This is a genomic window from Ruegeria sp. CRTD044, assembly GCF_059613485.1.
The window spans coordinates 225960-336084 of record NZ_JBXWSP010000004.1 but is presented as its reverse complement, the minus strand read 5'-3'; the positions used below and the strand labels follow the sequence as shown (position 1 = coordinate 336084).

Here is a 110125-nt window from a genome sequence, read left to right as displayed (position 1 = left end):
TTGGATGGCAGTTGCTGTTTTTCACCGGCTTTGCATTCATGCGGGGCTGGATTCCTGCACCGCCGGTTTCCAAGACGCTGATCTGGGCCGCGGCATTGTTCCTTGTCCTCTCAGCCCCATTCGGATCGTGGAAAGTGTTCTTGTGGGTCCAGGCGGCCGCGCCGGATCTTGCCGAGAACATCCGAAAGGTCTGGCCTCTGACAAGCGAGCTGCGCGAAAAAACCGATTTCGGCCTGTTCCGGTACATGCACTTCCTGTCGCTGGCCTACCTGGGATGGGTGGCTGCTGGGCAACATGGGCACCGCCTGATCGCCACCGGCAACACGATCGGCGCGCAGCTGTGGCGATGGATCCTGAAGCAGATCACCAAAGTGGGCCAGCAGTCCTTGGCGGTTTTTGTATTTTCCATGGCAGCGGCACGACTTATCGGCGTTTTCCTCGACGAATTTGGGCGGGATTTCGCCACCGTTCTGGCCGCAAACCTAATTGGATTTGCGTTGATCATCGGCGTGGCTTATCTGGCCGCTTGGTTCAAATCACACCCATGGAAATCGAAGTCATGAAGTTCACGCGTCGTGCATTCCTTGCGTCGACTACGGCGCTGGCCTTCGCCCCGGCCACCTTTGCCACCGGTGGCGAGGTGCCATTCGACCGGGCCGATATCATCGCCCTTGCCCGCGATCTGGCCAACCGCCCCTACGAGGCGCGCGAAACCGTTCCGCAGGCGTGGCAGGACCTCACCTACGAACAGTACCGCTCCATCCGTTTCCGGCTGGACCGTGCGCTTTGGTACGGGACCGATACGCCGTTCAACGTCGATTTCTTCACCCCCGGCCTCTACTTCCCGCGAACCGTTCAGGTCTCGGCAGTTGAGAACGGGATGACCGCGCCGGTTGCCTTCGACCTCGAGATGTTCGACCGGGCCGAGGATGTCCCCGATCTGCCCGTAGACGAAACGCTGGGTTTTTCGGGTTTCCGGCTGCGCACCGAGATGCATCGCCCTGGCAAGACGGACGAGTTCTGCGTCTTTCAGGGAGCCAGCTATTTCCGTGCCGTCGGCCTACACGAGGTTTATGGTCTGTCAGCCCGAGGTCTTGCACTGAAAACCGGGGATCCCGAGGGCGAAGAATTTCCGGATTTCATCCGATTTTGGCTGGAGCGCCCAAAGCCCGGCCAACGCAACATGATCGTTCACGCCCTGATGGACAGCCCCAGTGTAACCGGCGCCTACCGGTTCGATATCACCGCCGGCGCCGACTGCATCATGGAGGTGCAGGCGACCCTGTTTGCTCGGGAAGAGCTTCCCCACGTCGGGATCGCACCAGGGACGTCGATGTTCCTGTTCGATCAGACCAATCACAACCGGTTCGACGATTTCCGTCCGGCCGTGCATGACAGCGACGGTCTGATGATCCGAAACGGGGCCGGAGAAGTGATTTGGCGCCCGCTCGCCAATCCCAAGCGATTGCAGGTGTCCTCATTCGTCGACATGAATCCGCGCGGGTTCGGATTGATGCAGCGCAAACGCGCGTTTTCCGACTATGCCGACCTCGAGGCGCAATACCACAAGCGCCCCGGCCTTTGGGTCGAGCCGATGGGCGATTGGGGCAAAGGTACGGTCACTCTGGTCGAAATTCCGGCCGATCAGGAGATCTACGACAACATTGTCGCCTATTGGCGTCCCGCTGAACCGGTCGCTGCCGGTGCTCAGCTCGACTTGTCGTACCGCCTGATCTGGGGCGAGGAACCTCAGCGGACCGCCATGCCGCGGGTGATCAACACCGCCATGGGCGAGAACACTTTCGGCGAAGGGCGGCTTGCGGTGATCGACTTCGAAGCCAGCGAGTTGTTCGACGATCCGGACGCCCTCAGCGTGTTCGTGCAGTCGCCTCATGCGGAAACTTCGGATGGGGTTCTGCAACGCAACCCGGATACGGGCGGCTTGCGTCTGGCCTTTTCGTTTCAGCCGGGCGACCGCGACCACGTCGAATTGCGCGCGCAATTGAGGCTGGGTGACGAGCCCGCCTCGGAAGTCTGGATGTACAGATGGACAGCATGAACCCGGACCTGAAAATCATGCCGCCCGAGGCACCGCTGGCGATGCCGGAGCAGGATTTTGCCGCCGGGTTTCGGGACGCCCAAGCGCCTGCGGATGCCCGCCGGTCGTCGGCGGGCCTTTGGCGCGCATTGGCGTTTTCCCCGGCCATGGCCGCCTCGGTTGCTTTGTTGTGGGTCATGGCGGACTGGTTCGACGCCGAAGGGATAAACGTGGTCGAAGCCATCCTTTTGGCATTGATTTCGTTCAATTTCTTCTGGATTTCCTTCACGGTCTGCACAGTCCTACTGGGCATGATCTCTCTGGCCCGGCAAGAGCGTCCGGTACGGCAGGGTCGTGCGCAGCCACTGCGGGTCGCTTTGCTGATGCCCGTCTACAACGAAGTGCCGTGGAACGTGTTGGGCAATGCCCGCACGATGCTGGAAGAACTGCGCGCCCGAGGGGGCAAGCATCACTATGCGATGTTCATCCTGTCCGACACCCGCGATCCGGAAATCGCGGCCCATGAACAGGCCAGCATCGAGGCGCTGCGTACCACGCTCGCCCCGGGGCTTGAGCTATATTATCGACGCAGGGAACAGAATACGGACCGAAAGGTCGGCAATATCGCTGATTGGGTCAGCCGCTGGGGTGGCGCTTGGGATGCAATGCTGGTTCTGGACGCCGACAGCCTGATGACCGGGCGTGCGATCGCGCGGCTGACCGACGCGCTGGCCCGCGATCCCGGCGCCGGCCTGATCCAAAGCTATCCGCAACTGATCGGTGCCCAGTCCGTCTTTGCCCGGATGCAGCAATTCGCCAATGGTGTGTACGGCATCGCATTTGCCGAGGGCCTGTCCCGTTGGTGCGGCCAGGAAGGCAACTATTGGGGCCACAACGCCATCATCCGCACCAAGGCCTTTGCGACCTGCGCAGGTCTGCCCAAGCTGCGCTCGCTCTCGGGCCAGGAACAGCTGATCATGAGCCACGACTTCGTCGAGGCCGGGTTGCTGCGCCGTGCCGGTTGGGGCGTGCGCTTTCTGCCGCGCATCCGAGGCTCGTACGAGGAAACACCGCCGACATTGATCGACCACGCCCTACGCGACCGCCGCTGGTGCCAGGGCAACCTGCAGCATCTGCGACTGCTGGGCTCGACCGGGTTTCGGGCCGTGTCGCGGTTTCATCTGTTCCACGGCGCCGTCGGATACCTGATGTCACCCTTGTGGTTCGCACTGCTGGTCATGTGGGCGTTGATCGGTCAGGGCAAGGATGCTTCGGTGCTGCACTATTTCAGCCCGGACAATCCGATGTTCCCCCAGTGGCCGGAAATGACCGAAACGCGGCATGTTCTGATCATACTTGTCATGTACGCGATGCTGCTGGCCCCCAAGATTCTGGGGGCACTGGCATTGCCCCTCAGCGGTGTTCGCTATGAAGATTTCGGCGGCCGGACCCGGTTTCTTGCGTCATTCTTGTTCGAGGTCGTGCTGTCGATCCTGTACGCACCGATCCTTATGGTGCAGCAGATGATCGCCGTGTTCCGCACCCTTCTCGGTGTGCAAAAAGGCTGGACCCCGCAGGCACGGGATGGCGGCACCTATGGGCTGCGGACGCTGATCATGTGTCACGCGCTCGAAACCATCAGCGGCCTCGCGCTGAGCGCGGGCATCCTGGCTGGATTGGTCTCGGTCTGGTTGGCTCCAATCGCCATCAGCCTGACCTTTGCGGTACCGCTCTCCGCGCTCAGCGGCGTATCTGCGGCTGCGGCGCGTCGCATGGTCGGCATGCCCGAGGATTTCCACGAGCCCGCCATCACGCGGGCGGCACGTTCGCATCGCAACGAGTTGAAACGCCTGATCGAGGGCCAGGGAACCATGACCCCGGCGGAATGATCACCCGCCGGGCAATCCTTCGTACCAATCCACCATCATGTCGGCCCAACCCCGAGGAACGGAATGACCGCCGGGAAACAGCGCGAACTCCAATGCGCTGCCGTCAGCACAGGCGGTCCACTTGCGACGCATGAACTGGCCTGTCGTTGAAAACCCGTCTGGACGGTTGTCGGCGCATTCGTTGGCCTGCCGCCAGATCTCGAGCCCGGCGAAGATATCGCCCTGAAGGAACCGACCGCCGCCCAGTGCGCGCCCCTCTAGCGGCACCACGTTGTCGGTCCAGCCATGTGTGTGAAAAAGGCGCACGGGCCCCGCGCAGCTTTCGGGATGCGGGCGCCAGAATCCTCCTGAGACAGGCACGTAGGCCGAGAATGCCTCGGGATCGGCGCAGGCCAAATAGTTCACCATGAAGCCGCCGGCCGAGAATCCCCCCAGCACCACGCGATGGTCATCGACCCCGAACCGTTGGGCCGCATCCGCAACAACCTCCTTCAGGAACGCGGCTTCGTCTCGCCCGTCCCACCCCGGATAGAAGTTCCAGCTTTTTCGACCGTTCCGCTCGGCCCCCTCGGGGGCCATGACCGCATATCCCCGCGCCAGCAAGGGTTCGACCATACCGCGGTTTTTCATGGTTCCCTGCGCGCTGCCGCCATACCCATGCAGGAACACGACCAAAGGCGGGTTGGAGTCTTCCGGCAACTCGATGCGATAGCTTCCGGAGTCCGTCTCGCAAACACCCTGATCCTGCCCACACGCGGCCAATACCGGAGTTGCGGCCGTTGCGAACAACACGGCCAACAGATCCCTGAGCCTCATCACGCCCCCTCCGAATACGCCTGCACCGGCAGCCCGGCCCGCACCCAGCCCGGACCTGCGGCTGACCCCAGCATCCCTTCGGGCACGTCAAGGATGTTGCCGTAGCCCGCCTCGGTCAACCTGTTGCCAAGCCGCGCTGACCGCACACCACGGGCACAGATCACGGCAATCGGCCGCCCCTTGTCACCGCCGGACAGGCGATCCAACGCATCCAGAAAGTCTTCACGGCGCATGTCCAGCGGTTGAGCGCCCTGCCCGATGCCTGAGGCACGCCATTCGCGCGGGGTCCGGATGTCGAGCAACAGGATTTCCCCCGCAACAGCCTTTTCGTGCGCCTGAGCAACGGTCAACGTACCGCCAGAAAAGTCTTCGGGGATCAGACGGTATTCACGGATCGCAAAACCCGCGAGAACAGCGGCTGCGCCCCCAAGGAACACGCCTCTGCGGCTGAGCATGGTTTTGATCGCCAATGTGCACCCTCCGGTTTTTCCACGCCGGTTTTATCACGGGTCCGCCTCCGGCGCTGCGCCGAAAAGCCGGGCGCAGATCAAGTTCACGTCATTTTCGCGCAGGCTTTAGCTGAAAAATCGCGGGGAGTAGTGCAAGGTGAAAAACTTGCAATAGCTGGACAGTCAATAAATTATCCTTACAAAATCAACAGCACCCTGACCGCTCAGCCTGGAGTATCGCACTTGTCCCTATTCCTTATCGCGGCCCTTCCCTTCCTCGGAGCTGTCTTTCCCGCCCTGCTAATCCGCGCCGGGCGCAACGCAGCCGCATCGGCAGCGGGATTGACCACGTTTCTGGCCTTGATGGGGCTGCTGATTCATATCCCGGACGTCATGAACGGCACGGTGGTCACCGCGCGGTTCGACTGGATTCCGGGGCTGGGGTTGAACGCCAATTTCATGCTGGACGGGCTGGGATTTCTGTTCGCGCTGCTGATCCTCGGCATCGGGTTGTTGATCATCCTGTACGCGCGGTTCTACCTGTCGCGTGAAGACCCTATGGGGCAATTCTATACCTATCTCCTGCTGTTCCAGGGCGCGATGGTCGGTATCGTTCTGTCCGACAACATCCTGCTTTTGCTGGTTTTCTGGGAACTGACCTCGCTCAGTTCGTTCTTGCTCATCGGTTATTGGAAACACCTGCCCGAAGGTCGACAGGGCGCGCGGATGGCGCTGGCGGTCACCGGGTCCGGCGGGCTGGCGATGATCGCGGGGATGCTGATCCTGGGCAATATCGTGGGGTCCTATGACCTGAGCGTGATCCTCCAGAACCGGGAACTGATCCAGTCTTCGCCCTACTACCTGCCAGCGTTGATACTGATCCTGCTGGGATGTTTCACCAAGTCGGCCCAGTTCCCGTTCCATTTCTGGCTGCCTCATGCCATGGCCGCGCCAACGCCGGTTTCCGCGTACCTGCACTCGGCGACAATGGTGAAGGCTGGTCTGTTCCTGATGGCGCGCATGTGGCCGGTTCTGGCCGGGACCGAGGCGTGGTTCTACATCGTCGCCACCACCGGCCTGATAACCATGCTGATCGGTGCAGTGATCGCGCTGTTCAAGGATGACCTCAAGGCGCTGCTGGCCTTTTCGACAGTGTCGCATCTGGGGCTGGTCACGATGCTGCTGGGGTTCGGCACCAAGATCGCGGTCGTGGCCGCCATCTTCCACATCATCAACCACGCCACTTTCAAGGCCGCCCTGTTTATGACCGCCGGGATCGTGGACCACGAAACCGGCACCCGGAACATCAAGCGCCTGGGCGGGCTGCGCCATTTGATGCCGATCACCTTCACGATCGGGACAATCGCCGCTTTGTCCATGGCAGGGATTCCACCTCTGAACGGTTTCCTGTCGAAGGAAATGATGCTGGAAGAAACCGTGCACACGGTCTGGCGAAACTCGCACTATCTGGTGCCAGCCCTTGCCCTGGTGGCCGCGATCTTCTCTGCCGCATATTCCTTCCGGTTCGTGTCCCACGTCTTCCTGGGCCCTGAACGCGAAGATTACCCTGCGCACCCGCATGACCCGCCAGTGGGGCTGTGGCTGGCTCCGGCATTCCTGGTTGTGCTGGTCGTGCTGATCGGCCTGAACTCGGCCGCCATCGTCGGCCCCTTGGTTGCGGTTGTGTCTTCCGCGGTCATCGGTGGCGAAAAGCTGCCCTATTATTCACTGAAGCTGTGGCACGGGTTCACGCCCGCCTTGTACATGTCGATCGTCGCAACTTTTGGCGGCCTCTTCCTGTTGGCTTTGCACCGGCGCGGCGAGCACGTCTGGAATATCCTGCCCCGCCCCGAGGCCAAGACCATCTTCGACGCCGTGATCGGCGGATTTACCGCCGCCAGCCGCTGGATCACGGACGAGTTGCACAACGGAGTCATCAGCCGCTATGCGATCATCCTGATCGCCTTTACGGTCGGCCTTGGATACTATGCCTATTCGACCGGTACGATTGGCGTGGAAACGCGGGTTCCGCTGCCGGCTCCGATCATTCCGATCATCGGCTGGCTGTGCCTGATCGTGGCGACGATGGGCATCATGTGGTTCCACCGGAACCGTTTGCTATCACTTGTTTTGATCGGTGTCGTAGGCCTGATCGTGTCGATGGCCTTCAACTATCTGTCCGCGCCTGATCTGGCTCTGACGCAGATCTCGGTCGAAGTCGTGACGATGATCCTTCTGCTGCTGTCGCTGAATTTTCTTCCGACCGAGACCCCATGGGACAGCAGCGCGGCACGGCGCTGGCGTGATGCTGCCATTTCAGTGGTGGCCGGCATCGGCGCAGGGGGCTTGATCTATGCGCTCATGCTGCGCGATTTCGCCTTCCCGACGATTTCGGAGTTCCACCTGGCCAATTCCTACAAGGGTGGCGGCGGAACCAACGTGGTCAACGTGATCCTGGTGGACTTCCGGGGATTTGATACCTTCGGCGAGATCATCGTGCTGGGGATCGCGGCCCTTATCATCTTTGCCCTGACCGAGGCCGTGCTGGGCACCAGTGTCCGCGCCTATCTGCTGAACCGCAAACCGCACTGGCCCCAGTCAGGTGACTCGCACCCGCTGATGATGGTTGTTGCGACACGTGTGATGATGCCGATCGCCCTGATGGTAGGTGCCTACATCTTCTTCCGCGGACACAACCAGCCCGGAGGCGGGTTCATCGCCGGTCTGGTGGTCGCGATCGCCTTCCTGATGCAGTACATGGCCAGCGGCTATACCTGGGCGATCGAGCGGCAGCGGTTCTACTACCATGGCACCATCGGCTGGGGTGTTCTGATCGCTGCGGCCACGGGTTTGGGCGCCTGGTTCAACGAGCGGCCCTTCCTGACAAGCGATTTCGGCTATCTGCATTGGCCACCGCTGGAAGAATTCGAATGGGCCACGGCCATGCTGTTCGACACAGGCGTGTTCCTAGCGGTTCTGGGCGCTGTGATGCTGGCCTTGGACAGCCTGTCGCGCTTTGCGTGGCGGCCGGGCATGGCGCAGGAATTCCCGATGGACATCAACCCGTTGCGGGATGATCTGGCCGAAGAACAAGAAAAAGCGAAGGAGCAGGGCTGATGGAAGCACTCGTCGCATCGGCCGTTGGCGTTCTGACCGCCGCAGGGATCTTTCTGATCCTGCGTCGCCGGACCTTTCCGGTCATCTTGGGCCTGTCTCTGCTGACCTATGCGGTCAACGTGTTCCTGTTCGCCACGGGACGGCTGGCCGTGAACGCGCCGGCGGTGCTGAACAAATACGAAGAGGTTCCCTATACCGATCCATTGCCGCAGGCTCTGGTGCTGACGGCTATTGTGATCTCGTTCGGGATGACAGCTGTGATCGTGATGATCGCTTTGGGGGCCTACCTGTCCTCGAAGGATGACCACATAGACATGGCCGCGCAGGACAGCGTGGATGACGCGGGAGAAGACGCATGAACCACTGGATCGTTGCGCCGATCGTCCTGCCTGCGATCCTGGCCCCATTCATCATCATGGTTCTGCGGTACCATCTGGACCTGCAGCGTATCTTTTCAGTCGCCGGTGTAGTGGGTCTGCTCGGCATCGCGCTGACCATCACTGCGCAGGCGGCGGGCGGCGAGATTTACGTCTACGAGTTGGGCGATTGGCCGGCCCCGTTTGGCATTGTTCTGGTCCTTGACCGGCTGTCCGCGATGATGGTGCTGCTGACGGCGTTGCTGGCCTTGCCTGTCGTGCTGTACGCCATCGCGTCCGGATGGGACGAACGCGGCAACCACTTTCACCCGTTGTTCCAATTCCAGCTGATGGGTGTCTGCGGCGCCTTCCTGACCGGGGACGCTTTCAACCTGTTCGTATTCTTCGAGGTGCTGTTGATCGCCTCCTACGGCCTGATGACCCACGGCGGCGGCGCCGTAAGGCTGAAAGCCGGGGTGCAATACGTCACCTACAACCTCTTGGGGTCAACCCTGTTCCTGTTTGCATTGGGCACGATCTATTCGGTTACCGGTACCCTGAACATGGCTGACCTGGCCGTGCGCGTCGCTGAAATTCCGGCCGAAGACACAGCCCTGTTGCGCGTGGGTGCGGTTCTGCTGTTGCTGGTATTCTGCATCAAAGCCGCTGTCCTGCCGCTGCATTTCTGGCTGCCCGCCAGCTATGCCAACGCGCCGCTGCCAGTGGCCGCGCTGTTTGCGATCATGACCAAGGTGGGGGCCTATTCGATCCTGCGGGTTTATACTTTGGCATTCGGCCCGGATGTTGCCGTCACCGAAGGACTGGTTGGTGACTGGCTACAACCTGCCGCGCTGTTGACCCTTGCCATCGGTTCGATCGGCATTCTGGGCACGCGGCACATCGCGCGCATGGTTGCGTTTTGCGCCATCGCCTCGATGGGAACGCTGCTGGTGGCTATTTCCTTGTTCACCGAGACGGCCACAGCCGCCGCTCTATACTACGTCTACCATTCAACCTTGGCGACCGCGCTGCTGTTCCTGGTGGCCGATCTGGTGATGGAACGTCGTGGAGGGGCCATTGCGCCCCGCCCCCCGATGCCGCAAAGCGGGCTGATCTCGGCGCTGTTCTTTGTTGGAGCCATAGCGATGGCGGGCATGCCGCCGTTGTCAGGGTTCATCGGCAAGCTTCTGGTGCTGGATGCGTCGTGGTATGCGCCGGATGCCACTGCGGTCTGGGCGGTCGTTCTGATCGGATCCTTTGTCACCATCGTGGGTCTGGCTCGCGCTGGGTCCCTGATCTTCTGGAAAAGCTATGACGCCAGCACCCAGATCGAACCGGAACCCGAAACCGAGGCCACCAAAGATGATGAACCGCCGCACCGGCCCGCGCCTGAACCGCAGCCGGGGCTGGCGTTCACCTCGGTGTTCGGAGTGGTTCTGGGCCTCGTCCTGCTGACCCTGTTCGCCGGACCTTCGCTGGACTACACTCGCAAGACCGCCGCGCAACTGTTCGCGCCGGAACAGTACATCTCGGCCGTATTGGGAAGGGAAGACTGATGAAACTGCTGCGCCGGATATTCCCCCACCCGCATCTGAGCTTCCTGCTGACTCTGGTCTGGGTGCTGTTGGCCAACGCGCCCTCGCTGAACTCACTGGTCTTTGGATTGCTTTTGGGGATCATCATTCCCTTCATCACCCAACCCTACTGGCCCGACCGGCCCGTCCTGCGGAACTGGCCCATGGTCGTTGAGTACATAATCGTGGTTCTGTGGGACATCGTGGTGGCCAACGTGACCGTGGCACGCATCATCCTGTTCAAACGCGACGCGGACAGACAGCCGAACTGGATCTCAATCCCGCTGGAACTGCGCACACCCGAAGCGATCACGGTTCTGGCTGGAACCATCACCATGACGCCGGGCACCGTCAGTTGCGACCTCTCGGCCCAGGGGCATTGTCTGCTGGTCCATTGCCTGGACGCTCCGGATCCGGGCGCGGTACGAGACCAGATCAAGCAGCGTTACGAGCGCCGCCTGAAGGAGATTTTCGAATGATCGAATATGCAATCTATTTTGCCTTTGCCTGCTTTGGGGCCGCGATCATGATGTGCCTGTGGCGGATCATCACCGCCGATGGTGTGGGAACGCGAGTGCTCGCCCTTGATACGATGGTGATCAACACCATCGCCCTGATGATCCTGTACGGCCTGCATCTGGGCACCGAAATCTTTTTCGAAGCCGCCATGATCATCGCCATGCTGGGCTTTGTTTCGACCGTGGCCTATGCGCGCTTCATGCTGCGCGGCAACATTATCGAGTGAGGCCGCCATGGAATTCATCTTCGAACTTCTGATTGCATTTTTCCTGATCGTTTCAGGGATTTTCGGCTTTGTCGGGTCTTTCGGCATGATCAAGCTGAAGGATCCGATGTCGCGGCTGCACGCCCCGACCAAAGCCACCACGCTGGGCGTGGGCGGTGTGTTGCTGGCCTCGATCTTTCATTCGATCCTGATCGAGCAGCGCCTTTCCATGCATGAACTGCTGATCACGCTGTTCCTGTTTCTGACGGCTCCGATCACGGCTCTGTTCATTGCCAAGTGGCACATTCATCGCCATGAAGCCCCCGAAGATCTGCCGGACGCGGGCGAAGACAAGCTCTGGGCCACCCACGCGGTCGAGCAGGTCGAAGACGTCCCGGATCACAGCGCGAACTGACTTCATGAAAACACCTTCGTTGCCACTTACCCGCAATCTGGTTCTGGTGGGCGGAGGTCATACGCACGCGCTTTTCCTTCGGAAATGGGGGATGAACCCCCTACCCGGCGCGCGGTTGACAGTGATCAATCCTGGCCCGACCGCGCCCTATTCTGGGATGTTGCCCGGATATGTCGCGGGGCACTACGCGCGCCGCGACCTGGACATCGATCTTATCCGGCTGGCACGGTTTGCGGGGGCCCGGATCATTCTGGGTGCCGCGATCGGCCTGGACCTGAACCGGCGGCTGGTGAATGTGGCCGATCATCCTGATGTCGCTTTCGATGTTGCCTCGATCAATGTCGGAATCACATCGGACATGCCGTTTTTGCCCGGGTTCACGGAACATGCCATCCCGGCAAAGCCTCTTGGTCCCTTTGCCGCAAAATGGGCCCAGTACCTGGAGACAACCGACCCTGCTTCAGTGGCGGTCATTGGCGGCGGCGTCGCGGGCGTAGAACTGGCGATGGCCATGGCCCATGCTCTGCGCGCCAAGGGTCGGCAAGCAACGGTCACTCTGATCGACAAGGCGCAAATTCTGACCGCGATAAACCCCAAGGCCGCCCAGACCATTCGGCGGGCGATGGAACAGCTTGGCATCGATTGCATCGAACAGGCCAAAATTGCGCAAATCACACCCGAAGGCGTGCAACTGACCGATGGGCGTCACATCACGGCCGATTTCACAACTGGCGCGGCGGGCGCCCGCCCCTATGACTGGATCGGTCTGACCGGACTGGACCTGCAAGACGGCTTTATCCGAGTGAACGGGTATTTGCAGTCCAGCGATCCATCGGTCTTCGCAGTCGGCGACTGCGCTCATCTGGATGACACGCCGCGCCCCAAGGCTGGCGTCTTTGCCGTACGAGAGGCTCCCGTTCTCTTCAACAACCTGCGCGCAGCTCTCGGGGCTGGAACCATGCGCCGGTACAAGCCGCAGAAGGATTACCTGAAGCTGGTCTCGCTGGGGGAACGCTCGGCACTGGCCGAGCGCTTTGGGACGTCATTCAGCGGACCTGTGATGTGGCGGTGGAAAAACCATATCGACCAGAAGTTCATGCGTCGCTTTCGTGAGCTGCCCCAGATGTCAGCCCCCGCAATTCCCCGTCACCATGCGGATGGACTGCGCGATGCTCTGGGCGACAAGCCCATGTGCGGCGGTTGCGGCGCCAAGGTAGGTCGCGGCGCCTTGCAGGCCGCGCTATCCGCGGTACAGCGATCCGACCGTCCAGATATCACACCCCTGCCCGGCGATGATGCAGCGGTGTTGACCTTTGGAGGCGTCCGGCAGGTGCTGACGTCAGATCATTTGCGCAGTGTCGTTCCGGACCCTGTTCTGATGACCCGCATCGCGGCCATTCACGCACTGGGGGACATCTGGGCGATGGGTGCGACCCCACAGGCCGCGACGGCCACACTGATCCTGCCGCGCATGTCCTCCCAGCTGCAACACCGCACCATGGCTGAAATCATGCAAACCGCGACCGAAGTCATGCGCGGCGCCGGGGCTGAGATCGTCGGCGGCCATAGCTCGATGGGCGATGAGCTTACCATCGGCTTCACCATCACAGGTTTGTGCCAGTCTGATCCGATCACCCTGTCCGGCGGGCGGCCCGGTGATGTGTTGATCCTGACCAAACCGATTGGCAGCGGAGTCCTGATGGCCGCGGAAATGGCTGGGCAAGCCAACGGCGAGTGGGTAGTGGCCGCCTATGACCACATGACGCAGCCGCAGGGTGACGCCGCACGCATTCTGGCCCAGGCCCATGCCATGACCGACGTCACCGGGTTCGGACTGGCCGGGCATCTCGTTGGACTGTGCGAGGCATCCAACTGCGGCGCAGTCCTGAACCTCGACGCAGTCCCGGTCATGGCGGGTGCCCTGGAGCTTAGCCAGCAAGGGCTCCGGTCCAGCTTGTTCAACGACAATCGTTCCATCGCGCCCGAAGTTCCAATCGGCGGCAAGGCCGATCTGCTGTTCGATCCTCAAACCGCAGGTGGGTTGCTGGCTGCCGTTTCGGCCGACGACGCACGAAAAATCTGCGGCCATTTGCGTGCCGCTGGTTACCCGGCTGCAGTCATCGGAGTATTGAGCGACACACCCGGCCTGCGCCTTCAGAGCTGAACCACAACCCCTTCGATTTCCGACGCGACCTGATCCAGCCCGTCCGTGGTCAAGGACGCGGCATGCACGCGCGCGATCACATCACACTGGTGGTTTCTCCGCGACTTTTCGTAAGCCGGGTCATAGTGCTGCTCCATCAAGGCGCGCGTCAGGGCCGTCTTGTTGCCCTCGGCAATCTGCGCCATCCACGCATCCACGACATCATGCCCCCGGTGAAACCGCAGCGGCGACAGGCGGTCCTGCAAACGCTCAGCATCGGACAGGATGTCGTCATAGGCAGCGACAAGATAGTCCGTTCTCGCCTCGATATCTGCCGTGACAAGGATTCGCGGCGCTTGGCACAGGCTCTGCCAGACCGCTGGGGGCAGGATCAACGAACCGATTTTTGACGACTCGGCCTCGACCAATACGGGCCGTGCCGGATCAAGGGCGCACATGGCCGAAGCCAAGGCAGATTCGAACGCTTTCTGGCTGGGTTGTCCGCCAGGTTGCTCGCCCAGCAACGATCCGCGGTGATTGGCCAACGCTTCGAGATCCAGAACCTGCACCCCGCGCGTTTGCAACCGGGCCAGAAGTTCCGTTTTTGCAGTGCCGGTGTAGCCATCCAACGCCACCAGCTTGAACGGCAGCGGGTCATCATAGAGGTACTGCTTCACCAGACGCCGATAGCTGCGGTATCCGCCCTCGATCACCTCGGCTCGCCAGCCTATCTGCTGCAGCATCCAGGTGAAGGATCCTGACCGCTGACCGCCGCGCCAGCAATAGACCAGAGGTCGCCAACCTCCCTCGTGGAGGCTGAGCTGTGTCTCAATATGGTTGGCGGCATTGCGAAACACCAACGCGGCCCCCAGCTTGCGCGCCAAAAACGGGCTCTGCTGAACGTAGATCGTGCCGACACGTGCGCGTTCCTCATTGTCCAGAACCGGGAGGTTGATGGCACCGGGCAGATGGTCCTCGGCAAACTCGGCCGGGCTGCGCACATCGATGATCGTATCGAACGGATGCGCGTACAGCTGCGGCAGGTTTGAGAATTTCAGGGCCATGACAGGGGTTTAGCGCGCAGGATGGCAAAAGAAAAGAAGGCCCCGCTGATGTCATTCATCGGCTTCGGGCGCGATAAGGTCCGGCCCACTGGCCCGGTTGGAGTTTACGGCCGTGCCGACCCTGTGAAACTGCAACACATCCTCGGCGCCGGGTTTCATCAGGCGGGCTGCCCCCTTGCCAGCCTCGCCCAGCCACAAGGCCCAATCCGCCGGTTCGATGATCAACGGCATCCGGTGATGAACCGCACGCACATTTTCGTTGGCTGCGGTCGTGACGATCGCGCAGGTCGCCTGCCGCGCCTCACCCTCGCCCCAGTTCTGCCAGATGCCGGCAAAGGCGATGGGCGCACCATCGCTGCGGTGAAAGTACCAAGGCAGCCGCGCACCGTCCTTGGTCTTGGTCCATTCGTAGAAACCCGTGGCCACGATCAGACAACGCCGATCGCGGCAGGCTACGCGAAAGGCCGGCTTCTGGGCCAGAGTTTCGGCGCGCGCGTTGATCAGCAGCGGACCGTCGTTTTGGGTTTTGTACCAATGTGGCAAGAAACCCCATCGCAGCGGGTCCAATTGCCGCCCTCCCTCTCCGGCGCGCACAACATGCACCTGATTTGTCGGGCAGATGTTGTAGTTGGGCACGTCCGGCAATGCGTTTGATGGCCGCGCAGCAAACAGCTGCGCCATCGCATCGTTGGGAAGAGTTATTGCAAACCGTCCGCACATAGGTAATGAACCAACAACAAAAGTTTCAATCAGGCACAGGGTCTCGCGCAGTCAGATGACAAATCAAGCACCAAATTCCCTCAAGGCCAAGGCGGTGGCGGATCTGGACTCCGGCAAGCTTCCTCAGGCTCTGAAGAAAGCTACGCTCGGCATCAAGAAATTCCCGAAAGACGCGGACTACCACGCGATTGCCGGGTTCGTTCTGACCGAGATGAAGCAGTACAAGAAATCGCTGCCGCATTTCCAGGAAGCCGCCCGCCTGAAACCGGACGACCCGCAATTCGTCGAAAACATCGCGAATGCCCTGATGCAGACCGGCCAGATTGCACGGGCCTTGGCCTATGCCGAAAAGATGGCCGAAAAGATGCCCGGCAACCGCGAGATCGTCCGGGTGATCGATGAAATCACGCTCAAGGGCAAGAACTGGCGCAGCATCATTGAGAACGCCACCAAGCGCTTGATGACAGATCCAGACAACCCCAAGCTGCTGTCCACCCGCAGCAGGGCCTATGGGCGCGTCGGCTTCGTGGATGCGGCCTCGGCCGATATTGCGCGTGCATATGAGCTGGATCCTGACAACATCGAAATCGCGTTCCGCCGAGCGGTAGACCTGCACCAGGCTGGCGACAAGAAAGGCTGTACTGACCTTTTGTGGCGCGTGCTGGACAAGGATCCGTATCACGCATCGGCGTTGTTCCAATTGTCGTCGATGGTAGACGCCGAACAGGCCGAAGCACTGTTGCCACGGGTCGAGGCTGCGATCGCAAAGCGGAAACACCCCAATTCGACTCTGGAATTCACGCTGGCACAGCTTCAATCAAAGATCGGTGGGCTGGAGGCGGCCCTTGCGCAGTTTGCAGTCGCAAACAGGGTGCAACACGACGAAAACCCATACGATTTCGAAGAAGAAGAGCGCAAACTACGCCGCATCTGCGGCCTGTTCCCCGACAGCGCGTCGGTCCCAAGTTCCGGGATCGAGGAGATGCCCCTGCCGATTTTCGTGATCGGACAGCCTCGGTCGGGCACCACCTTGATGGAAATGATGCTGAGTTCCGCCCCCGACATCGCGGGATGTGGAGAGCTGAACCTCGGGTCCGACCTGTCGGCGCCGTACTCGAACGAAAAGAAGGCTTTCTCGGACGCAGAAGCTGCGGAATTCGCCAAGCATTTCCGCGAGTTGATGCCCCCGATCCCCGAGGGCTCGATCGCTTTCGTCGACAAGATGCCGCACAACTACCAGCGGGTTGGTTTTCTTTTGGCAGCGTTCCCCAACGCCAAGATCATCAACATGCTGCGCGACCCGCGGGACGTCGGTCTGTCGAAATGGATCCGGCGTTTTCCTGCCGGAGGAATGCGTTACGCATCGAACCTGAACTCGATCGCGCACTCGGCCAACATGTATCGCCGCTACATGCAGCATTGGGACGCCATCTTCGGTGATCGCATCCTGACGGTGCCCTACGAAAAACTGGTGGCCGATCCCGAGACCTACAGCAAGCAGGTTGCAGAATTCTGCGGGATCGAATGGCGCGAAAGCATGATGCACCCGGAAGAAAACAAGAAACAGGTGCGTACGGCCAGTATCGACCAAGTGCGCAACAAAATCTCGACCAAATCGGTTGGCGGCTGGCGTCAGGTTGCGGATTATATCCGGCCCATGTTGGACGGTTTCGACCCCGAACTGTGGCCCGAGTACGAATTCGATTAAGCCGAAACCCAACAAAAAAGGCCGCATCCGGGGATGCGGCCTTTTCTTTCTTTGTGTCAGCAATCACTTCTGCTGGATACGTCCGTCCAGATAGGGCGTGTAGGGCCCATTGGCCGCAAGGTATTCAGCGGTCACATCCGCAAGATCGGGACCGAAGTCGTAGGCATTCTTGTCCTCGCCAGAGAACATCTTGTACCCGTCGCCACCGTTACGGACATAGTTGTTGGTCACCACCAAATAGGTCTTGGCCGGATCGATCGGCACATACCCATCACCTTCGGCCACCATGACCTCGGTCACGCGGCCTTCGTTGGGGGCCACGGACGGATCCCAAGTGAACTTCAGCCCGGCCACCTGAGGAAAGCGGCCCTTGACCTCTTCCACCTGGCTGACGCCGTTTTCCAGCGCATCGATGATACCCTGCCCACTGATCTCGAAGGTCGAGAGCGTGTTCTGGAAGGGCAGAACGGTCAGCACCTCGCCCATGGTCACGTCGCCCGCGTCGATCGAGGCGCGCAAGCCACCCGAGTTGGCGATGGCGATCTGAACGCCCTGATCGGCGACCCGCGCCAGCATGGCATCGGCCACCAGGTTACCCATCTCGCATTCCTGCACGCGGCAGATCGACCGATCACCTTCGATCGGAGCCGCGGCGTTGGCCACGACCTTGTTGCGGATCTCGTCCAGCGGCTTGGCCAGTTCTGCGATGCGATCCAGGGCAGCCTGATCCTCGGTCACGGTGTTGTCCATGATCAGCGGCTCACCGACCGCCTGAACCACGTTGCCGTCGTCATCGAAGGTCACGTTCAGCTCGCCCAGGAACTTGCCGTAGGCATAGGCCTGAACGATCTGCACCCCGTTCACCACGGTCGGGTACGGCCCGGCGGCCTTGTCCGAAGTGTTCGACAGGTAGGTGTTCGAGTGTCCGCCCACGATCACGTCAACACCCGTGGTTTCCTGCGCGACCCGCTGGTCGACGCCATAGCCCGAATGGCTGAGCACGATGATCTTGTTGATGCCTTCCCCCGTCAGCTTGTCCACCTCGGACTGAACCGCGGGAACAGGATCAGAGAACACGACATTCGGCCCGGGTGAGGCCAGCTCGTCGGTGTCTTCGGGGGTCAGGCCGATCAGGCCAATCTTCTCTCCACCCACTTCGATCACGGTCGAGGGCATGATCCGGTCGGTCAGCAGTTCCTCGTTCTCGATATTCGCATTGGACATCAGAACCGGGAAATCGACGGTGTCGATGAAGCCCGCCAGAACCTCGGGGCCATCATCGAATTCGTGGTTGCCCACGGTCATCGCGTCATAGCCCAGCTTGTTCATGAACTCGGCCGCGACTTTGCCCTTGTAGTAGGTATAGAACAAGGACCCTTGGAACTGGTCGCCGCCGTCCACGAGGATCGAGTTTTCGGCCCGCGCGCGGGCGTCGTTGACCGCGGTCACCAGTCGCGCCGAACCGCCGAAGCATTTGCCCTCGGCATTGTCCTCGGCGCCACAGCCACTGTCATATTTGTTGATCGGCTCGAACCGGGAATGGAAGTCGTTGGTGTGCAGAATGGTCAGCTTGTAGTCGGCCGCCGCCATGCCTGCAGTCAGACCAAGGGCCGCCACGGATGTCAGGAAACGGGTAATCATTTGAAACTCCCTGTTATTGATTGTCAGGATCGTGCGCCGAGGGCGGCAAAGAGTCAAAGGGGGAAATGCGGCTTGATTCTACCCCGCGCGCGGGGCATCACGGCGCCATGCTGATCTACAAGATATTCCGGGCCGAGGAATGGGCGGCCCTGCAGGCACAGGGCGAAACTCAGGGCGCGCCCATCGATGTGGCGGATGGGTTCGTGCATTTCTCCACCGCAGAACAGGCGGCGGAGACCGCGGCCAAACACTTTGCCGGGGCCGAAAACCTGACCCTCGTGGCCTGCGATGCCCAGAAAATGGGCGATGATCTGAAATGGGAGGTCTCGCGCGGCGGGGCCTTGTTCCCACATCTCTATCGCAACATGCGCATGGCGGATGTGATCTGGGCCAAGCCGCTGCCGCTGGAAAACGGCGCGCACCGCTTCCCCAAGGAGATGCGATGACCGGCCATATCGACCCCGACCGCGCCCATTTCGAGGCGTTCAAGGCGCTGGACCGCGATCACCCGATCGAGATGCTGAACCTGGTACGGTTCCGCGCCAAGGCCGTCTATCCCGCAGGCCACGACCTGGCCGGCGCGGGGCTGAGCGGCGCCGAAGCCTATCGCCGGTACGGGGCCGAAACCGCCCCGATCATTGCGCGGCTGGGGGCCTCGATCATCTGGCGCGGCACGTTCCAGACAACGCTGATCGGCCCGCAGGGCGAAGCGTGGGACGAGATGTTCATCGCCCGTTACCCCTCGGCCCATGCGTTTCTCGCGATGGTGACCAACCCGGCCTATCGCGCGGCGGTCATTCACCGGCAGGCGGCGGTGGCCGACTCGCGCCTGATCCGCACCGCCCCCGCCCCAACCGGAGCGTCCTTCGGATGAAACTGACCGAGAAACTGGCCCTGGTCGCACTGCATCGCCTGGACCCCGAAACCGCGCACGGTCTTTCGATCACGGCGCTGAAAACGGGTCTGACCCCGGCGCCCGGTCCCGTTACCTCGATGCGCTTGCGCACGCAACTGGCCGGGCTCGACCTGCCCAACCCGGTGGGGCTGGCCGCCGGGTTCGACAAGAATGGCGAAGTCCTGGGCCCGCTGTCACGCGCGGGTTTCGGATTCATCGAGGTGGGTGCCGTAACCCCGCGCCCGCAGCCGGGCAACCCCAAGCCGCGCCTGTTCCGCCTGACCGAGGACCGCGCCGCCATCAACCGGTTCGGCTTCAACAACGAAGGGATGGAGGCGATGGCCCGGCGTCTGGCGCACCGCCCCAAGGACGCGATGATCGGCCTGAACCTAGGCGCCAACAAGGACAGCACCGACCGGGCGCGGGATTTTGCGCAGGTGCTGGCCCATTGCGGGCAATGGCTGGATTTCGCCACGGTGAATGTCTCGTCGCCCAACACCGAAAGGCTGCGCGACCTGCAGGGAAAAGAGGCGCTGAGCGCCCTGCTGGCAGGTGTGCTGGAAACCCGCAGAGCCTTGGCGCGGCCGATCCCGGTGTTTCTGAAGATCGCCCCCGACCTTACGGATGACGAACTGCCGGACATCGCCGATGTCGCCCGTGACACGGGCATCGACGGTGTCATCGCCACCAACACGACCTTGTCGCGCGAAGGACTGCGCAGCCCGCACAAGGATCAGGCCGGCGGATTGTCCGGCGCGCCTCTGTTCGAGAAATCGACCCGCGTTCTGGCTCGGCTGAGCCAGATGACCGACGGGCAGATTCCGCTGATCGGCGTGGGCGGCATCGGCACGGCCGAACAGGCCTATGCCAAGATCTGCGCCGGGGCCTCGGCCGTGCAGTTCTATACCGCGATGGTCTATGGTGGCCTGTCGCTGGCGGCCGAGATCGCGCAAGGGCTGGATGCCCTGCTGGCGCGGGACGGGTTCAATTCGGTGGCTGACGCCGTCGGCAGCAAACGAGAGGATTGGCTGTGATCGAATACTGGCACAACCCACGTTGTTCAAAATCGCGCGCCGGGCTGGCCCTGCTGCAGGACCGCGGCGCCGAAGTCACCGTTCGCAAATACCTCGAGGACGCGCCCGGCGCGGACGAGCTGCGTGCGGTGCTGTCCCGGTTGGGCATCCCGGCGATCGAGATGATGCGCCGGGGCGAGGCGCGGTTCAAGGAACTGGGGCTGAGCAAGAATACGCCCGAGGAGGCCTTGATTCAGGCCATGGCCGAGAACCCGATCCTCATCGAACGCCCCGTCGGGATCACCGCCGACAAAGCCGCCATCGGTCGCCCGCCCGAGAACCTGCTGACCCTGCTCTAGGCCACCTGCGCCTCCAGCCGGGGGTAGCGCAGGCCCAGCGTCACCGCGCGGGCGGTGTTCAGCACCATCAGCGCGGCCCACAACCCGTGATTGCCCATGGTCGGCACCAGCAGGAACAGCGCCACCACATAGATCGCCACCGACTGGATCATGGCAGTGCGCATGGCGCGGGTCCAGGTGGCGCCGATGTAGATGCCGTCGAACATCCAGCTGGCGACGCCGATCACCGGGGCCAGTGCCGCCCAGATCAGGTATTCGCGCGCTTCGGTCCGTACATCGGGCGCGGTGGCCATCAGGTCGATCAACGCGGGCCCCGCTACAAAAAACGTGACCCCCAGCAGCAGAGCCCCACCAACGCCCCATTGCGACGCCATGACCGAGGCGCGCCGGACCTGGTATCGGTCCTTGGCCCCAACGGCGCTGCCCACCAGCGCCTCGGCGGAAAAGGCGAACCCGTCCAGTGCAAAGGCGGTGATTTCCAGGAACTGGAGCAGCACCTGGTTGGCGGCCAGCGTCACGTCGCCCAGATCGGCGCCCACGAACAGAAAGGTGGTGAAGGACCCGGTCAGCAGGACCGACCGGATCATGATGTCGCCATTGACCTGCATCATCCGGCGCAGGCGGACGGGGTCAAATATCCGCGCCCAATCGCGCCATTGATTGCCCCCGAACGCATCGCGGCACAGCCACAGGCCCAGCGCCAGACCGGTCCACTCGGCGATCAGCGTGGCCACCGCCACCCCTTCGACGCCCCAGCCCAGGCCTAGCACGAACCATAAATCCAGCAGGATGTTCAGCCCGTTCATCCAGACCTGAAGAACGAACACGCCGCGCGTGCGCTCGACCGCGATCAGCCAGCCCGTCACGGCATAAAGCGCAATGGTCGCGGGTGCGCCCCAGATCCGAATCTCGAGGTAATCGCGCGTCAGCGCCTCGACCTCGGGGCTGGCAGGCGACAGCGCGAACGCCCCAGCGAACACCGCCACCTGCGCCACGATGAAGAACAATCCTGCCGCGCCGCCCAAGAGCAGACCGCGCATGAGCAGAGCGCCGGTTTCGGCCGTGTCTCCCGCGCCTCGGGCCTGTGCGGCCAGGCCGGTCGTGCCCATGCGCAGAAAGCCGAAAACCCAATAGATCGTGGCCAGAATGACCGCGCCGATGCCAACCGCGCCGATCGGGGCGGCCTGCCCCATCTGGCCGACCACGCCGGTATCCACCGCGCCCAGAATCGGCACCGTTGCGTTGGACAGCACAATCGGCACCGCAATCTTCAGCACCCGTCTGTGCGTAATGGGTGCCGAGGCGTCCCGCATTTTGCTCAGCCCTTGGCCGTGGGCTCTTGCGGCATCAGGAAATGCCCTGTGGCCTGCGCGAACAGCTTGGCGTGGTTGTCCTGCCAGGCCTCGACGCGCACCGAGGCATACCGCCGCCCTGCCCGGCTGATGAAGGCGCGCGCATAGGCATCGCGCGGCAGGCCCGAGCGCAGGTAGTCCACCGTAAAGTCGATGGTCTTGGGAAAGCGGATACTGTGATCCGAGATGATGTCCTCGGCATCGATCTCACCGCTTTCGATGCGCGGGAACAGATGCTCCCAGCTGAGCGTGATCACCGCCGTCACCTCGAGAAAGGCCGCCGTGACGCCCCCATGAATCGCCGGCAGGAATGGGTTGCCGATCAGCTTTTCGTCGAAATTTAGAACGCCGGTCAGCTCATCTCCGCGCCGGTCGAAGCTGATGTTGAGGAACCGGATATACGGGACCCCCTCGACCAGCGCCTTGAGGGCCGCGTCGCGCCGCTGTTTCACCACCTGCATCGGTTCGGGGCGGGGTCTTGCCATCTCACTTCCCCTCGACAGTGAAGGCGCCCGAGGCGGTGGCCACCGGGCGATCCTGATCGTCGTCCGTCGCGGTCGCGCGCACGAAGGCCACGTTGCGCGTGATGTGATAGCAGGTCGCGCGGGTGGTGATCGTCTGGCCGGGTGTTGCGGCGCGCATGTAGTCGATGCGCAGGTCGATGGTGGCTGTGCCGCCGGGCGCGGCCGGGTGGCTCATGACCGCAGCCCCGCAGCAGGTATCCAGACTGGCCGACACCGCCCCACCGTGGATCACGCCCGTGCGGGGATCGCCGATCAGTTCTTCGTTGTAAGGCATGGTGATTTCGGCCTCGCCCTCGCCGATATGGGTCAGGGTCAGGCCCAGGGCCCGCGCATGGGGGATCGCCTCGATGAACTGGCGGGCGAGTACTGTTTTGTCGACCATGAGGTTCAGTCCTGTTGTCCTGCCCCTTTATGATCTGCTCTGCGCGCAAAGGGCAAGCCCGCCTGTTGCGCTTGTCCGCACAACGCCCTAGGTTGCAACCGAGGAGAACAGGAATGTCCGACAAGCGTTTGTCATTCAAAGAGATGTGCGCCGAGTTCGACGTGACTCCGCGCACCCTGCGCTACTACGAGTATATCGAGCTGCTGCAGCCAGACCGGGAAGGACGGTCACGGTTTTACGGTGCGCGCGAGCGTGCGCGGATGAAGCTGATCATGCGTGGCCGAAAGTTCGGTTTCCCACTTGAGGAAATCCGGCAGTGGTTGTTGATCTACGAAGATCAAGGCAACAAGGCCCAGATGGCCACCTTTGTCGAAATGGCCGACCGTCAGATGGAAGAACTGCGTCAGCAGCGTCAGCAACTGGACGAAGCCATGAACGAGTTGCAGCGCCTTCGCGATCAAACGGCCAACTCGCTGACCTAAATCGGCCAGTTCGATCCCCCCAAATCCATCCTTCATTACACCGGAAATCTGCATTTTTCGGCTGGCGCCCTGCCGCCTGCCCGTCGGAGGCGAACCGCGCGGGTACAGTGGATTTGGCTGACCCAACGGAAAGAAAATTGCCAACCCGCCGCTTTACGCGACCGGAAGTTACGTCAATTTCTTAGTGACGCAGCGTCTGGATTACGTAAACGTCAATCTCATGTTGTAAAGCGGCCATCGACTGCGCAACTTTCTCATGACACCAGCGACGAGAGGGTGACCAATGACCGAAGATCTTATGACCATCCGCGAGATGTGCGAGACCTATGACGTCACGCCGCGGACCTTGCGGTTCTACGAAGCCAAAGAGCTTTTGTTTCCGATCCGTGAGGGCCAGAAACGGCTGTTCACCAAACGTGACAGGGCGCGGCTCAAGCTGATCCTGCGCGGCAAACGCTTTGGTTTCAGCCTGGAAGAGATTCGACAGCTTCTGGATCTGTACCATGTCGGCGACCAGCAACTGACCCAGATGACCCGCACCTATGAAATCGCGTGCGAACGTCTGGCGGACATGGAAGCCCGCCGCGAGGAACTGACTCAGGCCATTGACGATCTGAAGGAGCAGTTGCGCTGGGGCGAGAAGGTCATCGCCTCGATGAAACAGGAAAAGAAGGCGGCCGAGTAACTCCTCGCCCGCCTGCCACCCGGACATCTGAATTAAGGGAGCTTCAAATGCCCGTTTACAACGCGCCTACCAAAGACACGCAATTCGTTCTGCATGACGTTCTGAAAATCTCGGCCTCGGATATTCCGGGCTACAATGAGCTGGAGCCCGAGTTCACGGGCGCCGTTCTGGAAGAGGCCGGCAAGGTCGCCGTCAACCTGCTGCACCCGCTGAACGTGGTCGGCGACACCGAAGGCTGCCGGTTGGAAAACGGCGTCGTCTACACCCCGACCGGGTTCAAGGATGCGTTCGAGCAGGTCAAGGAAGGCGGCTGGACCGGTCTGGACATGCCCGAGGAATATGGCGGCCAGAACATGCCTTATGTTCTTGGCACGGCCGTGGGCGAGATGTTCTCGGCCGCGAACCAGGCTTTCACCATGTATCAGGGCCTGACCCACGGCGCGGCCTCGGCCATCCTGGCGCATGGCACCGACGCGCAGAAAGACACATATCTGCCCAAGATGGTCAGCTGTGAATGGACCGGCACCATGAACCTGACCGAGCCGCATTGCGGCACCGATCTGGGCCTGATGCGCACCAAGGCCGAGCCGCAGGGCGATGGCAGCTACAAGATCACCGGCCAGAAGATCTTTATCTCGTCCGGCGATCACGACATGGCCGACAACATCATCCACCTGGTGTTGGCCAAGATCCCCGGCGGACCCGAGGGCATCAAGGGCGTGTCGCTGTTCATCGTCCCCAAGTTCCTGGTGAACGAAGACGGCAGCCTGGGCGAGCGCAACGGCGTTTCGGTCGGCAAGATCGAAGAAAAAATGGGCATCCACGGCAACTCGACCTGCGTGATGAACTATGACGGCGCAACCGGCTACCTGCTGGGTCAGGAACACAAAGGCATGCGCGCCATGTTCACCATGATGAACGAAGCGCGTCTGGGTGTCGGTATGCAAGGTCTGGCTCAGGCCGAGGCCGCCTATCAGAACGCGCTGGAATACGCCAAGGACCGCCTGCAGGGCCGCGACGTGACCGGTACCAAAAACCCTGACGGTCCGGCCGATCCGCTGATCGTACATCCCGACATCCGCCGCAGCCTGATGGACCAGAAAAGCTTTGTGGAAGGCGCGCGGGCCTTCATCCTGTGGGGCGCGACCCTGATCGACAAGGCGCACCGCGCAGGCGACAAGGACGCCAACGGGCTGATCTCGCTGATGACCCCGGTCATCAAGGGCTTTCTGACCGACGAGGGCTATGACATGACCGTTCAGGCCCAGCAGGTCTATGGCGGCCATGGCTACATCGAGGAATGGGGCATGTCGCAATACACCCGCGACGCCCGCATCGCCATGATCTACGAAGGCGCCAACGGCGTTCAGGCGCTGGATCTGGTGGGCCGCAAGCTGGCGCAGGACGGCGGCAAGCATGTTATGGCCTTCTTCGACTTGGTCAAAACCTTCTGCAAGGAAAACAGCGGCAAGGACGAAGCCTATGACAAGGCGTTCATCGAACCGCTGAAGGCCGCGTCGAAGGATCTGCAGGCCGCCGGCATGTACTTCATGCAGAACGGCATGACCAACCCGAACAACGCTCTGTCGGGCTCGTATGACTTCATGCACATGTTCGGTCATGTCTGCTTGGGCCTGATGTGGGCTCAGATGGCCAAGGCCGCGCAGGAATCGCTGGATGCCGGTGCGTCCGACAAGGACTTCTACGAAACCAAGATCGCCACCGGCCGCTACTACATGGCGCGCCGTCTGCCGGCCACGGGCATGCACCTGGCGCGGATCCAGACCGGCGCCGACACGGTGATGGCACTGGACGCGGCGAACTTCTGATCCCAGTCTGGTTCCGGGCGGCCCTGCCCGGAACCAGCGCTCATGGAGGAGATGACATGCCCAAACGCTTTCGCCTGACCCGCCGCTTTCCCGTCGCCATGACCGAGGACGGGTATCGAAAACTCAAGGGATTTGCCCGCGAGGCCGGGCTGGACGAAGGAGAGGCGCTGTCATTCCTGTTCGAGAATTTCAACAGCGTGATCGACGAGGAGAACCTGACCCACCGGCTGCGCATTTTCAATTCCGAGCTTGAGGCGCGCAAACGCTAAACGCCCCCGATGCCTGGCCCAGGCCCGGCGTGTTTTCAGCAAGACAAGTCCGAACGCGGCTGCGGCCCGCGAGACAGGTCTTTCTTGAAACACGTGCGTGACGAAACCGTACAAACCGCCTTGGGAGGGGTGAGTGCATGACGATAAAACTGCATTGCTTCGGAGAAAGCGGAAACTCGTACAAGGCCGCCCTTGCGCTCGAGATGTCGGGGCTGGAATGGGAGCCGGTCTTTGTCGATTTCTTCAACGGCCAGACCCGAACCCCCGAATACCGCGCCGAAGTCAACGAAATGGGCGAAGCGCCGGTTCTGATCGACGGAGATTTCCGGACCAGCCAGTCGGGCGCGATTCAGGCCTATGTCACCGAGAAGTCCGGAAAATTCGGCGGCAAGACGCGGGAAGAGAACTATGACATCCTGCGCTGGGTGCTGTGGGACAACCACAAGTTCAGCTCGATGGCAGGCATGACCCGGTTCCTGATCAACTTTCTGCCCGAACAGCACCGCAACCCGGATGTGATCGCCTTCAACCAGGGCCGACTGAAAGCCGCCTATCAGGTGCTGAACGCGCATCTTGAGGGGCGCGACTGGATCGTCGGCGACAGCGTGACCAACGCCGATCTCAGCTGCTGCGGCTACCTCTATTACCCCGAACCGTTCGGCTTTGACCGTGCCGAATGGCCCCATATCGACGCCTGGCTGACCCGCCTGTCCGAGCAGCCCGGCTGGAAACACCCCTATGACCTGATGCCCGGCAATCCGTCGGATCGAGCTTGAGGAGAGAAGTATGAGCGAAGCTTACATTTATGATGCCCTGCGCACCCCGCGCGGCAAGGGCCGCAAGGACGGCAGCCTGCACGAGGTGACCTCGGTGCGCCTGTCGGCGGTGGCCCTGAACGCCATCAAGGAACGCAACAACCTGGAAGGCCACGCCGTCGAGGACGTGATCTGGGGCAACGTCACCCAGGTAATGGAACAGGGCGGCTGCCTGGCGCGGTCGGCGGTTCTGGCCTCGGACCTGGATGAATCGATCCCCGGTCTGGCCATCAACCGGTTCTGCGCATCCGGCATGGAGGCCGTGAACCTGGCCGCCAACCAGGTCAAGGGCGGCGCGGGCGAGGCCTATATCGCCGGTGGCGTCGAGATGATGGGCCGCGTGCCCATGGGCAGCGATGGCGCCGCGATCGCAGTCGATCCGTCGCTGGCGATGGAGACCTATTTCGTCCCGCAGGGCATTTCGGCCGACATCATCGCCACCGAATACGGTTTCAGCCGCGACGATGCTGACGCGCTGGCCGTCGAGTCTCAGAAACGCGCGGCCAAGGCGTGGGAAGAGAACCGCTTTGCCAAGTCGGTGATCTCGGTGAAGGACCGCAACGGTCTGACCATTCTGGACCGCGACGAATACATGCGCCCCGGCACCGACATGCAGAGCCTCGGCGCGCTGAACCCCTCGTTCCAGATGATGGGCGAGCAGATGCCCGGTTTCGACAAGGTGGCGATGCTGAAATACCCGCATCTGGAAAAGATCAACCACATCCACCACGCCGGCAACAGCTCGGGCATCGTGGATGGCGCGGCGGCCGTTCTGATCGGCAACAAGGAATTCGGCGAGAAATACGGCCTGAAGCCGCGCGCCCGCATCAAGGCCACCGCCAAGATCGGCACCGACCCGACCATCATGCTGACCGGCCCGGTTCCGGTGACCGAAAAGATCCTGGCCGAAACCGGCATGAAGATCAGCGATCTGGATCTGTTCGAGGTCAACGAGGCCTTTGCGTCGGTCGTGCTGCGTTTCCAGCAGGCGTTTGACGTCGACCCGGCGCTGGTCAACGTCAATGGCGGCTCGATCGCCATGGGCCACCCGCTGGGCGCCACCGGCGCGATCATCATCGGCACCCTGCTGGACGAGCTGGAGCGCCAGGACAAGGAAACCGGTCTGGCCACCTTGTGCATCGCATCCGGCATGGGCGCGGCAACCATCATCGAACGTGTGTAACGGCGGGGATCAGGAGAAGAAAAATGGCTGATTTTACACTGACCAAAGACGCCGACGGCGTTGGCATCATCACCTGGGACGTCCCCGGCAAGACCATGAACGTGATGTCGTTCGACGGCCTGTCCGAACTGAACGACTGCATCGATCAGGCCCTGGCCGATGACGAGATCAAAGGTATCGTGATCACCAGCGGCAAGGAAGGCTCGTTCGCCGGCGGCATGGACCTGAACCTGCTGGCGGTGATGAAGGAACAGGCGGGCGACGACCCGGCCAAGGGCCTGTTCGAAGGCACGATGAAGATGCACGCCCTGCTGCGCAAGATCGAGCTGGCCGGCATGGACCCCAAGACCAAGAAAGGTGGCAAGCCGATCGCGGCCGCCCTGCCCGGCACCGCCGCCGGCATCGGGATGGAGCTGCCGCTGGCGACCCATCGCATCTTTGCCGCCGAGAACCCCAAGGCCAAATACGGCCTGCCGGAAATCATGGTCGGCATCTTCCCCGGCGCAGGCGGCACCACGCGTATGGTCCGCAAAGTGGGCGCCATCGCGGCGGCTCCGCTGCTGCTGGAAGGCAAGATGCTGGACGTTAAAAAGGCCAAGGGCGCAGGCTACATCGACGAGATCGCAGCCGATCCGCTGGCCGCGGCCAAGGAATGGGTTCTGAACGCCAAGGACGCCGATCTGGTCAAGCCGTGGGACGCCAAGGGCTACAAGATGCCCGGCGGCGCACCGTATCGCCCTGCGGGGTTCATGAACTTCGTGGGCGCCTCGGCGATGGTAAACGGCAAGACCCAAGGCGCCTTCCCGGCAGCCAAAGCCTTGCTGAGCGCGGTCTATGAAGGCGCACTGGTCGATTTCGACACTGCGCTGAAGATCGAGGCGCGCTGGTTCACCTCGGTGCTGATGAACCCGTCCTCGGGCGCGATGATCCGCTCGCTGTTCCTGAACAAGGAAGCGCTGGAAAAAGGCGCCGTTCGTCCGCAAGGTATTCCGGATCAGTCGGTCAAGAAGATCGGCGTTCTGGGTGCCGGCATGATGGGCGCGGGCATCGCGCTGGTCTCGGCGCAGGCAGGGATGGAGGTCGTGCTGATCGACCGCGATCAAGCCGCCGCCGACAAGGGCAAGGCCTATACCGAAGCCTATCTGGACAAGGGCATGAAGCGTGGCAAGGTCACGGCCGAGAAGAAAGAGGCTATGCTGGCCCGCATCACCGCCACGCCGGATCTTGAGAAACTGGCAGGCTGCGATCTGATCATCGAAGCCGTGTTCGAGGATCCCAAGGTCAAGGCCGAGATGACCCAGAAGGTCGAGGCGATCATCCCTGAGGACTGCATCTTTGCCTCGAACACTTCGACCTTGCCGATCACCGAACTGGCCAAGGCCAGCAAGCGGCCCGATCAGTTCATCGGCATCCACTTCTTCTCGCCGGTCGAGAAGATGTTCCTGGTCGAGATCATCAAGGGCAAGGAAACCGGTGACCGGGCCGTGGCCAAGGCGCTGGACTATGTCCGCCAGATCCGCAAGACGCCGATCGTGGTCAATGACGCGCGGTTCTTCTACTGCAACCGCTGCATCATCCCCTACATCAACGAAGGCGCGCGGATGATCACCGAAGGCGTCAGCCCGGTTCTGGTCGATAATGCCGCCCGTCAACTGGGCTTCCCGGTGGGTCCGGTTCAGCTGACCGACGAAACTTCGATCGACCTGGGCGCCAAGATCGCGCGGGCGACCAAGGCGGCAATGGGCGACGCCTACCCGGAAAGCCCTGCGGACGATCTGATCTTCTGGATGGAAGAACAGGGTCGCTTGGGCCGCAAGTCCAAGGCCGGGTTCTTCGATTATGACGAAAATGGCAAGCGCATCGGCTACTGGAAAGGTCTGCAGGACAAATATCCGCTGGCCGAGCAGCAGCCCGACCTGATCGAGGTGCAGGAACGCCTGATGTTCGCACAGGTTCTTGAAGCCGTGCGCGCGCTTGAAGAAGGTGTTCTGGAAGACATCCGCGAAGGCGATGTCGGCGCCATCCTGGCCTGGGGCTTTGCGCCCTGGTCAGGTGGTCCGTTCAGCTGGCTTGATATCATCGGTGCGCCTTACGCGGCCGAGCGTTGTGACCAGTTGTCGGAGAAGTACGGTGACCGCTTCGCCTGCCCGCCGCTACTGCGCGAGATGGCCGAAAAAGGTCAGACCTTCTACGGCCGCTTCGACCCCGAAGCCAAAGCTGCCTGAACAAGTGATGCTGGCGCATGATCCCATGCGCCAGCATCTTTTTTAAGGTGTTTGGTCAGGTCTGCCATTCAGGCCGCAGAAACAAGGCCGGCACGTTGGGCCGCCCCGGACGTCCCGGACGCCGCACCCCCGATGGGGGACGGATCGGAAAGATCGGTTCCTGCGGGATGGGTGCAGGCAGTGCACCCAACGGGTTTGCAATGGCCGACAGTTCGCCCGCCTCTGCGATAGATGTGACGAGGCTCCGCGCCTCGGATTCCTCCAGCACCGCGTAGGACCGTCGGGACGGACCAGACAGCGAACGGATGCGGCACGAGGAACAGAAGGCTTGAAAGCCACCCTCGATGAAGACCACTTCGTCCTGCTCAAAAAACAGCGATGTGACTTGGAATTCCTCGGCCGGTGTCTGAGAGGAAAAGCTGAAGTGCCCGCTCAGCAGACGCGCCGGAATGATCGCCAGCCCCTCGTCTATGTTTCCATCAGAAGACAAGGCTACGGCCATTCCCTGCTCGGGCATCAGCCAGACCGCACGACCGTTGTATGCCGCGCGGGACGGCACGCGCACAGGCAGAAAATCAGGTCGAACCTCGCCAGCCGGTACGGCTATTCTGTCGTGGGACACGCGCTTCACTTCCTGGAACCCGTTGTCCATCGTTCTGACCAGATCCCCGGCGATCAATGCCTCGGCCAGCTTCCAGCCATTGGTGGTGGCAACCTTCGTTCCATGCAGCAATCCGCCACGCCTGACCGAAACGGCGTCACCCGGTACGGTCTGGATATTATTTTCGGAAAACCCCGAAACACTCACTACTTCCAACACGTGCCCACCCCCTTTTGGCACTTTCAAACTATCCCATTGGGCTAGCACGAAGTTTTCGGGAGTGACTTAGTTTTGCCATATTTGGGGCCAATTTGGGCCTTTTTCGCCCCATTAGTCGCGTTTTTTATAAACAAAAGCCTGCATTTGTCAGCGTTTTGCACAATTCGGGAAATAATCGACCAGCCTTATTCGAACTGATATTCGAATCTCTCTATGTCTTCGCGACAAACGTCAAACACCGCCTTTTTTGCCTGAACCGAGTAGTAGTTGGCGTATTCCGCCCGCCTGGCTGACCGGTTCTCGTGAGGGAGGTCCAGACGCAACCCCAGATGATCGAACAGTGGGGCCGCATCCCGCTGAAAGCTTTCGATCCGAATGTATGCGCGACAAAGATCGGTTCCGTTGGCGTCACTGACATAGGACGGGAACGGGTTTTCCCGAAAGGACTGCTGGATTTCCGGGTGCAGAACAAAGGCCTCGAAATCAAGCCTCCCGGCCAGATGAACCGCTGAGTGATCAAAGGACTGATCCCTCAGCCAGTGGTAATAGCTGACCATCCGGTCCCACGGGTTCCGGATCAGCGTGAACACGAACATCTCTTGCATCTGCTGGTCGGGAAAAAGCCCCCGCAAGTCGGTCAGCCGGGAGTGTTTCCACAGCCGGCCCTCCGTCTTCAGTGACCTGTTGCGTTTGTTTCTACGCTGCGCCTTGGGGGTGTCGCCCACCAGGATGTCGTCCTTCATGGCCCGCTGCTCGAGCGCCAGCGCCAGCGATGTTCCCCCGGTCTTGGGAATATGTATGAAGATGTAGGACCGCCCTGTTGACAGGATCATCGCACCGGTTCCCGTTGGGGAACCACGCTCGCTCGCCACGCCAGCACTGCGCCGGCCGCGGCGATCAGGGCGATGCCCGCAATCTGCAGCGGTCCGATCCCCTGCCCCATCACCACCCAGGCAAAAAGCGGTCCGAAGATCATTACCGAATACTCGAACACCGCGACATATGACGGCTCGCCCAGTTGGTAGGCCTTGATCAGCATGAATACCGCAGCCGTGGACCCAACCGCCTGCAATGCGACCCACGGCAGAGCGGCCTCCATCGGCCAGACCCAGCCCCGGGTCACAAAACCGGCTGGGCCGTCAGACTCGATCACCGGCAAAACCGAAAAAACGGCGAGACCAAGAGCGCCGGCCAGCCCAAGCGTGACAATCATCGCGGCCAGCAAAGCGACGGTGCTTTCGCTTGCACAATGCGTTCGGGTCAGAATCGCACTGAGCGCATAGAAAAACCCGCCAGCCACCGGCAAAAGGCTGGTCGCATCAAAGGCATTGGGGTCAGGCTGCAATACACAGAGGATTCCGACAAACCCCAAAAGCACAGCCAGGACCCGCCAGGGGCCGATCTTCTGATCCAGCAACAGCGCGGAAATCAACAGAACGAAGATCGGTGACGTGAACAGCCCCGCAAGGGCCTGGGCAATTGGCATCAAAGCCAGTGAGCTGAAATAGAACAACATCGCCAGGGTGATCAGGACACTGCGCAGCAGGACCGCCCAAAACCTCTGAGGTCGCAGCCCTCCAAACCCCAGAAACGACAGTCCAACGATAAGAGGCAGCATCATCACGGCCCGGCTAAGGTGGAATTGCCACAGACCGATCGTTTCGGCCAGCCGAATGACGAAATTGTCCACGACGCCGATGATTGCCATGGCCGAGACCATCAGAACCGATGCAAGAACCGGTGAAGAAGGATGTGCTGTCTGCATGTGGCCTTGGCCTCCGGGCCCTTTGGCCGAAACTGCGCGTCCCGGTTATCGAGCACATTTCCAATTCACCACGCAACAGGTTTGCGCGGATTAATCTCTCCGTGTTAGAAATCGGCAAAAGATAAAACGAGCAGACCTCATCGAAATGACGGCACTGAAACAATACCAGCGGATCGAGGCTACCGGTCTGTGGCGCCCGTCGCCGGACGAGCAGCGCCGCGAAGTTGTTGTTTCGATCGGCGAGGCGACGTTGACCATCACCGATTTCAACGATCGCGCGCTGACGCACTGGTCGCTTGCCGCACTTGAAAGGCAGAACCCGGGCAAGTACCCCGCGATATTCAACCCCGATGGCGACCCGGACGAGACACTGGAACTGGAGCAGTCCGAAACCACCATGATCGAGGCAATTGACCGCTTGCAACGCGCCATCGAACGGGCGCGCCCGCATCCCGGGCGGCTGCGGTGGGCCAGCGTCGGCGGAGTGGTTGCGGCGGTCGCGGCGGTCTTGCTGTTCTGGCTGCCCGGCGCCCTGCAAAGCCATGTCGAAAAGGTCGTGCCTGAGATCAAACGGCAGGACATCGGGAACACGATTCTGCAACGGATTGAACGGGTCTCGGGCCGGGCCTGCGCCTCGGCGGACGCGCAGCCGGCGCTGCAGAAGCTGGCCCAGAGAACAGGTGTGCGACGGATCGTTGTGTTGCCGGCCGGGGTGCAGGAAAGCCTGTCACTTCCCGGTGGGATCGTGCTGCTGAACCGAGCGCTGGTTGAAGACAGTGAAGATCCCGCGGTTGCCGCCGGTTACGTGATAGCTGAACGCACGCGGGCCAGGCTGCATGATCCGTTGGACGATCTCCTGGACAAAACTGGGCCTACTGCAGCGTTTCGTCTGCTGACGACGGGCGAACTGACACCCCAGATCGTGGACACCTATACCGAACAGGTTCTGGCCGAATCCCGCCCCGCAGTTCCGGAAGACGACTTGCTGGAGGCGTTTGCGTCCGCCAATTTGCCCTCAACCCCATATGCCTATGCGGTTGATATAACCGGCGAAACGGTTCTGGGTCTGATCGAGGCCGACCCGATGACGGGTCAGCCTTTGGATCAGGTTATGCCCGACCGCGATTGGGTGCGGTTGCAGAATATCTGCAGCGACTAGGCGTTCCTATTTGGTGCCGAACATCCGGTCTCCGGCATCGCCCAGACCGGGCATGATGTAGCCCTTGGAATTCAGCTCGCGGTCCAGCGCGGCGGTCACGATCTTGACGTCGGGATGCGCCTCTTTCATGCGGGCCACGCCTTCGGGGGCGGCCAGCAGGCACAGGAACCGGATGTCGGTGGCACCGGCCTGTTTCAGCAGGTCGATCGCAGCGGCCGAGCTATTGCCGGTGGCCAGCATCGGGTCGACCGCAATCACCAGCCGATCCTTCAGGCCTTCGGGGGCCTTGAAGTAGTACTGCACCGGCTGCAACGTTTCTTCATCGCGATACAGGCCCACAAATCCAACCCGGGCCGAGGGCACCAGTTCCAGAACGCCGTCCAGCATCCCGTTGCCCGCACGCAGGATCGACACCAGCGCCAGTTTCTTGCCCGCCAGGATCGGCGCATCCATCTCCTCCATAGGGGTTTCGATATGGCGCGTGGTCAGGGGCATCTCGCGCGTCACTTCATAGGCCAGCAGCAGCGTGATCTCGCGCAGCAACTGCCGGAACGAGGCGGTCGAGGTGCCCTTGTCCCGCATGAGCGTCAGTTTGTGCTGAACCAGCGGGTGGTCGACGACGGTCAGATGTTCGCTCATGTGTTCTCCAGTCTTTTCCTGACCCTTGCGCGGGTCTCTTCATCGCAGAATGCGGCGTTCAGGGCGGTGTCGTTCAGCGCGGCGAAATCCTCGGCGTCCCAGCCGAAGGCCTGTGCCAGCATGTCATATTCGCGGCGCAGATTGGTATGAAAAAACGGCGGGTCATCGGTGGATACCGTGACCTTCACACCCGCCGCGCGCAGCCGCGCGATCGGGTGGGACGCGAAATCGGGGTACAGGCCCAGCACCACGTTCGAGCCCGGGCAGACCTCGAGCGTGATGCCCCGGTCGGCCAGTTCATGTACCAGATCGAGGTCTTCGATGGCTCGCACGCCGTGGCCCACACGTTCGACCCCCAGCGCGAGCACCGCATCGCGCACGCTTTCGGGGCCGCCGAATTCGCCGGCATGGGTGGTCAGGCGCAATCCGGCCTCGCGCGCGCAGTCGAAGGCCCATTTGAAATCGGCCTGCTGGCCCATGGCCTCGTTCCCGCCCATGCCGAACCCAGTGATCCAATCACCGGCGGTTTCGGCGGCGCACAGCGCGCTGCGTTTGGCCTTGTCGGGCCCGAAATGGCGCACGCAGGTCACCACCCCGCGCAGGGTGATTTCGAACTTGCCCTCGGCCTCGTCCGCGGCGTCCTGAATGGCGGCCAGATAGTCGCGCCAGGCATGCAGATCGCCCCCGCCGCAGAAATCGGGGCTGAGGAAGGTTTCGGAATAGACCACCCCGTTCGCAGCACTTTCTTCCAGAATCGCCAGCGTCAGGCGGCGGAAATCCTCGGGCGTTTTCAAGACTTCGCAGGCGGCCTCGTAGACGCTGAGGAAATGCGCGAAATCGCGGAAGTCATAGCTGCCGTCGGGCTTGAAGATGCCGCTCAGGTCAACCTTCTTTTCATGCGCCAGTTGGCGAATGAAGGCGGGCGGGGCCGCGCCTTCGTGATGCAGGTGCAGTTCGATCTTGGGCAGGTCTGCGACGGTCATAGAAAGGTCCTTCCCGGCCCTTGCGCCGGAATGTTCAGATGATGGGCGATGCTGGCGGCCACGTCGGCAAAATTGACCTGCCCGATCTGTCCGGCCCCCAGGCCGGCCATCAGCACCGGCACCTGTTCGCGGGTGTGGTCAGTGCCGACCCAGCTGGGGTCGTTGCCGTGATCGGCGGTCAGAAGAAACAGGTCGCCCGGGCGCAGCCTGGGCAGGATACGACCGATCTCGGCGTCGAACCACTCCAGCGCGCGCGCATAGCCCGAGATGTCGCGCCGGTGTCCGTACTGGCTGTCAAACTCGACGAAATTTGCGAATGTCAGGCTGCCGTCCTCGGCGCTGTCGACAAGGCGCGAGAGGTGCCCCATCAACTCGGCGTCCGAGCCCTTGTCCAGCGTGTCGATCCCCTGCATCGAAAAGATGTCGCCGATCTTGCCCACGCCATGCACCTTGCGTCCGGCACCCTGCGCCCAGTTGGTCAGCACCGGCGCGGGCGGCGTGATGGCGAAATCCTTGCGGTTGGTGGTGCGGACGAACCCCTGTTCGGGCGAACCCACGAAGGGGCGCGCGATCACCCGTCCGACCTTCATCTCGTGCAGCATGGGGGCCAGGGTCCGGCACATCTGGTACAGGCGCTCCAACCCGAACGTCTCCTCGTGCGCGGCAATCTGGAACACGCTGTCGGCCGAGGTATAGCAGATCGGCCAACCGGTGCGCATATGTTCAGCGCCCAGTTCGGCAATGATCGTGGTGCCCGAGGCATGGCAATTGCCCAAAATGCCCTCGGTGCCGGCGGCTTGTGCAGCGGCGCGGGTCACATCATCAGGGAACGCGGGAACCGCGTCGGGGAAATAGTGCCAGTCCCACGGCACTGGCAGCCCGGCCAGTTCCCAATGGCCCGAAGGCGTGTCCTTGCCCGGCGAATGCTCGCGCGCACAGCCCCACAGGCCGGTCGGGTCGGCCTCCAACCCCGGCGCATCCTCGCCCGAAGCCAGTCGCACCGCCGCCCCCAGCCCCAGCGCGTCGAGGTTGGGCAGGTGCAGTGGCCCGGACCGGCCATCCTCGGCCCGCCCTTCGGCGCAGGCCTGCGCGATATGGGCCACCGTGTTGGCGCCCGTGTCCGGCACGTCGCCGTTGAAGAACCGGTCGGCATCCGGCGCGCCGCCGATGCCCACTGAATCCATCACCACAAGGAACGCGCGACTCATGCGAGAATCCTTTCCTGTACAAGGTCCGGCACCGGAACGGGCGCCGGGCCGATGGTGATCGCGGCGCGCACGGCTTGCGCGGCCCGCTGTGCGGCATCCTCGCGCGCGGCATGGACCACGGCCAGCGGCGTTCCGGCCGAGACCTTGTCACCCAGCCGCACCAGCCCCGACAGGCCCACCGCCGGGTCGATCACGTCGCTTTCCACCTGCCGGCCACCGCCCAGCGCCACGACCGCAAGGCCCAGCGCCTCGCCATCCATCGCGGTGACATAGCCTTCGTCCTGGGCCGTGACCTCAAGGATCACGCTGGACTCGGGCAGATAGCGCGCCCAGTCATCGACCAGACCCAGCGGCCCGCCGACCGCAGCCATCATCCGGCCGAACCGCTCGGCCGCGCGGCCATCGCGGATCACCTCGGCGATCATGTCCCGCCCGGCCTGCGCATCGCCGACCATACCTGCGTCAGACAGCAGAACACCGCCCAGCTCGGCCGAAATCTCGGCCAGGGGCGAGGGCTGCCCACCGGTCAGTACTTTCATCACTTCGGCGATTTCCAGGGCGTTGCCCAAGGCGGGCGCCAGCGGCTGGTTCATGTCGGTGATCAGGGCCGAGGTCCGGCACCCGGCCGTATTGGCCGTTTCGGTCAGGGCCTGCGCCAGCTTGCGCGCCTCGTCCAGCGTTTTCATGAAGGCCCCGCTGCCCACCTTGACGTCCAGCACCAGCGCATCCGGGCTGGCCGCCAGTTTCTTGGACAGGATCGAGGCGGTGATCAGATCGAGGCTTTCGACCGTAGCGGTCACGTCGCGGATCGCATAGAGCCGCTTGTCCGCCGGGGCGATCTGTGCCGTTGCGCCAACGATTGCGGCGCCGGTCTCGGCCAAAATCTGGGCCAACCGGTCCTGGCTGATCTGGGTCGACACGCCGGGGATCGCCTCGAGCTTGTCGAGCGTCCCGCCGGTATGGCCCAAACCGCGCCCCGAGATCATCGGCACATAGGCCCCGCATTCCGCCAGCGCCGGAGCCAGCACGAGGCTGACGCAATCCCCCACCCCGCCAGTCGAATGCTTGTCGATCACCGGACCATCCAGATCCCATGTCAGAACCTCGCCGCTGTCGCGCATGGCCAGCGTCAGCGCGGCGCGGCCCTCGGGACCCAGCCCGCCCATGCAGACGGCCATGGCAAAGGCTCCGGCCTGGGCGTCGCTGACACTTCCATCGGCCAGACCTTGGGCAAACCACGCCAGCTCGCTGGCATCCGGCACTTCGCGGCGGCGCAGTTTCGCGATAATCGAACGGGCGTCCATGGGCGCGGCCCTTACATGAACGAGGCGTCGAAGGCGCCGGGCAGCAACTCGCCGATGGTCGTGCGGGTCTCAATCCCGTCCACCGTCGCCATGGTGACCACCACGTCCTTGTCCCCGAACTCGGCCAGTTTCTGCCGGCACCCGCCGCAGGGCGGCACCGGTTGCGGGCTGGAGGCGACGACATAGACCTCAGCCAGCTTGTTTTCTCCGGCGGCGACCATCGCGGCGATCGCACCGGCCTCAGCGCAGGTGCCTTCGGGATAGGCCACGTTTTCCACGTTGCAGCCCGCGAACATCGCTCCCGACGGAGTGCGAACCGCGGCGCCCACCTTGAATTTCGAATAGGGCGCATAGGCGTTTTCACGCACCTTGAGGGCTGCTTCTTTCAACGACATGGCGATTCCCCGATTTTTGATCATCTGGTCAGAATGCCATACCCTACTGGAAATCCGCGGGGGAATTGAAGCCCCCTCTGCACGGGAATCGCAGCGCGCCCGCGCGTCAGCCCAGATCGGTCTTGAAATACCCCGGCAGCGTGACCTCGAGCAGTTCGACATCGTAGCTGGGGTCGGCCAGTCGCGTGCGCATTCCGGGTGGGATGACAAAGGCGTCGCCCTGCTCCAGGCGAAACGGATCACGGCCTTCACCTTCCAGGGTGACTGCCCCGTTCATCACGAAGGTAAAGTGGATATCGGCATCATGGCTGGCCCAGACCGGGTCGCCCTGCCCCCGGCGCACCACCTGAACGCCGGCCACGCCTTTGGTGTTTTCAGCAATCGTCGTGTCACGGCATTGATAGCCCGGCAGGCGGAACGGCTGCCACTCTGCCCCTTCAGCCCGGTTGTAGACGAACCGCTGGCCCTGCCATTCCCGCTCGGGGCGGTGATGCGGCGTGGGCAGCTGCATTTCGTGGTCGATCTCTGTGACATGTTCGGCCGGAACGCCGATTTCGATCACCTGCACGTTGTCCGACGCTTCGAGCACGCGGTGACGGATCTCGGGCGGCTGGATGAAACAGTCGCCGGCGGTCAGGCGCATCTTGTCGCCCTGATCCTCGTAGACGACATCGACCCAGCCATGGATGCAGAAGATCAGCTGGAACCCGACCTTGTGGAAATGCACCATGTCCGGGACCGGGCCGCCGTCGGGAATGCGGATATGGCTGGCGATGATCGAACCGCCCAACCGGTCCGGCACCAGATCGCGGTAGTGCATGCCCGCGCGCCCGATGATCCAGGGCGCCTGATCCTTGAGCCTGCGGACGACGAAAGAATGAACCGTCTCGGGCATCACCAGGGGCGGGTTGCGCTCTTCGATCTCGACGCGGGTGCCGTTGGGGGCGACCAGGCTGCGCTGACCGCCGGCAAACCCGTCCGGATCATCGGTGAGGATACGCAAGGTGCCCGGCGCCTCGGGCGCGTCCTTTTCCACGCGCAGGCGCAGTCCATGCCCGGAAAACACCGCGACCCGAGGGTCATCCGCCGGATAGATCATGTCCATCCGCATGCCCAGCACCTTGGTGTAGAACGGAATGTCGTCGCGCAGTTCTTGGGTCGGAATGCGGAATTCGGCTATGGTGTCGGTCATGCTGGTCTCCTCTGCGCGGGACTGTGGGGGGCCGTTGGGGGATTTGCAAGTCGGGGTCATATCCGCCGTCATACGATTTCGAGGTTTCCCCTGCGTCAGAAATAGTTTAGCACTAAACTAAATTCCAAACGGGAAGTTTTGACATGTCCGACACACCCAGCCTGCGCCAGGCCGCACTTGATTACCACGCGCATCCAAAGCCTGGGAAACTGGAGATCAAGGCGACCAAACCAATGGCCAACGGGCGCGACCTTGCGCGCGCCTATTCGCCCGGCGTGGCCGAGGCCAGCCTCGAAATCAAAAACGACCCGGCGACCGCCGAGATGTATACCGCGCGCGGCAATCTGGTGGCGGTCGTTTCGAATGGCACCGCGGTGCTGGGGTTGGGCAATATCGGCGCGCTGGCCTCCAAGCCGGTAATGGAGGGCAAGGCCGTTCTGTTCAAGAAATTCGCTGGCATCGACTGTTTCGACATCGAGCTGAACGAACCCGACCCCGAGAAGCTGGCCGATATCGTCTGCGCGCTGGAGCCCACCTTCGGCGCGATCAACCTCGAAGACATCAAAGCGCCCGACTGCTTTGTCGTCGAGAAACTATGCCGTGAGCGGATGAATATTCCGGTTTTCCACGACGACCAGCACGGCACCGCCATCGTGGTGGGGGCTGCTGCGCGTAACGCGCTGCACGTAGCCGGCAAGCGGTTCGAGGACATCAAGGTCGTGTCCACCGGCGGCGGCGCGGCGGGGATCGCCTGCCTGAACATGCTGGTCAAGCTGGGCGTCAAGCGCGAGAACATCTGGCTGTGCGACATTCACGGGCTGGTCTATGAAGGCCGGGCCGAGGACATGAACCCGCACAAGGACCAATTCGCCCAGAAAACCGACCTGCGCACGCTGGATCAGGTGATCGACGGCGCCGACCTGTTTCTGGGCCTCAGCGGGCCGAACGTGCTCAAGCCCGAGATGGTCGCGCGCATGGCCAAACAACCGATCATTTTTGCGCTGGCGAACCCGACCCCGGAGATCCTGCCCGACGCCGCGCGCGAAGTGGCCCCCGACGCCATCATCGCCACCGGGCGCAGCGACTTCCCGAACCAGGTAAACAACGTTCTGTGTTTCCCGTTCATCTTCCGCGGTGCGCTGGACGTGGGCGCGACCGAGATCAACGATGCCATGCAGATCGCCTGCGTTGAAGGCATCGCCGAAATGGCCCGCGCCACCACCAGCGCCGAGGCCGCAGCCGCCTACAAGGGCGAACAGCTGACCTTCGGCCCCGACTACCTGATCCCAAAACCGTTCGATCCGCGACTGGTGGGCGTGGTATCCTCGGCCGTGGCCCGGGCCGCGATGGAAAGCGGCGTGGCCAGACGCCCCATCGAGGACATCGAAGCCTACAAGGAAAAGCTGAACCAGACGGTCTTCAAGTCCGCCCTTCTGATGCGCCCCGTCTTCGAGGCCGCCGCCGCTGCCTCGCGCCGCATCGTATTTGCCGAGGGCGAAGACGAGCGCGTGCTGCGCGCCGCTCAGGCGATTCTTGAGGAAACGACCGAAACCCCGATCCTGATCGGCCGTCCCGAGGTGATCGAGGCGCGCTGCGAACGTCTGGGCCTGTCGGTCCGCCCTGGGCAGGACTTCCAGATCGTAAACCCGGAAAACGACCCGCGGTACTATGACTACTGGAACTCGTACCACCAGATCATGCAGCGCCGCGGCGTGACGCCAGACCTGGCCAAGGCCATCATGCGCACCAACACCACCGCCATCGGCGCCATCATGGTGCATCGCGGCGAAGCCGACAGCATGATCTGCGGCACCTTCGGCGAGTATCGGTGGCACCTGAACTATGTCGAACAGGTTCTGAATGACGGCGACCTGCGCCCGCATGGCGCATTGTCCCTCATGATCCTTGAAGACGGCCCGCTGTTCATCGCCGACACTCATGTCCGGCAATTACCCAGCCCGGAAGAACTGGCTGAGATCACCGTGGGCGCCGCGCGCCATGTCCGGCGTTTCGGGCTGGAGCCGAAAATCGCGTTCTGCTCGCAATCGCAATTCGGCAACCAGGCCGAGGGGTCCGGCAAACGCCTGCGCGAAGCCATTGCGATTTTGGACAGCAAGCCCCGCGATTTCATCTATGAAGGCGAAATGAACCTGGACGTGGCCCTGGACCCCGAACTGCGCGAGCGGATTTTCCCCAATTCCCGCCTGGAGGGGGCGGCCAACGTTCTGATCTTTGCCCATGCGGACGCGGCCAGCGGTGTGCGCAACATTCTGAAGATGAAGGCCGACGGCATCGAGGTCGGCCCCATCCTGATGGGCATGGGCAACAAGGCGCATATCGTGACACCCTCGATCACGGCGCGCGGGCTGCTGAACATGGCGGCAATTGCCGGAACGCCCGTCGCGCATTACGGTTGAACACGGCGGCCCGACCGGTCTGGCCGCCCTGCCGAGGGAGGTCATCATGAATGGTCACTGCCACTGCGGCGCCGTGCGATGGGCCAGCGATGCCGAGATCGCCTGGAGCTGTTACTGCCACTGCGCGGATTGCAGGCGCAACTGCGCCGCCCCGGTCACCGCGTTCATCGGGCTGCCCCACGGTTCGGTGACGTGGTCGGGGGATGCGCCGCACGTGTACAACTCGTCTAAGGATGTCGAACGCCTGTTCTGCGGGACCTGCGGCACGCCGATGGCATACCGCAATGCCCGCGATCGGGTGAACATTCACCTCTATACCGCCACGTTGGACAACCCCGAGGATGCCGCGCCCCGGTTTCACGTTTTTCACGCCGAGCATCTGCATTGGCTGAACATCGAGGACAGTCTGCCCCGATATGCGGGAACAGCGACCTGATCCGAATCTGGCAACGCCACTTTTGCACCAGACGCTTCGCAAATTTGCAAGTACTGCAAAAATTTCCCGCCCAGGCGCGAAAACAAGGATCATTTGCAAAACTTTGCAAGACAAATGGGGCGGTTCTGCAAATATTTCGCGATAAACTGACGCGCCGTCACGCGCGCCGCTTGCTCGGTCAGCCGTCCGCGCCTAACACAATGCGAGCAATTTTTGGGAGGAGGACCCATGGCATACCAGGACGTTTACGAGAGCTGGCAAAAAGACCCAGAGGCTTTCTGGATGGACGCGGCCAAGGGGATCGACTGGTTCCAACCGCCAAGCAAGGCCCTGTTTGACGACAACGCCCCTCTCTATGAATGGTTCTGTGATGCCAAGGTGAACACTTGCTGGAACGCGGTGGACCGCCACGTTGAAAACGGCCGAGGCGAGCAAACCGCCATCATCTATGACAGCCCGATCACCCACACCAAGCGCGAAATCTCGTATATGGAGCTGCGCAATCGCGTGGCGACCCTGGCCGGCGCGCTGCGCGCCAAGGGCATCGAAAAGGGCGACCGCGTCATCATCTACATGCCGATGATCCCAGAGGCGCTCGAGGCGATGCTGGCCTGCGCGCGGCTGGGTGCGGTGCATTCGGTGGTCTTTGGCGGGTTTGCCAGCAACGAACTGGCGGTGCGGATCGACGACGCCAAGCCCAAGGCGATCATCGCGGCGTCCTGCGGGTTGGAGCCCGGTCGCGTGGTGCATTACAAGCCGCTGCTGGACGGTGCCATCGACATGGCCGAACACAAGCCCGATTTCTGCGTAATCTTCCAGCGCGAACAGGAAGTGGCCAAGCTGGTCGAGGGGCGCGACTTCAACTGGCACGGCTTCCAGTACGGCGTTGAGCCGGCCGAGTGTGTCCCGGTCGAAGGCAATGATCCGGCCTACATCCTTCACACCTCGGGCACCACGGGCGCACCCAAAGGTGTCGTGCGGCCGACGGCCGGGCACCTTGTGGCTCTGAACTGGACGATGAAGAACATCTACAACGTCGATCCCGGCGACGTGTTCTGGGCGGCCTCAGACGTGGGCTGGGTCGTGGGGCATTCCTACATCTGCTATGGCCCGCTGATCCACGGCAACACCACCATCGTGTTCGAGGGCAAACCCGTCGGCACCCCCGACGCGGGCACCTTCTGGCGTGTGATTTCCGAGCACGAGGTCAAAAGCTTTTTCACCGCCCCAACGGCGATCCGCGCGGTCAAGCGCGAGGACCCCAAGGGCGAAATGCTGGCGAAATACGACCTGTCCTGCCTCAAGGCCCTGTTCCTGGCCGGTGAACGCGCCGACCCGGACACGATCACCTGGGCGCAGGACGCGCTGAAGGTTCCGGTCGTCGACCACTGGTGGCAGACCGAAACCGGCTGGACCATCGCTGGAAACCCGCTGGGGATCGAGGAACTGCCGATCAAGCTGGGCTCGCCCGCCAAGCCGATGCCCGGATATGACGTGCAGATCCTGGACGAAGGCGGTCACCCGATTAAACCGGGCGAACTGGGCGCGATCGCGGTCAAGCTGCCACTGCCCCCGGGCACGCTGCCGACCCTGTGGAATGCCGAGGAGCGTTTCAAGAAATCCTATCTCGAGCATTTCCCGGGCTATTATGAAACCGGCGATGCAGGCATGATCGACGAGGACGGGTACCTCTACATCATGGCCCGCACCGATGACGTCATCAACGTGGCCGGCCACCGCCTGTCCACCGGCGCGATGGAAGAGGTTCTGGCCGCCCACCCCGATGTGGCCGAATGCGCAGTCATCGGTGTATCGGACCAGTTGAAGGGTCAGGCCCCGGTTGGCTTCCTGTGCCTGAACGCGGGTTGCAATCGTGGCCATGCCGAGATCGCGAAAGAGGTCGTACAGATGGTGCGCGACAAAATCGGGCCCGTTGCGGCATTCAAGCTGGCCGTCGTGGTGGATCGTCTGCCAAAGACACGGTCGGGCAAGATCCTGCGCGGAACGATGGTGGCGATCGCCGATGGCAAAGACTACAAAATGCCAGCCACGATCGACGACCCGGCCATTCTGGACGAGATCACCGAAGCCCTGAAATCAATCGGTTACGCCCAGTAACCGGGCATCGGGCGGCCCTGGGCCGCCCGCCCTGCCCTGCAGGGTTGCAACCATTGGCAGACCGCCTACTGTGCCCTTGACGGAGGGCACATGGCAAATGACGACATCTGGCGCCTGAGCGCCACCGAACTGGCGGAACGCACCCGTTCCGGGGACCTGAGCGCGACCGAAACCGTCCAAAGTGCGATCGACCGGATGCACGCGCTGAACCCGGCGCTGAATGCCGTCGTCGAAGACCTCAGCACCGAGGCGCAGGAGCGCGCCCGCGCCCTCGATGCCCAGCGGGCGCGCGGCGAACCGACCGGCCCGCTGCACGGCGTTCCCGTCACGATCAAAGTGAATGTCGACCAGAAAGGCCATGCCACGACCAACGGCGTCGCCGCGCTGAAAGATGTGATTGCCCCTGACGATGCGCCCGTCGTGTCAAACCTGCTGAAGGCCGGTGCGGTGGTGATCGGCCGGACCAACACGCCCGAGTTTTCATTCCGCGCCGACACCGACAACCCGCTTTACGGACGCACGCACAACCCCTGGGGCCGCCATATTTCTCCCGGCGGCTCCTCGGGCGGGGCCGGCGTGGCTGTGATGACCGGCATGGGTGCCCTGGCGCATGGCAACGATATCGGCGGCAGCCTACGGTTTCCAGCGGCTGCCAACGGCGCGGTGACCGTGAAGCCGGGCTTGGGACGCGTTCCCGCGTGGAACCCAAGCCAAACCGCCGAACGCGGTCTGCTGGCGCAACTGATGTCGGTGCAAGGATTGATCACCCGCAGCGCGGCCGACCTGCACCTGGCCATGCCCAGCCTGATCGCGCCGGATCCGCGCGATCCGTTTCATGTCCCGCTGCCATGGCGCATGGCCGAACCTGACCAGCAGCCGCGGGTGGCTTTCACCAAGAACACTTTCGGTTACGATCTCCACCCCGAGGTCGACAAGGCGCTGGACACGGCCCGTGATGCACTGGTTGATGCCGGGTACATCGTTGACGAGATCGATCCGCCGAACGTGTTCGAATGTGGACGGCTTGGTTATCGCGCATTGATGGGCGAGGTTCTGACCCTGATGAAAGCCGATGTCGAGGCGGCCGGTTCTGAGACCATCCAACGCATCTTTGCCACCTACTTTCAGGAATTCCCACCGATCACCGGACCGGACCTGATCCGGGCGCTGGCGCAGCGCAGCCACCATGCGCGGGAATGGTCCCTGTTCATGGAGGACTATCCGCTGGTGCTGTCTCCTTTCCTGCCGCAGCCCTTTTTCAGACCCGACCGCGACACAGAAGGCTCGGAAGGTGTGCACGAAGTGCTGGGCTGCGCAGTCTATTCCTACGCCATGAACTTTCTGGGCCTACCCGCCGCCTGCGTTCCGGCGCGTTTGGCCGAATTGCCGAACGGGCGCCAGCCAATCAACGTTCAGATCGCAGCGCAGCGCTGGTGCGAGGACCTTGCCGTGGACGCAGCCATCGCGATTGAAGCCCGGGTTGGTCGTATGACTGATCACCTGTGGGCCGATCTGGCAAGCACGGGCTGAAACACCAACCGCTTTCAAATGCCCCAAAATAATTGACCCCGGGACTGAGAGCCCGGGGTCCACGTGCTAAAATATGCCCGGATTGTGATGACGAGCGTAGCACCACCCACCCTCGCCAGCGCGAAAACTGCGCAATCATCCGAAAACACCATTTGGTGGCCACTCACTCCCACCGCGGCGTGTTCTCCGGGCAGGATCAGCATAGCTGAGAGGTGGTCGGCTTCCTGTGAACTGCTTCACATAAGTCTGAGAATCTCGGGAATTTATGTAAATTGTTCAATCGTTAGACGCTCCTCCAGGCCATGCCCGGGGTCAAACAGGATCCTGTGACGGATCTTGGGTTCCGACCGAATCTCGACCCAATCGATATCCGGAAAGGATATGGAATCAGCGTCCGCCATCACCGGGCGCTTGTCGGCCTCAAGCACGTCAAAGCGCACGTGCGCCGTGCTGGGCAGCAACGCACCGCGCCACCGCCGAGGACGAAAAGCCGCAATGGCCGTCAGCGCCAGAACGTCCGACCCAATGGGCAGAATCGGGCCATGTGCCGAATAGTTGTAGGCGGTCGACCCGGCGGGCGTGGACAACAGCGCCCCGTCACAGACCAGCTCGGCCAATCGCACCCGGCCATTCACGCTGATCTTCAGACGCGCGGCTTGCGGACCGGCGCGCAACAACGAAACCTCATTAATCGCAAGGGCTTCGTGCACCTGTCCCGATTGGTCCATGGCCTTCATCGTCAATGGGTTGATGACCTCTTCCTCGGCGGCTTTCAAACGCTCCATCAGATCGGCTTCGTGGAACTCGTTCATCAGAAACCCGATGGTCCCGCGATTCATGCCGTAGACCGGCACATCCAGATGCTGCGTGTTGTGCAGCGTCCGCAACATGAACCCGTCGCCGCCCAGCGCCACGATGACATCCGCATCTCGGGGGGCCGCATTGCCATAGCGTGCAACCAGTTTGTTGCGGGCCGACTGCGCGACATCCACGTCGCTGGCGAGAAAAGCGATTCTCTTTGTCATGTTTTCCGGTTTCCGGTGCTACGCATTTGGTTCCGAAACAAACATACCTTTCCCCATTAGGCCAGACGTGACGCCGCAGCTGGCCATTTCGTCGCTTTAAAGTCTTTTTCATCCGTACAGTTTCCTATAGGAAATCCGCCAAACCAACCTCAGCCATGCGGAGCGCCCATGAACGCCAACCTTCGTGATACCGGTTTCTTCACCCAGTCCCTCGCGGATCGCGACCCTGAACTCTTCGGGGCAATCACATCCGAACTGGGACGTCAGCGCGACGAGATCGAGCTGATCGCTTCGGAAAACATCGTCAGCGCAGCCGTCATGGAGGCGCAGGGCTCGGTCATGACCAACAAATACGCCGAAGGTTATCCCGGGCGGCGTTACTATGGCGGTTGCCAGTTCGTCGACATCGCCGAGAACCTGGCCATCGACCGCGCCAAGCAACTGTTCGGTTGCGAATTCGCCAACGTGCAGCCAAATTCGGGATCACAAGCCAACCAGGGCGTGTTCCAGGCTCTGATTCAGCCGGGCGACACCATTCTGGGCATGAGCCTGGATGCCGGCGGCCACCTGACCCATGGCGCCAAGCCCAACCAGTCGGGCAAGTGGTTCAACGCGGTTCAGTATGGCGTGCGCAAGCAGGACAACATGCTGGACTACGATCAGGTCGAGGCGCTGGCCAAAGAACACCAGCCCAAGCTGATCATCGCCGGCGGCTCTGCCATTCCGCGTCAGATCGACTTTGCCCGCATGCGCGAGATCGCCGACATGGTGGGCGCCTATCTGCACGTGGACATGGCGCATTTCGCCGGTCTGGTCGCGGCGGGCGAACATCCCAGCCCCTTCCCGCACGCGCATGTGGCCACGACCACCACACACAAAACCCTGCGCGGCCCGCGTGGCGGCATGATCCTGACCAAAGACGAGACGATCGCCAAAAAGGTGAACTCGGCCATCTTCCCGGGCATTCAGGGCGGCCCACTTATGCATGTGATCGCGGCGAAGGCCGTGGCATTTGGCGAGGCGCTGCAGCCTTCGTTCAAAGACTACATCAAACAGGTCGTCGTCAACGCTCAGGCGTTGTCGGATCAGCTGATCAAGGGCGGCCTGGACACGGTGACCCACGGTACCGATACCCATGTGGTTCTGGTCGACCTGCGCCCCAAAGGCGTCAAGGGCAACGCGACCGAAAAGGCGCTGGGTCGTGCGCACATCACCTGCAACAAGAACGGCGTGCCGTTCGATCCTGAAAAGCCGACCGTGACCAGCGGCATCCGTCTGGGTTCGCCCGCCGGTACGACCCGAGGCTTTGGAGAGCCCGAGTTCCGCCAGATTGCGGACTGGATCATCGAGGTGGTCGATGGGCTGGCCGCCAATGGCGAAGACAACAACGGCGAGGTCGAGGCGCGGGTCAAAGCGCAGGTCGCAGATCTGTGCGCAAAATTCCCGATCTACCCGAACCTCTGACGACACAAGGTCAGAAACAACAAAATGGCGCCTTAGTCGGGCGCCATTTTTCTTTGCCGGCAGATGCCCAAATCAGATCAGACCGCGCCACCAAAGCACGAACAGGAACAGCGCGGCCAAGGCCAGAATATTGAAGGCCAGCCCCCCGAGCATGCCCAGAAACCAACCCCAGCGGCGATCCGCCAGATTGATAGCGCGCAGATGCGACTGAACATCCCTCGCCGCTTTTTCCAAGGTCGGCGAATCCAGGGTCAGCCGGAGCTTGGGATGCTCGACCAACGGCTCGGCACGGGCCAGTTCCATTGCCTGTTTGTATACCTTGCGCGGCAAGCGGCGCTTGGCGCGGCGCACCGACTCGGCCAGGGTCTTGCCCTTTGCGCCCAGTTTTTTGCGCAACAGAAATATCGTCTGCGCGATCTGGGTCTGAATTTCTGTTTCCTGAGCCATGCGCCCCTCCTGACGGGGCAATCTAACGGTCTGCGCAGGCGGTCACAATGGGGCTGGTTGTCCGGGGCGCCGGACGCTATCAGAAAGACATGCTGAACACGATCTCACATGGCGAACCGACGTCCCGCGCACCGCTATTGATTGCCCATGGGCTATACGGATCGGCCCGAAACTGGGGGGTGATCGCGCGTCGGCTGTCAGATGAGCGTCAGGTGGTGGCGGTCGACATGCGCAACCACGCCCACAGCTTCTGGGACGACCGGCACGATTATCCGGCATTGGCGGATGATTTGGCTGCGGTCATCGAAAGCATGGGCGGCGTGGCAGACGTGATCGGACATTCGATGGGTGGCAAGTCGGCAATGACATTGGCGCTCGAGCATGGCGAAATGGTCCACAGGCTGGTCGTGGCGGACATTGCTCCGGTTCGGTACAGCCATACGCAAATGCCATATATCGAGGCCATGCGCGCTGTGGACATGACACAGGTCGCGCGCCGCTCGGACGTGGAACAGCAACTGGCCGATCTCGGGGTCGAGAAGGCGTTGCAGAGCTTCTTCACTCAGTCGCTGGACGTTCCCGGCAAACGTTGGCGGCTGAATCTGGACGTATTAGCCAAAGAGATGCCGAATATCATGGGTTTTCCGGACTTTACCTCGCACTGGGACGGCCCAGCGCTGTTTCTCGCCGGTGCGGAGTCGGACTATGTTCAGGCAAGTCACCGCGAAATCATCAAATCCTTGTTCCCGAACGCCCGTTTCGCCAAGATTCCGGGCGCAGGCCATTGGCTGCACGCCGAAAAACCGCGTGAGTTCGAAGCTGCCGTCCGGACATTTCTGAACGCCGCCTAAGCTCTTTATTGGTACAGGCGCTTGGCGACCAGCCAGGATGCGGGTAAAGCCGCGACCGCTCCGACGGCTGCGGCACCCACGATGGCCAGGGTCGAAACCATCCCCGCGGTCAGCACGGCGATAACGGCCGTCCCCGCGAGGGCGGTCGCGATCAGGGAATACAGTAGCGCTGCAAGTCTCATCATGGCCATTCGTCCTTATTGATGGCGTCCGACGCTCAGATTGCCGAAGCGGAAATAAATCGGCCTTGATGCAGATCAGGCTGGGTTCCTACATCCCGGAATCAACCGGGCCGACATAGTCGCCCCCGCCGTTTACCCAGTCCGAGAACCCACCCAGGCTGTAGACATGCTGATACCCCATGTCCTTGAGCAACTTGCCCGCAAGTGCCGCTCGTCCTCCCGAGGCGCAATGCAGAATGATCGGGCGATCCTTGCGCAGCTCAGGGTCATGCGACTGCAGCGCCGGATCGGCACGAAACTCGAGCATACCGCGTGAGATATGGTGAGACCCGACGGCGCGACCGGTCTTTTCCAGTTCAGGCGCATCGCGAATATCCAGCAGCAGTGCACCCTGCTGCAAAAGCTCCCTTGCTTGCGCGGCGCTGATACGTTGAACAACGGAATTCGCGGCCTCAAGCATCTCTTGAACGGTCAATGGCATTCGTGCGGTCCCTCCCGGATTTTCACGAATGCTAGCACGGGGCCCTTTGTATTTGTAAGCGCTATGGTGGGCGCCTATTGCTCGCGAAAGGCCCGAGACATGCTGTCGACGATCGGCTTGGCGATATAGGCGGCAAAGGTTCGTTCTTCGGTCTGGATCATGATCTCGGCCGGCATGCCCGGTGTCGGAATGAAGCCCCGTACCCGGTCCATCTCTTCAGGCTTCAACGACACCCGGGCCAGATAGACCTCTTGCGGTATTCCGCTGGCTTCTTCCAGAATCGCGTCCGCCGAGACGTAGAAGACTTCGCCCGTCAGAACCGGTGTCGTGCGCTGATTTAGAGCCACCAACCGCACGGTCGCGGCCTGGCCGGTTACAACGCTGTCGATATCGGTGCGCGGGATCTGGGCCTCAATGATCAGCGGGGCATCGGCTGGCAGGATTTCGGCAATCGGCTTGCCGGTCTCGATGACGCCGCCCGGCGTGTGATAGTGCAGTCGCACGACCGTGCCATCAACCGGGGCGCGCACCACCGCGCGGGCAAGAACACTGCTGGCCTGGCGCGATTTTTCCCGCACGCTTTCCAGATCCGCCTCGATCACACCCAATTCGTCCAGTGCCGCTTCGCGATAGGCCGACCGGGTCCGGGTGATCTGCTCTTCGTATTTCAGCAGCATCTGGCTGGTTTCCGAGGCCTCGGCCGCCAGTCGGGCCAATTGCCCGTCCGCTTCGGCCTGGACCCGTCGGATGGTGTTCAACTCACCCTTTCGGACAAGCCCTTTTTCGAACAACGAGTTCTTGGTTTCGTATTCTTCCTGAAGGATCGCCTTGCGGCGCTCCATGCTTTCCAATTGCGCCTCGAAGCCGCTGGCCCTGATCTTCAGCGCCTCGATATTGCGTTCGAGAAGGGCAATGTCATTCAGCAGCGTTTTGCGCGAGACTTCAAAACTGAGGCGCTGATTGTCGAGAATGGTCATGACCTCCACGTCGTCGGACGCCTCGATCAAGGCGGGTGAGAACTCCAGAGTGTCCTTTTCGGCGTATTCGGCCAGCAAGCGTTCGACCATCGCCTTAAGGCGGATCTTGCGGATAAACAATTCACGCTCATTTGCCTCGGCCGAGGTCTGGTCCAGTGTCATCAAGACCTGACCCTCCTGTACGGTCTGGCCTTCGGTGACCAGGATCTGTTCGATGATGCCTCCTTCAAGATGCTGAACGATCTTGTTGCGCCCGGTGGCGACAAAGCTGCCTTGTGCAATCACTGCGGCCGCGAGCGGCGCCTGAAACGACCACAGGCCGAACCCGCCGAAACAGGCTACCAGCAAAACGGTGCCCACGACTATGAACTTGGTTATCGATCTCGGAACCTCGGCGTACCAAAGGGCGGGATCGTCTACTTGTACCAACTCGTTCATCTTTATCCCCGTCTACCCTTTCAACTCGGGCTGCTGGCGCGGCCCGTTCAGTTGCTGCAGCACCTGCTCACGCTGACCGAACAGGGCGACCCGCCCGTCCGTCAGCAGCATGATCTTGTCCACCACGTTCAAAAGCGTTGGTTTCTGAGTGATCACAACCACAGTAATCTTGTTTTCCCTCGCCTGCTCGATCGCCCGGGCAAGAGCCTTGTCGCCCGCGACATCCAGGTTCGAGTTCGGCTCGTCCAGTACCACCATCCGCGGATTGCCAAAGAACGCGCGGGCCAGCGCGATCCTTTGTTTCTGACCGCCAGACAGGGGCGAGCCATCGGCAGTGACCACCGTTTCATAGCCTTGTGGCAAGGTGGCGATCATGTTGTGCACGTCAGCCAGGACGGCAGCATCATGAATTTGCTCATCGGTCGCATCGGCGCGCATTCGGCCGATGTTGTCCTTGATCGTACCCGGAAACAGCTGAACGTCCTGCGGCAGGTACCCGATGCTTTCGCCGAACTGGCGTGGATCCCAGTTTCGGATATCCATCAGGTCGAGCCGCACGCTGCCCGAAGTCGGCAGAACCGATCCTACCAGCGTTTTGCCCAGCGTGGTCTTGCCCGCGCCCGAGTTGCCGATGATCGCCAGCGTCTCGCCTGGGTTGAGCGAAAAACTGATGCCGTTGAGAACCACGCGTTTCGTGCCCCCGGGTACAAACAGAAGGCGTTCAACATCCACTCGTCCCTCGGGGCGGGGCAAGCGCAGCTTCTCATACTGAAGCGCCGAGTTGGACAGCAATGCCTTGATGCGGCTGTAGGCTCCGCGGGTCAGAAGGAATGTATTCCAGCCCTCAATTGACCCTTCGATTGGCGCAAAAGCCCGCCCAGCGATGATCGAGGCCGCGATCACCATGCCGCCCGTGATTTCGCCTTGCAGTGCCAAAAAGGCCCCCCATCCCAGAATGCCGACCTGCGTAAGCAGGCGCACGGTGCGCGAGATCGCCGCGAACACCACGTTTCTGTCCTGTGCCCGAACCTGCCAGGTCAGGGAATTTGCGGTGTCGCGTCCCCAGATCCGAACCGCCTCGGGGATCATTGCAAGTGCGTTGATGATCTGGCTGTTCCGCGACATCGAATCCAGATGCTGGTTGGCCAGAGACTGGGCCATGTTGGCCTCGGCAAACGGTTTGGCCGTCATCCGCTGGTTGATCAGCGCGATAACCATCAGGATCACGGCCGTCACTACCACGATCATGCCCAACTCGGGGTGAACCAGGAAAATCATAAGGATGAACAACGGCGCAAATGGAACATCCAAAAAGGACAGAAGGGTGCTTGAAACGAGAAAGCCACGGATCTGCTGCAGATCGCCCAGCGTCTGATACTCGCGACCCGTCCCGTGCAACGATGCATGCGCCGCGGCGCTGAGGGTCGGAGCGCCCAGTCGCGCCGCCACTTCGACCCCGGTGCGCATCAACATGAAGCGCCGCACCGCATCGAAAGCAGATTGAAAGATGATTGCCCCGGCCACGATCGCCGTCAGCATGATCAGCGTATCCAACGAGCGGCTGGTCAACACTCGGTCACTGATCTGGAACAGGTAGATCGGGATCGCCAGGATCAGCAGATTGGTCGCGCAGGTCAGAACCAGAACAAAGGCAAGGTTTCGCCATATCGCTCGCATCGAGGTCCGAAGGGTGCGTTGAAAGTCTTCGGGCGGCGTGCGTTTGTGAAAAGTTTGGGGTGGCCCTTTGCCGCCGCCATCGCCTGAACCAGTGCGCAGCAGCGGCTTGTTCGCTTCGGCCTCGATAGTGGTGCCCATGCGATCCGTCCCACCCGACCGGGACGAGGGGGTCATGCGCGCGGTCGGGCTTTCGACGGTTTGCGGTTCCGAGTCCTCGGCATTGGCCACCCCTTCGCCGTCACCCGCACGCCCTTCCACGGCGACGGTCTCCGGCGTTTCGCGCCGTCGGGGAGAAGCGGCGCTGAATGTTGTTTCCAGTGTGCTGTCGTCTATTATTTTCTGATCGGTTTCGTCCTGGGCTTCCGGTGCCGGAGCCGCATCAATACGAGCAACCTCTTGCTCCTTCTGCGCTGTCGCCGGGCCCTCCTGCGTTGCCTTGTTCTGGCTCTGCTCGGTCACGGGCACGCGCATCTCCTTGGTCAGCCTTAGCCGTGCGGTCAGCCGTTCCGTTGCAAATGACGAGCCAGACACCATGTCGCTGGGTCGCAAAGTCAGAGGCTGCCCGCTTCCCGACCGGTCCAGCGGGCTGGCGTATCGGGTGCGGCGCGACGAAAAAACGATCGACATAAACAAACCTTCCGGTCACTCGTAAAAAAGGGAAAATCAGGTCAGGATGGATTGCATTCCTACATTGGCGTCCAAGTCTTCGGGGGTCAGGACAGGAGAGGTCGGGCCGCTGACTGCTTGCCCGGCGATCATTGCCTCCTCCATCAGGATTGCGATGGCTTCATTGGCAAATTCCGGGCTGATCTCATTCTCGGGCAAGTCGATGAGACTGGCCTGGTGCAGCAAAAGCTCGGAATATGCGCCCTGCCCGGCCATGACCACGGAGTCCACACCCAGCTTGTTGATGTTGGCCGCATTCAGCATCGCGTTGCTACCGGCCACGACTTCGGTAACGGCCCCGTGCGGACCGGACAGGAAAATGTCATCCTGATCGGCAAGCATCGTGACCTGCTCAAGAATATTCACCTGCAACAGGTTTCCGTCGATCTTCAGAACGCGCATCTGCTCCATGCCCGCGAACATCGGATCGTTCAGCAATGCGTCCTCGAGCGCGGCCATGTTCATTTCATTCAGAGCCATGGCCTCGGCCATGTTCTCCTCAAGCGCCTCCTGCAGGTCCAGGCCGTTGGTCATCACCGAAGCCTGGTTCATCAGCAGATTTTCGTTCGCACCCCCGGCAGGTCCGGCTAGGCCGCCTGACACCACGTCGTCATCCATCAGGACAAGCGTCTGGAACAACATGTCGACCGAGATCATGTCGCCGCCGATCATGATCAGGTCATAGTAACTGCCGAGTTGAACAATATCGGCCACGTTGACCATCTGGTTGCCACCCATCGCATACATGGTCGAAGATGCGGAAATCTCGGTCTGGATATGGTCGATGTCGGTGGCGTTGATGACCTGCTTGAGGAAGTTGGCAACCACCAGATCGCCATGGATCCAGTCGACGGTCAAAAAGGACGGCTGCCCGGCCCCACCAGCGACAGCCGAGGTTCCGGCAAGCCAGGGCGCAGGATTCGCCTCGGTTTCAATCTGGGCGGATTGGACGACGTTGGTGCCCGCACCGCTGCCGGTGTTTCCGACATCAACATCTGATACCAGCGCGACCTGGCTGATCATCGTCAGGCTGATTGCTTGTCCACCCACGGCGATGAAGGGGGCGTCCACCCAACCGACGTTCAGCGCGACTTCGTTGATCGCAAGATTGCCGCCGGTGACAACGGAATGACCCTCGTGCGACTCCGGCCCTTCGGACTGGTTCCACTCGGCCGGATAGGACTGTGACACCAGATTTTCCTCAGCCTCCTCCGGCTGGTGGTAGGCCGGCAGAAGATCGCTCCAGACCGGAGCCTCCGACACGTGTTGACCGTTGACGATGATACCTTCCGCATCTTCACCCTGGAATTGGTGAACCGTGACACCTTGCACCGATCCATTTATCGGCGTCGTTATCTGTTCGACCAGCGTATCCAGGTATTCTGGCGTCATGTAGTCCGGTATCGCCAGTGAAGGCACCGCCATCGCATGAAGCGAGTGCGCCACGTCCAACGCGGCCTCGGCCTGTGCTGTCAGCATCGCCGCATCGCGGAAGTCGCCCGCGCCGACGGTATCATTGTCGCGCAGGACCAATGTCTGGAATGTGTAAGTGACGGCAGAACCTATCAGGTCGCTGACGACCTGAGGCTGCAGCATCAAGAATTGCGGCCCGACCGAGATCGGCAATTCGGACTGCGGAACAAATCCGCCCGGCGCCAACGGGTCACCGATCTGGATGCTCGACTCGAGCATCGGACCGGCTGGCGGCAGCGGCAACTGCGGGTCCGCGGGCGGTTCGGGGAAACGGTAGGGAAGCGGATCGTAGTCCTTGGGCTTCAGATCCAGATCGGCCTTGACGACAATCCTGATCGGATCCTCCAGGCCTTCAACTTCGGCCAGCCGTCGGAGAGCCGTAAACTCCTCGTATTGCTGCCGCAGGATGGCCTGTTCCATCGTGAGCTGAAAAGTACCTATAAAATGGGCGATCGTTTCCGTAATGCTGTCAAGTGACATCTGGACTATCCCTGTCACCCTTTCCGGCAGAGAATTTCCGGGTCTGGGTTAAGTTGGACCGAGGCCATGAAGCACGGCCCCGGTGTTTTCATCAAAGACCGGAGGCCGAAATCGCGGCCTCCGGGGTCAGGCATTATGCCTCGGTGTCATCGCTCGCGTAGGTCGAGCTCATCGAACCGCCAACCATCGTGGTATCGACCGAGTTGCCAAGCACGTTGGCGCCCATGACGATTGTCTGGTTGAAGGCCGAGGTATCGACCACTGCTGCTGCCGACGCGTAGGATTCACCAGTGACGATACCGTCGCCACCATTGTTGGAACCCCAGGTGCCGCCATTGCCGCCGGCTCCGCCGTCACCCGAATAGGCGCCGGCCGCGCTGCCACCGGTGACTGCGCCACCCGTGGTATCGCCGGACATGGCGCTACCCATTGCGTAGCCGCTGGTACCGCCATTGGCCGCAGACGCACCGCCTGCACCACCGGCTCCCGAGCTGGCCGCGCCAGTCGCGCTGCCGGATCCGGTCGAGGTGGCATCGTTGTCGGTGTACGACGCGCCGCCGTATCCCGCGATGGCTTCGGCCAGGCTGTCGGCGGAACCGTTTGTGTCAGCGTCAGCAAAGACTTCTGCCGCACCGCCGGTACCGGCCGTGTTGACCGCGTCCGCAGAACCCGCACCGTTACCGGACGAGGTGGACGTGGGCGTCGTGGTCCCACCGGCTCCGCCAGCGCCTTCTGCACTGGACGAACCCGAACCGGTTCCATTTGCCGCGCCATTGGCCGCGTTCGAACCGCCGGCTCCGCCGGTTCCGGTCGACGTCTGCGGGTTGCTGGCCGCACCGTTCACGTCACCGGGCGACTGACTGATATTCGGACCGCTTGCTGCCAGATCGCCGACGCCCTGTGCGCCAGAGTTGGCTGCCGAGCTGCCGCCCGTGCCCGCTCCGCCGGACCCTGCGCCACCGGTTCCGGCACCGCCGGTTCCTGCGCCGCCGGTTCCGGCACCACCGGTGCCCGCTCCGCCGGTACCCGGGTTGTTGCCCGTGGTTCCGCCGCCGCCGGTCGCAGCGTCGGTATCAGCCGCATTCAAGGCCGGACCACCATCCGCGATTTCCTGGTTCAGCGCCGCGATGGCTGCTTCGACCATGGCCGAGAATCCGCCAGATCCCTCGCCACCAGAGCCTTCGCCACCAGCACCTTCACCACCCGAGCCCGAGCCGCCGGAACCCGTGCCACCGGAACCAGGCCCGCCGCTGCCATTGGCGCCACTTTGCGCGCCGCTGCCAGCCATGCCCGCACCCGTGTTGCTTCCGGCCGTCGCTTCATTCGCTTCGGTCGTACCGGTGCTATTGTTCGATGCAGAACCCGAGTTCGATGACTCGCCGTTGCCGCCATTGGCGCCGTTCGCACCCGACTCGTTTCCGGCCAGGCCAAGGCCCGCGCCGATCGAACCGGTCGCGTTTTCACCACCGTTGGCATTGCCTTCCGAGTTGGCGCCGGACAGTCCCAGACCAAGGCCAAGACCGATCGAGCCGGCATTACCGCCTTCACCGCCAGTTCCCTGGCCGTTGGCATTCGAACTGCCGGTGTTGTTGGCGCTGGAGGTGCTGTTGGCGTTGCCGCCATTGCCAGCCGTGCTTTCGCCACTGGCTTCGGCGCCCGACAGACCAAGACCCAGGCTCGTGTTGTTGGCGCCGCCCGAGGCCGCACCGTTGCCGCCTTGCGAAGCCGCGCCGGCATTGCCGGTGTGGCCGCCCAGCGCGAATGCGTGGCTGCCATTGGTCTCGCCGCTTGCTGCACCGCCGTAGCTGGTTCCGCCAGAACCCGAGTTACCGCCGCCGGAGGAGGAACCGATGCCTTCTTCGGCATAGGCCGAACCGCCCGTCGCGCTGCCGTTCTGATAGAACGAGCCGTCATTCGACAGGCTGGGCGAATCCAGCGTGTCATCGTCACTCAGGCTGGCCAACTGGTTGTTGATCGACGACATGTCATTGCCGTCACCATTCATCGAGATGGACAGGTTCAGATCATCGCCGGGATCATAATTCACGTCGTTTCCGGCCGTGATGACATCACCGATGGATGCCGAGTCACCGATATCCAGATCGACCTGGTCATCGTCGCGCGGGATCCACTCGCCTTCACCGAAATCGATGTTGATCGAGTTTGCGATGCTGTTGCTGTCATCGCCGCCATTGACGTTCGACTGCTGCTGACCTTGCTGTTGGCCCTGCTGCTGCGCCTGACCCTGGTCCTGACCCTGGCCCTGCTCGTTCGCAACTTCAGTCGCCTGAGCCTGAGCCTGGTTCTGTTCGTCTTCGTTGTTCGCAGCGTTTTGAACTTCCTGACCCTGCTGCTGTTGCTGCGCGGTCAGTTCGGCCTCGATATTTGCTTCTTCAACGGGGATTTCCACCGAGATCGGAGCTTCGAGATTTTCAACATTAACTTCGTCAACGGTCGTGACATTGGTATTGTTCACATTGCGTCGCATAACAATCTTCCATTTTTGAAGCGCCAGACCGCCATTCATCTACAAAGCGATATTCGGCGCGGTTGAAAAATATTATTGAGCATCCATTCGCGAAACTGCGCATGTCTGCGGCCTTGTCTTTCAAATGATGTGTTGTCACCCCCCTTTCTCGGCCAAGCCGATTCCGTGACTGCTCAAAATCACGCGAAAATACGCGGGCCGCAGACACGCCAGGTACAAGTACACTTCGCAAATTGAAGCACGACACAGGGTACAGATGCCGTTCGGCCTGCCTAGCTGGCAGAAAGTATTAACATCACTAAAAGGCTGATTTGCTTGATGTATTACTCGAACACACATTTCATGGCCGAGTTCGGAGCCGAATTGGCCAGCGATAAAGGTTGGTGAAATTAAGTTCTTTGAATCCAGATGTTTAAGCGGTCCGACCGTCAAACGGCCTTAATCGAAAGTTCTAAAATCTGGTGATTCTCAAAGCCGTACAGTTGTCGAAAACTGAACTTTCTGGTATACTCAATACATATTTTTAATTGTTTTTATTCAGTTTCACCCCGGCCAATAACGGCCAATTCAGGACGTAATCTGGGGTATTTAGGGGGGGGGGGCGCAAAAATGAGCATTTCTGAATTAAGTAACAGTTCCAGCACGATCGACAAAAGTGAAGATTTCATGATTGTTTTTGTTGGGAAAGAGCTCTTCTACTCCAACCAAACCCTGCGAAGCGTTCAGCACGAATTCGGCGTGGCAGCCCATCGGTTTGAATCCCTCGCGGCATTCTTGTCCGAGGCGAGCAATGCTGAGGGTTCCGGCAAGATTGTTGTCGTGGATCAGATCATGATGGAGGATCTGCTGGCCCATCCCTCCGATTATGTTCGATCGTCCATGCCGGGATGCCTTGCCTTCGCATACCGCAAAGAGGACGCAGCCCGTTTCGTTTTCGAGCGATGGGACCGATCCCGGTACGGACCAATCGGGTATCTTCCGATGAACGTCGCCCCGGACGCATGGCGCGCGATCCTGCGGCTGCTGATGCATGAAGAGTTGTACCTGCCGGGATTTGTGGCCAATTGCGTTGCATTGAAGCCGTGCGCGAAAACCCCAACTGCAGCCCGGGAAACTCCGAAATCCCCTGCGGCTGGCCCTCTGTTGTCTAAACTGACCAGGCGCGAGAAGCAGGTTCTGCAGCTTGTCTCCGAAGGAAAAAGCAACAAGGCTATCGCTGCCCAGTTGGGTATCACCGAACACACGGTCAAGCTGCACATGCACAACGTGTCGGGCAAGATCGGTGTCAGCAACAGAACGGCAGCGGCGCATTTCTTCTTTGAGGCGGCGGCGCAAGACGCGCACCGAACTTCGGTTGACTGACGACTTCGAAGCCAGGTTCGATCGGTTGATCCTTTTGGTCGGCCGCCTGAACTATGTCTGGACGAACACCGAAAGCCTGCTGATACATCTGATTGCCGGCCTCTCGGGGACCAGCAAAGACGTAGCCGTCATCATTTTCCTGACCCTGAACACGACCCGCGCCCGAATTGATCTGGTCGAGCGTCTGGCAAAGATGGACGGAAGGCCGGCCTCGGTTCGTGATCCGATCCTTGAGCACACGCAGCGGCTCAGCCGCCTGTCGGGCATCCGCAACAAGTTCAACCATTGCATCTATTCCTTCGACCAGGAAACCGGGAACCCCAAGACGATCCTGATGCGCATTGCCGATCGAAAAACCGACATCAAGCTGGGGCGCGAAGATACGGTCGACGAACAGGCGATGCAGGAAATTGAGGATGTCGTAGCGCAGCTGTCGGCGGCGAACCAAGACATCTGGCGGCTGATCTCCAAGCTGGGTTATCCGGTCTGACGATCGCCCTCGGCCAAGCCGACCATTGTGTTTGGTGCGGGCGGTGGGACTCGAACCCACACGGCGCTAGGGCCTTCGGATTTTAAGTCCGATATGTCTACCATTCCATCACGCCCGCATCCGGCCGGTCTGGTGCACCGGCAACGGATCACGTGCCGAACACTTACACGCACCCATTCCGATTGCAAAGACCGCAAGCGGTTAATTCGCCAGCCTGATCAACGCCGTGCGGTTCAGTGCAAGCAGCCACTTTCCCCAGGGAACAAGACGCGCGCAATTCTCGCATTCCGCCCCTTTGCCTTGACAGATCGACTGCATTTCTATGACGTCTGCCGGATCGTTGAGGGAGGCCGCGATGAAGACCGTCACCAACCCGTATCGGGGCAAAGGCAAACTGCTTTCTCAGGCACCCTTCCCTTCAACCAACTCGAACCGGTTGGCACAGCTTCTGTCTCTGTGTCCGGCCTCCGGCGTGACGCCACTGACCGAAGCGCCGGGCTTGGCGCCCGTTTCCCGCCTTTGGATCAAAGATGAACGAACGCGGATGAATCTCGGGTCGTTCAAGGCATTGGGCGCGGCTTATGTCATCGCCTGCCAAGCGAGCGAAGCCACCGAGACACCCGACAACACATCCCTTGCCGGCCGCACTTATGTTACGGCCAGCGCCGGGAACCACGGCCTCAGCATGGCTGCGGGTGCGCGCGTTTTTGGTGCGAATGCCGTGGTGTTCATTTCTGAAACCGTGCCCGAGAGCTTTGCGCAGCGCCTTGCGGCGCAAGGTGCGCGAGTGGTGCGCGAAGGCGTCGATTACGCCGCAAGCATGAGCGCCGCAAGCCGCGCGGCGAACGACAACGACTGGACGCTTCTGTCGGACAGTTCTTGGGAAGGGTATTACGACCTGCCCCATCTCTTGATGGAGGGGTACGTTCAAATGGCCGTCGAGGCGGTTGATCAATGTTCCGAACCTCCGACATTGATCCTGCTGCAGGCCGGAGTGGGAGGCATGGCGGGCGCTGTTGCCGCATGTTTCCGAAAGGCTTGGGGAGACGACCCCAGGATCGTCGTGGTCGAACCGGCCGCAGCCCCGGCGCTAATGGCCAGCATCCAAGCCGGCGCGCCGGTCTTTGCAGACGGTCCGGACAGCATCATGGGACGGCTGGATTGCAAGGAGCCATCGCTGATTGCGCTGAATGGATTGGCGCGGGATGCCGATCTGTTTCTGACGCTGGACGATGACACCGTGGCCGCTCAGCTTCCAGTCATGGCAGAGGCCGGGTTCGAAACGACTGCGTCAGGCGGGGCCGGACTGGCTGCCGTTCTGGATGCCGATAGCCGCAACTTGCTCAAAATCGGACCACAGGACCGCGTTTTGTGCATCGTGACCGAGCAAGCCTCATGAGAGGGTTCGAACAAGCCGAATTCGAGGACAGAACTTCGCGTGCGCAGGATCTCATGCAAGAGCATGGACTGGACGCCCTGCTGCTGACGACCGAGCCCGACGTCCGGTATTTCAGCGGCTTTCTGACCCGGTTCTGGGAAAGCCCGACGCGCCCTTGGTTCCTTGTCGTTCCTGCGACCGGTAAACCTGTCGCCGTGATCCCGTCGATTGGCGCGGCCTTGATGGCGCAGACCTGGATCGAAGACATCCGCACCTGGACCGCCCCGGATCTGGCAGACGACGGAGTATCGTTGCTGGCCGAAACCCTACGCGAACTCGTTCCGGACGACGGCTTGATCGGATGCCCCGACGGGCATGAAACGCACCTGCGGATGCCGCTTGCAGGCTTCGGGCGTCTGAAATCCGAAATCGACCGCCGCAGGATCACCGGCGACCTTGGCATTCTGCGCGACCTGCGCATGGTCAAATCTCAAGCCGAAATCAAAAAGATCGAAACCGCCTGCCTGATCGCGGGACAGGCTTTTGAGCGGGTTCCTGAGATTGCAGCGGCAGGTGTTCCTCTGGATCAGGTCTTTCGACGGTTTCAGATGTTGTGTCTCGATGAAGGCGCCGATTGGGTGCCTTATCTTGCCGGCGCTGCCGACCTGGGCGGATATGGGGACGTAATCTCACCGGCAACACAACGACCGTTGGAGCCGGGTGACGTACTTATGTTGGATACCGGGCTGGTCTGGGATGGGTATTTTTGCGATTTCGACCGCAACTGGTCCGTCGGCCCGGCCAGTCCCGCCGTGCGCGCGGCGCACCACGCGCTGATCGATGCGACCGAGGCTGCGTTCGAGCAGGCCAGACCGGGCGCGACGGCCTCGGACCTGTATCACGCGATGAACTCGGTCCTGTCCCGTGGCGGCGGCGGGACCGAAGCCGGGCGCTTGGGCCACGGATTGGGCATGTCATTGACCGAGTGGCCTTCGCTCATCCCAACGGATCACACGGTTCTGAAACCCGGAATGGTGTTGACGCTGGAGCCAGGTATTGAGGTCGGTGGCAAAATACTTGTGCACGAGGAAAACGTGCTGATCACCGAAGGCGCCCCTCGGTTCCTGAGTCCCAAAGCAGGACGGGAGATTCCTGAGCTATGACAACACTGCCATTTTCTCTGGACACGGATGACCCGGGCATATCTCCGCTTGGCCTGATCGTTCTGCAGACAGACGAGACGATCGAAGGCGATTTCCGCAGGCTTTTTTCCGGCGACCCTGCACCCATTTATGTCTCGCGCATAACCAGCGACCCGCAGGTCACAACCAAGACTTTGACCCGCATGAAACATGCGCTTCCAGCGGCGGCGGATTTACTGCCCAAGGCGCGCCCCTTCCGGGTTGTGGGTTACGCCTGCACCTCGGCAAGCTCGGTCATCGGGTCGGAAAAGGTCGAAGAACTGGTAAAGCAGGCTTGTGACGTGCAATCGGTGACCAACCCGCTGCACGCTGCGGTTGCTCAGGCGCGCGAACTGGGTGTGTCACGCTTTGCACTGCTGTCCCCATATGTGGAGCAGGTCAACACGGCGCTTCGCGCGGCATTCGCCGATCAAGGGGTCCTGATGGATGTGTTCGGCACCTTTGGGATTTCCGAAGAATCCAAGGTCGTCCGGATTTCGACGCAATCCATTGTTGACGCCGCGGTGAGGCTGGGTTCGGACAGTGCGGTCGAAGCTGTTTTTCTCAGCTGCACCAACCTTCGCACGTTGGACGCCATCCCGCAGATCCATGAACAGATCGGCAAACCGGTCTTGTCCAGCAATCAGGCCCTTGCGTGGCACATGCGGCGCCTCAACACTGCGCAAAACCCCTGAATCCCACCCAATGGGGATTGGTTTTTGTCATTGAGTCTTGCCAGCCGGACATTGCTGCGTCTTTAATGTGCTCAGGGATCAATGAAATCCGGACCAACCGGACCAAGAATTGACGCAACAGGGGGTCTTGTGACCGGCACTTCTAGCGACGCCGCGTTTGTCGAATTTCAACGCGTTCAAAAATCGTATGACGGCGAAAATCTTGTCGTCAAAGACCTTAACCTCGCGATGCCAAAGGGCGAGTTTCTGACAATGTTGGGCCCATCGGGATCTGGCAAGACCACTTGCCTGATGATGTTGGCCGGGTTCGAAACTGCGACGCATGGCGAAATTCTGTTGGATGGGCGACCGATCAACAACATCCCGCCGCACAAGCGTGGCATCGGGATGGTGTTTCAGAACTATGCCCTGTTCCCGCACATGACGGTGGCCGAGAACCTCGCCTTTCCGCTGGAAGTCCGAAAAATCGGCAAGTCCGAGCGCGAAGAAAAGGTCCAGCGCGCCCTCGACATGGTGCAGATGGGTGCCTTCGGCAGCCGCAGACCCGCACAGCTGTCAGGCGGGCAACAACAGCGTATTGCCTTGGCCCGCGCGCTGGTCTTCGAACCCGAATTGGTTCTTATGGATGAACCGCTGGGCGCATTGGACAAACAGCTGCGCGAGCACATGCAGTTTGAAATCACGCGTCTGGCCCATGAATTGGGGATCACGACCGTCTATGTGACCCACGACCAGACCGAAGCGCTGACCATGTCAGATCGCGTAGCGGTATTTGACGATGGTCGGATCCAGCAGCTTGCACCGCCAGACCAGCTTTATGAAGAGCCGGAGAACAGTTTCGTTGCGCAGTTCATCGGCGAAAACAACACGCTGGAAGGCGTTCTGAAATCCGTCGATGGCGGGAAATGCGTCGTAGCGCTGGACGATGGGTCCGAGATTGATGCGGTTCCGATCAACGTCAGCCAACCGGGGGAACGGACCAAGGTCTCGATCCGGCCCGAGCGCGTGGAATTCAACAAGGATCGCCTCAGCCCCGAAGCGCATACGCTCAAGGCTGTGGTCAAGGAATTCATCTACATGGGCGATGTATTCAGATTCCGCATGTCGGTGGCCGGCAATGATGAATTCATCGTCAAGACCCGGAATGCTCCTGACGCCGTCAGGCTGACACCGGGTCAGGAGATCGAGATCGGATGGCTGGCGCAAGATTGCCGCGCTCTGGACGCCTAGGCGCGCCCGGCTTCGCAATCCGCCCCCAAGCCGAAAGAACCGACCGACGAAAACCCGTGCGTTGGTCGACCAAGCATAAAACGGGAAAAACTGGGAGCTACATATGAAACGTACCACCACAATGCTGACAGCTGTTGCACTGGCAACTGCAGCAGGCGGAGTTTCCGCCGAAGAAATGACGATCGTGTCCTGGGGCGGCGCCTATTCCAAGTCGCAGCTCAAGGCCTATCACGAGCCCTATTCGGAAAAAACCGGCGTCACCATCCTGAACGATGACAGCTCGGCCGAGGCCGTGGCCAAACTGCGCGCCATGAACGAGGCGGGCAACATCACATGGGATGTGGTCGACGTGGTTGCCGCGGACGCGATCCGTCTGTGTGACGAAGGTCTGGCGATGGAAATCGACCCGGATACGCAGCTGGCGCCCGCGCCGGACGGCACTCCGGCTTCGGAAGACTTCGGCGATCTGCTGGTCAGCGAATGCTTCATCCCTCAGATCGTGTATTCGACCACTTTTGGGTATCGGACCGACATGGTCGGGGACAACCCGCCGACCGACATCTGCGCGGTCTTCGACCTGGAAACCTATCCCGGCAAGCGGTCGCTGGAAAAGCGCCCGATCAACAACATGGAATGGGCTCTGCTGTGCGACGGCGTCCCGAAGGACGAAGTGTATGACGTTCTGGCAACCGACGAAGGCCAGGATCGTGCTCTGAAGAAACTGGACACCATCAAGGACAGCGTCGTCTGGTGGTCTGCCGGTGCCGATACGCCCCAACTGCTGGCTGACGGCGAAGTCGTCATGGGCTCGACCTACAATGGCCGCCTGTTCAGCGTCATCGAAGAGCAGAAGCAGCCCGTCGCCATGCTGTGGGACGCGCAGGTCTTCGATCTGGACGGCTGGATCATTCCCGCCGGTCTGAGCGAAGAGCGCAAGCAACGCGCGCTGGACTACATCATGTTCGCGACCGACACCCAGCGGCTGGCGGATCAGGCCAAGTACATCTCGTACGGCCCGGCTCGCGCTTCGTCGGCTCCGCTGGTCGGCAAGCATGCCGAACTGGGAATCGACATGGCTCCGCACATGCCGACCGACCCGGAAAACGCCAAGAACACGTTCCTCTACAACTACGAGTTCTGGGCTGACTACCGCGACGACATCGACGCCAAATTCCAGGCGTGGTTGGCGCAATAAGCGCTTGAAACTCTGAAGAAACGTCAGGTGGCGGTGCGCCGCCATCTGACCCGGGCACAACCAAGAGGCACTGATGACTGACGCAAGCCAAACCGCAGGACCCATGCTGGCAGCGGACGGAACGCCGCTCAAGCAATCGCTGGCGCGTTCATTGCGACGTCAGAAACTGCGCGCGCTTATGCTGATCGCACCTTTGCTTCTGTTCGTGCTGTTTTCCTTCCTGGTACCGATCGCATCGATGCTGTTTCGTTCTGTCGAAAACGGGATTGTCTCGGAAACCCTGCCCTTGACGGTCGAAGCGCTGGACAACTGGGATGAAACCAGCGGCGAATTGCCGGGCGAGGACGTCTATGATGCCTTCGTTCGTGACATGGTGGTCGCTATCGAAAACAAGGAACACACCCGGCTTGGCACACGTCTGAACTACGAAGAAACCGGCATGTCTTCGCTGTTCCGCCAGTCAGGCCGCAAGATCAAACGGTTGGACCCTGAAACCGACGGTCCGTTCAAGGAAAAGTTGATCGAGATCCATGACGGCTGGGGGGAACCGCAGACCTGGCGCGTGATCAAGACCCATGCGGTTCCGATCACCAACGGCTACTTCCTGAACGCAATCGACATGCGGCGCACCCCAGAAGGTGCCCAGGCACAGCCGGAAGACAAGCAAATTCTTATCAAACTGTTCGGGCGAACGCTGTTCATGTCGCTGGTAATCACCGGGGCCTGCATCCTGCTCGCCTATCCGGTCAGCTACCTGCTGGCGACCCTACCAATGCGCGTGTCGAACCTGCTGATGATTTTGGTTCTGCTGCCATTCTGGACATCGCTTCTGGTGCGGACATCCGCGTGGAAGGTCATGCTGCAACAGCAGGGCGTAATAAACGATACCCTCGTCTGGCTCGGGCTGGTCGCAGATGACGCGCGGCTGATCATCATCAACAACCAGATCGGCACGATTATTGCCATGACGCATATCCTACTGCCGTTCATGATCCTGCCGATGTATTCGGTGATGCAGACGATTCCGCCATCCTACACTCGCGCGGCCAAATCCATGGGCGCCACGAACTGGACCACGTTTTGGCGGATCTACTTCCCACAATCCATCCCGGGCATCGGAGCGGGGTCGATCCTCGTGTTCATTCTGGCCATCGGCTACTACATCACGCCCGAAATCGTGGGCGGCACCAAGGGTGTCTTCATCTCGAACCGGATTGCCTATCACATTTCGTCTTCGTTGAACTGGGGCCTGGCTGCAGCATTGGGGACGATCCTGCTGGCGGTGGTTCTGATCCTCTACTGGGTCTACGACAAGATCGTGGGCATCGATAACGTGAAGCTGGGGTAACCGACATGGCCGCACTGACACCAATTTCGCGCAAGCCCCTGTCCATGGTCCTGCCCAGCGTCGCACTGGCCGGCGCGTTTGCCGGCATGTTTGTCGGCGCAGGAAACGGCTCGGTCCCCCTGGGAATGATCGGCGGCGCGGCGCTGACGGCCCTTTTGGCTTGGATCTACATCTCGGTCCTCAAGAACGAGCGGCTTGCCTACTGGATCAACATTATCGGCTTCGCGGCCGTCGGCTTCGCGGTTTCAGGGCCGATGGGCGGTGTGCTCGGCTTCTTGGGCGGCTGGTTTTTCGCATGGTTCACATTCTGGCTGTACGAGGGCCGATACCGCCGCAAGCTGCTGCCTTATCTGACGGCGCAGCAGGTGTTCTATCACTACCTGTTCCGGGTGATCTGCGGCGCGATCTTCGTTTTCCTGATCACGCCAATTCTGGTTGTTCTTCCGCTGTCGTTCAACGCGCAGGACTTCTTTACCTTTACGCCCGAGATGCTGCGGCTGGACCCCGAGGGATATTCACTGAAGCATTACCAGGATTTCTTCACCAACAACGAATGGCAGCGCAGCTTCAAGAACTCGCTGATCATCGCGCCCATCGCGACTATCATATCGGTAACGCTGGGAACGCTGGCGGCCATCGGTCTCAGCCAATCGCACGTGCCGGGGCGGCGCGCCATCATGGGGATCCTGATTTCTCCGATGATTGTGCCGCTGATCATCTCAGCGACGGGCATGTTCTTCTTCTACAGCGACATCGGCCGCTTTCTCGAGGGCACTTTGGGCATGAACAAGACCTTTGTGGGCTATCTCAAGGTGATTCTGGCCCACGCCGTTCTGGGCATCCCCTTCGTCATCATCACCGTGACCGCCACGCTGGTCGGGTTTGACCGCTCGCTGACGCGGGCCGCTGCGAATATGGGCGCTGGTCCGGTGCGGACCTTCTTCAAGATCCAGATGCCCCTGATCCTGCCGGGCGTGATCTCGGGCGGGCTGTTCGCCTTCATCACTTCGTTCGACGAGGTGGTCGTGGTGCTGTTCGTCGGATCGGCCAGCCAAAAGACCCTGCCCTGGCAGATGTTCACCGGCCTGCGCGAGCAGATCAGCCCGACCATCCTGGCCGTGGCCACGATCCTCGTCGTCATCTCGATCGCGCTGCTCACCACGGTCGAACTACTGCGGAGGCGGTCGGAACGGCTGCGCGGGCTGACACCGGCTTGACCGGCGGCATTTGCTGATCTAACGATTTCCTTGTTCACCCCCTGCTGCGATGGCGTCGCAGCACCCAAGGGGGTGATCGGCTCTCGGACCCCGAGACCGCCTGTCCTGTACGCCGGGACATGTGGCCGGGCTTTGCACGTCCGGCAAAGAAGCGAGAGAGCACATGACAGACCTTTCAAATCGCCCTGAATTCTTCACTTGCCACAACGGCGACAAGGCGCCCCTGCCCTTCAGCCGTGCCGAGTACGACCGCCGGCTGACCAAACTGCGCGCTATTATGGCGCAGCGGGACATCCCGGTCGTCCTCCTGACCTCGATGCAGAACATCGCCTACTACTCGGGCTTTTTGTACTGCGCCTTCGGCCGGCCTTATGGCTGCGTGGTGACGCAAGACACTTGCACCACCGTGTCGGCCAATATCGACGCGGGCCAGCCCTGGCGCCGGTCGGTCGAAGACAACGTGATCTACACCGACTGGAAGCGCGACAACTACTGGCGCGCCGTAGCCAGCCTGATCGGGAATGCCCGCCGGATCGGCATCGAAAGCGACCACATGACGCTGGCTGCGCGCGACACGGCCCTGGCCATGCTGAACCAGCCCGAGCTTGTGGACATCGCTCCCGACACGATGGCCGCGCGGATGGTGAAATCGGCCGAGGAGATCGAACTGATCAAGGGCGGCGCCCGCACGGCGGATGTGGGCGGCGCAGCCATCCATGCCGCGATCCGTGAAGGTGCCACCGAGATCGAGATTGCCATGGCCGGCCGCGACGCGATGGAGATCGAGATCGCCCGCGCCTATCCCGAAGCCGAGTACCGCGACACCTGGGTCTGGTTCCAGTCAGGCCTGAACACCGACGGCGCGCACAACCCCGTCACCAAGCGGGCGCTGCAGAAAGGCGATATCCTGTCGCTCAACACCTTCCCGATGATCTCGGGCTATTACACCGCGCTGGAACGCACCCTGTTCCTGGGCGAGCCCGACGCCGACAGCCTACGCCTGTGGCAGGCCAATGTCGCCGCCCACGAACTGGGGCTGAGCCTGATCAAACCCGGCGCGACCTGTTCCGGCATCACCGCCGAGATCAACCGGTTCTTCGCCGATCAGGGCCTGCTGCAATACCGCTCGTTCGGCTATGGGCATTCCTTCGGCATCCTCAGCCACTATTACGGCCGCGAGGCGGGGCTGGAACTGCGCGAGGACATCGACACAGTGCTCGAGCCGGGCATGGTGGTGTCCATCGAGCCGATGCTGTGGATTCCCGAAGGTCAGCCCGGCGCGGGCGGCTACCGCGAGCACGACATTCTGGTCGTAGGCGAGGACGGGGCCGAGAATATCACCGGCTTTCCGTACGGACCGGAACACAACATCATAAAGGCGTGATGCAAGGGGGCGAGGCATCAGCCTTGCCCCTGTTTCCGCTGGAAACGGGTGTCAGGCCAGGATGGCGTGGATTTTGTCCAGCGTCGCGACGCTGACACCAACCCCGTCCTTGTTGGCCTTAAGGCGCTTGGCGCGCCGACCATCGCCGGGCAGACGCGCTCCTTCCTGATACCGGATCGCCTCGACCAGTTCCGCGATATTGGCGGCAAACCCCGACCCGGCCGTAGCGCCGGGGTCGATGGCAATGAAGAACTGGCCGGTTTTTGGCGGGCCGCCCACAGTTCCGGAAAAGGGTGAAGCATGGATGCCCAAAGTGGCCCCGGTCAATGCGGCGGCCATTACCTCGGTCAGAAGTGCGACGCCCACGCCCTTGTAGCCGCCCGAAGGCGCCATCGAGCCCTTGAGGCCCACGGCCGGATCAGTTGTCGGGTTGCCTTCAGGGTCCAGCGCCCAGCCGACTGGGATCGGCTTTCCCTCGCGGGCGTGTTTCATGACCTCGCTTTTTGCGATCGTGCTGGCGCTTTGGTCGATCAAGACGGCAGGCTGCCCATCAGCACCCGGAACGGCCAGCGAAAACGGGTTCGTGCCCACGACGGGCCGTGAACCACCCGACGGTGCAATGGATGCAGGTGCATTGGTGAACCCCAGACCAACAAGGCCCGCCTGAGCCAAGCGATAGGTGTGATACCCCAGCACACCACAATTGTAACTGTTGCGGATGGCCAGCGCAGCTATCCCCTGCTCGCGTGCGGCCGGGATCAACGCGTCGAACCCCAAGTCGATCGCCGGGTGAGCGAAACCGGTTGCCGCATCAACCACCACCACGCCCGGTTTGGGGACGGACATCACCGGCTGTGCTCGCCCGTCTACCTTGCCGCATTGTACGTGCTCGCAATAGATCGGGATGTAGGCCAGCCCGTGGCTGGCCACTCCGTCCGCCTCGGTCGCGGCGGTCGCAACCGCCAACGGCCGGGCATTGTCCTCGGACGTGCCGGCCGCCATCAGAGCGCGCAGCGACAGGTCCTCGATTTCAGCAAGAGACAGCGTTCGGGTTTCTGGCATCTCGGCCTCCTCAGTCATTATCGGACAAACCAGCACCGGCACCCAACCGGCGAGACTCCTCGGTTGCCGGGGCATAGGTGCGTTGAGCCAGAGTGTTCAAAAAAGCCAGAGCCGCAGACGCCGGCAGGGCGCGCGTTCGCTTGGCGCGCAGTTTGTTGAGCGCACCGCCGATCCTTACGGTGACCTTTGTGACGCTTTCCGGCCAAAGATCCGGAGCGTCCACGACCTCCCCGTCCGTCGTGGCACTGAGTTCAGCGCAGACGACGGTCACAGTGGTCTGCAATCGGCGTGCAGCGTTGCCAGCGAACGGCACGAGAAACAGCGGAACCGCAACGTTATGCAGAACGATCGGCCCGCGGCCCAGATGTTCCGAACAATCTGACAGCAGCATCCCCGCCCCCAACGGGCACATCTGCCCATGCGCACGCCAATTCGCCCCGAGAACCTGCGGCGTGTGTGCAACAAACCGAAGGGCAAATTCCTGGCGCAGGACCGCTGACAAGGCGGCTGCGCCGTCAAAACCTTGACGACACAGCCAGCGGGTCGCTTTGGCGGCGTCCTCGGCCGGCCCCCAGTGATGACCCGCCCCACGTGCCGCGCGTTTTGCCAATCCTTCGACCTCGTTCAGCGACAGATTCATACCGGCACCTCAGGATAAACCCAGAAATCGGCATTTTCGGGCGAAAGATTCTCTGGGTAAGGCGCGCCTGAATACATGCAGATACGGACCCAACGGTCCGAACGGGGATCGAAATGCGTGGCGCCAAAAAAGGACAGTTTGGCGCGGAGCATGTCGATCGGCAGAACCGATGCACCTATCGTGTTGTCTCGGATCTCGCTGTAGGGGGCCTTGCGGCTGATCTGCGCCCGGCGGATCGTGTGGCGATGTTCAGGATGGCGCAGAAGAAATTCCGCGGTGGTCGCGGCTGTGTCCCAATCGGCCATTGCCGAATATGCCGCTGCCGCATCCCGTGCCGGGGCAAGCGGTTGTTCGTACTCGGCTACCGGCTCGTCAAAGCGCTCACCCAGTCTGGGTTCCAGCTTTTCTTCCGATACATACCAGACCCTTGCGCAGGCTTCCCGGGCGCCCCAGTCCAGATCCAACGCCCAACCGAAACCGTCGCGGATCGCCTGCCGCACATCGGCTAGCGGCATGGCGCCGTCAATCTCGTACAGATGCGGGCTTGAATCTGCCATGCATCCTGACAAACCGTCCACCAAGTCTGGATAGGGTTCGAGGATCAGGGAAAGAAGCAACTCCTGCCCCTCCTCGCTCAGAACAGTTTCCGACCACTCCACCAGACGGTTCCACGGTCTTCGGCCAGTAAGCTCGTCATGGCGAAGAAAGCCCGCGATCGCCCCGAGGTCCGATTTCAGAGCAGACAGTTTCCGCTCTTGTATCGGATGTTCCGAATGCCATTGGCCAATCGACAATTGGCTGCGATCAAACACCGACCGGAATACACTGATTTCTTCTTGGGTCGCGGTTTCCACGGCTCGAACCCGGGCGATTGCCTCCTCGCGCGCCATGATCCAGTTGTTCAGAAGGACCGGATGATTGATCAGGAAGGGCGCCATGCCCAGTCCCGTGGAATTCCCTATGCCCAGGCGGCGCGCGATATCAGGAGACATCCTGACGGCCTTGCTTCCCCCTTTGGCGCGCGCCATGTGTTCGACCAAGTCCCGCACGAAGGCGCGGGTGAGGAAGACCGACAGCATCTCGGCCTGAAACGGCCCCTCGGTTTCCGCACGGTTTGCAAGGTTTTCCCGGTCCGCGGCGCCGAATTTACCCGATCCGTACACAGCCGTAGTTCGCATCAGGTAGCCAACCATTTGGATCTGCTCCAGATCCGGCTGTCGACCGTCGGCCAGGGCTTCGACTACATGCGCCCACAATCGGACCGAGCGGTTGGCCCGGGACAGCGACAGTTCGGTTTCGCTGATCCGACCGGCCTCTTGCAGCGGAACATTGCGGGACAGCCGGTCAAGGTCGGCTTCGGAAGGGATTCCGTCGAATAGGGTGAAGGTCGCGTCCCACGCATCCGCGATCACTCGGTCCGACCGTTTTTCAGGTGGAAGATCATGGGCGAAGGCCACCAGAGAATACGCGCGCTCGGGTCCTTGGGCGACATAGACGGCTCGTCCGACGCCTGCCTCGTCAATCTCGAACACCGGCGTGGAAAACCGCCAGTTGTCGCGTGCCAGGCGGCGGGTCAGAACGCGCATGAAGCTGAGCCTGCACTGGTGCAAAGACCCGAGCCGGCTGAGCCGCATAACGGTTGCCGGATCCCGGCGCGCGATATGCGGCCCCGGTCCGGTCAATTCTGGACAGGTCCGAAGTTGTCCGCAAAGAAGCGGTACCAGTTCTGCCCCATGATCCCGGCGACTTCGGTCGGGGTCATCCCAACCGCGAGAAGGCCGGCCTCGATCTTGTCAAAGTCACGATTGTCCCTGAACCACTTTGGCATCGGCGGAAAGCCCGGGTTCGCAGACGATCCTTCGCCGTAATCGATTTCCTTGGTCCAACGACCCACACGCATCCACTCGACAACGCTGTCGGGTTGGTCCTGGCACAGGTCGGTTCCGATCCCGAGATGCTGTGTTCCGTATTTTTCGGCCGTTCGGGCAATCATGGTGCAAAAGCTTTCCAGCGTGCAGTCGGACTTGTCCTTCAGGTGATGAGGGTAGACCGAAAACCCAAGCATCCCACCTCTTTCCGTCACGGCGCGGATGACGGGGTCACACTTGTTGCGCAGGGCGGGCGCCCATTCATGCGGATTGGCGTGGGTGATGGCGATCGGACGCGCGGAAAGGTCGGCCGCCTCGATCGTCGAGCGGTCGGCCGAATGGCTCATGTCGATGACCAATCCCACGCGGTTCATCTCCTTGATCACCTGCCGCCCCATCCGGGTGATACCGGTGTCTTCAGCCTCGTAGCAGCCGGTCGCCAGCAGGGATTGGTTATTGTAGGTCAACTGCATGAACCGGGCACCAAGGTCGTACAGTATTTCGATCAGCCCAATGTCATCTTCCATGGGTGATGGGTTCTGGAAACCAAAGAAAACGGCCGTGCGCCCGGTGTCACGCGCGGTGTCGATGTCGCTGGTCGATCGCCCCTTCATGATCAGGTCCGGGAACAACTCGAACCAGCGGTTCCATTTCTCGAGGTTCTGAACCGTTTCACGAAAATTCTCGTGGTAGGCGACGGTGACGTGAATGGCATCCACGCCCCCTTCCCGCAATTGCCGGAAGATCTTTTCCGACCAGTTGGCATATTGCAGGCCGTCAATCCGCATCAGATCGGTGTCCCGGCGCTGATATAGGCGGTTTTGACGGTGGTGTAGAACTCGGCGGCCGCTTTGCCCTGTTCGCGCGGTCCATACGAGCTGTCGCCCCGGCCACCGAAAGGAACGTGATAATCAGTGCCTGCCGTGGGCAAATTGACGGTCACGACACCGGTTCTTGCATGCCGTCGAAAATGCGTCGCGCGCGCAAGATTCTGGGTCACGATGCCCGATGTCAGGCCGAAATTCGTGTCATTCACGATCGTCAAAGCCTCACCATAGCTGTCGACCTTGAGCACGCTGGTCAGCGGGGCAAACATCTCTTCCCTGTTGATCCGCATGGTGTTGTTCGTATTCACGAACACGCCGGGCGACATGTAATACCCGTCATGCTGCAGCTCCAGCCGTTGCCCGCCGCACGCCAGCTCGGCGCCTTCGGATTGGCCAAGTTCGACATAGGCCAGGTTCTCTTGCAGTTGCTGTTCGCTGACAACGGGGCCCATCTGCGTGCCTTCCTCCAGGGCATGCCCGACCTTCAGTGCCTTGGCACCGGCGACAAGCTTCTCGACAAACGCGTCGTGGATCGCGGCATGGACCACCAATCGCGAAGAGGCGGTGCATTTCTGCCCGGTGCCGCCAAAAGCTCCGCCCAGTGCAAGTGACACCGCCAGATCCAGATCCGCGTCATCCATCACGGCCAACGCGTTTTTGGAGCCCATCTCCATCTGCACCTTGGTCAGGTTCTGGATGGCTGCTGCGGCAATGCCCTTGCCGACGGGCACCGACCCGGTGAACGAGATCGCATCCACCTGAGGGCTCTCAACCAGTCTTTGGCCGATTGCGCCGCCTGATCCCATGACCAAACTGAAAAGACCCTTGGGAATGTCCTGACGCTCAATGATCTCGGTCAGGGCCACGGCTGACGCAGGGGTCAGGTTGGCCGGCTTCCACACAACGGCGTTCCCATAACACAAAGCGGGCGCGATCTTCCATGCGGCCGTAGCTGTCGGGAAATTCCAAGGAGAGATAACCGCGACAACCCCGACCGGTTCGCGGCGCACGTCGATTTCGCCGCCCTCACGTACGCTGTCCGCGTTTTCACCGATCTGACGCAGGCATTCCGCCGCATAATACGTAAAGAACTGCCCCGCGCGGTAAACCTCGCCCTTGCCCTCAGCAAACGGCTTCCCCTCTTCTCGCGACAACAACCGCCCCAACTCTTCGGCGCGGGACATCAACTCGGTCCCGATACTCATCAGTACCGCCTGCTTGCGCTCCAACCCATAGGCCGCCCATTCCAGCTGCGCGTTACGTGCCCGATCAAGGGTCGCGGACAGCTGATCGACGCTTGCTTGGGCAAACAGGCCAATCACATCCGTCAGATCAGAGGGGTTGCGGTTCTCGATCGCGGTGTCGCCGGCCATCCACTCGCCGGCAATCAGGTTCAATTTTGTCACAGGTGGCCTCGGATCCGGTACGTTTCACGAACAGAATAGACCTCTGCCCGAACATCAGGCAAACTCAAACAAATTTAATGGACTTCAGGAAATCTGAAATTTGTCGCTGAAACTGGAAATGCTCCGCTGCTTTTGCACCGTCGCCCAGTCCGGAAATCTGGCCGAAGCCGCAAGCCGTCTGGGTCGCACTCAGTCTGCGGTCTCAATGACCCTGAAACAGTTTGAGGAACATCTCGGAAAACGCTTGTTTCTGGGTGAGCGAAAGAACCAGCTGTCGCCTCTGGGGGCGGAAGTCTTTGCCCTCGCCCAAAATCAGGTCCGCCAATTTGACGACACAGTCCAAAGTATCGAAGCCCTGGCCAAGGCGTCCCAAGGGCTGATCCGGATCGTGTCCGTCCCGTCGGTGGCAGCACTGCTGTTTCCATCGGTGCTTGACCACCTGTCCAGCGCCTTTCCCGGCTTGAAGATCGAGCTGAGGGACACCGACACCCGACAGGTTTTGGACAGCCTCGCCGAAGGGCGGGCGGATGTGGGGATTGCCTCGGGTCATCACCCGTTGAACGGAATACGGGCCGAGCCGCTGTTTCAGGACAGGTTCGGGCTTGTGGCCGCCGCCGATCACGCCCTGATCACCGCGCACGAGCCACCAACGCTGAACAAGGTCGCAGCCAAGGGATTCGTGCACAACTCGCTGTGCAAACTCATTGAAAATCCGGGTTTCGAAGACGTAATCGCAGGGTCTGCGATAACGGTGCACAACACTCACTCGTTGATCGCCATGGTCGCGACCGGGCGGTGGGTGACCATACTGCCCGAAACGGTCGCACGGTTTCTGCCGGAAAACACTGCCTTCCGTCCGATCGAGGATTTGTCGGACGTTCGTGATGTCTATCTGTACACCCGCGAGCGAACACAGTTCCCCGAAGTGGCAGAAGAATGTCGCAGGCATATCCTGAATTGGCCTCGCGATTGAGACCCCAGAGAACAACCCTGCCAAGCGCACCCACTCGGGAGGGGCAAGCTTGCGGAATGCGTTTCCTAAATACGATGGACAAAATACGTGCTGAACCAGCGGAAAACCGTTGCGCGTTCAGAAAAGGGAAATCTTTTCTAGCGTGTTCGAAGAAGATGGTGCCCCCACACGGACTCGAACCGCGGACCTACTGATTACAAATCAGTTGCTCTACCAGCTGAGCTATAGGGGCAAGCAATACGCTTTCAGATACCTTTGCAGGCAAAGGCAAGAACGGGCAACCACTCCTACCTTGTCAACCCACTGTGATTACATGGCTATCGAAAGACCTGTAATTCCATTGAGCCGATGGCGCTGTGATTAGGTGAAAGCCTCAATAAAGGCAAGCGGGTTTGCGACGGAATTTTGCAACAACATGCGGAAAATCTGCGCCACATCAAATCGCCTCGATCATCTGCAACACAGACGCCGCAGATGGGTATGCAGCAACGACGATTTCGAGGCATCTCGACCCAGTCGTTTCTGGCGCTGTTCTGTTCTTTGAGCTTGAACCACAATCAAGTTTGGACGTTCTCAGGCAATCTTTATCATTGCGAAAGAGTGGCAGGTTTGACTGTCGATCGTTCAACCTGTAACCCCGGAACGTACTCAATCGAAGGGCAAGGACAGCGGTCGACATGCATGTGGCCATTCACTCCGGTGTGGTTTTTTCAGACGGGGGGCTCCTGCTCAAATCGCTTCAGGCGAATGCCAAAGTATTGCAGGAAAACGGCATTGTGCTGTTTGGTCCGCGCCGGTTCCGGAAGGCATTCAAGACGCCGCTGAATGCACTGGACGAAGGCAAGCTGACACCAGATGCCTACGAGCGCTTGAAAGCCCAAATTCCTGACGATCCGGAAACCGGCCGGGTGGTCATGAGCACTGCGGACTTCATCGGAGAACTGAACAGTGCCATAAAGGACGGCCAATTCTACCCCTATGCAGGTCGTCGGCTGGCTTTGCTTGATCAGGCTTTCGAAGGACACGAGGTCGAATTGTTTATCGGGCTGCAGAATCCGGGCAGCTTCATTCCCAAGGTATTGATGGCATTGCCGGACGAAACCCGCGAGAGCATTCTGGCGTCAACGGACCTGAGCTGCCTGAGTTGGCTGACCCTTATCGAGGATATTCACGATCTTGCCCCCGCCGTCTCCATTACGGTCTGGGCCAATGAGGAGTGCCCGCTGATCTGGGGAGACATTATCCGCAGCCTGTGCGGTCTGAGCGCCGACATACCGCTGACCGAGGAGTTTTCGCTGCTATCTTCGCTGGTTGACGCAGACGGCAAACGGGAGATTGAAGAAATCCAACAGCAGGTCGGGCACGCGGACCCGACCCTCCTGCACGAGCGCCTCGCGGCCGTCTTTTCGCAGCACGCCTTGCCGGAGAGAGTCGAGGAAGAACTGGACTTCCCCGGGTGGAGCGCCGAAATCCACGAGGCGTTTTCCGAGCTTTACACGCAGGATCTGGAACGGCTCAAGAAACTGCCAGGCGTTCGGTTTTTGGGTCGATGACCGAAGCCCCCGAAGGCCCGAGACTTACATGCCGAGGGCTTCTTTGTACATTTCCAGCACCGCTTCTTCTTCGGCGATATCGTCTTTGTCACGCTTGCGCAGCGCGATAACCTTGCGCATCACCTTGGTGTCGTAGCCACGTGCCTTGGCCTCAGCCATCACTTCCTTCTGCTGGTCAGCGATGTCTTTCTTTTCGGCCTCCAGGCGTTCGAACCGTTCGATGAACTGGCGCAGCTCGCCTGCGGTCACGCGATAGTTCGCGGCGGCCTGGTCTTCAGTCATGTCTTCCATATGCGTCTCTCCCAAGTGGAAATCTCTTTAGCCGGGGTCACGGGCAACATGTCGGATACCGTGCCGGCGGGGCAGCCGCAAGCGAACAATAGGGTTGCTTGCCTTGTGCCGCCGGCAACGATCCGCTAAGCGCATCGGCAGCGAAACAGAACGATGCGGGGCGCAATGTTCGAGGTGTTCATCTGGGGAGGCGCCAGCCTGTCATTGGCCGGGCTGGCAGGATTGGTCTGGTGCATTCTGCGCGTGATGAAGGCTCGTCGGTCAGGCTTGACTGACGACGAATTGCGGGCTGCCGTTCAGCGGGTGCTGCCTTGGAACATGGGCGCGCTGTTTCTGTCCGTCATAGGACTGATGCTGGTTATACTTGGCATATCGTTCGGCTGACCGCCGGTGTCAGATCGGCATATTGTCGAACTGAGCTTCAACCGCATCTTCGATCAAGGCAGCGTCCAGCCGTCTGAAGCGCGATGGTACGCTCATACCTTGAGCGCGCATGCGTTCAATCACCTTCGTGACGCTGGGCTGCAGTGCCAGCCGGGTTTCGAGATTTGCCCCGTGCAGTTTCCGCTCCAGCCGCTCGGCTTCGAAATATAGCTCGTTCGTGGTCATGGCCATCCTCCCAAATGCTGCCATCCTGCCTGATATAGGTAACAGGATTGAGACCAACACAGGACCCGCCCAATCCCAGCAAAAAATCGCCCGCTCGCTATCAGGCGACCGGCACTGGGCCGCGAGTCGATCGAATATTAACCTGATTTCCACCAAACTGCCTTGACAGACATCAATCCGCAAAAGCCGCAATGGAAGAAATCGCATTGCGCAAGTACCTTCACGCCGTGGAACTGGACAGGGCTGACTCTGCGACTTAAGAAATCGGAATGGAGATTCGACAGATCACGCCCCGCTATTTCGTCTCGCCTCAGATCACGGTCGAGGATGTGCCCGCCATCGTTGCCGCCGGCTTCGTCAAGGTCATCTGCAACCGGCCGAATGTCGAAGTGCCTGCCGCCATGCAATCCGAGGTAATCGGCCAGGCCGTGCGGGATGCGGGTCTCGAGTTTGAGGTGCTTGAACTGACGCACCAAACCATGACGCCCGAGAACGTGGCACGGCAGCGCGACCTTGCCGAGTCTTGCGAAGGCCCGGTTCTTGCCTACTGTGCCTCGGGCACCCGCTGTTCTGTCGTTTGGGCCCTTGGGCAGTGTGACACAATGAGCCCTGATGAAATTCTCGAAGCCACGGCAAAGGCGGGCTACGCGCTGGACGGTTTGCGGCCGGCATTGGTGCAGATGCGGGCTGCGAACACCTGATTTCATACGTCAGTCGTTGGGTCGTTCCACAGGAGCAGGAAGACCCGCCAACTCGGATATCTCGGACGCGAGGCGGTCGGTGCTTGCTTGCGCGAAGTCTTCATCCGCTGCGGATTGCGCATGCGATCGGTCTTCGGCAACGGCGTCCTGACGCGACAATTCAACATCTGCCATTTCAACCGGCGCGTCCCTTCGCTTGTGCTCGATAAAGCTCTGCGCTTCGGGTCGTGTTGGGGCGGGTGGCTGCAGAAATTCGTTAATCCGCACGGCCCGTTGACCGCCACATTGGCCCAGACGTCCTGTAGTGGCCTGGTTCCGATCAATCGCGGCAATGTCGATCCGATCAAGTCGCGCGCCCGCAAGTGGCAGCAGATCCCCGATGCCCAGATCCGACAGCGTTGTCAGCGGAAGATGCATCCGACAAATCACCGCGTTGAGTTCGGCCCGAACCACGCCTGCAGCTTGCGACAGGGTCTTGAGCGGTTCCAAATCTGCGTGTTTGGCCTGCCCCTCGGCCACCGAGATTTTCGGCAGCAGGATGAGGACCGTTCCCTGCCGCACACCGCCCTCGAGTTCAACCGTGAACTCGAACGCATCATACCTGTCCTCGACCAGTGCCAAAGAAAGCGTGCGCCGATCGACCGCCCTTGAGACGAACTCATATCCATTCAGGCGGGCTGCATCGCTTTGATCATCGACCAGTTTCCGGGCCCGTTCCAGCATGTCCTCGACCAACGGGACCACCATTGCCGCATCGGTGTCGGTGAGGGCGCGAGGCTGGGGTGGGTCCGCGAGTACTTCGCCCATTGTCTGCTTCTGGATGACTGCCGAGACCAAACTGACGTCCAAGACAAGACTGGCCACCCTGCCCTCTTTGGTCGCGAACAGCAGAAACATCTGACCGTCTTCCAGCCCGCTCGTGACGACTTCCTGGCATTTGCTGGCCTGTTTCGCGCCAATGACAGATGCTGATAGCTTGAACCGTTCGACCGCAGCACGGGCAATCGCAAGGCGCAATGCCCGCAGCAGCGCCCGGGATCTGCTGCCCGTCCCCTCTTGTCCTGCCGACAATTTGCGCGCCAAGGCCGCGCTGACAGTCTTTGACATTGCAACGGTCCGCCAGTTTCGATTCTGCTCGCTACTGGTCTAGCCCATTGTTCGTTACGAATACCTTTACTTGGCCGTTACTGAGCGGCCTGGCGGTGCGGCAATGGCAGGCTCACGCGGAAAGCTGCGCCGCCCTGCCCGGGCAGATAGGTGATTTCTCCTCCAAGCCGGTGCATGATCTCACGGCAAATTGCCAGTCCAAGACCTGCACCGCCCGCCTTGTCGAATCCGACCCGCGCGAATTTCTCAAAGATCATCGACTGGGCGTCCGGCGGGATGCCGCTGCCGTTGTCGACAAAGTCGATCACCGCCTGGCCGCCGACATCATGGGCTGAAATCGTCAGGACCGGCTCGGGCGCGTCACAGTATTTCTGTGCGTTCGAAATCAGATTGATGAAGACCTGCCCCAGGCGATCCAGATCGGAATGCAACGCGATGCGCTCGGCAGACAGATTGCGGCGAATGGTCAAAGGGCTGTCCGCCCCGGCCATAGTCGTTGAAACGGCCCGATCCAGAACCGTTCGCAAGCTGGCATCACCCATATTCAGGCTGACCTGACCGTTTTCCAGTACGCTCAGGTCCAGCAGGTCATCCAACAGCCGCGTCAGGCGCAGCGCTTCGTCATGGATGATCGTTGCATAACGCCGAGAATCCTCAGCGCTCAGCCCGTCAGTGTCCCGCATGATCTCCGAGAAGGCACGAATGGACGTCATCGGAGTGCGCAACTCGTGGCTGACCTGCCCCAGAAAGGCATCTTTCTGACGTGAGATCTGGGTCAGTTTTTCGTTGGCCTCGCGCAGTTTGCGGGCCGTACGGCTCAGTTCGGCCGACTTCGCCTCAAGCTGGCTGGAGTATTCCAGCAACTGCGCAGATTCATCGGCCACCGCCAACAGATCCTCGACTGAAACGGACGAACCTCCGACGATCTGCCCGATCATGGCATGAGCCGTGGCCGCACCGACCGAGCCGCTCAATTCGCGTTCCAGCCGTTCCAGAAAACCCGGCGTAGGCTCGGGCCAGCGCCCGCGCACACCCTGCTTTTCCGCCTCGGCCTGAAAGAAATCCTGAGCAGGACCGGCCCCGAGGATCCGCTGGGTCATGATCATCAGGTCTTCACTCTGGGCAACGGATCCCGTCCAACCGCCAGGCGCGACAGAATGATCAAAAACATTGACGAACTGCGCCCCCTGCAATCGTTCAAGCGGGCTGGGAAAGCTCAGAAGTGACGCGAGGCAAAAGGCCAATGTGTTCAGTGACAGCGACCACAGCACCGTGTGGGTCATCGGGTCCAAACCATCAAGGCCGAACAACGCTTGAGGACGCAGCCATCCAAGACCGAAAGGACCGTTTTCGATGACCGAGGCGGACATGACACTGCCGCCCATTCCCGGCAGCAGCAGCGTGTAGATCCAAAGGAAGAACCCCACGCTCAGCCCTACAAGGGCACCTGTACGTGTCGCTCCGCGCCAGAACAGGCCGCCAACCAGCGCCGGCAGGATCTGCGACACACCTGCAAATGCCACCAGGCCGATCGAGGCCAGTGCGGCGCCGCCACCGGACATACGATAGTAGAAGAACCCCAAGGCCATGATGGCGGCAATCGACACCCGGCGCGCCATCAGCACAACGTTTCGCACATCGCCCGACATGGAACTGGCGTTCTCGCGCGTATTCAGCCAGATCGGCATCACGACGTGGTTCGAGACCATGGTCGACAGGGCCATCGCCGTCACGATGACCATCGAAGTGGCCGACGAAAAACCGCCGATGAAAGACAGCATCGCCAGCCAGTCATTTCCCTGTGACAGAGGAACCGTCAGCACGAAAAGGTCCGGATTTGACCCGGCCGGCAGCAGATCCAGCCCGACGACCGCAATGGGAACCACGAAAAGGCTCATCAAAAGAAGGTAGAGCGGGAAAGCCCAGGCCGCCGTTCTCAGGTGGCTCTCGTCGTCATTCTCGACGACCATGACCTGAAACATTCGCGGCAAGCAGACAAAAGCAGCCGCCGACAGGAAGGTAATGGCCATCCAGCGTCCGGTATCGACGTTCCAACGCCCGATTTCCGACGCGTCGATCCGCTCCATCATAGGCGTGACGCCTCCGGCCACCCCCCAGACGACAAAGATGCCCACCGCCAACAAAGCGAACAGTTTAACGACGGATTCCAACGCGATGGCGGTCACCACGCCATGGTGCCGTTCATTTGCATCCAGGTTCCGGGTGCCGAACAGAATGGCGAACACGGCCAGACCCGCGGCCACCCAGAATACACTGGCGCCCTCGCGGTAAAGGCCCGAAGGGTCGGCCTCGGCAAAAATCGAGAAAGACAGCGTAATCGATTGAAGTTGCAGTGCGATATAGGGTGTGCCCCCCAGCACGGCGAGGATGGTCACACAGATGGCCAAGGTGTTCGACTTGCCATAACGCGATGAGATCAAGTCGGCGACCGATGTTACCCTCTGGCTGCGACCCACCCGCACCAGCTTGCGCAGCCCCCACCACCAGCTGATCATCACCAAGGTCGGCCCGAGGTAGATCGTCACGAATTCCAGACCGGACCGGGCCGCATTGCCAACCGCGCCATAGAAGGTCCAGGCGGTGCAGTAGATCGACAAAGACAGCGTGTAGATCAACGGTGACCGCAGCCATTTGCCTCGCCCCGCGGCGGCCATTCGATCGGCTGCAAACGCAACGCCGAACAAAAGCACGACGTAGCCCAGGCAAACAAGGATCAGGACGTTCAGCGTGGCCATTGCTCACTCTCTGCCGTGGACCCTTCCGAGGACGACATCCGCCGGGCGGCAAAGCCGAACAGAAGGCTAAACACGATCAGGGCGGCCCAGCATGTAAAGATATAAAGAATGGCCGACGACAACGGGACGCCAGAGTTTTCCGGCCCCGGATCCGGCCACAGCAGCGGGATGCAGATTAGACCCGCGCCGACAAAGGGCAGCATTCGGGCCGCATCGGCCAGCCTGCGGCGGCGGTAACTCTGCCGTTCCAAAAACACCGACGGACGCGGGCCTGTTGGGCGGGCTGGCTCGTTTTCCGGTGTGTTCATGACTGTGACGCCTGCGCGTGCAAATCACGCACAGCCGTCAGCACTTCGGTATTCGAGAACGGTTTCGTCATAAACCGGCTGACGCCTGCTTTTTCAGCCATCTCGCGGTCCCGCGACTGACCGCGAGCGGTCAGCATCAAAACAGGCAGGGCGCGCATCTCCTCGTGCTCGCGCAATTCGCGCAGAACATCCATACCGCTTTTGCCAGGCAGCATCACATCCAGAATGACCAGATCAGGCTGCGCAGACAGTATCGTTTGAACCGCGTTTTCACCTTCGGCATGGGTTTCGACCTGCCAACCTTCGCGGGTCAGCAGAAACCTGATTGCCTCCGTGATGTTCGGTTCATCCTCGATCAACAGAACCTTGCGGCTCATATGTTCACTTCCTCCCCAAGACCGGTCGCACCTCCAGCCACCTGCCAAGTGCAGATTAATCGCTGTGTCAGGAAACTGTCAAAAACCTTCACTCAAAATCGACGGCTCCCGCCGCGAGTCGCACGGCTTTCGGGGGCAGATCCTGCAGCTTGTGCCGACCTGTACCGGCAAGTCGGTGGCGGCGCCGGGCTCTTCGACCGGCAACACCAGCATCGCCGATCTGTAGACAGGCTCCTGTCCGAAAGCGCTGACGGGCTGAGGCCAGGCGATTGCAAAGCAGTCGAAATCCGCCGGCGTCCGGCCCAACAGGGTCACACGTTTTCGGATCGGTACAAGGGGCCGGTTCAGCGCGCTGAAGACCGGCCACAAAGGACAGGCTTCACCGTGGCGTGGCATCGCGAAACCAGGGACCGGCTTAAACAGCAAAATGCTTCCTGATGAATCGCATATGACCAAACCGGCCGGACGCGGCATGACATCCTCGGGCAGAAACGCAAGCCGTCGCAGGACTGTCGGCACTTCAACCGAAAACCGCGCGGCAAAACGCAGAGGATCAACGCCGTCGACCTCCAGTGCCTGCGAAACCGCTTCCAGCGGCATGGCCCGGGCATCCGCCGCATAGGCGTCGAGCACCTGACGCGCGACAGATCTTGAGGCGGAAGAGGCCATCTCGGCCTGTGCTAGGGATACCGGGTCCTGTCCTGACTCAAGTTCCGGCAAATGAAACCCGCGCTTCTCCAGAAATGCCTCGACCTCCTCCATCGGCAACCCACGCCTTTCGCCGGTGTCCTCGCTTTCGTCCAGAAAGGCGACCAAAGCCTTTGAGCTTTCGGCCAGACGTTCGGCATCCTGGTGCAAGTTGCGGTGGAATCTGTCGCGCCACTCGGCCTCGATCTCGCCCGGTTCGGCCAGGATGGCGGCTGTCGACCGAATCGCTGCCGCTGCAGACAGGACTTCGTGCATGGATGCCGCAAGGTGCGGGTCATGGGTCAGCCGGTCTGACAGGGTTTCCACGGTACGTTCCAGCGAAACCACCCGACGATGCATCTGTGCCAGTACAGCGGCCCAGCCGGGAAACCGGCCAGCGAATTCATCTAGCGCCTCAACCTCGGCCTTTTGGCCGACCGCATCCGCCGCTGCTTCACGAAGGGCCGCGATCAGCGTCGCCTCGACCCCCTGCGTCAAAACCGAAGGCTCAACGGACAAAGCCGAAGCGATATCGACCAGAAGTTTGCCCCCGATGCGCCGCCGATTGTGCTCGATCAAGTTCAGATACGACGCCGAAATGCCGACCTGTCGCGCCAGCTGGGCCTGACGTAAGCCCGAGATTTGCCGCCTTTCGCGGATACGGCTGCCCGTCAATGAATCACGCATGGTGCCCCCGCCGAAACGTGTTCGAGTTACTCTCGAAACGATCCCGTATTTTCTGAATACTTCATGAATTTATATAGTTTACGCTGCCCTTTTCAAAGCAGTTTTACAACCTTGACAACGTCGTGGCTTTCGCCGGGCCCTGATCGCTTTCGGACGCCAAATCAATCCTGCGCTGCAATGCCCTCTTCTATTCCGGCCGAATTGGCGGCACGATAGGCAAATGAGTGATCCGGCCTTCGAATACGCACCTATCGGGCTTGTCGAGCTTGAAAACCGCATCATCCGGCGGTGCAATTTGCAGTTTGCCCGGACATTCGGGGGCCACGAATCCGACTACCGCAACCTGCCTTTGCTGCACCTGTACCCATCCGTTGCCGATTGGGAGAGAATTGGCGCACGAAGTCTTCAGGTCATGCGGGACACCGGCTACTACACGGACGAGCGGGTCATGCGCCGCCGCAACGGCGACTTGTTCTGGTGTCGCGCGCGCGGCCGGTCGCTGACACCCGATGACCCATTCCGCCATGGAATCTGGAGCTTTTCCGACATTTCCGAGGAACGCCCACTGGTCGAATTGACCAAACGCGAACGTGAAGTCGCGATCCTGTCCTGTCGCGGCCTGTCGGCCAAGGAAATCGGCGTCGAACTGGGGCTCAGCTACCGGACCATCGAAGCCTACCGCGCCCGGCTGCTCGAGAAATTCGGCGCGCGCAAGCTGCCGGAACTGGTCGCCAAACTGTCCGGCACGCCGCTCTGACCGTCGTGGACCCTGTCGATAACGCAGAAACCGGGGCAGAACGGCCCCAGTCGGCGCTTTTCATGGCCGCGCGGTTGCCTTATAACGCAGCGTAATTGACCAGAGCCCGCGCAGACAGACGGGCCAAAGGGGAACCTTCGAGGACACTCATGACAGACAACAGACACGAAGCGGATGTGACGTTCATCAAGGCACTGGCCGAACTCTTGCGCGAAAACGACCTGACCGAGTTGCAGGTGAAACGAGAATATGGCGAAGAAGACAGCCTGAACGTCCGGGTCAGCCGAGTGAGCCCGACCGCCGCGCCTGTGCAAGTTGCCGTTCCGGCACCCGCTGCCGCGCCGGCACCTGTCGCAGCCCCCGCTGCTGCCCACGCCGAAGCACCCGCTGCCGTCGAGGACCCGGCGAGCCACCCCGGCGCGGTGACCTCGCCCATGGTTGGTACCGTCTACATGCAGCCGGAACCCGGCGCGTCCCCGTTCATTGCCGTCGGCGCATCTGTTTCCGAAGGCGACACGCTGCTGATCGTCGAAGCGATGAAGACCATGAACCACATCCACGCCCCCAAATCCGGGACCGTCAAGCGGATCCTGGTCGGGGATGGCGATGCTGTCGAATTCGGCACTCCTCTGGTCATCATCGAGTAAGGCGGGCCCATGTTCGACAAGATCCTGATTGCCAACCGAGGCGAGATCGCCCTGCGTGTGATCCGCGCCGCTCGCGAGATGGGGATTGCGACGGTTGCCGTGCACTCGACCGCCGACAGTGACGCCATGCACGTGCGCATGGCTGACGAGTCCGTATGTATCGGACCGGCACCCGGCCCCCAAAGCTATCTCTCGATGCCCGCGATCATCTCGGCCTGTGAAATCACCGGCGCCCAGGCGATCCACCCTGGCTATGGCTTTCTGTCCGAAAATGCCGAGTTCGTTCAGATCGTCGAGGACCACGGCATCACGTTCATCGGCCCCACCGCCGAACACATCCGCATCATGGGCGACAAGATCACCGCCAAGGACACCATGAAAGAGCTGGGCGTTCCCTGCGTACCGGGCTCGGACGGCGGCGTTCCGGATCTTGAGGCCGCCAAACGCATCGGTGAAGAGATCGGCTATCCGGTCATCATCAAGGCCACCGCCGGTGGCGGTGGACGCGGCATGAAAGTCGCGCAGACCGCGGCCGAAATGGAAAGCGCCTTCATGACCGCGCGGGCCGAGGGCAAAGCCGCGTTCGGCAATGACGAAGTCTATATCGAGAAATACCTGACCACGCCCCGCCATATCGAGATTCAGGTCTTCGGCGACGGCAAGGGCAATGCGGTCCATCTGGGCGAGCGCGACTGTTCGCTGCAGCGCCGTCACCAGAAAGTATTCGAAGAGGCCCCGGGCCCCTGCATCACTCCTGAGGAGCGCGCCCAAATCGGCAAGGTCTGCGCGGATGCGGTCGCCAAGATCAACTATATCGGCGCGGGTACGATCGAGTTCCTGTATGAAAATGGCGAGTTCTATTTCATTGAGATGAACACCCGCCTGCAGGTCGAACACCCTGTGACCGAAGGCATTTTCGGCGTCGACCTTGTTCGCGAGCAGATCCTTGTTGCGGCCGGAGAACCGATGTCGTTCGGCCAGGACGATCTGGAGATCAACGGCCACGCGATCGAAGTGCGTATCAACGCCGAAAAGCTGCCAAACTTCGCGCCTTGCCCCGGCAAGATCACGGCGTATCACGCGCCGGGCGGCCTGGGTGTCCGGATGGATTCGGCGCTGTACAACGGGTATTCGATCCCGCCCTACTACGATTCGTTGATCGGCAAGCTGATCGTGCACGGGCGCGACCGCCCGGAAGCGCTGGCACGGTTGAACCGGGCCTTGGGTGAGTTGATCGTGGACGGTGTAGACACGACGGTTCCCCTGTTTCATGCACTTCTGCAGGAACCCGACATCCACAGCGGCGATTACAACATCCACTGGCTGGAGCACTGGCTTGCGGAGAACATGGCCTAGTATCGACCAAGCCGCGAGAGCACGCGCTCTCGGGCTTGTCGCCGCGGTGTGAGCCATGGGCCTGACGCCTGACCTGCTGTTGCACGGCTATTCCATCGGCATCTTCCCGATGGCCGAACACAGGAACGACCCGGATCTTTTCTGGGTCGATCCAAAGCTGCGGGGTGTATTCCCGTTGGACGGGTTTCACATCTCCCGCAGCCTTGCGCGACGCATCCGGAACTGCGGATTCTCCGTGACCATAAACCGGAATTTTGCAGCCGTCGTAGACGGATGCGCGGACCGGGCGGACACCTGGATCAATGAAGAACTGCGCAGGCTCTATGCGCAACTGCACCACTCGGGCCGCGCCCATTCACTTGAGGTTTGGGAGGGCGAGCAGATTGTCGGCGGCGTTTATGGCGTTGCTTTGGGTGCGGCATTTTTCGGGGAAAGCATGTTTTCGCGCCGTACCGATGCGTCAAAAATTGCGCTCGCCTATCTGGTCGACCGATTACGCCAGACAGGTTTTCAACTGTTCGACACACAATTTCTGACGGCGCACCTGGCTTCGCTGGGGGCGATCGAAATCCCCAGACAGCAATACCGCCAACTTCTGGATCAGGCCACTGCTGCCAGCGCAGATTTCACCGCCGAGGTGTGTCAGACCCCTCAGGGGGTGATACAGCGGATCACCCAGACGTCGTAGCGCGAGTGATCCAGGGCGTTGAGCGCCGGGGACGTGGCGATCATCCAGCCGTCGAACAGCTGGTCGGCCTTTCCCTTTTCCCAGATCGTAAGATAGGCAAACGCGTCACCGGTCGGGTTTTCAGACGGATACCGGCAATCACCCAAGGCGACATCCAAGCCGAAAATTTCGACCGTTTCACCGGTCGGCACCTGCACGTCCACCGTCTGACCGCTGACCTTGTCGAGGCCGCGCAGCATGGCCCCCGGTCCCGAGGAAACCTTCTGCTGCGCGCCTGCCGTCGTCGCGGCCAGCAGCAGCGCCATCCGGGCGGCACGCATCATTCGCTGCCATCCCCGGCCACGAACTTGACCAGCAACGAGATCAGGCTGACGGCACCTTGCGTGTCTTCAATCTGATCGCCCGGCTCAAAATAGAACGGAGAGCCGCCGGGCATGACCTCGACGAAGTTGCCCCCCAGGAGGCCTTCGGACGAGATCACGATCGCGCTGTCATCCGGAATCTGGATGTTATCGGCAACCGAAATCGTCGTATCGGCCCGGTAGGTTTCAGGGTTCAACTCGACATCGGTCACGGTGCCGATCTTTACACCCGCGAGGCGCACATCCGTGCCCACCGCCACACCTTCAAGCGACCGAAAGGACGCCTCAAGGTGATAGCCGCCGTTTTCACGCGACCAACCCGTGGACTGGCTGGCATAGACGCCAAAGGCCAATGCACTGGCCAGCACGACACCGCCGACAAGAACTTCGGTCATGTTGTGGGTCGACATTTGGATCTCGCTTATTCCGGGCTCCAGGCTTCGTAGTCCTTGCGCTCGATCGGATCGGGACGGCGCAGGGACCCCGCCGGCACATAGGCCATCGCGGTGCCCGTCAGATTTTCCTGATGCGGCTTTTCCCAAGCCTTGTGTGGCAGTGGCTTGTCGGTCGGAGGCTCATCCCAGGTGCGGTGCAACCAGCCGTGCCATTCCGGGTCGATCCGGCTGGCCTCGGCCTCTCCATTGAAGATCACCCACCGTTTGCTGTCATCGGCGTTGCGATAAAACACGTTGCCCTGATCGTCCTCACCCACCTTGATACCTTTGCGCGCAGTGTAGATCTGCGTGTTCAGAGTGGCCCCGTTCCACCAGGTCACGGCCCGCAAAAGAGTGTTCAGGATTCCCATCGGCTGCCTCCGGCATTTCTGTCCATGCAGATATGGACCAAAGCCGAGCAGAGGTCCAGAGCCACAAATACCGCACCCACTACTTGGGCAAGAATGCGGTGACCTCGATTTCGATCCGGTATTTTGGATCAATCAATCCGCATTCGATCATCGTCGCAACAGGCGGGTTGGCACCGAACGTCTCAGCTAGGACCGGCCAGCACGCTTCAAATTCGCGGCGATCCGGCAGCATGTAAGTCACGCGCACCACGTCGGCAAAAGAGGCGCCCGCCTCTGCCAAGGCGTTGCCTATGATCGTCAGCGCCGAGCGGCATTGGTCGACGACGCCCTCGCCCTGCCCGACCGTTCCGGCAACATGGACCCAGCCACCCGCAACAACGGCCCGGCAGTAGCCGACCTTGGCTTCGAACTCACCCCCCGAAGAAATACGCTGGATCGTCATGACACCCTCATATGAAAACGGCGCGGACTTTGCCGCGCCGTATCTGCATTAAATTTCAAACAGTTCAGCCGGCAGATGCCGATTCCGGCGCGGCATCCGCATAGATGATCAGCGGCTGCGCGTCCGACGTCACGGCCTCCTCGTTCACGACCACCTTGGTCACGTTCTTCATGCCAGGCAGTTCGAACATCGTGTCCAAAAGAATGTCTTCCAGGATGGAACGCAGGCCGCGGGCACCGGTCTTGCGTTCGATCGCCTTTTTGGCAATCGCCGCAAGCGCGTCGTCGGTAAAGTCCAGTTCGACGTTCTCCAACTCGAACAAACGCTGGTATTGCTTGACCAGCGCGTTCTTGGGCTTGGTCAGGATGGTGACAAGCGCGTCCTCATCCAGGTCCTCAAGCGTCGCCAGAACCGGCAGACGTCCAACGAATTCCGGGATCAACCCGAATTTCAGCAGGTCCTCAGGCTCGAGATCCTGGAAGATCTCGCCCACACCGCGCTCGTCATTGTCGCGAACATCGGCGCCAAAGCCCATGGCCGAGCCCTTGCCGCGCTGCGCAATGATCTTGTCGAGGCCGGCAAAGGCGCCGCCACAGATGAACAGGATGTTGGTGGTGTCCACCTGCAGGAATTCCTGCTGCGGGTGCTTGCGCCCGCCCTGCGGCGGAACGCTGGCCACGGTGCCTTCCATCAGCTTCAGCAGGGCCTGCTGCACACCCTCGCCCGACACGTCGCGGGTGATCGAGGGGTTTTCAGATTTACGAGTGATCTTGTCGACCTCGTCGATATAGACGATGCCGCGCTGCGCGCGTTCGACATTGTATTCGCTGGCCTGCAGCAACTTGAGGATGATGTTCTCGACATCCTCGCCCACATAACCGGCTTCGGTCAGTGTGGTCGCGTCTGCCATCGTGAACGGCACGTCCAGAATCCGCGCCAGCGTCTGCGCCAGCAAAGTCTTGCCGCAACCGGTGGGACCAATCAGCAGAATGTTCGACTTGGCGAGTTCAATGTCACCACCGGCCTTCTGCGCGTGGTTCAGACGTTTGTAGTGGTTGTGCACCGCAACCGACAGGACACGCTTGGCCCGAGCCTGACCGATGACATAGTCATCCAGCACCTCGCAGATATCTTTGGGGGTGGGCACACCGTCCGAGGATTTCAGCCCGCTGGCTTTGGTTTCCTCGCGGATGATGTCCATGCACAGTTCGACGCATTCATCACAGATGAACACGGTCGGTCCAGCAATAAGCTTACGCACCTCATGCTGGCTTTTTCCACAGAAGCTGCAGTAGAGCGTGTTCTTGCTGTCGCCGCCTGAATTCGTCGCCATGTTCTACCTTTCGGGCTCCATCCCTGCGGCCCGGATCCGGACCGCGCTTGCCGCCTGTCCGTGCAGCTTAGGCCAGCACCGGGGCAGCTACAATGTCAAAATCGCACCCCGCACCCGCTGGTGCGGGGTTTCCGCATCACGCTTCGGTTGGTTCGGATTTGGAGCGGCTTTCGACGATCTCGTCGATATGGCCCCACTCTTTTGCTTCTTCCGGGCTCATGAAATTGTCACGGTCCAAAGCCTTTTCAATGGCCTTTTTCGACTGTCCGGTATGCTTGGCATAGATATCGTACAAACGATCCTTCAGCTTCTGCGTTTCGGCCGCGTGAATCATGATGTCGCTGGCTTGACCCTGGTAGCCACCGCTGGGCTGGTGCACCATGATGCGGCTGTTTGGCAGCGAGAAGCGCATCCCCTTCTCTCCACCCGCCAGCAGGACCGACCCCATCGAAGCTGCCTGGCCGATCACCAATGTCGAACATTTTGGCTTGATGTACTGCATTGTGTCGTAGATCGACAGACCGCTGGTCACGACACCGCCGGGCGAGTTGATGTAGATCGAGATTTCCTTGTTCGGATTCTCGGCTTCCAGATGCAGAAGCTGGGCTACGATCAGGTGGCTCATCCCGTCATGGATCGGGCCATTGATGAAGATGATCCGCTCCTTCAGCAGGCGCGAGAAGATGTCATAGGCCCTTTCGCCGCGGCTGGTCTGCTCAACGACCATCGGGACGAGCGTATTCATGTAGGTGTCAACTGGATCGAACATTCGGAACCTGCCTGCTTTGGTGTGAACCGGGACCATACCCGATGAGAAGTTACATGAGTCTTAGTGTTGCCTTCGGGGGCCTGCAAGGGGCAGCGGACACGCGACGCCGATTGGGAAATACGGATCAGTCCGCATCGTCGGGATGCCGCAAAAACGAAGCGAACAACCGCTCGCGACACAATTACCCGGCTGTTTTTTTGCCTCGCCGCCATTCACAGCGCTTTCATCACGCCATTTTGATCCATACATATGGAAATATCTGATCATTCTGTATAGAAACTCAATTCGCTCAAGCGAAACTACAAAGGGAATACCCGCCCCACACTCACCAAGGGGCCAACAAGGACAAGAAGATGGCACTTCCCCAACTTTCCGAAGACATCTCGCGCGACGACATGGACCGGATGGCCGCTAACGCAACCCGCGCTTCGAATTTTCTGAAAGCGATAAGCCACGAGGGCCGGTTGATGATCCTCTGTCATCTGGTATCCGGCGAAAAATCGGTGACCGAACTCGAGTCACTGCTGTCCGCCCGACAGGCCGCCGTTTCACAGCAACTGTCGCGGCTGCGCCTTGAGGGGCTGGTCACGCCCCGGCGCGAAGGCAAGGCAATCTACTATCGCCTTGCAGACGACAGACCTCGCAAAATGCTGGAAACGGTGTACGAGTTGTTCTGCGACGAGGAATAAAACAGAAAACCCATTGAATGGCGAAGGGCGCAACAGATCGTTGCGCCCTTCTTTGTTCACGAGTTGCCGCTGCAGGCCTGGAAACTTGCGGCCATTGCGCGCAACAGGTCCGGATAAAGGGTTGGACCCGGCTCGAGCGCAACCCCGATCGGGTCAAGCACGATGATTTGTGCATCCACCCCCTCCGTCGCGGCAGAGATCAGGCGAGTGTCAAATTGCGGCTCAGAAAAAGCGCAATCAATGCCCTCTTCTTCAATCCGGGCCTTGAGCTCGGCCAGACGTGCCGGTCCGGGTGAGGCCGCGTCGCCCAGGCTCACGGTGCCCGACGATGCCAGATCGAACCGGTGTTCGAAATACTGGTAAGCGTCGTGAAAGGTGACAAACCGCGGCTCTGACTGTGCCAGATCCGCCCGGATCTCGGCTTCCAAAGCACTCAGGCCTTCAACCGCCTTGTCCGCATTGGCTTGGTACCGCGCAGCGTTGTCCGGGTCCTTCTCTGACAGAGTTTTGGCAATTGCCTGCACCCAGACGCGCGCGTTTTCCGGGTCCAGCCAGGCATGCGGGTCTACACCGTCGTGGTCATGCCCGTGGTCATGGTCATGTGCGTCGTGATCCGCGTGCTCTTCATGTTTCTGATGTTCATCGTGGTCCGCATGATCATCGTGTTCTGCATGATCCTCGTGATCATCGTGTTTCGCATGGTCATCATGGTCCGAATGATCGTCGTGATCGTCGTGGTCTGCATGCTCCTCTTCGCCCTCATGATGATCGGCCAAGTCGCGGAAGTCGTGCCGCACAGTTCCGGCCACCTCCAGCAACTCAACCTGCGTCGCTCCCTCGGACAGGGCGCCAAGTGGTCCAGTCATCCACGAGGTTAGCTCAGGGCCTACCCAAAAAACCACGTCGGCAGATTGCAACGCTCGCGCCTCGGACGGGCGCATGGCGTGATCATGAGGTGAGGCTCCGGGCGGAATGATCAGGGAAGGCTCGGCAACACCGTCCATGACTTGGGCAACCAACGCGTGAACCGGTGCGATATCGACGGCAACGTTGGGCGCATCAGCCGCCGCCTTTCCAGCCAGCACGACGCCGGCCAGCAACAAGAATTTTCGGGACATGTCACCTCCTGAAATGATATGTTATTACATTGCTGGTCGGCTTGATATTGCCCACGTTATAACATATCAAGCCAAAAATTTCGGAGCGCACATGAGCACAGTAGGCTTCAGGCATCACAATCATAACCACTGCATGAAAACCGCGCTGAGCAAAGCCGAGGAAAAATGCGCCAACCAGAAGCTTCAATTCACTCCGGTGCGCCGCCGCGTGTTGGAGATCTTGTTGGAGCAGCACAAGGCAATGGGAGCCTATGACATTCTGGCTATTCTGTCGGCCGAAGGCATGGGGTCGCAACCTCCGGTGGCGTATCGTGCGTTGGACTTTCTGGTGCAGCATGGGTTCGTGCACCGTATCGAGCAGATGAACGCCTACGCGGCCTGCGCCCACCCTACGCACGATCACGTGCCTGCGTTTCTGATTTGCCGGGCGTGCAAGGCCGTGGCCGAAACTGAAACCGAGCTGACTCAGGGCAGGCTTGGTGCTGCCGCCGACACATCAGGTTTCACCATTGAAAGGATCGTGGTCGAGGCCGAAGGTCTTTGCCCGGACTGCATTGGAACGCAGCCATGACGACCCCCCTCATTTCTCTACAGAACCTGTCGGTGCGCCTGGATGGCCGGCTCATTCTGGACAACGTATCAGCACAGATCGCCGCTGGTGAAATCGTCACCATTGTCGGTCCGAACGGTTCGGGAAAATCGACCCTGCTGCGCGCCATGATCGGGGCTGTTCCCGCGGCTCAGGGCACTGTTCGGCGCGCTCCGGGTTTGCGGATCGGCTACGTCCCCCAGAACCTTGCGCTGGACGCCGCCCTGCCGATGACGGTGCAACGATTCCTTGGCCTGCCGAAACGGGTTTCGGCCAGCAAGGCCAAAACCGCGCTTGAACTGGCGGGCGTGCCGGACTTGCGTGACAGACAGATGACCCGACTGTCCGGCGGTCAGTTTCAACGGGTCCTCCTGGCCCGCGCGCTGCTGGAAGAGCCCCAGGTGCTGCTGCTGGACGAAGCAACCCAGGGGCTTGATCAGCCCGGCGCGGCTGCCTTCTATGAACGCATTGAGCAAGTTCGAACGGACCTCGGCTGCGCTATAGTCATGGTCAGCCATGACTTGCACGTCGTCATGGCCGCGTCCGACCGGGTTCTGTGCCTGAACGGGCATGTCTGCTGTGAAGGGGCACCCCACATGGTCGCAGACGCGCCGGAATATCGGGCGTTGTTCGGCAGCGGAACGCGGGGCACGATGGCCTTGTACCAACACAAGCACAGTCATACCCACGATCACAATCACGCGCAGGATACGTCACACTGATGCTGGACGACTTCATGGTTCGCGCTGCCCTTGCAGGGCTCGGTGTTTCGATCGCCGCGGCACCGCTGGGGTGTTTTGTCGTCTGGCGGCGCATGGCCTATCTCGGAGAAGCCACTGCTCATTCGGCCGTATTGGGTGTAGCGCTGGCGCTCAGCTTTTCACTGCCGCTGCTGCCCGCGATCATTTCCGCTGCACTTGCCATGGGCTTGTCCGTCAGCCTGCTGCGCGGTCGCGGTTACGCCATGGACACGCTTCTGGGTGTGATTGCGCACACTGCACTGGCCGCTGGCTTGGTAACCGTGGCGTTGCTGTCCGATGTTCGACTGGACCTGAATGCCTTTTTGTTCGGCGACATCCTTGCCGTCACAAAGTCCGATCTGGCCACGATCTGGATCGGTGGCGCCACGATTCTGGCGTTGATGGTCTGGCGCTGGTCGGCCCTTCTGGTTTCGACGCTCAACCCGGACTTGGCTCAGGCATCCGGGATCGATCCGAAACGAGAAGAAATGTGGCTGACTCTGGCGATGGCACTGGCTGTTGCGGTCGCCATTAAAGTTGTCGGCATTCTTCTGATCGCGGCCCTGCTGGTCATTCCAGCGGCCGGAGCCCGCCCTTTGGCCCGCACCCCAGAAAGCATGGCTTTCACTGCTGCGATTATAGGCTCGACGGCGGCGTTGGGTGGACTGGGCGGTGCATATTGGGCGGATACACCCGCCGGACCAAGCATCGTTTGCGCGGCGGCGTTGATCTTTGTCGCGACGGCCATCCTTGGTCCCATCCTCCGCAAAGGCTGATCACCCAAAAAGGTTTGTCTGCGTTGCCTGAATGGTGCTACCGATTGGTAGTCGACCAACCAAGGAGATATCGATGATCCGCACTATTCTGATCGGGTTGAGCCTTTTGGCCCTGACGGCCTGTGAAACCGCAAAAGGCGCGGGCAAAGACATCGAAAAAGCCGGCGACGCCATCCAGGGCGCGGCGACGGACGTTCAGGAAAGCCTCTGACACCCGTCAGCATCTAGCGTACAGCGGTGCAGCACTACCAACATATGGTTGAAAGTTCCGGGCGACCGGACTATGGTCCCTGCCACAGGTGCATAGACGCGGTAATGCATTACTGACACGACTGCGGGGTTCTTGTGCAATTGCGCAAGAACCCCGTTCCCGTTCTGACGGGCGGTGAGTGGAAGCCTGTACGAAACCGAAATCGGCAAAAGGAAAAGGCGCCAGGTGCGCAGACGCGGTCTTTGCATGTGCCCTTGCGGACACCCCTGACGCCTTGCCGGGTCGACACGCCCGAGGGACGCCCCGATCCAGTTGCTTCAGCCCCCGAGGGGACCTCGCTGCCGCAAAGCACCTGATGGCGCTCTGCCGCCCGCTCTGGCCGTCTGAGAAGCTGACCGCTCAAGCCGGGCTTGCGCCCCTCCTGACTGGTCACCTACCGGTAAGCCCTTGCGACCCTACGAAAATCCTAAGATCTGCCTACGGTGCCAGGACCCCCTGACCTTTGCGTCCCGCCTTGGATCGTGATGAACCTTGGCGATGACTGAACCTTGGCACTCGCCCTCACATCCGGCAAGAAAATAGCACTGCAGCATGAAAAATAGCCGGGGATAAAATGTTGATATCCGGCTGGAAGACGATGTGGATAAGTCGGGAAATGATGAAACCGGGCTGGGTTGCGCTGGGAAAAGCCGAAGGTCGATTTCTCTCCGCTCAAATGGGCGATTTCTGCGGGTGCGAAGGGAGAATCCCGGCCCTCGTGGCGGACCCGGTGTGACAGATACGGGCATATCGCTCGAATCGCCATCGATGAGTCGCCACACGCAACGGTGAACGAACGTGCAGCCCACAAACTGAGAAGCGTTCCGACCCGGACGAGGCAACCTACTACTCTCCGTCTCCCGCAAAATCGGGCAACGGCAACTACCCCCTACAACCGCCTGGGCCGGAAACGCTTCAGTTCACCTGTCGTTCCAGAACCGTGCTGTAGGTGGTTCCGGTCCGCAGGCTACGGAAATCCGCATAGATCTTGCCGTCCTCGTACCGCGCATCGATCAGCGCATTGACGCCCGAGGTCGGATCAGCAGCGGTTTCGACAATGCCGATCTTGCCCGAGCCATCCTGGCTGATCGAGCCGGTGGCCTCATACATCGTCCAGTCATCCATGGCGTTGCGTCGCCACATGCTTGGCCCCCAGAACACGTTTTCGTGCTGCGCCTGGATCTCGAGCACCCATTCCGAGGTGTTGAACCGCGGCGCGGTGGCGGTGTTGGCGTTCGAGGGCGACACCGTAGTCTGGCTGGCCGTCCACGTGCCGCGCAGGTCGGGCATGGCATCGGCGAGGGCGGCAGAGCCCATGGTCAATGTCGCGGCCACGGCGGCGGCGCCGGCGGTCATGTATCTGGTCATGGGCTTTCTCCCTTTGATCGGCGGGCCTTGCTGGCCTGCTGAACAGATTGGGAGGGCGCGCGGCCGTTACAACTTACCTTAGGGAAACTTCATGAAGGGTTCATGCGGCGCTCACCGACGGGCTCAGGCCCAGGCCAGCGCGGTGCCCGCGATGACAAGGGCGATGCCCAGCCCCTCGCGGTAGGAAAAGGACTCGCCGAACAGAAAGAAAGAGGCGATGGCGATCAGCACGACCTCGGCCCCCAGAATGCCGGTATAGATGATGCCCAGCCGTTCGTCGCGCAGCGCGGCGAGTTCCAGCGTGGCGGCAGCCAGCAAAGTGGCGACGATCAGCAGCCCCAGCCCGGGGCCGGGAAGTTTCCACCAGAACTTCATCGAGATCATGGCCACGGAATAGAGACCCGCCGATCCAAGCGCGATGATGGGGATCATGGACATGGGGCCTCCGCCATTGGTTTCCGTTGGGTCAAACTTAGCAGGTGCGGGTTGGTGGGGCTGTGAAGTGGGTCACTTTATGAGGCGAGGCACGTTTTGGAAACTGGCCGGTGGGCCGTTTCAATGCCGAACGGGCGAAGTCCTGGGCCGTTACGTGCCGTCCGTTTTGCCGGAGGCAAACCTTCGGTTTGACAAGTATGGGTCATGCCGGAGACTTGAACCTAGGTTAAAGCAGGCCGACGGCGCCGCCGGTCGTAAACAACACCATTAGGGCAACAAGTTATTCCGTTGGGTAATAGGATTGTGAGGGTGGTCCGTAGGTCCGGTCATAGCGAGCCTGAATCAACTCTCCGTCTTTGTGAAAAGCGCCTGAGGCAGGCAGCTCAGGAAAACGCCGACGAATAATAATTCGTGCTTGGCTTAGAGACATTAATTCACCGCGGTAGCTGACCGTTCTGCCGTCAACAATGGTGACAAACTCGCCGGTTTCACCAGCGAAAAACTTGTCGCCGACAGAGTACCCCATTTCCAACCAATTTTGGACTGGGCGCCGAAATGCGGCCTCGTTTGCCAATTCAAGCTTCTTCTGTACCTCATGCGTTATGTCGCGCAGGCCAAAAGATCTCAGAACCTCAATCGCTTTTTCTGCCGAAATTTTGAAAAACTCTCTTGATGGATTTACGCGAACACTCGAAAATTTGGCATGCATCTTGGATTCGATTTCGATCGCGTGCCCGACCTCCCATGCCGCCTCACATTGAAAAGGTTCCGGGACACCAGTAGAGAACAGTTCTGCCATTCGCGAAATCGGGTCGTCTCTTCGAGTCAGGCCAATTTTCACCAAACCTGGCATTGACGGGTTTGTCAGCACATAGACAATTTCTGCCATATTGAACCTACGGTTTAAATCGGGATTTTCCTTCAACCGTGCCAGCTTGATACAGTAGATTTCGGGTCAATAGCAGCCTCGCGGTGTGGCCATGCACATGGCTGGATCAAGAATCCATCTTCAACGCCGAAATAAACGCTTCCTGCGGGATATCCACCTTCCCGAACTGGCGCATCTTCTTCTTGCCGGCCTTCTGCTTTTCCAGCAGTTTCCGTTTCCGCGTGGCGTCGCCGCCGTAACATTTCGCGGTCACGTCCTTGCGGAGGGCCGAGAGGGTCTCGCGCGCGATGACCTTGCCGCCGATGGCCGCCTGGATCGGGATCTTGAACATGTGGCGCGGGATCAACTCTTTCAGCTTTTCGCACATGGCGCGGCCGCGGGTCTCGGCGCGGTCGCGGTGGACCATGACCGACAGCGCGTCCACGGGCTCGTCATTCACCAGGATCGACATCTTGACCAGGCTGTCCTCGCGGTAGCCGGTCATCTGGTAGTCGAAGCTGGCATAGCCCTTGGTCACCGATTTCAGGCGGTCGTAGAAGTCGAAGACGACCTCGTTCAGCGGCAGGTCATAGACGACCATCGCGCGGCTGCCCGCATAGGTCAGGTCCATCTGGATGCCGCGGCGGTCCTGGCAGAGTTTCAGCACGTCGCCCAGGTATTCGTCGGGCACAAGGATGGTGGCCTTGATGCGCGGTTCTTCCAGGTGGTCGACCTTGGACATGTCGGGCATGTCGGCGGGGTTGTGCAGCTCGATCATATCGCCGTCTTTCATGTAGACGTGATAGATCACCGACGGCGCGGTGGTGATGAGCTCGATATCGTATTCGCGTTCGATGCGGTCGCGGATGACCTCGAGGTGCAGCAGCCCAAGGAAGCCGCAGCGGAAGCCAAAGCCCAGCGCGGCCGAGGTTTCCATCTCGTAGGAGAAGCTGGCGTCGTTCAGGGCCAGTTTCTCGATCGCGTCGCGCAGGTCTTCGAATTCGGCGCTGTCCACGGGGAACAGGCCGCAGAAAACCACCGGCTGCGCGGGTTTGAAGCCCGGCAGAGCGGTTTCGGCACCGTTGCGGTCATTGGTGATGGTGTCGCCCACACGGGTGTCGCGCACCTGCTTGATCGAGGCGGTGAGGAAGCCGATCTCACCCGGGCCGAGTTGGTCGACCATCTGCATCTCGGGGCGGAACACGCCGACGCGGTCGACATGGTGCAGGGTGCCGTTCGACATGAACTTGACCCGCATGCCCTTTTTCAGAACGCCGTCCATGATGCGGACCAGAACGATCACACCCAGATAGGCGTCGTACCAGCTGTCCACCAGCATCGCCTTGAGCGGCGCGTCGCGCTCGCCCTTGGGCGCGGGCAGATGGTTCACGATCGCCTCGAGCGTCTCATGGATCCCTTGTCCCGTCTTGGCCGAGACGCGGATAGCGTCGGTGGCGTCGATGCCGATCACGTCCTCGATCTGCTCGGCAACGCGGTCGCAGTCCGAGGCCGGAAGGTCGATCTTGTTCAGCACCGGCACGATCTCGTGGTCGGCGTCGATGGCCTGATACACGTTGGCCAGCGTCTGCGCCTCGACCCCTTGCGTCGAGTCCACCACCAGCAGCGAGCCTTCGACCGCGCGCATGGACCGTGAGACTTCATAGGCGAAGTCCACGTGGCCGGGAGTGTCGATCAGGTTCAGCACGTACTTTTCGCCATTGTCGGCGGTATAGTCGATGCGGACCGTGTTGGCCTTGATGGTGATGCCGCGCTCGCGCTCGATATCCATGCTGTCGAGCAGCTGTTCCTTCATGTCGCGATCCTGCACAGTCCCGGTCTCCTGGATGAGCCGGTCGGCAAGGGTGGATTTGCCATGGTCGATATGCGCGACGATGGAGAAATTGCGGATATGAGCGAGGTCTGTCATAGCGTCGGGATATGGTTCGAAATCGGGCGCTGGTCAAGGTGAGACAGCACGGCGAACACCCCATATTTCAGCGCGATGAAGCCACGACGCTGCGGTTGGCTTCGTTCCAGGGCCTCAGCTGTGTCGAGGCGGCCGTGCACAGAACGAACTCGGCCGCGTTACACCGCCCAAAACGGGGTGCGAAGGGCATGCCACGGCCGACCATAGTGCCAACCGCGGCACTTTCGACTCAGGTAGGGAGTTTCTGAAAGCAAATTGTTGAACGGTAGGAAAACTTGGACGATACTGCGCCGCAAGCCGAGAGGGACACAAGACTCCTCCGGGCAGGCAAAACGAGGCATGAGCATGAAACAGTTCCTCATAATCGCGCTATGCGCCACGTCGCTGACCACTTTGGCCCCGGCCATGACCGAAGCGGCGCAGATCAAACGTGCATGTTTGGCGTCCGACCGCTCGGCTGCGACACGTGACAGGTGCAGGTGCATCCAGCGGGTGGCCGATCAGGCTTTGACCAACAAAGATCAGAAAACCGTGGCCAAGTGGTTCACCGACCCGCATCAGGCCCAAGAGCTGAAGATGTCGAAATCCGCTCGCGATGACGCGCTGTGGGAGCGGTATCAGAACTTTGGCCGCATGGCGCAGGCGATCTGCAGCTGACGCTGACCGCGATCCTTGACCTGACCCGCCCTGCGCCGCAGTAATGGCGCAGTGAAAGGGAAATCATATGGTGACGAAAGGGTTGACCCTGCGCGGTCTCGAAGTGTTCGAGGCCTTGGCGCGGACCGGTTCGGTGGCACAGGCTGCCGAGATTACCGGACTCAGCCAGCCATCGGTCAGCCAGCAGTTGCGCAATCTCGAGAATGCTCTGGGCACGGACCTGGTGGATCACGGGCGCAGACCCATGCGCCTGACCCAAGCCGGGCGCAGCTTTCTGGCGCGGGCCGAATCCGTACTAGCCGAGTTGCAGATCGCCCAAAGCGAGCTGTCCGTCATGGACCTGGGTCACCTGAGCACTCTTTCGATCGGCCTGATCGACGATTTCGACAATGACCTGACCCCGCGCCTTGCCACGTTGCTGGCCGACAGCCTGACCCGTTCCAAGTTCAAACTCATAACCCTCCCCAGCCTCGAAATTTTCGAGGCGCTGGCTTCGCAACGCCTGCATTTGGCGGTCTCGGCCCATAGCGGCGAGGTGCTGGAAGGCGTGGTGGAGTACCCTTTGGTACAGGATCCTTTCATTCTGGTCGCGCCGAAGGGCGGTGTGACCAACGGGGGCGTAGAGGCCGCTTTGCAGGCCCTGCCCTTTCTGCGCTATGCGCGAGAACAGTTGATCAGCCGGCAAATCGAAAGCCACCTGGCGCGGCAACAGCTTCAGTTCGAAGAGCGGTTCGAGATCGGGTCGCACTTGGCACTGATGGCGATGGTGGCGCGTGGCCTTGGCTGGGCGATCACCACGCCGTTGGGATATATGCGGGCGGCCCGTTTCCACGAAGGCATGGATGTCTATCCGGCTCCGTTCGGAGAGTTCTCGCGCACTATTTCCCTCTTCACTCGGTCTGACTGGTCAGATCAGGTTCCGCGCGAAGTCGCGGGCATGACGCGCCGTTTGATGCAAAGCCAGATGATCGAACCAGCGCTTTCCCGCCTGCCCTGGTTGTCCGGTCAGTTGAAGGTGATCGGCGGCTAGCCGTCCAGATATGCCACCAACCCGTCCACGGCGGCTTCGATGAGGTCCAGCGCCCCGTCGAAATCGCGGGTATAGTAGGGGTCGGGCACATGATCGGCGCCGGTTTGAGGCGCAAATTCGGTCAACAAGTGCACGGGTGTATGATTGCCGGTCGGGCGCAAAGCCTCGATCTTGGCGAGATTTTCGCTGTCCATACCGATGATCAGGTCAAACCTGTCGAAATCAGACACCGCAAACTGGCGCGCGCGCAGATCGCTCAGTTCCAGCCCTCGGTTGCGAGCCGCGTGTTGCATCGGCGCATAGGGTGGATCCCCGACATGCCAATCGGACGTTCCGGCACTGTCGCAAGAATGATGGGGCACCCTGACACGAAAAACGCCTTCGGCAGCAGGGGAACGGCAGATGTTGCCGAGACAAACAAACAGGATACGCTGTGACATGGCTCGGGTTTAGCGTGTGGAGGGCGAATGGAAAAGATCGTGATTTTGACCGGAGCCGGGATTTCGGCGGAAAGCGGATTGGGCACCTTTCGCGATGAAGGCGGATTGTGGGCCCAGCACCGGATCGAGGACGTGGCGACACCCGAAGGTTTTGCCCGAAACCCTGCCCTTGTTCATGGCTTCTACAACGCGCGCCGGATGCAGGCGGGTGGTGCCGACCCAAATGCAGCCCACACAGCACTTGCCCGGCTTCAGCGCGACTGGCCGGGAGAAGTGGTGATCGTAACGCAGAACGTGGACAGCCTGCACGAAGCCGGAGGTGCGACCGGGGTTATCCACATGCACGGCATACTGTCCGGCGCGCTGTGCGCCTCCTGCGGGCATCGCTGGACGGCGCCAGCGGAAATGTCCGTGGGCGAACCGTGCCCCGCCTGCCGCGCGGCAACCGCCCGACCCGACATCGTTTGGTTCGGCGAAATGCCTTACCACATGGATCAGATTTACGACCATCTGGCACAGGCCGGGATATTCGCCGCCATCGGAACCTCTGGCCAGGTCTACCCGGCTGCGGCCTTCGTGCACGAAGCCATAGCTGCGGGCGCACAGACGGTCGAATTGAACCTCAAGCCTTCGGTTGGTGCATCCAGCTTCGATCAGACGCTGCTTGGCCCCGCCACCCAGATCGTGCCACGCTGGGTCGATGACTTGCTGGGCCGCAGGTGACTCGGGTCATCCCGCTGGTCTAAGCTGAAGGAACCTGAACCAGGAGAAACAGATGACCGAGCCTGAAGCCCCCCGTGGCGAAATCGTTGACGACGAAGGCATCGACAGCCGCGAAGCGCTGGGCGACACCCTCGCGGATCTGTGGTGGACGTTCCTACTGCGAGGATTGCTTGCGGGGGCCGTTGGCATTGCCGCGCTGTTCTGGCCAATCGGCAGCATCGCTCTGTTGCTGCGGCTGGTAGGAGTGCTGCTGATCCTCGATGGCGGCCTGACCCTGCTTGGCTTCGGGCGGCGCGGACTGATCGGAGGCGCGGGTATCGGGGCGGTCTTGATTGGGCTGGTCCTTTTGATCTGGCCGGAAGGCACAGCACGTCTGACGTTCTTCCTACTGGGCGCCTGGGCGCTGATCATCGGGATCGGGTCGTTGATTTCGCTGGGCCAGATGCATCAGCTGGACCCAGAACGCGCGACCGTTCGGAACTCGGGCATCGTGGCCCTTATCATCGGGCTGGTGCTGATCTTCTGGCCCGGAAGCGGCGTCGTCGCACTGGGCTGGGCAATCGCGTTCTCCGCGTTGGCCTTTGCTGGCGTCATGCTGTTCATGGCCGCACGCTTCAAACGGGCCGGAGAACGAGTTTCGATGCGCGTGGTCAACAAGTGAAGAACAACGCTGATCGGCAGGCGAAACGCGAACAGGCCGGGGCATGACCCGGCCTGACGCATGGATGACGGCCGCATCGCGGCCCGAAGACAGGCGTGCCGTCAGTTCGAGTGCTTCATATGCCCGTGGCCGTCTTTCCGCTCAAGGTCCACGGGAATCTCGACAACGACCTCACCGGCCTGCTCAAAAACCAAAGTGACGGGTATGGTTGCGCCCTGCTCAAACGGCTGCTTGAGCCCCATGAACATCACATGGTCTCCGCCCCGCTGCAGCATATGCGCCTCGCCGGCGGGGATCGCAAAACCCTCCTCGACTTCCATCATCTTGGCCACGCCGTTGTCGTCGATCTTGTGCGTATGCAGCTCGACCCGTGCAGCGATATCTGATTTGACAGCAACGAGTTGATCATCGCTGTCGCCTGAATTGCGGATCATCATGAAGGCCGCACCAGCCTTGGCATTGGCCCCAGAGGATCGGGCGTAGGCATCCTCGACCGAGATCACACTTTCCGCATGGGCGGCGGTGGACATGATTGCAGCGACGAAAATAGCGGGCAGGAGTGTTTTGAAGGGCATCTCGCCTCTCCTTTTTGACTGTCTGATTGTGTTGCGAAGGGTCTCAGACAGAGGCCGGCGGCGCGCGCGCCGGTCGCTGCGGGATAGGAGCCGCAACTAGGCTGTCGGAACGCAACGGTATGTCAGACTTTGCCCGCTCGGGCCCTTTCGGTACCGGCGGCGGGGCATCCAGAACCGCACCTAGCAAGTTGAGCGCATAGTCGGGACAGAAATGAGGTGGTTTGGTGGGCTGGCCGTGCTCGTCCATATAGACGACCACAGGACCGTTCCCGGTGCAAAGCACCATTTGACCGACCGCTGCATTCAATCCCCGTGACGCCGCAAAACCCTGGCCTGTCAGAACCAGCATCAGCGACAGCAGCAACGGCAACACGAGGCGATAGGATCGGGTCATCTTGGCAAAGGTTTAGGCCCGATCGAAAACGGACTTCAAGTGCCTTCGTGAACGCTGAGACAGTTTGGCGCGAACCAAGAAAAAAGGGCCGGCCTGACTGGCCGACCCCTGAATTTGCTTTGATCGTGACCTTCAAAGATTTCCGCGATCATCCGAACCAGTGTTGAGACCGGTATGCAGCCGGTTCACCCGCCGCTGCATTCGCGCACAGCTGGAAAATGAGCCGACCAGAAGAGTCGAAAGGAAGGAAATAATAATTGAAGTATTCGCAGACATTACCACACTCCGCCATAGAATAACCGCATACATAAAACAGATTCAAAACCCTGTATGTGAACAATGTCACGTAGTCGCGTCCCTCTGCCTTCCGCACCGAGACCGCGCACGGCACCAGCCCAACGGCAAAGTGATCCGGATGGTCTGGATTGGGCGGAAATTCAAGCGTAGATCGCGGTCATGCCACTCAAAGCGCACACAGAAATTCAGTTCCTCAGGCTGCCACAGATTGAGCCGACTGAAATCGCACGGCACATGTCTGATCCCCGCGTTGCTCGGCATCTGCCTTTGCTGACGGGGTCCTGGGACATCGCAATGGCGCGGGCGTTCATAGGCGCAAAAGAGGCCTGTTGGGAACGCGACGGGCTTGGGCACTGGGCGATCACGTCCGGCGGTTGCTATGTCGGCTGGGGCGGCTTCCAGCGTGAAGGCAGTGAATGGGATTTCGGTCTGGTCCTGACGGCGGACGCATTCGGTCTGGGCACGCGCATCACCCGCAAGGCCATCGCATTCGCCCGAGCCGATGAACGCATTCCTTATGTCACTTTTCTGCTTCCACCGTCCCGTCGCAATCTCTCTGCGCTACGGCGTATCGGCGCGCATTGTGTCGGTCCGGTGACCTATTCCGGCGCGCGGTTCCTGAAATACAGGCTTGAGACAGGTTGAGGACCCACAAACAAACGAAAAGCCCCTGCACCAACGGGTACAGGGGCCACGAAACAGTCTTTGGGAAAATCAGGCCGAGGCTTGCGCCTTGGCGATTTCCTTTTTCACTTTCAGCGCGTTGGCGGACAGCTCTTCGTCCTTGGCTTTCGCCAAGAACGCGTCCAGACCACCACGGTGATCGACCGAGCGCAGCGCGGCGGCCGAGATGCGCAGCTTGACGCCACGACCCAGAGTTTCCGACTGCAGGGTCACGTCGTTCAGGTTGGGCAGAAAACGACGACGAGTTCTGTTTTTGGCGTGGCTGACATTGTTGCCAGTCATCGGGCCTTTTCCGGTCAGTTCGCAACGGCGCGACATGGTTTCTTCCTTTGTTTCTGGAGGCCGGGCATAAATCCGCAGCCAAATCACAAGGGGCACAACCCGAAGTCGCGCCCGAAAACTGGTTGGATGCGTTTAGTGGGAATCGCCGGAAGGGTCAAGACAGCAGCTGCGAAATCTTTCCGGGCCAATTAATGGTCCTGAAACGGCTCAGGCATCAACAAGCAAAGGCCTGTGATTTTTTAGGTGACGAGCAATCAGACGGGTCTGCTGTTGGTTTATCGGGATCAACCTTGCGGGTTCGGATTCGTGGTTCTCATCAGCCAGTTCCGGAAAAATCGCAAGGATTTCAGTCCTTGCCGCGGGTCCCAGAGATTTCAGCGCCTCAGGGCCGGTATACAGGCTTTCGGTCGGCGCGGATTCGGCAAACAGGATCTCGTGCCGATCGAACAGCAGATGGAAGTACTCGATGCTGTCGACAGTGCAATCTACAAAGATCCCCGGCAGCGCCGTCAGCTTGATCGCGGGAATCAGAACTTGATACTGGCCGAACATGCGTTGCGCGATGCGAGAACCGACCATCATACGGTGCTGGCGGGAAACCAACAGGTCCCGCGTGGGCAGCCCTGCCCCCAAAGCCCCGGCGCAAATACGGACGGGGCGCAGTTTCGGGTTGGCCCTCAGATCAATCGCGTCAAACCTGCGCCGACCGATCCAGCGGATGGATTGGTTGCCATTCTCGGCCGTACAGATCAGGTCACCGGTGCGCAGGTCTTGCACCTGTACCGGACCGCGGGCAGTCAGAACGTTCGTGCCAGCGGTAAAACACGGAACGCCGGATCCGTTTTCAAATGCGGAATAGGTGACCGTGATGCCCGACGGCAGGGTGAAACTGCCGCTGGTCAACGAATAGCTGGTGCCGGCGGACACGGTGAATGTCCCGAATGAGCTGTCGTTAACCACAGTTCCTGCAGGCAGATTCAGCGTGTCGGTACCACTTCCACCGCGCACATCGCCGGACACGCTGGTGCCACGGAAGTTCAGAACATCATTTCCGCCGCCCAGGCGGATATTGCCAATGACCGAGCCTTGCAGCGTGACCGTGTCGTCGTCTGATCCGGCCCTTACCTGACCGCCGATCGTGCTGCCGATCACCGTGATCGTATCGATACCAGCATTTCCACGGACACTGCCAGAGATGGTACTGTTGGTGACAGTGATAATGTCGTTCCCGCCGCGCGCGCGGATATCATCGATCGGCGTACCCTGAGGGGTGCCGTTCAGCGTACCGTTGTCATTGGTGACATCGATATCGTCGTCGCCGTTTGTCCCAAAGATATCGGGCATAAGAGGCGGGTCCTGTTTCTCCGCTTGGTCACGGCCAGCCAGCTGTGCCCCGGTTTTTCTATGTGCTGGGCGCCACAAGCAAGGATTTCACCTGCACTCAGGCTACAGAACTCTTGGGCGTTGCGCCAAGTTTTCCTGTCCGCGCGGGCAATGGTGTTACCCGGATGCAAGAGTCCTCAGCATCCGCTCGGCCGCCACCGAGGGGCTAAGCCGCCCCGCCCCGACCTCGGCGCCCAGCCGGTCCATCTCGGACCGGGCCAGCGGGGTCTCCAGCTTGGCGAGCAGCGCGTGGCGCACCTCCTGGTCGAACCAGTAGCGGGCCTGTTCGGCGCGGTTGGCCTCCCAATGGCCGTTCTTTTTGCGCCAATCGGCCAGGGCCTGCATCTCGGCCCAGGCCTGGTCCAGGCCGTGTTCCTCGACCGCCGAGACTGTCATCGCCTTGGGAAAGCCCTCGGGGTCCTGCGGGCGTTTGCGCAGCAGGCGCAGCGCCCCGGCGTAGTCGGCG

At 60.9% G+C, this 110125-nt stretch carries 111 protein-coding genes and 2 tRNA genes (2 of these 113 only partly in view); 57 read left to right on the top strand and 56 right to left on the bottom strand.

What is annotated here, in order from left to right; translation table 11 throughout:
* The 3 genes in view from AC2FNL_RS04540 to mdoH are tightly spaced (each overlapping or abutting the next) and all read left to right on the top strand, a layout consistent with a single transcriptional unit that may run on beyond the window.
* Window positions 1-563: the final stretch of an OpgC family protein gene (locus tag AC2FNL_RS04540; protein WP_496832667.1), read on the top strand. It extends 655 nt beyond the left edge of the window; 563 of the gene's 1218 nt are visible here — the last part of the coding sequence; its start codon lies off the left edge, out of view; its stop codon occupies window positions 561-563.
* Window positions 560-2059 carry an OpgD/OpgG family glucan biosynthesis protein gene (locus tag AC2FNL_RS04535; RefSeq protein WP_496832936.1) on the top strand — a complete coding sequence of 500 codons (1500 nt, stop codon included), beginning with the start codon at window positions 560-562 and terminating at the stop codon, window positions 2057-2059. The genes AC2FNL_RS04540 and AC2FNL_RS04535 overlap by 4 nt, the downstream gene beginning before the upstream one ends.
* Window positions 2056-3927, top strand: coding sequence for a glucans biosynthesis glucosyltransferase MdoH (gene mdoH / locus AC2FNL_RS04530; RefSeq protein ID WP_496832935.1), 1872 nt, complete (start codon window positions 2056-2058; stop codon window positions 3925-3927). Before AC2FNL_RS04535 ends, mdoH begins: the two co-directional genes overlap by 4 nt.
* Here the strand turns inward: mdoH and AC2FNL_RS04525 are convergent, their stop codons facing one another.
* Together AC2FNL_RS04525 and AC2FNL_RS04520 are read right to left on the bottom strand one after the other, a co-directional pair.
* Window positions 3928-4743 (bottom strand): CE1 family esterase, encoded by an 816-nt coding sequence (locus tag AC2FNL_RS04525; protein WP_496832666.1) that lies wholly within the window; start codon window positions 4741-4743, stop codon window positions 3928-3930.
* The gene (locus AC2FNL_RS04520) at window positions 4743-5198 is read right to left on the bottom strand and encodes a rhodanese-like domain-containing protein (RefSeq protein WP_093962612.1); all 456 of its coding nucleotides are present in this window, start codon (window positions 5196-5198) and stop codon (window positions 4743-4745) included. The genes AC2FNL_RS04525 and AC2FNL_RS04520 overlap by 1 nt, the downstream gene beginning before the upstream one ends.
* Before the next feature lie 237 nt (window positions 5199-5435).
* On the opposite strand from AC2FNL_RS04520, the gene AC2FNL_RS04515 reads away from it, so the two are divergent.
* The 7 genes from AC2FNL_RS04515 to selD are packed head-to-tail and all read left to right on the top strand — an operon-like array spanning window position 5436 to window position 13542.
* Complete coding sequence (locus tag AC2FNL_RS04515; protein WP_093962613.1) at window positions 5436-8309, top strand: monovalent cation/H+ antiporter subunit A; 2874 nt, start codon at window positions 5436-5438, stop codon at window positions 8307-8309.
* Window positions 8309-8668, top strand: coding sequence for a Na+/H+ antiporter subunit C (locus tag AC2FNL_RS04510; RefSeq protein WP_170337694.1), 360 nt, complete (start codon window positions 8309-8311; stop codon window positions 8666-8668). Before AC2FNL_RS04515 ends, AC2FNL_RS04510 begins: the two co-directional genes overlap by 1 nt.
* Window positions 8665-10221, top strand: coding sequence for a monovalent cation/H+ antiporter subunit D (locus AC2FNL_RS04505; RefSeq protein WP_496832665.1), 1557 nt, complete (start codon window positions 8665-8667; stop codon window positions 10219-10221). The genes AC2FNL_RS04510 and AC2FNL_RS04505 overlap by 4 nt, the downstream gene beginning before the upstream one ends.
* Window positions 10221-10718 (top strand): Na+/H+ antiporter subunit E, encoded by a 498-nt coding sequence (locus AC2FNL_RS04500; RefSeq protein WP_496832664.1) that lies wholly within the window; start codon window positions 10221-10223, stop codon window positions 10716-10718. The genes AC2FNL_RS04505 and AC2FNL_RS04500 overlap by 1 nt, the downstream gene beginning before the upstream one ends.
* On the top strand, window positions 10715-10984 hold the full coding sequence (locus tag AC2FNL_RS04495; RefSeq protein ID WP_093962617.1) for a K+/H+ antiporter subunit F: 270 nt from the start codon (window positions 10715-10717) through the stop codon (window positions 10982-10984). The genes AC2FNL_RS04500 and AC2FNL_RS04495 overlap by 4 nt, the downstream gene beginning before the upstream one ends.
* A 7-nt stretch (window positions 10985-10991) precedes the next feature.
* Window positions 10992-11378 (top strand): Na+/H+ antiporter subunit G, encoded by a 387-nt coding sequence (locus AC2FNL_RS04490; protein ID WP_093962618.1) that lies wholly within the window; start codon window positions 10992-10994, stop codon window positions 11376-11378.
* 4 nt (window positions 11379-11382) lie between these two features.
* Window positions 11383-13542 carry a selenide, water dikinase SelD gene (gene selD / locus AC2FNL_RS04485; RefSeq protein WP_496832663.1) on the top strand — a complete coding sequence of 720 codons (2160 nt, stop codon included), beginning with the start codon at window positions 11383-11385 and terminating at the stop codon, window positions 13540-13542.
* Here selD and mnmH read toward each other — a convergent pair.
* Both mnmH and AC2FNL_RS04475 read right to left on the bottom strand, forming a co-directional pair.
* Window positions 13533-14585 (bottom strand): tRNA 2-selenouridine(34) synthase MnmH, encoded by a 1053-nt coding sequence (mnmH, locus tag AC2FNL_RS04480; RefSeq protein ID WP_496832662.1) that lies wholly within the window; start codon window positions 14583-14585, stop codon window positions 13533-13535. The two genes, selD and mnmH, sit on opposite strands and share 10 nt — an antisense overlap.
* 51 nt (window positions 14586-14636) lie before the next feature.
* The gene (locus AC2FNL_RS04475) at window positions 14637-15305 is read right to left on the bottom strand and encodes an SOS response-associated peptidase (protein WP_496832661.1); all 669 of its coding nucleotides are present in this window, start codon (window positions 15303-15305) and stop codon (window positions 14637-14639) included.
* A gap of 55 nt (window positions 15306-15360) precedes the next feature.
* On the opposite strand from AC2FNL_RS04475, the gene AC2FNL_RS04470 reads away from it, so the two are divergent.
* Entirely contained in the window at window positions 15361-17013 is a 1653-nt protein-coding gene (locus AC2FNL_RS04470; protein ID WP_170338150.1) for a tetratricopeptide repeat-containing sulfotransferase family protein, read from the top strand.
* A 63-nt stretch (window positions 17014-17076) separates the two neighbouring features.
* Here the strand turns inward: AC2FNL_RS04470 and AC2FNL_RS04465 are convergent, their stop codons facing one another.
* Complete coding sequence (locus AC2FNL_RS04465; protein ID WP_496832660.1) at window positions 17077-18654, bottom strand: bifunctional metallophosphatase/5'-nucleotidase; 1578 nt, start codon at window positions 18652-18654, stop codon at window positions 17077-17079.
* 107 nt (window positions 18655-18761) lie between these two features.
* Here AC2FNL_RS04465 and AC2FNL_RS04460 point away from each other — a divergent pair, with 107 nt between their 5' ends.
* The 4 genes from AC2FNL_RS04460 to arsC are packed head-to-tail and all read left to right on the top strand — an operon-like array spanning window position 18762 to window position 20921.
* Entirely contained in the window at window positions 18762-19100 is a 339-nt protein-coding gene (locus tag AC2FNL_RS04460) for a DUF952 domain-containing protein (RefSeq protein ID WP_496832934.1), read from the top strand.
* Window positions 19097-19528, top strand: coding sequence for a DUF1330 domain-containing protein (locus AC2FNL_RS04455; RefSeq protein ID WP_496832659.1), 432 nt, complete (start codon window positions 19097-19099; stop codon window positions 19526-19528). Before AC2FNL_RS04460 ends, AC2FNL_RS04455 begins: the two co-directional genes overlap by 4 nt.
* A complete protein-coding gene (locus AC2FNL_RS04450) occupies window positions 19525-20583 on the top strand; it encodes a quinone-dependent dihydroorotate dehydrogenase (RefSeq protein WP_496832658.1) in 1059 nt (352 codons plus the stop codon). Before AC2FNL_RS04455 ends, AC2FNL_RS04450 begins: the two co-directional genes overlap by 4 nt.
* The gene (gene arsC / locus AC2FNL_RS04445; RefSeq protein ID WP_496832657.1) at window positions 20580-20921 is read left to right on the top strand and encodes an arsenate reductase (glutaredoxin); all 342 of its coding nucleotides are present in this window, start codon (window positions 20580-20582) and stop codon (window positions 20919-20921) included. The genes AC2FNL_RS04450 and arsC overlap by 4 nt, the downstream gene beginning before the upstream one ends.
* On the opposite strand, the gene AC2FNL_RS04440 is transcribed toward arsC, so the two are convergent.
* From AC2FNL_RS04440 to AC2FNL_RS04430, 3 genes are read right to left on the bottom strand one after another with little or no spacing between them, the layout of a single operon-like run.
* Entirely contained in the window at window positions 20918-22234 is a 1317-nt protein-coding gene (locus tag AC2FNL_RS04440) for an MATE family efflux transporter (RefSeq protein WP_496832656.1), read from the bottom strand. The genes arsC and AC2FNL_RS04440 overlap by 4 nt on opposite strands.
* A 5-nt stretch (window positions 22235-22239) precedes the next feature.
* Window positions 22240-22758: a PaaI family thioesterase gene (locus AC2FNL_RS04435; RefSeq protein ID WP_496832655.1), complete on the bottom strand. Its 519-nt coding sequence runs from the start codon at window positions 22756-22758 to the stop codon at window positions 22240-22242.
* Window position 22759: 1 nt separating this feature from the next.
* Entirely contained in the window at window positions 22760-23179 is a 420-nt protein-coding gene (locus AC2FNL_RS04430; protein ID WP_496832654.1) for a PaaI family thioesterase, read from the bottom strand.
* 113 nt (window positions 23180-23292) lie between these two features.
* Between AC2FNL_RS04430 and AC2FNL_RS04425 the strand changes: the two genes are divergently transcribed.
* The 7 genes from AC2FNL_RS04425 to AC2FNL_RS04395 all read left to right on the top strand — a co-directional run bounded on the left by AC2FNL_RS04425 (window position 23293) and on the right by AC2FNL_RS04395 (window position 30667).
* On the top strand, window positions 23293-23661 hold the full coding sequence (locus AC2FNL_RS04425; RefSeq protein ID WP_496832653.1) for a MerR family transcriptional regulator: 369 nt from the start codon (window positions 23293-23295) through the stop codon (window positions 23659-23661).
* Between the two features lie 283 nt (window positions 23662-23944).
* Entirely contained in the window at window positions 23945-24346 is a 402-nt protein-coding gene (locus AC2FNL_RS04420) for a MerR family transcriptional regulator (RefSeq protein ID WP_093962630.1), read from the top strand.
* 47 nt (window positions 24347-24393) lie between these two features.
* On the top strand, window positions 24394-26175 hold the full coding sequence (locus AC2FNL_RS04415; RefSeq protein WP_496832652.1) for an acyl-CoA dehydrogenase C-terminal domain-containing protein: 1782 nt from the start codon (window positions 24394-24396) through the stop codon (window positions 26173-26175).
* Window positions 26176-26231: 56 nt separating this feature from the next.
* Complete coding sequence (locus AC2FNL_RS04410) at window positions 26232-26444, top strand: hypothetical protein (RefSeq protein WP_005981899.1); 213 nt, start codon at window positions 26232-26234, stop codon at window positions 26442-26444.
* Between the two features lie 137 nt (window positions 26445-26581).
* Window positions 26582-27220 (top strand): glutathione S-transferase family protein, encoded by a 639-nt coding sequence (locus tag AC2FNL_RS04405; RefSeq protein WP_093962632.1) that lies wholly within the window; start codon window positions 26582-26584, stop codon window positions 27218-27220.
* A gap of 10 nt (window positions 27221-27230) precedes the next feature.
* A complete protein-coding gene (locus tag AC2FNL_RS04400; RefSeq protein WP_093962633.1) occupies window positions 27231-28442 on the top strand; it encodes an acetyl-CoA C-acetyltransferase in 1212 nt (403 codons plus the stop codon).
* Window positions 28443-28465: 23 nt separating this feature from the next.
* Window positions 28466-30667: a 3-hydroxyacyl-CoA dehydrogenase NAD-binding domain-containing protein gene (locus AC2FNL_RS04395; protein ID WP_496832651.1), complete on the top strand. Its 2202-nt coding sequence runs from the start codon at window positions 28466-28468 to the stop codon at window positions 30665-30667.
* A gap of 55 nt (window positions 30668-30722) precedes the next feature.
* Here AC2FNL_RS04395 and AC2FNL_RS04390 read toward each other — a convergent pair whose 3' ends face one another.
* From AC2FNL_RS04390 to AC2FNL_RS04380, 3 genes are all read right to left on the bottom strand, one after another.
* Entirely contained in the window at window positions 30723-31487 is a 765-nt protein-coding gene (locus AC2FNL_RS04390; RefSeq protein WP_496832649.1) for a Hint domain-containing protein, read from the bottom strand.
* Between the two features lie 185 nt (window positions 31488-31672).
* Window positions 31673-32320 carry a sulfotransferase family 2 domain-containing protein gene (locus AC2FNL_RS04385; RefSeq protein WP_496832647.1) on the bottom strand — a complete coding sequence of 216 codons (648 nt, stop codon included), beginning with the start codon at window positions 32318-32320 and terminating at the stop codon, window positions 31673-31675.
* Window positions 32317-33252, bottom strand: a complete 936-nt coding sequence (locus AC2FNL_RS04380; RefSeq protein WP_496832645.1) for a DMT family transporter — start codon at window positions 33250-33252, stop codon at window positions 32317-32319. The genes AC2FNL_RS04385 and AC2FNL_RS04380 overlap by 4 nt, the downstream gene beginning before the upstream one ends.
* Before the next feature lie 145 nt (window positions 33253-33397).
* Between AC2FNL_RS04380 and AC2FNL_RS04375 the strand changes: the two genes are divergently transcribed.
* Entirely contained in the window at window positions 33398-34411 is a 1014-nt protein-coding gene (locus tag AC2FNL_RS04375) for a hypothetical protein (RefSeq protein WP_093962637.1), read from the top strand.
* Between the two features lie 6 nt (window positions 34412-34417).
* On the opposite strand, the gene upp is transcribed toward AC2FNL_RS04375, so the two are convergent.
* The 6 genes from upp to AC2FNL_RS04345 form a co-directional block, all read right to left on the bottom strand.
* Window positions 34418-35050: a uracil phosphoribosyltransferase gene (gene upp, locus AC2FNL_RS04370; protein ID WP_093962638.1), complete on the bottom strand. Its 633-nt coding sequence runs from the start codon at window positions 35048-35050 to the stop codon at window positions 34418-34420.
* Window positions 35047-36033 (bottom strand): adenosine deaminase, encoded by a 987-nt coding sequence (locus AC2FNL_RS04365; RefSeq protein WP_496832642.1) that lies wholly within the window; start codon window positions 36031-36033, stop codon window positions 35047-35049. The genes upp and AC2FNL_RS04365 overlap by 4 nt, the downstream gene beginning before the upstream one ends.
* Window positions 36030-37241 carry a phosphopentomutase gene (locus tag AC2FNL_RS04360; RefSeq protein WP_496832640.1) on the bottom strand — a complete coding sequence of 404 codons (1212 nt, stop codon included), beginning with the start codon at window positions 37239-37241 and terminating at the stop codon, window positions 36030-36032. The genes AC2FNL_RS04365 and AC2FNL_RS04360 overlap by 4 nt, the downstream gene beginning before the upstream one ends.
* A complete protein-coding gene (locus AC2FNL_RS04355; protein ID WP_496832638.1) occupies window positions 37238-38545 on the bottom strand; it encodes a thymidine phosphorylase in 1308 nt (435 codons plus the stop codon). The genes AC2FNL_RS04360 and AC2FNL_RS04355 overlap by 4 nt, the downstream gene beginning before the upstream one ends.
* Window positions 38546-38556: 11 nt before the next feature.
* Complete coding sequence (locus tag AC2FNL_RS04350; protein WP_496832933.1) at window positions 38557-38940, bottom strand: cytidine deaminase; 384 nt, start codon at window positions 38938-38940, stop codon at window positions 38557-38559.
* Window positions 38941-39046: 106 nt separating this feature from the next.
* Window positions 39047-40132: a cupin domain-containing protein gene (locus tag AC2FNL_RS04345; protein WP_496832636.1), complete on the bottom strand. Its 1086-nt coding sequence runs from the start codon at window positions 40130-40132 to the stop codon at window positions 39047-39049.
* Between the two features lie 143 nt (window positions 40133-40275).
* Here AC2FNL_RS04345 and AC2FNL_RS04340 point away from each other — a divergent pair, with 143 nt between their 5' ends.
* From AC2FNL_RS04340 to AC2FNL_RS04325, 4 genes are all read left to right on the top strand, one after another.
* Window positions 40276-42549 (top strand): NADP-dependent malic enzyme, encoded by a 2274-nt coding sequence (locus AC2FNL_RS04340; protein WP_496832634.1) that lies wholly within the window; start codon window positions 40276-40278, stop codon window positions 42547-42549.
* A gap of 46 nt (window positions 42550-42595) precedes the next feature.
* Complete coding sequence (locus tag AC2FNL_RS04335; RefSeq protein WP_170587542.1) at window positions 42596-42985, top strand: GFA family protein; 390 nt, start codon at window positions 42596-42598, stop codon at window positions 42983-42985.
* Between the two features lie 228 nt (window positions 42986-43213).
* A complete protein-coding gene (gene prpE, locus AC2FNL_RS04330) occupies window positions 43214-45103 on the top strand; it encodes a propionate-CoA ligase PrpE (protein WP_496832632.1) in 1890 nt (629 codons plus the stop codon).
* A gap of 90 nt (window positions 45104-45193) precedes the next feature.
* Entirely contained in the window at window positions 45194-46633 is a 1440-nt protein-coding gene (locus AC2FNL_RS04325; protein ID WP_496832630.1) for an amidase family protein, read from the top strand.
* A 263-nt stretch (window positions 46634-46896) separates the two neighbouring features.
* On the opposite strand, the gene AC2FNL_RS04320 is transcribed toward AC2FNL_RS04325, so the two are convergent.
* Complete coding sequence (locus tag AC2FNL_RS04320; protein ID WP_170363030.1) at window positions 46897-47658, bottom strand: NAD kinase; 762 nt, start codon at window positions 47656-47658, stop codon at window positions 46897-46899.
* Window positions 47659-47826: 168 nt separating this feature from the next.
* Between AC2FNL_RS04320 and glyA the strand changes: the two genes are divergently transcribed.
* The gene (glyA, locus tag AC2FNL_RS04315) at window positions 47827-49122 is read left to right on the top strand and encodes a serine hydroxymethyltransferase (RefSeq protein ID WP_496832628.1); all 1296 of its coding nucleotides are present in this window, start codon (window positions 47827-47829) and stop codon (window positions 49120-49122) included.
* Between the two features lie 72 nt (window positions 49123-49194).
* Here the strand turns inward: glyA and AC2FNL_RS04310 are convergent, their stop codons facing one another.
* Entirely contained in the window at window positions 49195-49569 is a 375-nt protein-coding gene (locus tag AC2FNL_RS04310) for a hypothetical protein (RefSeq protein ID WP_496832626.1), read from the bottom strand.
* A 47-nt stretch (window positions 49570-49616) separates the two neighbouring features.
* On the opposite strand from AC2FNL_RS04310, the gene AC2FNL_RS04305 reads away from it, so the two are divergent.
* Window positions 49617-50420 (top strand): alpha/beta fold hydrolase, encoded by an 804-nt coding sequence (locus tag AC2FNL_RS04305; protein WP_496832624.1) that lies wholly within the window; start codon window positions 49617-49619, stop codon window positions 50418-50420.
* A 5-nt stretch (window positions 50421-50425) separates the two neighbouring features.
* Here the strand turns inward: AC2FNL_RS04305 and AC2FNL_RS04300 are convergent, their stop codons facing one another.
* The 6 genes from AC2FNL_RS04300 to AC2FNL_RS04275 all read right to left on the bottom strand — a co-directional run bounded on the left by AC2FNL_RS04300 (window position 50426) and on the right by AC2FNL_RS04275 (window position 59282).
* Complete coding sequence (locus tag AC2FNL_RS04300) at window positions 50426-50605, bottom strand: hypothetical protein (RefSeq protein ID WP_170363027.1); 180 nt, start codon at window positions 50603-50605, stop codon at window positions 50426-50428.
* 85 nt (window positions 50606-50690) lie between these two features.
* Window positions 50691-51083 carry a rhodanese-like domain-containing protein gene (locus AC2FNL_RS04295; protein ID WP_496832622.1) on the bottom strand — a complete coding sequence of 131 codons (393 nt, stop codon included), beginning with the start codon at window positions 51081-51083 and terminating at the stop codon, window positions 50691-50693.
* Window positions 51084-51157: 74 nt separating this feature from the next.
* Window positions 51158-52498: an HlyD family type I secretion periplasmic adaptor subunit gene (locus AC2FNL_RS04290; protein ID WP_496832620.1), complete on the bottom strand. Its 1341-nt coding sequence runs from the start codon at window positions 52496-52498 to the stop codon at window positions 51158-51160.
* 12 nt (window positions 52499-52510) lie between these two features.
* Window positions 52511-54802, bottom strand: coding sequence for a type I secretion system permease/ATPase (locus AC2FNL_RS04285; protein ID WP_496832618.1), 2292 nt, complete (start codon window positions 54800-54802; stop codon window positions 52511-52513).
* A gap of 36 nt (window positions 54803-54838) precedes the next feature.
* Window positions 54839-56794 carry a type I secretion protein gene (locus tag AC2FNL_RS04280; RefSeq protein WP_093962652.1) on the bottom strand — a complete coding sequence of 652 codons (1956 nt, stop codon included), beginning with the start codon at window positions 56792-56794 and terminating at the stop codon, window positions 54839-54841.
* A gap of 133 nt (window positions 56795-56927) precedes the next feature.
* A complete protein-coding gene (locus AC2FNL_RS04275) occupies window positions 56928-59282 on the bottom strand; it encodes a hypothetical protein (RefSeq protein WP_496832615.1) in 2355 nt (784 codons plus the stop codon).
* 609 nt (window positions 59283-59891) lie between these two features.
* Here AC2FNL_RS04275 and AC2FNL_RS04270 point away from each other — a divergent pair.
* Window positions 59892-60644, top strand: coding sequence for a helix-turn-helix transcriptional regulator (locus AC2FNL_RS04270; protein WP_496832613.1), 753 nt, complete (start codon window positions 59892-59894; stop codon window positions 60642-60644).
* The gene (locus AC2FNL_RS04265) at window positions 60637-61134 is read left to right on the top strand and encodes a hypothetical protein (RefSeq protein ID WP_093962654.1); all 498 of its coding nucleotides are present in this window, start codon (window positions 60637-60639) and stop codon (window positions 61132-61134) included. The genes AC2FNL_RS04270 and AC2FNL_RS04265 overlap by 8 nt, the downstream gene beginning before the upstream one ends.
* A gap of 32 nt (window positions 61135-61166) precedes the next feature.
* On the opposite strand, the gene AC2FNL_RS04260 is transcribed toward AC2FNL_RS04265, so the two are convergent.
* A tRNA-Leu gene (locus AC2FNL_RS04260) sits at window positions 61167-61252 on the bottom strand.
* A 237-nt stretch (window positions 61253-61489) separates the two neighbouring features.
* On the opposite strand from AC2FNL_RS04260, the gene AC2FNL_RS04255 reads away from it, so the two are divergent.
* The 8 genes from AC2FNL_RS04255 to AC2FNL_RS04220 all read left to right on the top strand — a co-directional run bounded on the left by AC2FNL_RS04255 (window position 61490) and on the right by AC2FNL_RS04220 (window position 70762).
* Entirely contained in the window at window positions 61490-62533 is a 1044-nt protein-coding gene (locus tag AC2FNL_RS04255; RefSeq protein WP_496832611.1) for a pyridoxal-phosphate dependent enzyme, read from the top strand.
* Window positions 62530-63675, top strand: coding sequence for a M24 family metallopeptidase (locus tag AC2FNL_RS04250; RefSeq protein ID WP_496832609.1), 1146 nt, complete (start codon window positions 62530-62532; stop codon window positions 63673-63675). Before AC2FNL_RS04255 ends, AC2FNL_RS04250 begins: the two co-directional genes overlap by 4 nt.
* Window positions 63672-64388 (top strand): maleate cis-trans isomerase family protein, encoded by a 717-nt coding sequence (locus tag AC2FNL_RS04245; protein ID WP_496832607.1) that lies wholly within the window; start codon window positions 63672-63674, stop codon window positions 64386-64388. The genes AC2FNL_RS04250 and AC2FNL_RS04245 overlap by 4 nt, the downstream gene beginning before the upstream one ends.
* An 81-nt stretch (window positions 64389-64469) precedes the next feature.
* Complete coding sequence (locus AC2FNL_RS04240) at window positions 64470-65618, top strand: ABC transporter ATP-binding protein (protein WP_496832605.1); 1149 nt, start codon at window positions 64470-64472, stop codon at window positions 65616-65618.
* 103 nt (window positions 65619-65721) lie between these two features.
* A complete protein-coding gene (locus AC2FNL_RS04235) occupies window positions 65722-66813 on the top strand; it encodes an extracellular solute-binding protein (protein ID WP_093962659.1) in 1092 nt (363 codons plus the stop codon).
* 73 nt (window positions 66814-66886) lie between these two features.
* Entirely contained in the window at window positions 66887-68161 is a 1275-nt protein-coding gene (locus AC2FNL_RS04230; RefSeq protein ID WP_170338072.1) for an ABC transporter permease, read from the top strand.
* A 5-nt stretch (window positions 68162-68166) separates the two neighbouring features.
* Window positions 68167-69378, top strand: coding sequence for an ABC transporter permease (locus tag AC2FNL_RS04225; RefSeq protein WP_093962661.1), 1212 nt, complete (start codon window positions 68167-68169; stop codon window positions 69376-69378).
* A gap of 163 nt (window positions 69379-69541) precedes the next feature.
* A complete protein-coding gene (locus AC2FNL_RS04220) occupies window positions 69542-70762 on the top strand; it encodes an aminopeptidase P family protein (RefSeq protein ID WP_496832602.1) in 1221 nt (406 codons plus the stop codon).
* A gap of 51 nt (window positions 70763-70813) precedes the next feature.
* Here the strand turns inward: AC2FNL_RS04220 and AC2FNL_RS04215 are convergent, their stop codons facing one another.
* From AC2FNL_RS04215 to AC2FNL_RS04195, 5 genes are read right to left on the bottom strand one after another with little or no spacing between them, the layout of a single operon-like run.
* Window positions 70814-71824: an Ldh family oxidoreductase gene (locus AC2FNL_RS04215; protein ID WP_496832600.1), complete on the bottom strand. Its 1011-nt coding sequence runs from the start codon at window positions 71822-71824 to the stop codon at window positions 70814-70816.
* A gap of 10 nt (window positions 71825-71834) precedes the next feature.
* A complete protein-coding gene (locus AC2FNL_RS04210; protein WP_496832598.1) occupies window positions 71835-72464 on the bottom strand; it encodes a DUF3726 domain-containing protein in 630 nt (209 codons plus the stop codon).
* Window positions 72461-74098: a hypothetical protein gene (locus AC2FNL_RS04205; RefSeq protein ID WP_496832932.1), complete on the bottom strand. Its 1638-nt coding sequence runs from the start codon at window positions 74096-74098 to the stop codon at window positions 72461-72463. The genes AC2FNL_RS04210 and AC2FNL_RS04205 overlap by 4 nt, the downstream gene beginning before the upstream one ends.
* A 44-nt stretch (window positions 74099-74142) precedes the next feature.
* Window positions 74143-75120 (bottom strand): membrane dipeptidase, encoded by a 978-nt coding sequence (locus tag AC2FNL_RS04200; RefSeq protein ID WP_496832596.1) that lies wholly within the window; start codon window positions 75118-75120, stop codon window positions 74143-74145.
* The gene (locus AC2FNL_RS04195) at window positions 75120-76532 is read right to left on the bottom strand and encodes an aldehyde dehydrogenase family protein (protein WP_496832931.1); all 1413 of its coding nucleotides are present in this window, start codon (window positions 76530-76532) and stop codon (window positions 75120-75122) included. The genes AC2FNL_RS04200 and AC2FNL_RS04195 overlap by 1 nt, the downstream gene beginning before the upstream one ends.
* 151 nt (window positions 76533-76683) lie before the next feature.
* Between AC2FNL_RS04195 and AC2FNL_RS04190 the strand changes: the two genes are divergently transcribed.
* Complete coding sequence (locus AC2FNL_RS04190) at window positions 76684-77538, top strand: LysR family transcriptional regulator (RefSeq protein WP_306372394.1); 855 nt, start codon at window positions 76684-76686, stop codon at window positions 77536-77538.
* Between the two features lie 156 nt (window positions 77539-77694).
* Here AC2FNL_RS04190 and AC2FNL_RS04185 read toward each other — a convergent pair.
* Window positions 77695-77770, bottom strand: a tRNA-Thr gene (locus AC2FNL_RS04185).
* 445 nt (window positions 77771-78215) lie between these two features.
* On the opposite strand from AC2FNL_RS04185, the gene AC2FNL_RS04180 reads away from it, so the two are divergent.
* Window positions 78216-79091 carry a hypothetical protein gene (locus AC2FNL_RS04180; protein ID WP_496832594.1) on the top strand — a complete coding sequence of 292 codons (876 nt, stop codon included), beginning with the start codon at window positions 78216-78218 and terminating at the stop codon, window positions 79089-79091.
* 24 nt (window positions 79092-79115) lie between these two features.
* On the opposite strand, the gene AC2FNL_RS04175 is transcribed toward AC2FNL_RS04180, so the two are convergent.
* Window positions 79116-79382 (bottom strand): DUF2312 domain-containing protein, encoded by a 267-nt coding sequence (locus AC2FNL_RS04175; protein ID WP_093962669.1) that lies wholly within the window; start codon window positions 79380-79382, stop codon window positions 79116-79118.
* 165 nt (window positions 79383-79547) lie between these two features.
* Between AC2FNL_RS04175 and AC2FNL_RS04170 the strand changes: the two genes are divergently transcribed.
* A complete protein-coding gene (locus AC2FNL_RS04170; protein WP_093962670.1) occupies window positions 79548-79766 on the top strand; it encodes a hypothetical protein in 219 nt (72 codons plus the stop codon).
* Between the two features lie 9 nt (window positions 79767-79775).
* Here the strand turns inward: AC2FNL_RS04170 and AC2FNL_RS04165 are convergent, their stop codons facing one another.
* Entirely contained in the window at window positions 79776-79991 is a 216-nt protein-coding gene (locus tag AC2FNL_RS04165) for a hypothetical protein (RefSeq protein WP_170337604.1), read from the bottom strand.
* Between the two features lie 269 nt (window positions 79992-80260).
* Here AC2FNL_RS04165 and AC2FNL_RS04160 point away from each other — a divergent pair, with 269 nt between their 5' ends.
* Window positions 80261-80692, top strand: a complete 432-nt coding sequence (locus AC2FNL_RS04160) for a protein tyrosine phosphatase family protein (protein WP_093962671.1) — start codon at window positions 80261-80263, stop codon at window positions 80690-80692.
* A 9-nt stretch (window positions 80693-80701) separates the two neighbouring features.
* On the opposite strand, the gene AC2FNL_RS04155 is transcribed toward AC2FNL_RS04160, so the two are convergent.
* From AC2FNL_RS04155 to AC2FNL_RS04135, 5 genes are all read right to left on the bottom strand, one after another.
* A complete protein-coding gene (locus AC2FNL_RS04155; RefSeq protein ID WP_496832591.1) occupies window positions 80702-81799 on the bottom strand; it encodes a FliM/FliN family flagellar motor switch protein in 1098 nt (365 codons plus the stop codon).
* 77 nt (window positions 81800-81876) lie between these two features.
* On the bottom strand, window positions 81877-84555 hold the full coding sequence (locus tag AC2FNL_RS04150; RefSeq protein ID WP_170538983.1) for a sensor histidine kinase: 2679 nt from the start codon (window positions 84553-84555) through the stop codon (window positions 81877-81879).
* Complete coding sequence (locus AC2FNL_RS04145) at window positions 84543-84863, bottom strand: hypothetical protein (RefSeq protein ID WP_496832589.1); 321 nt, start codon at window positions 84861-84863, stop codon at window positions 84543-84545. The genes AC2FNL_RS04150 and AC2FNL_RS04145 overlap by 13 nt, the downstream gene beginning before the upstream one ends.
* Entirely contained in the window at window positions 84860-85240 is a 381-nt protein-coding gene (locus AC2FNL_RS04140; protein ID WP_093962675.1) for a response regulator transcription factor, read from the bottom strand. Before AC2FNL_RS04140 ends, AC2FNL_RS04145 begins: the two co-directional genes overlap by 4 nt.
* A 78-nt stretch (window positions 85241-85318) precedes the next feature.
* Window positions 85319-86614, bottom strand: coding sequence for a helix-turn-helix domain-containing protein (locus AC2FNL_RS04135; RefSeq protein WP_170368784.1), 1296 nt, complete (start codon window positions 86612-86614; stop codon window positions 85319-85321).
* A gap of 220 nt (window positions 86615-86834) precedes the next feature.
* Here AC2FNL_RS04135 and AC2FNL_RS04130 point away from each other — a divergent pair, with 220 nt between their 5' ends.
* The 4 genes from AC2FNL_RS04130 to aat all read left to right on the top strand — a co-directional run bounded on the left by AC2FNL_RS04130 (window position 86835) and on the right by aat (window position 90062).
* Complete coding sequence (locus tag AC2FNL_RS04130; RefSeq protein ID WP_496832587.1) at window positions 86835-87371, top strand: LuxR C-terminal-related transcriptional regulator; 537 nt, start codon at window positions 86835-86837, stop codon at window positions 87369-87371.
* A gap of 149 nt (window positions 87372-87520) precedes the next feature.
* Window positions 87521-88018, top strand: coding sequence for an acetyl-CoA carboxylase biotin carboxyl carrier protein (gene accB, locus AC2FNL_RS04125; RefSeq protein ID WP_093962678.1), 498 nt, complete (start codon window positions 87521-87523; stop codon window positions 88016-88018).
* A gap of 9 nt (window positions 88019-88027) precedes the next feature.
* On the top strand, window positions 88028-89374 hold the full coding sequence (gene accC, locus AC2FNL_RS04120) for an acetyl-CoA carboxylase biotin carboxylase subunit (RefSeq protein ID WP_170337595.1): 1347 nt from the start codon (window positions 88028-88030) through the stop codon (window positions 89372-89374).
* 55 nt (window positions 89375-89429) lie between these two features.
* Window positions 89430-90062 carry a leucyl/phenylalanyl-tRNA--protein transferase gene (aat, locus tag AC2FNL_RS04115; protein WP_496832584.1) on the top strand — a complete coding sequence of 211 codons (633 nt, stop codon included), beginning with the start codon at window positions 89430-89432 and terminating at the stop codon, window positions 90060-90062.
* Here the strand turns inward: aat and AC2FNL_RS04110 are convergent.
* From AC2FNL_RS04110 to AC2FNL_RS04085, 6 genes are all read right to left on the bottom strand, one after another.
* Complete coding sequence (locus AC2FNL_RS04110; protein WP_170338043.1) at window positions 90026-90385, bottom strand: DUF2155 domain-containing protein; 360 nt, start codon at window positions 90383-90385, stop codon at window positions 90026-90028. The genes aat and AC2FNL_RS04110 overlap by 37 nt on opposite strands.
* A complete protein-coding gene (mlaD, locus tag AC2FNL_RS04105; protein WP_170338041.1) occupies window positions 90382-90834 on the bottom strand; it encodes an outer membrane lipid asymmetry maintenance protein MlaD in 453 nt (150 codons plus the stop codon). Before mlaD ends, AC2FNL_RS04110 begins: the two co-directional genes overlap by 4 nt.
* An 11-nt stretch (window positions 90835-90845) precedes the next feature.
* On the bottom strand, window positions 90846-91229 hold the full coding sequence (locus tag AC2FNL_RS04100) for an NADH:ubiquinone oxidoreductase subunit NDUFA12 (protein ID WP_093962683.1): 384 nt from the start codon (window positions 91227-91229) through the stop codon (window positions 90846-90848).
* Window positions 91230-91308: 79 nt separating this feature from the next.
* Window positions 91309-91671, bottom strand: coding sequence for a RidA family protein (locus AC2FNL_RS04095; protein WP_170338037.1), 363 nt, complete (start codon window positions 91669-91671; stop codon window positions 91309-91311).
* A 64-nt stretch (window positions 91672-91735) separates the two neighbouring features.
* On the bottom strand, window positions 91736-93004 hold the full coding sequence (clpX, locus tag AC2FNL_RS04090) for an ATP-dependent Clp protease ATP-binding subunit ClpX (RefSeq protein WP_170337591.1): 1269 nt from the start codon (window positions 93002-93004) through the stop codon (window positions 91736-91738).
* A gap of 136 nt (window positions 93005-93140) precedes the next feature.
* On the bottom strand, window positions 93141-93773 hold the full coding sequence (locus AC2FNL_RS04085; RefSeq protein WP_093962686.1) for an ATP-dependent Clp protease proteolytic subunit: 633 nt from the start codon (window positions 93771-93773) through the stop codon (window positions 93141-93143).
* 353 nt (window positions 93774-94126) lie between these two features.
* Between AC2FNL_RS04085 and AC2FNL_RS04080 the strand changes: the two genes are divergently transcribed.
* Complete coding sequence (locus AC2FNL_RS04080) at window positions 94127-94462, top strand: ArsR/SmtB family transcription factor (protein WP_093962687.1); 336 nt, start codon at window positions 94127-94129, stop codon at window positions 94460-94462.
* 56 nt (window positions 94463-94518) lie between these two features.
* Here AC2FNL_RS04080 and AC2FNL_RS04075 read toward each other — a convergent pair whose 3' ends face one another.
* Window positions 94519-95580, bottom strand: a complete 1062-nt coding sequence (locus AC2FNL_RS04075; RefSeq protein WP_496832579.1) for a zinc ABC transporter substrate-binding protein — start codon at window positions 95578-95580, stop codon at window positions 94519-94521.
* A gap of 91 nt (window positions 95581-95671) precedes the next feature.
* Between AC2FNL_RS04075 and AC2FNL_RS04070 the strand changes: the two genes are divergently transcribed.
* The 4 genes from AC2FNL_RS04070 to AC2FNL_RS04055 all read left to right on the top strand — a co-directional run bounded on the left by AC2FNL_RS04070 (window position 95672) and on the right by AC2FNL_RS04055 (window position 97896).
* On the top strand, window positions 95672-96151 hold the full coding sequence (locus AC2FNL_RS04070) for a transcriptional repressor (protein WP_093962689.1): 480 nt from the start codon (window positions 95672-95674) through the stop codon (window positions 96149-96151).
* The gene (locus AC2FNL_RS04065) at window positions 96148-96891 is read left to right on the top strand and encodes a metal ABC transporter ATP-binding protein (protein ID WP_496832577.1); all 744 of its coding nucleotides are present in this window, start codon (window positions 96148-96150) and stop codon (window positions 96889-96891) included. Before AC2FNL_RS04070 ends, AC2FNL_RS04065 begins: the two co-directional genes overlap by 4 nt.
* Window positions 96891-97685 carry a metal ABC transporter permease gene (locus AC2FNL_RS04060; protein ID WP_496832575.1) on the top strand — a complete coding sequence of 265 codons (795 nt, stop codon included), beginning with the start codon at window positions 96891-96893 and terminating at the stop codon, window positions 97683-97685. The genes AC2FNL_RS04065 and AC2FNL_RS04060 overlap by 1 nt, the downstream gene beginning before the upstream one ends.
* A gap of 73 nt (window positions 97686-97758) precedes the next feature.
* Window positions 97759-97896 carry an entericidin A/B family lipoprotein gene (locus tag AC2FNL_RS04055; protein WP_093962692.1) on the top strand — a complete coding sequence of 46 codons (138 nt, stop codon included), beginning with the start codon at window positions 97759-97761 and terminating at the stop codon, window positions 97894-97896.
* Window positions 97897-98850: 954 nt separating this feature from the next.
* On the opposite strand, the gene AC2FNL_RS04050 is transcribed toward AC2FNL_RS04055, so the two are convergent.
* From AC2FNL_RS04050 to lepA, 4 genes are all read right to left on the bottom strand, one after another.
* Entirely contained in the window at window positions 98851-99303 is a 453-nt protein-coding gene (locus AC2FNL_RS04050) for a hypothetical protein (protein ID WP_093962693.1), read from the bottom strand.
* 123 nt (window positions 99304-99426) lie between these two features.
* Window positions 99427-99741, bottom strand: coding sequence for a hypothetical protein (locus AC2FNL_RS04045; protein ID WP_496832572.1), 315 nt, complete (start codon window positions 99739-99741; stop codon window positions 99427-99429).
* 277 nt (window positions 99742-100018) lie between these two features.
* Complete coding sequence (locus AC2FNL_RS04040; RefSeq protein WP_496832570.1) at window positions 100019-100627, bottom strand: GIY-YIG nuclease family protein; 609 nt, start codon at window positions 100625-100627, stop codon at window positions 100019-100021.
* 106 nt (window positions 100628-100733) lie between these two features.
* Complete coding sequence (gene lepA, locus AC2FNL_RS04035; protein WP_496832568.1) at window positions 100734-102533, bottom strand: translation elongation factor 4; 1800 nt, start codon at window positions 102531-102533, stop codon at window positions 100734-100736.
* 345 nt (window positions 102534-102878) lie between these two features.
* Between lepA and AC2FNL_RS04030 the strand changes: the two genes are divergently transcribed.
* On the top strand, window positions 102879-103190 hold the full coding sequence (locus AC2FNL_RS04030) for a hypothetical protein (RefSeq protein ID WP_496832566.1): 312 nt from the start codon (window positions 102879-102881) through the stop codon (window positions 103188-103190).
* Window positions 103191-103257: 67 nt separating this feature from the next.
* Window positions 103258-104220: a LysR family transcriptional regulator gene (locus tag AC2FNL_RS04025; protein WP_093962697.1), complete on the top strand. Its 963-nt coding sequence runs from the start codon at window positions 103258-103260 to the stop codon at window positions 104218-104220.
* Here AC2FNL_RS04025 and AC2FNL_RS04020 read toward each other — a convergent pair.
* On the bottom strand, window positions 104217-104660 hold the full coding sequence (locus AC2FNL_RS04020; RefSeq protein ID WP_496832564.1) for a low molecular weight protein-tyrosine-phosphatase: 444 nt from the start codon (window positions 104658-104660) through the stop codon (window positions 104217-104219). The genes AC2FNL_RS04025 and AC2FNL_RS04020 overlap by 4 nt on opposite strands.
* A gap of 27 nt (window positions 104661-104687) precedes the next feature.
* On the opposite strand from AC2FNL_RS04020, the gene AC2FNL_RS04015 reads away from it, so the two are divergent.
* Both AC2FNL_RS04015 and AC2FNL_RS04010 read left to right on the top strand, forming a co-directional pair.
* Window positions 104688-105383, top strand: a complete 696-nt coding sequence (locus tag AC2FNL_RS04015) for an NAD-dependent deacylase (protein WP_496832562.1) — start codon at window positions 104688-104690, stop codon at window positions 105381-105383.
* A 52-nt stretch (window positions 105384-105435) separates the two neighbouring features.
* Window positions 105436-106044 carry an HdeD family acid-resistance protein gene (locus tag AC2FNL_RS04010; RefSeq protein WP_496832560.1) on the top strand — a complete coding sequence of 203 codons (609 nt, stop codon included), beginning with the start codon at window positions 105436-105438 and terminating at the stop codon, window positions 106042-106044.
* Between the two features lie 101 nt (window positions 106045-106145).
* Here AC2FNL_RS04010 and AC2FNL_RS04005 read toward each other — a convergent pair whose 3' ends face one another.
* Window positions 106146-106619 carry a copper chaperone PCu(A)C gene (locus AC2FNL_RS04005; protein ID WP_496832558.1) on the bottom strand — a complete coding sequence of 158 codons (474 nt, stop codon included), beginning with the start codon at window positions 106617-106619 and terminating at the stop codon, window positions 106146-106148.
* Window positions 106620-106662: 43 nt separating this feature from the next.
* Complete coding sequence (locus AC2FNL_RS04000; protein ID WP_496832556.1) at window positions 106663-107013, bottom strand: hypothetical protein; 351 nt, start codon at window positions 107011-107013, stop codon at window positions 106663-106665.
* A 456-nt stretch (window positions 107014-107469) separates the two neighbouring features.
* On the opposite strand from AC2FNL_RS04000, the gene AC2FNL_RS03995 reads away from it, so the two are divergent.
* On the top strand, window positions 107470-107955 hold the full coding sequence (locus tag AC2FNL_RS03995) for a GNAT family N-acetyltransferase (RefSeq protein ID WP_093962703.1): 486 nt from the start codon (window positions 107470-107472) through the stop codon (window positions 107953-107955).
* 69 nt (window positions 107956-108024) lie between these two features.
* Here the strand turns inward: AC2FNL_RS03995 and rpmB are convergent, their stop codons facing one another.
* The 3 genes from rpmB to meaB all read right to left on the bottom strand — a co-directional run.
* A complete protein-coding gene (rpmB, locus tag AC2FNL_RS03990) occupies window positions 108025-108312 on the bottom strand; it encodes a 50S ribosomal protein L28 (RefSeq protein WP_039532366.1) in 288 nt (95 codons plus the stop codon).
* Between the two features lie 171 nt (window positions 108313-108483).
* Window positions 108484-109620, bottom strand: coding sequence for a Hint domain-containing protein (locus tag AC2FNL_RS03985; RefSeq protein WP_496832553.1), 1137 nt, complete (start codon window positions 109618-109620; stop codon window positions 108484-108486).
* 156 nt (window positions 109621-109776) lie between these two features.
* Window positions 109777-110125, bottom strand: the 3' portion of a protein-coding gene (meaB, locus tag AC2FNL_RS03980) for a methylmalonyl Co-A mutase-associated GTPase MeaB (protein ID WP_496832551.1). 629 nt of this gene lie beyond the right edge of the window; 349 of the gene's 978 nt are visible here — the last part of the coding sequence; its start codon lies off the right edge, out of view; the stop codon is at window positions 109777-109779.

What these genes read in the sequence shown, in the direction of transcription:
- AC2FNL_RS04180 (WP_496832594.1), top strand. Translation starts at nt 78,216, where the DNA reads ATGCATGTGGCCATTCACTCCGGTGTGGTTTTTTCAGACGGGGGGCTC.
- AC2FNL_RS04455 (WP_496832659.1), top strand. Translation starts at nt 19,097, where the DNA reads ATGACCGGCCATATCGACCCCGACCGCGCCCATTTCGAGGCGTTCAAG.
- AC2FNL_RS04060 (WP_496832575.1), top strand. Translation starts at nt 96,891, where the DNA reads ATGCTGGACGACTTCATGGTTCGCGCTGCCCTTGCAGGGCTCGGTGTT.
- AC2FNL_RS04335 (WP_170587542.1), top strand. Translation starts at nt 42,596, where the DNA reads ATGAATGGTCACTGCCACTGCGGCGCCGTGCGATGGGCCAGCGATGCC.
- AC2FNL_RS04215 (WP_496832600.1), bottom strand. Translation starts at nt 71,824, where the DNA reads ATGCCAGAAACCCGAACGCTGTCTCTTGCTGAAATCGAGGACCTGTCG.
- AC2FNL_RS04280 (WP_093962652.1), bottom strand. Translation starts at nt 56,794, where the DNA reads ATGTCACTTGACAGCATTACGGAAACGATCGCCCATTTTATAGGTACT.
- AC2FNL_RS04015 (WP_496832562.1), top strand. Translation starts at nt 104,688, where the DNA reads ATGGAAAAGATCGTGATTTTGACCGGAGCCGGGATTTCGGCGGAAAGC.
- AC2FNL_RS04395 (WP_496832651.1), top strand. Translation starts at nt 28,466, where the DNA reads ATGGCTGATTTTACACTGACCAAAGACGCCGACGGCGTTGGCATCATC.
- AC2FNL_RS04040 (WP_496832570.1), bottom strand. Translation starts at nt 100,627, where the DNA reads ATGGCAGAAATTGTCTATGTGCTGACAAACCCGTCAATGCCAGGTTTG.
- AC2FNL_RS04475 (WP_496832661.1), bottom strand. Translation starts at nt 15,305, where the DNA reads ATGTGCGGACGGTTTGCAATAACTCTTCCCAACGATGCGATGGCGCAG.
- AC2FNL_RS04010 (WP_496832560.1), top strand. Translation starts at nt 105,436, where the DNA reads ATGACCGAGCCTGAAGCCCCCCGTGGCGAAATCGTTGACGACGAAGGC.
- AC2FNL_RS04320 (WP_170363030.1), bottom strand. Translation starts at nt 47,658, where the DNA reads ATGACAAAGAGAATCGCTTTTCTCGCCAGCGACGTGGATGTCGCGCAG.
- AC2FNL_RS04210 (WP_496832598.1), bottom strand. Translation starts at nt 72,464, where the DNA reads ATGAATCTGTCGCTGAACGAGGTCGAAGGATTGGCAAAACGCGCGGCA.
- AC2FNL_RS04300 (WP_170363027.1), bottom strand. Translation starts at nt 50,605, where the DNA reads ATGATGAGACTTGCAGCGCTACTGTATTCCCTGATCGCGACCGCCCTC.
- AC2FNL_RS04130 (WP_496832587.1), top strand. Translation starts at nt 86,835, where the DNA reads ATGAGTGATCCGGCCTTCGAATACGCACCTATCGGGCTTGTCGAGCTT.
- AC2FNL_RS04365 (WP_496832642.1), bottom strand. Translation starts at nt 36,033, where the DNA reads ATGACCGTCGCAGACCTGCCCAAGATCGAACTGCACCTGCATCACGAA.
- AC2FNL_RS04225 (WP_093962661.1), top strand. Translation starts at nt 68,167, where the DNA reads ATGGCCGCACTGACACCAATTTCGCGCAAGCCCCTGTCCATGGTCCTG.
- AC2FNL_RS04190 (WP_306372394.1), top strand. Translation starts at nt 76,684, where the DNA reads ATGCTCCGCTGCTTTTGCACCGTCGCCCAGTCCGGAAATCTGGCCGAA.
- AC2FNL_RS04430 (WP_496832654.1), bottom strand. Translation starts at nt 23,179, where the DNA reads ATGGTCGACAAAACAGTACTCGCCCGCCAGTTCATCGAGGCGATCCCC.
- AC2FNL_RS04400 (WP_093962633.1), top strand. Translation starts at nt 27,231, where the DNA reads ATGAGCGAAGCTTACATTTATGATGCCCTGCGCACCCCGCGCGGCAAG.
- AC2FNL_RS04380 (WP_496832645.1), bottom strand. Translation starts at nt 33,252, where the DNA reads ATGCAGACAGCACATCCTTCTTCACCGGTTCTTGCATCGGTTCTGATG.
- AC2FNL_RS04110 (WP_170338043.1), bottom strand. Translation starts at nt 90,385, where the DNA reads ATGATGCGTGCCGCCCGGATGGCGCTGCTGCTGGCCGCGACGACGGCA.
- AC2FNL_RS04250 (WP_496832609.1), top strand. Translation starts at nt 62,530, where the DNA reads ATGAGAGGGTTCGAACAAGCCGAATTCGAGGACAGAACTTCGCGTGCG.
- AC2FNL_RS04385 (WP_496832647.1), bottom strand. Translation starts at nt 32,320, where the DNA reads ATGATCCTGTCAACAGGGCGGTCCTACATCTTCATACATATTCCCAAG.
- AC2FNL_RS04275 (WP_496832615.1), bottom strand. Translation starts at nt 59,282, where the DNA reads ATGCGACGCAATGTGAACAATACCAATGTCACGACCGTTGACGAAGTT.
- AC2FNL_RS04510 (WP_170337694.1), top strand. Translation starts at nt 8,309, where the DNA reads ATGGAAGCACTCGTCGCATCGGCCGTTGGCGTTCTGACCGCCGCAGGG.
- AC2FNL_RS04195 (WP_496832931.1), bottom strand. Translation starts at nt 76,532, where the DNA reads ATGGCCGGCGACACCGCGATCGAGAACCGCAACCCCTCTGATCTGACG.
- AC2FNL_RS04295 (WP_496832622.1), bottom strand. Translation starts at nt 51,083, where the DNA reads ATGCCATTGACCGTTCAAGAGATGCTTGAGGCCGCGAATTCCGTTGTT.
- AC2FNL_RS04325 (WP_496832630.1), top strand. Translation starts at nt 45,194, where the DNA reads ATGGCAAATGACGACATCTGGCGCCTGAGCGCCACCGAACTGGCGGAA.
- AC2FNL_RS04070 (WP_093962689.1), top strand. Translation starts at nt 95,672, where the DNA reads ATGAGCACAGTAGGCTTCAGGCATCACAATCATAACCACTGCATGAAA.
- AC2FNL_RS04135 (WP_170368784.1), bottom strand. Translation starts at nt 86,614, where the DNA reads ATGCGTGATTCATTGACGGGCAGCCGTATCCGCGAAAGGCGGCAAATC.
- AC2FNL_RS04160 (WP_093962671.1), top strand. Translation starts at nt 80,261, where the DNA reads ATGGAGATTCGACAGATCACGCCCCGCTATTTCGTCTCGCCTCAGATC.
- AC2FNL_RS04030 (WP_496832566.1), top strand. Translation starts at nt 102,879, where the DNA reads ATGAAACAGTTCCTCATAATCGCGCTATGCGCCACGTCGCTGACCACT.
- AC2FNL_RS04495 (WP_093962617.1), top strand. Translation starts at nt 10,715, where the DNA reads ATGATCGAATATGCAATCTATTTTGCCTTTGCCTGCTTTGGGGCCGCG.
- AC2FNL_RS04305 (WP_496832624.1), top strand. Translation starts at nt 49,617, where the DNA reads ATGGGGCTGGTTGTCCGGGGCGCCGGACGCTATCAGAAAGACATGCTG.
- AC2FNL_RS04425 (WP_496832653.1), top strand. Translation starts at nt 23,293, where the DNA reads ATGTCCGACAAGCGTTTGTCATTCAAAGAGATGTGCGCCGAGTTCGAC.
- AC2FNL_RS04375 (WP_093962637.1), top strand. Translation starts at nt 33,398, where the DNA reads ATGACGGCACTGAAACAATACCAGCGGATCGAGGCTACCGGTCTGTGG.
- mnmH (WP_496832662.1), bottom strand. Translation starts at nt 14,585, where the DNA reads ATGGCCCTGAAATTCTCAAACCTGCCGCAGCTGTACGCGCATCCGTTC.
- AC2FNL_RS04440 (WP_496832656.1), bottom strand. Translation starts at nt 22,234, where the DNA reads ATGCGGGACGCCTCGGCACCCATTACGCACAGACGGGTGCTGAAGATT.
- AC2FNL_RS04220 (WP_496832602.1), top strand. Translation starts at nt 69,542, where the DNA reads ATGACAGACCTTTCAAATCGCCCTGAATTCTTCACTTGCCACAACGGC.
- prpE (WP_496832632.1), top strand. Translation starts at nt 43,214, where the DNA reads ATGGCATACCAGGACGTTTACGAGAGCTGGCAAAAAGACCCAGAGGCT.
- AC2FNL_RS04240 (WP_496832605.1), top strand. Translation starts at nt 64,470, where the DNA reads ATGAAATCCGGACCAACCGGACCAAGAATTGACGCAACAGGGGGTCTT.
- AC2FNL_RS04355 (WP_496832638.1), bottom strand. Translation starts at nt 38,545, where the DNA reads ATGGACGCCCGTTCGATTATCGCGAAACTGCGCCGCCGCGAAGTGCCG.
- AC2FNL_RS04100 (WP_093962683.1), bottom strand. Translation starts at nt 91,229, where the DNA reads ATGGGAATCCTGAACACTCTTTTGCGGGCCGTGACCTGGTGGAACGGG.
- mlaD (WP_170338041.1), bottom strand. Translation starts at nt 90,834, where the DNA reads ATGTCGACCCACAACATGACCGAAGTTCTTGTCGGCGGTGTCGTGCTG.
- AC2FNL_RS04255 (WP_496832611.1), top strand. Translation starts at nt 61,490, where the DNA reads ATGAAGACCGTCACCAACCCGTATCGGGGCAAAGGCAAACTGCTTTCT.
- AC2FNL_RS04465 (WP_496832660.1), bottom strand. Translation starts at nt 18,654, where the DNA reads ATGATTACCCGTTTCCTGACATCCGTGGCGGCCCTTGGTCTGACTGCA.
- AC2FNL_RS04065 (WP_496832577.1), top strand. Translation starts at nt 96,148, where the DNA reads ATGACGACCCCCCTCATTTCTCTACAGAACCTGTCGGTGCGCCTGGAT.
- AC2FNL_RS04415 (WP_496832652.1), top strand. Translation starts at nt 24,394, where the DNA reads ATGCCCGTTTACAACGCGCCTACCAAAGACACGCAATTCGTTCTGCAT.
- AC2FNL_RS04470 (WP_170338150.1), top strand. Translation starts at nt 15,361, where the DNA reads ATGACAAATCAAGCACCAAATTCCCTCAAGGCCAAGGCGGTGGCGGAT.
- aat (WP_496832584.1), top strand. Translation starts at nt 89,430, where the DNA reads ATGGGCCTGACGCCTGACCTGCTGTTGCACGGCTATTCCATCGGCATC.
- AC2FNL_RS04435 (WP_496832655.1), bottom strand. Translation starts at nt 22,758, where the DNA reads ATGGCAAGACCCCGCCCCGAACCGATGCAGGTGGTGAAACAGCGGCGC.
- AC2FNL_RS04085 (WP_093962686.1), bottom strand. Translation starts at nt 93,773, where the DNA reads ATGTTCGATCCAGTTGACACCTACATGAATACGCTCGTCCCGATGGTC.
- AC2FNL_RS04095 (WP_170338037.1), bottom strand. Translation starts at nt 91,671, where the DNA reads ATGACGATCCAGCGTATTTCTTCGGGGGGTGAGTTCGAAGCCAAGGTC.
- AC2FNL_RS04505 (WP_496832665.1), top strand. Translation starts at nt 8,665, where the DNA reads ATGAACCACTGGATCGTTGCGCCGATCGTCCTGCCTGCGATCCTGGCC.
- AC2FNL_RS04535 (WP_496832936.1), top strand. Translation starts at nt 560, where the DNA reads ATGAAGTTCACGCGTCGTGCATTCCTTGCGTCGACTACGGCGCTGGCC.
- lepA (WP_496832568.1), bottom strand. Translation starts at nt 102,533, where the DNA reads ATGACAGACCTCGCTCATATCCGCAATTTCTCCATCGTCGCGCATATC.
- AC2FNL_RS04050 (WP_093962693.1), bottom strand. Translation starts at nt 99,303, where the DNA reads ATGACCAGATACATGACCGCCGGCGCCGCCGCCGTGGCCGCGACATTG.
- AC2FNL_RS04410 (WP_005981899.1), top strand. Translation starts at nt 26,232, where the DNA reads ATGCCCAAACGCTTTCGCCTGACCCGCCGCTTTCCCGTCGCCATGACC.
- AC2FNL_RS04200 (WP_496832596.1), bottom strand. Translation starts at nt 75,120, where the DNA reads ATGCGGATTGACGGCCTGCAATATGCCAACTGGTCGGAAAAGATCTTC.
- mdoH (WP_496832935.1), top strand. Translation starts at nt 2,056, where the DNA reads ATGAACCCGGACCTGAAAATCATGCCGCCCGAGGCACCGCTGGCGATG.
- rpmB (WP_039532366.1), bottom strand. Translation starts at nt 108,312, where the DNA reads ATGTCGCGCCGTTGCGAACTGACCGGAAAAGGCCCGATGACTGGCAAC.
- AC2FNL_RS04055 (WP_093962692.1), top strand. Translation starts at nt 97,759, where the DNA reads ATGATCCGCACTATTCTGATCGGGTTGAGCCTTTTGGCCCTGACGGCC.
- selD (WP_496832663.1), top strand. Translation starts at nt 11,383, where the DNA reads ATGAAAACACCTTCGTTGCCACTTACCCGCAATCTGGTTCTGGTGGGC.
- AC2FNL_RS04025 (WP_093962697.1), top strand. Translation starts at nt 103,258, where the DNA reads ATGGTGACGAAAGGGTTGACCCTGCGCGGTCTCGAAGTGTTCGAGGCC.
- AC2FNL_RS04005 (WP_496832558.1), bottom strand. Translation starts at nt 106,619, where the DNA reads ATGCCCTTCAAAACACTCCTGCCCGCTATTTTCGTCGCTGCAATCATG.
- AC2FNL_RS04340 (WP_496832634.1), top strand. Translation starts at nt 40,276, where the DNA reads ATGTCCGACACACCCAGCCTGCGCCAGGCCGCACTTGATTACCACGCG.
- AC2FNL_RS04525 (WP_496832666.1), bottom strand. Translation starts at nt 4,743, where the DNA reads ATGAGGCTCAGGGATCTGTTGGCCGTGTTGTTCGCAACGGCCGCAACT.
- AC2FNL_RS04165 (WP_170337604.1), bottom strand. Translation starts at nt 79,991, where the DNA reads ATGACCACGAACGAGCTATATTTCGAAGCCGAGCGGCTGGAGCGGAAA.
- accC (WP_170337595.1), top strand. Translation starts at nt 88,028, where the DNA reads ATGTTCGACAAGATCCTGATTGCCAACCGAGGCGAGATCGCCCTGCGT.
- AC2FNL_RS04140 (WP_093962675.1), bottom strand. Translation starts at nt 85,240, where the DNA reads ATGAGCCGCAAGGTTCTGTTGATCGAGGATGAACCGAACATCACGGAG.
- AC2FNL_RS04520 (WP_093962612.1), bottom strand. Translation starts at nt 5,198, where the DNA reads ATGCTCAGCCGCAGAGGCGTGTTCCTTGGGGGCGCAGCCGCTGTTCTC.
- AC2FNL_RS04150 (WP_170538983.1), bottom strand. Translation starts at nt 84,555, where the DNA reads ATGGCCACGCTGAACGTCCTGATCCTTGTTTGCCTGGGCTACGTCGTG.
- AC2FNL_RS04405 (WP_093962632.1), top strand. Translation starts at nt 26,582, where the DNA reads ATGACGATAAAACTGCATTGCTTCGGAGAAAGCGGAAACTCGTACAAG.
- AC2FNL_RS04345 (WP_496832636.1), bottom strand. Translation starts at nt 40,132, where the DNA reads ATGACCGACACCATAGCCGAATTCCGCATTCCGACCCAAGAACTGCGC.
- glyA (WP_496832628.1), top strand. Translation starts at nt 47,827, where the DNA reads ATGAACGCCAACCTTCGTGATACCGGTTTCTTCACCCAGTCCCTCGCG.
- AC2FNL_RS04350 (WP_496832933.1), bottom strand. Translation starts at nt 38,940, where the DNA reads ATGTCGTTGAAAGAAGCAGCCCTCAAGGTGCGTGAAAACGCCTATGCG.
- AC2FNL_RS04460 (WP_496832934.1), top strand. Translation starts at nt 18,762, where the DNA reads ATGCTGATCTACAAGATATTCCGGGCCGAGGAATGGGCGGCCCTGCAG.
- AC2FNL_RS04290 (WP_496832620.1), bottom strand. Translation starts at nt 52,498, where the DNA reads ATGAACGAGTTGGTACAAGTAGACGATCCCGCCCTTTGGTACGCCGAG.
- clpX (WP_170337591.1), bottom strand. Translation starts at nt 93,004, where the DNA reads ATGGCGACGAATTCAGGCGGCGACAGCAAGAACACGCTCTACTGCAGC.
- AC2FNL_RS04245 (WP_496832607.1), top strand. Translation starts at nt 63,672, where the DNA reads ATGACAACACTGCCATTTTCTCTGGACACGGATGACCCGGGCATATCT.
- AC2FNL_RS04000 (WP_496832556.1), bottom strand. Translation starts at nt 107,013, where the DNA reads ATGACCCGATCCTATCGCCTCGTGTTGCCGTTGCTGCTGTCGCTGATG.
- AC2FNL_RS04490 (WP_093962618.1), top strand. Translation starts at nt 10,992, where the DNA reads ATGGAATTCATCTTCGAACTTCTGATTGCATTTTTCCTGATCGTTTCA.
- AC2FNL_RS03985 (WP_496832553.1), bottom strand. Translation starts at nt 109,620, where the DNA reads ATGCCCGATATCTTTGGGACAAACGGCGACGACGATATCGATGTCACC.
- AC2FNL_RS04020 (WP_496832564.1), bottom strand. Translation starts at nt 104,660, where the DNA reads ATGTCACAGCGTATCCTGTTTGTTTGTCTCGGCAACATCTGCCGTTCC.
- AC2FNL_RS04170 (WP_093962670.1), top strand. Translation starts at nt 79,548, where the DNA reads ATGTTCGAGGTGTTCATCTGGGGAGGCGCCAGCCTGTCATTGGCCGGG.
- AC2FNL_RS04075 (WP_496832579.1), bottom strand. Translation starts at nt 95,580, where the DNA reads ATGTCCCGAAAATTCTTGTTGCTGGCCGGCGTCGTGCTGGCTGGAAAG.
- AC2FNL_RS04230 (WP_170338072.1), top strand. Translation starts at nt 66,887, where the DNA reads ATGACTGACGCAAGCCAAACCGCAGGACCCATGCTGGCAGCGGACGGA.
- AC2FNL_RS04450 (WP_496832658.1), top strand. Translation starts at nt 19,525, where the DNA reads ATGAAACTGACCGAGAAACTGGCCCTGGTCGCACTGCATCGCCTGGAC.
- AC2FNL_RS04175 (WP_093962669.1), bottom strand. Translation starts at nt 79,382, where the DNA reads ATGGAAGACATGACTGAAGACCAGGCCGCCGCGAACTATCGCGTGACC.
- AC2FNL_RS04205 (WP_496832932.1), bottom strand. Translation starts at nt 74,098, where the DNA reads ATGCGGCTCAGCCGGCTCGGGTCTTTGCACCAGTGCAGGCTCAGCTTC.
- AC2FNL_RS03995 (WP_093962703.1), top strand. Translation starts at nt 107,470, where the DNA reads ATGCCACTCAAAGCGCACACAGAAATTCAGTTCCTCAGGCTGCCACAG.
- AC2FNL_RS04285 (WP_496832618.1), bottom strand. Translation starts at nt 54,802, where the DNA reads ATGTCGATCGTTTTTTCGTCGCGCCGCACCCGATACGCCAGCCCGCTG.
- AC2FNL_RS04045 (WP_496832572.1), bottom strand. Translation starts at nt 99,741, where the DNA reads ATGTCCATGATCCCCATCATCGCGCTTGGATCGGCGGGTCTCTATTCC.
- AC2FNL_RS04270 (WP_496832613.1), top strand. Translation starts at nt 59,892, where the DNA reads ATGAGCATTTCTGAATTAAGTAACAGTTCCAGCACGATCGACAAAAGT.
- AC2FNL_RS04500 (WP_496832664.1), top strand. Translation starts at nt 10,221, where the DNA reads ATGAAACTGCTGCGCCGGATATTCCCCCACCCGCATCTGAGCTTCCTG.
- upp (WP_093962638.1), bottom strand. Translation starts at nt 35,050, where the DNA reads ATGAGCGAACATCTGACCGTCGTCGACCACCCGCTGGTTCAGCACAAA.
- AC2FNL_RS04155 (WP_496832591.1), bottom strand. Translation starts at nt 81,799, where the DNA reads ATGTCAAAGACTGTCAGCGCGGCCTTGGCGCGCAAATTGTCGGCAGGA.
- AC2FNL_RS04080 (WP_093962687.1), top strand. Translation starts at nt 94,127, where the DNA reads ATGGCACTTCCCCAACTTTCCGAAGACATCTCGCGCGACGACATGGAC.
- AC2FNL_RS04235 (WP_093962659.1), top strand. Translation starts at nt 65,722, where the DNA reads ATGAAACGTACCACCACAATGCTGACAGCTGTTGCACTGGCAACTGCA.
- accB (WP_093962678.1), top strand. Translation starts at nt 87,521, where the DNA reads ATGACAGACAACAGACACGAAGCGGATGTGACGTTCATCAAGGCACTG.
- AC2FNL_RS04360 (WP_496832640.1), bottom strand. Translation starts at nt 37,241, where the DNA reads ATGAGTCGCGCGTTCCTTGTGGTGATGGATTCAGTGGGCATCGGCGGC.
- AC2FNL_RS04310 (WP_496832626.1), bottom strand. Translation starts at nt 49,569, where the DNA reads ATGGCTCAGGAAACAGAAATTCAGACCCAGATCGCGCAGACGATATTT.
- AC2FNL_RS04420 (WP_093962630.1), top strand. Translation starts at nt 23,945, where the DNA reads ATGACCGAAGATCTTATGACCATCCGCGAGATGTGCGAGACCTATGAC.
- AC2FNL_RS04145 (WP_496832589.1), bottom strand. Translation starts at nt 84,863, where the DNA reads ATGAACACACCGGAAAACGAGCCAGCCCGCCCAACAGGCCCGCGTCCG.